Here is a 115,343-nt window from a genome sequence, read left to right as displayed (position 1 = left end):
AAAATGTTTAGCCGCACAGAGCGGCAACTGCTGGGTAAAACTATTCGCGAAGCTTTCCCTGAAATACAAGATCAAAAAATCTTCGAACGCCTTGAAGAAGTTTATCATTCCGGAAAAGCGTTTGTTGCGCATGAATTCCCGGCAACATTTAACTATGCAGGAATTGCCAAAACCGGGTATTATGATTTTGCTGCCAAGCCCATAAGCAATGAGGATGGAGAAGTAGTTTCTGTTATGATTCATGCGGTAGAGGTAACGGAGCAGGTGGAAGCAAGAAAGAAAATTGAAGAGAGTGAAAAAAAATACCGCGAACTTTTAACCCTGCTTCCCGTGGCCGTGTACACCTGCGATGCTTCCGGGAAAATCTTATTTTTTAATGAAATAGCCGTAAAACTTTGGGGCTACAGGCCAAACATCCGGGATGAATCTTTAAAATTTTGTGCCTGTTATAAAGTGTGGACGATAGATGGCAAGTTTGTTCCTCCTGAGCAAACACCGATGGCGCTGGCTTTAAAAACAGGACAGCCATTTAGGAATGTAGAATCCATCGTACAGCGGCCAAATGGTGAGAATTTTTATGCGTCGGTAAATGTTGACCCTTTGTTTGATGAAGATGGAAAAGTAAAAGGCGCTATAAATATTTTCCAGGATATAACCAATATCAAGCAGGCAGAAATGGCGGTGCTTGAAAGTAAGGAGCGTTATAGGAATATCATTGCCAGCCTGCCCGTGGCCTTTTATACAACAGATGAGCATGGCGTAATTACTTTATATAATGAGGCGGCTGCTGAACTTTGGGCGTGTCATCCGCAAATAGGGAAAGATAAATGGTGCGGTTCGTGGAAAATGTTTGAAGCCGATGGCATTACGGAGGTACCGTTTGATAAATGCCCTATGGCCATTTGTTTAAAAGAAAAAAGAAAGGTGGTTGCTTACACTTATTTTATTGCAGAACGGCCGGATGGCAGCAGAAGATCTTTTATTCCGTTTGCAGAACCTATTTACGATGCAAACGGCAAAATAACAGGGGCTGCTAATACGCTTATTGACGTTACAGAATCTAAAAAAGCGGAAATCGCCAATGCGAAGCTTGCGGCTATTGTGCAATTTTCGGAAGACGCCATTATTAGCAAAACCACAAAAGGCATTGTTACCAGTTGGAACCCCAGTGCGCAGAAATTATTTGGTTATACGGCTGAAGAAATGATAGGACAGCCCATTACGAAAATAATTCCTGCCGACCGGATTAGCGAAGAGACAATGATACTCAATAAAATCAGCCGCGGTGAAGTGGTGGATCATTTTGAAACAAAAAGGCTTACCAAAAATGGCAACCAGGTAGATATCTCTCTTACTATTTCGCCCATTAAAAACAGTGAAGGAAAAATTATAGGCGCATCAAAAATTGCCCGCGACATTACAGAATATACAAAGGTCCGGAAACAAATTGAAGAAAGTGAAAAGCGGTTACGCCTGGTTATTGAGGCAGGCGCTATGGGTACTTTTGACTGGAATATTGAAGAAGATGAATTTATTTATTCCGAAAGGTTTGCGCACATTTTTGGATACAATAACACAGAAAACCTTACCCGGCAAAGTTTTGTTGATGCTATTCACCCTGACGATTTGCCTGTAAGAACGAAAGCACATGAAGAAGCTTTTATAACGGGTAATTTATTTTATGAAGCAAGGGTTATATGGCAGGACAAATCTTTACACTGGGTTAAAACGGAAGGTAAGATTGTATTTGAAAATAACGCGCCAGTGAGAATGTACGGAACTGCCCTGGACATTACGGAGCAAAAAACGTATGCCGATAAACTGGAAAAAGAAGTAAAAGAAAGAACTGCTGAACTCACCGCTCTCAATACTTCGTTTGAAAAAGCGGAAGTAATTGGCAAGATGGGAAATTATACCTGGAACCTCGTAACCAACAAAGTTGCCTGGAGTAAAAATATGTATGCGGTTTATGGAGTTGATTCAAAAACATTTAAACCGGTTGTGGAAAATATTTTAAAACTGATTCATCCGGACGATTTGAAACATGTGCGCAGGAATATAGAAGAGGGAATAAAAACCGGCGTATTGTATCCCGTGAATTACCGCATTATTGCCAATGGAAAAATAAAAGATATTGCCGGTTCGGGCAGCCTGGGAACAAACGACCGGGGTGAAAAGATTATGATCGGCCTTGTGCAGGATATTACAGAAAAAAAGAAGAACGAAATTTTAATAATCGAAGCCAATAAAGAACTGGCTGAAAAAAATAAAGCGCTTGAAAAAACCAACAGGGAACTGGAACAATTTGCCCGCATAGCCAGCCATGATTTACAGGAACCGTTGCGGAAAATTCAAACGTTCAGCAATATGCTTAAAGGAAAAGTGGGCAATAAAGAGGCAATAGAAAGCTATCTTGAAAGAATAAGTGTTTCTGCCGAGCGCATGCAAACATTAGTCAGGGATGTGCTGAATTATTCCCGAACATCGCATTTAGAAGAAAAATTCGAAGCGGTTGATTTAAATAGCATCATTGAAGATGCTAAACACGATTTTGAATTATTAATCGAAGAGAAGCATGCAGTAATTAAATATAAAAATTTGCCAACCGTTAAAGGAATTCCGCTGTTATTCTCTCAACTTTTTTCAAACCTTATCAGCAATGCATTAAAATTTTCCAGTAAAAATCCTGTTATACAAATTAGTTCTTCCAAAGCCGCTGATGCAGAAATAAGGCAGCATTTACAGCTTGATCCGCAAAAAAAATATCATCACATTGTTTTTAAAGATAACGGTATTGGCTTTGAAGAAGAATATGCTGAACAAATTTTTGCTATTTTTCAACGGCTGCATGGCAGGCAGGATTATTCAGGCACAGGCATTGGCTTGGCACTTGTAAAAAAAATAGTGGAAAACCATGAGGGTGTTATTACCGCCACAGGCAAACCAAATAAAGGCGCAAGGTTTGATATTTATTTGCCTGCATAAATTTTAATGTCGTAAATATTCCGGAGTCATTTTTCATGCATTTATTACTTATCACCATTAAGCCAAACTACTTTTTGCTCCGGCTTATGATCTTTGCCAATGATATCTTTATACAGTTCAGGCCTTCTTGCTTTTATATACCTGTAGCCGCCGGCCCGGGTGATTTTTTCCGCAGAAATAGTTGCCGTTACAAAGCTGTCTTCAAATGAACGGCATTCTGCAATCACGTCGCCAAAAGGATCAATAATCATGGAGCAGCCATTCTTTAGCTGGTCATCATCCATTCCAACCGGGTTTGAAAATACGGCATATACTGCATTATCGTAAGCCCGTGCGGGCAGCCACTTCATAAGCCAGGCCCTGCCTTTCATTCCATCAAATTCCAATCGTAATGATGTAGGATCATTGTCCCGGTTTTTCCAAAGCTCAGGATCAACAAAACCTGCGCCCGGCCTTGTTGATGGCGTGCACATGGTTACGTGCGGCATGAAAATAATGTCTGCTCCCAAAAGTTTTGTAGCACGAACGTTTTCAATAATGTTATTATCATAGCAAATCAATATGCCGCATCTCCACCCGTTAATTTCAAATATGCAGTAGCTGTCGCCCGCTATTAAATATGGATTTATAAACGGGTGGAGTTTCCTGTATTTGGCCACCAAACCATTCTTATCTACACAAACATAGGTGTTGAATAAATTTTCATGTGCATCTTTCTCAAACAATCCTGCCAGGATAGTAATGTTGTTATGTTTCGCTATTTCCGTAAGCTTTAAAATGCTTTCGCCGGCCGGAATAAACTCTGCCACATGAAGCATTTGCTCTTTTGAAAAATGGCTTGCAAACGTATAGCCGGTAATACAACATTCATGAAAGCATATAACCTGTGAACCTTGTATGGCCGCTTTTTTTGAAAGGGATTCAATGATTGAAAGATTATAGTCCTTATCATTACTCCTGTTCTCAAATTGCGCTGTTGATATTTTAATATTATTCATGTTGAAAAGCTGCGTTGCACGAATGTAGGCATTGTTCAACTTTTCCAGCTTCTGCTTATTGCCTGCACTGCATTATTCCGTTCGCAGGGATTTAACAGGATTAGCAACGGCTGCTTTTATTGCCTGGAAACTTATTGTTGCCAGGGCAATGATTATTGCAGCCATTCCGCTTGCAAAAAATATTACCCAGCTCACATCAATGCGATAAGCATAATCCTGCAACCATTGGTGCATATAATACCAGGCAATTGGTGTGGCAATGGCAAATGCAATCGCAATAAGTATGATGAATTCTTTTGAGAAGAGATAAACAATGTTTGCTGAAGTTGCACCCAGCACTTTGCGGATGCCAACTTCTTTAATTCTTTGCGCCGCCATAAAGGAAGCTAAGCCATACAATCCAAGACAGCTAAGGAATATAGCGATGGCAGCAAAAATTTTATACAACTGCGACAACTGGTTTTCCTGTTTGTAGAAACCTGCAATCTTATCGTCCAGGAACTTGTATTCATAAACATAATCAGGAAAAGTTTGCTGCCATATTTTTTTAATGGATTGCATGGTTGAAGAAATGTTTGCAGCGGTCAATTTTATTGAAGCCTGTCGGTACATTGTACTGTTTGTGGTAATAAGCAATGGAGCAACACTCTGGCGTAAAGACCTGTCATTAAAATCTTTCACAACACCAACAACCGGGCATTTTATCACATCACCCCATATACTTACTTCTTTGTTTAATATATCTTCCGGGTTTTTAATTCCCAGGCTTTTAACGAATGATTCATTCACCAAAAATTCTCTTGTCATATCGGAAGGTTGCAAATTTCTTCCGGCTGCCAGCTGCAGTTTATAAACGGGTACATATTCGTTATCGGCAAATTTGGTAATAGCCTGGAAATCTTCATCTTTTATTGCATGGTCAAATTTGAGTGTGGTAAACCTGTTATTATCATCTTCAACAGGTGTGTTGGAACTAAAGCTTACTGCCTGCACGCCGTTTTCCTGTAATAGCTGTTGCCTCAAATAATCCGTGAGCTTGCTGCCGGTACTATCAGGACGGAAAGGAACATTTACAATCGCATCTTTATCGAAACCCAACGGCTGGTTCATAAAATAATCCATCTGCTTTACAATAATGAGTGTGCCGATAATAAGCGCCTGTGCAATGATGAATTGAAACACTACTAATCCTCTTCTTAATGAAATGCCTTTAACAGTATTTGCTGTGAGTTTACTCTTTAAAGCATTAACCGGATTGAAACGTGATAACACAATAGAAGGATAAAAACCGGCAAGTGCGGTTACAGCAATTGTTACAATTAAAAGAAATAAAATAATTGCAGGGTTGCTGAATATGTTGAATGAAAGCGAAAGTTCTAACAATTGATTCAGATATGGCAATGCAAGTACTGTAATAACCGCTGCCAGTATTACAGCACTTGTAACTATCAGGAATGTTTCAATAATGAATTGAATTTGCAGTTGCGATTTATTACTGCCCAGCACTTTTCTTACACCAACTTCTTTTGCACGGTTAATGGCCTGTGCAGTGGAGAGATTGATGAAATTTACGCAGGCTATCAAAAGAATAAATGCTGCAATCAGCCACAATACATTCAACAGTTCATGACTGATTGTTTGGTTGCTGTAATTGCCTGCTTGTGCATCATAGTGTATCGCACTTAATGGTTGTATAATATTGCTATTCTTATTATCCGGCGGCAGTGTCTTTCTTGAATATGCCCGTAATTGCTGATTAAAATTGTCAACAGAAATATGGGGCGGTAACAAAACATAACAACCAAAATCAGCGGATGTTCCATTCCAGTCAGGTTGTGCAAATCCATATTGTTTATCACCTGTAAAATCGGTTCCCCAGGCAATAACCAGCTTAAGCTGAAAGTCTGTATTGGCTGGTATGGTTGCAAGAATGCCCGAAACTTTCAGGGCTACCGGCGGAGACTGAAATAATCCTGCACCAATGCTGTATGTTCCGGTTAATTTAATGGTTTTGCCAATTGCTGTTTTCCAATCGCCAAAATATGTTTCTGCAACTTCTTTTGTAAGCAATACATTGTTTGGGTCTTTTAATGATTCATACGAACCTGCGAGCAACGGGAAATCAAACATTTTAAAGAATGACGGCGCTGTATAAAATACACCACTCTGCTCCTTGAAGTTTTTTACAGGCGTTCCATTGTCATCAAGCGGCTGCAGTTCATCGTTGTGGCTTGCATAAACCGGGGCAATTTGCTCTATTTGGGGAAACGTTGTTTTCAATCCTTCAGGCATTGGAAACGGAACGTTTTTCGTGTAGGAAACAGTTGCCGCATCCGCATGATGTGCTTCCGTTAATACACGATAGATGCGATCTTTCTTTGAGTGAAACTCATCGAAACTTGTTTGATATTGAATGATCATAAAGATCATCATACAAACAGCAATGCCAACAGCCAGGCCGGCAATGTTGATAATAGTATAATTCCTGTTGCGGGTTAAACTTCTGAATGCAGTTTTAAAATAATTACGAAGCATTGTTTGAACCTGGATTTATATGATTAATGGATTACATGGATTAATTTATGCATGCCTGCACAGGTAAAAAATCACAATGTCAATGCCAATGCCTAAATAATTGTTTTTGAAATGTTTAAGAGAGAGACGCTACATGTAATGTACGATAGCGGACATTTTTTGTGCGCACATGAACGCAGGCGATCTCTTAGTTGCATGGATGACCCAGGTAAACAAGATGATTTTAAAATCCTCTTTCGAAATAACGAATGTCTATGTTCATTTCTTTGCCATAGCATGCCTACGATTATTTAAAGTATTTATTGCCGTTTATAAATACAACAGTTCAAAATATGGGATTCTTAAAATTCAATGCATAAACATTGTTCATGTTTGCAGAAAACATCATACAAAAAAAGGAGGTTCTCTTTAACAGGAACCTCCTTAACATCTTTACATTTTTTCTTTCAACTTGCTACCAATACTTGTATCCTGTAACCCTTGCATATTCCACTTTTGCCAAAGCCAGTTGGTATTCATAACGCAGCCCGGTTAATAAAGCGCGTTGCAAATTCACGGCAGCATCTGTAATGTCTGTGTTCAAACCAATACCATTCAAATAACGGCTGGATGCAATCTGCACAGCGGCTTCAGCATTTTCAATCTGGCTTTTCATATTCTTTAATTTTTCTGCATTGGTTTGAATATCCGTTAACGCCTGCTGAATGTTTTGCTGGTATTCATTGTTCAGGCTTTCCTGTGCCAACTGGTTTTGTTTTACCTGTGCTTCTGCAACAGCAATTTGCTTTTTTGTTTTGGCATCAAACAGCGGCACTTTTAAACTCACACCGCCGGCATAATTAAAACGGCCTTCATTTACATTAGGTACATAACCATTCTTTACGCCTGCTGAACCATTTAATGTAATACTGGGTTTATCTGTTTGCCTCACTACTTTTAAATCAGCTTTGGCTTGTTCAATTTTATCCTGTGCCAGTAAAAAATCAGGCGCGGATGCAGATGCCGTTGCAAAAGCATCCTGCGGTGTTTGAACGGGCAAATCGAAATTGAAACCATTGCTGGCAATATTGGTGTTACCTGTTGTGTATTGCAGCAATGTAATTTGCTTTTGCAGGTTGTTTAAAAGGTCTTCTCTTAAATTGATTTCATTATCCACCTGCGACTGAAGGTTCAATACATCAAGCTTAATAGCATCGCCGTTTTTTAATTTGTTTTCTGCAATGCTTTTATTGGCATTAAGATAATTTAAAACGCTGTCTTCAACCGCAATAGCTTTCCTGAAATAAATAATGTTGTAATAAATATTGGCTACCTGGCTTGCTAGTTGTGTTTGTACATTGCTTACATTATCTGCAGCATATTTAAGATCGGCTTTCGATTTATCAACGTTGGCTTTTAATCTTCCAAAATCAAGCAGCATATATTGAGCGCCCACATTTGCATTGAAATTGTGTACAGGCGCAAACTGGAAATTTTGTTTTTGCCCGTTAACTTCAAGCGGTAAAGTAATTTTAGGCTGCAGATATTCATAACTGCCGTTCAAATCAACTGTTGGCAGGTTTGTTTTAGCTGCATCAATGCGTTTTTGTGCAATGTCAATTTGATTTTGGGCTTCCTGCACTTTTGGATAATAAGTGAATGACTGGTTGATAATATTTTTCAATTCACTATTTACAGGTGTTTGTGCATTGGCTATTACAGAAGCATACAACAATGTGAATGTTATTAAATGCTTTTTCATTCGTACTAGTTTTATTTTTTAATGGTTTCATGGAACCTCGCTATGTGCATTCCCCTTATATGAGAAAAATTATCATGCTCGGTTTCATTCGTATATTTTTTCAGTTTAAATTTTATAAAGGCCGGCACTTTGTGCATGCCGGGCCTTTTTTATTGCTGCTTATTTTTTTCATGTTTTAATTATATGTCAAACACTTCAAAGTGTCAGGCACATAAACAAAATTCTCTAATGCGCTTCAAGCATTGCCTTTGACGCGGCGCCATCATTGCTTGTTTTTTTCTTTGTTCTTAAAAACACTACCAGCGGTAATGCCAGGGCAAAAAATATTGCAATGAGATTGAATGTATCGAGATAGGCTAAATAATAAGCCTGCCTGTCAACCTGGTTATTTAAAATGGCCAGGGCGCCATGCGCTGCAGATGAACTGTCAATATTTATATGTGCAGATAATCCCTGCGTGATAGCCGTAATGCGTTGCGTGTATTCAGGCGAACCCGGTGTAAGATTGCCCACCAAACTTGTACGGTGCAATGCATAATGATGCGCCACATAATTGTTGGCGATGGCAATACCAAATGCACCGCCCAATTGCCGCACCATATTATTCAATGCTATACCTGCGGAATAATCTTTTGGTTGCAACCCAACCACTGCCTGGTTTATGAGCGGCAGCATCACCATGGAAAGGCCTGCTGACCGTATAAGGAACGGGAAAAAGAAATCCCACCGGCCTGCATCAGGGCTTATCCTGGAAGTGATGAATGTAAAGGCGGAGAACAATATAAACCCTGTTACCACAAACGGAATGGATGATACGCCTTTACTCATTAATTTACCTATAACAGGCATTAATATTACAGAGATTAAAGAAGGCGCTAACAGTGCAAGGCCTGTTTCATAAGCTGTAAAACCCATTACACGCTGCGCAAGCACGGGATAAACAAATACAGAAGTGTATAACCCAAAACCAACAATAAAAGTAAAGATGGTAGTAAAAATAAGATTGCGGTTGTTTAATACTCTCAGGTTTACTGCGGGCTTTTCAATTCTTAATTCGCGAATGATAAAGCTGGTTAAACCAGCAAATGCTAAAGCGGCGCAAATGCGGATAGAATTGCTGCTAAACCAGTCTTCTGTTTCCCCTCTCTCCAGCACATATTGCAAACAACCTATTCCTGCTGCGAGAAAAAGAATGCCTTTATAATCTATGTACATTCCTTTTTTGTGCTCGCCTTCCTTGTCTTTTTTATCAATAAATGTGTAGGCAAGAAGTGTGGCAATAATGCCGATGGGAACATTAATCATAAATATTAAAGGCCAGCTAAAATGTTCTATAATCAGTCCCCCGATTGTGGGTCCAAACGTTGGCCCGAGCACCATGCCCATACCAAATAAACCGGATGCAATAGGCCTTTCCTCTTCTGAGAATGCATCAAATAAAATTGCCTGCGATGTGGAAAGCAGTGCACCGCCACCAACGCCTTGTATAAAACGCCAGATGATTATTTCAACCAATCCCGTTGACTGGCCGCACATATAGGAAGCCAGTGTAAAAATCATCATTGATGCGAGATAATAATTCTTTCTGCCAAAATATTCTGCCAAAAAACTGGTAAGCGGAATAATGATAACGTTGGCAATGGCATAAGAAGTAATTACCCAGCTCATGTCTTCAATGCTTACACCGAGGCTTCCCGCCATATCGGTGATAGCAACGTTCACAATAGATGTGTCTACCAGTTCCATTACTGCGGCAGACACTGTTGTGATTACAATTATATATTTAGCGAGCTTTTTCATGAGGTTTATTTTGCCGTGAGACGGTAACGTGAATTGTAAACGTCAATTGTCAAACGTGAATCATGAAGACTTTGGGATTTGATAATTATTGCTTGACGCGTTTACTGTTCTTCTTTTAAGATGTCTTCATCCAATCTTACATTTAAAATTTTCGCGCATTTACATTCACGCTTCACTATTTACGCTTCACGATATTAATTTACTTTAATGCTAACATCGGCGCTTAGGCCTGCCCGCAAAATATTGCTGTAATCGCTCACGTGATCTATGTTTACCTTAACGGGGATGCGCTGGGTAACTTTAACAAAATTGCCGCTTGCATTATCGGGAGGCAATACGGAAAACCTTGCACCTGTTGCTTCGCTTAAGCTGGCAACATTACCATGCAGCGTGGAATCAGGATAGGCATCGAGTGCAATTTCAACCGGCATGCCCGGATAAAATTTTCTTATCTGCGTTTCTTTAAAGTTAGCCACCACCCAATAAGTGGTATCGTTTACAATTTGAAATAAAGGAGAGCCTGCCTGTACAAACTGTCCCGCCACAATATTTAGTTTCCCAAGCTTACCCGATTGCGGCGCATACACTTTTGTATAGGAAATTTTTAACTGTTGTTGCTGAATGGCGGCTGCTTTTATAGCCAGGCCGGCTTTTGCTTTTTCAAGGCCGGCCTGCAAAATAGCAATGCGGCTTTGTGCAGTGGAGAGCTCGCTTTTATTATTTGCTGTTTGCTGCTTTGCCTGTTCAAGGTTAAAGCGGCTGTCATCCAATTGCTTTTTTGTAATAGCCTGGTCGGCATACAATTTTTGATTGCGCTCGTAATCTTCTTCTGCCTGCTGTATTTTAATAGATGAAAGCTTTATATCTCCATGATTGGTGCTTAAACTAATCTGTGCATTCTTTAAGGCAGCCTGCGCATTTAAAATATCCGCCTGCGCTGCTTCATAATCTGCCTTCATCTGCAACAGTTGTGTTTGAAGATCGGCATCATCTATTTCAATTAATAACTGTCCTGCTTTTACTGAATCGTAATCTTTTACTTCGATCATTTTTACATAACCGCTAACTCTTGGCAGCACAGGAGAAATTTGTGTTTCCACCTGGGCGTCATCGGTGCTTTCATGCGTAATGGCGTAAGAGATTTTTGTCCATCCAAATATGCCTGCTGCTATTGCAATGATTGCTATTATTACGTAGCGGACTGGTGATTTCTTTTTCGGTTGCTGTTGTTCCTGCTCCATAAATTCCTGATTTTTTTATTTGTTTGAAAGATGGGCATGCATCAGTTGCTTTAAATGCACCGACACACGTTTTTTAAATTTCGCATCTTCATAAGGCACGTAATCGTCGGGCTTACCCATGAGCCTGTTACACATTTTTTTTGAGAGTAAAATCTGGTTGATTGTTCCTATTAATGTTGCGATGGTTGACTCCACATCAACTTTTTTAAATTCACCTTTTTTAATACCTGTTTCTATAACCTGTTTTATGATGGAAGCATTAGGCAAAAGATTATCAACAATAGAACATTGCAATGCTTCGCGCTGGTTTAAAATAAGCTCCTGGTGAATAAGGCGGTGAAATACCCTGTGCGTAAACAGCCTTTCAATAAACGAATCAATAACCATTTCCACTTTTTCAATGGAGGTGAGCGATTTATTACTGGCTATTTCATCAAGCTGCAGCCGCGTGGTGGACGATTTGAGCTTTACGATATTCTCAAACAGTTTTTCCTTGCTTCCAAAATAGTAATTCACCATGGCAACATTCACATTCGCCTTTTCTGCAATATCTCTTATAGAAGTGCCTTCATATCCTTTTTCTGCAAAAAGAAAAAGAGTTGCTTCCATAATCAGTTGCCGCTTGTCTTTCATTCGTACAAATTTTTTCAATTATCTCATGAAACCTCGTTATGTGCGTTCTGCTGTTTAAAAAATTTCATGCACAGTTTCATGATGTATAAAATTTAAAGTGCGAAATTAAACGCTTGTTTAAATTAAACAAACGTTTAATTAACTTTTTTTATTTCTTTTCTCAGAATTTTTATGGGTGGTTATTTTACAGGAGGGAATTGTAATTTGCGAGGTGCAAAGGTAATACGCAATAAGATTTTTTTTAAAGCCTTAAAAACATCAATGAAAACATTATCATATATAGAAGCTATTGTTTTGCCGTTTACATTATTTGCCTGCAATTCGCCGGTAAACAACACGCAGGAGAATGAATCTTCAACACTATCTTTTATCAACAAAAGCTTTAAGTCCGAATTAACGCCGGATTGCGATTCGTGCACAAAAGCCACAATCAATATTCCCATTGCCCGGGGTGATACAATTGCTGCCAAAAACATTAATGATTATGTTTTTATTGTTGCACAAAAAGCACTTGGTGAAGAAGGCAAATCATATACAGGTTATGATTCATTGGTTGCAGGCTTTGTTGATGCGTATAAGAAGATGAAGACGAAGTTCCCGGACGGCCCGGCAATTAGCTGGGATGGAAAATTAAATGGCAGCGTGGTAAAGCAAACCGATAGACTTGTGAATATAAAACTGGAGGCTTTTACATTTACCGGCGGGGCGCATCCAAATTCTAACACTTATTCTTTGCTGTTTAATGCTGAGACAGGGAAGAAACTTGCGCAGGGAGATGTGATTAAAGATATACCGGCTTTAACCGCTTTGGCTGAAAAGAAATTCAGGGAGCAGCTTAAAATACCTGCAGGCACGCCTGTGAATTCAACCATTTATACATTTGATGATAACAAATTTGTATTGCCAAAAAATATCTTTTTTACAGACAGTGGTTTGCAATTGTATTATAACGCTTATGAAATTGCGCCGTACTATGTTGGTGCAACTATAATAACGCTTCCATACCCGGATGCAGAGCAATACCTGGCAATGAAACCTTAGTGGTGAAGGCTTTGAGCGTTAATGCAACAGCTCAGCGATATGTATAGTTAATCGTGCCCAGCAATTGTTTATGCTTGTCAAACAAAACATCTTTTGTTTTAAGCCCGCGCTCATCATAAATATATTGCCATATAACATAATCTGATGAGCCTTGCGGAATTTGTGTTAGCTGCGAAATGGTTCCATTGTCATTATATTCAAACATATAATCCGGCAGCATTTGCTGCGCTTTTGTATTAAAACGAACAATATCGCTAAGCAAATTTTTATCGTTGTAATAATAAAAGTAATGTTCCAATAACCGTCCCCTCTTAAGCCATAATTCTTCAACTATATTTTGGTTTTCATCTTTTTTAAAATGAACAACGGTTGTATCTCCGCTATTTTTTATGCGCAGCATTGAATCCGGAACAGAACCGGTATAAAACCATTGGTGCAGCTCTGTGCTGTGCGTGTCCATGGTTGTGTCGTCGGTTTGAGTTTTTACGGTTAATATCTTTCCCGCATTATCATAAGTATATTCAACTATTGTGGAAACACTGTCTGCTACATCCTGCGATTTTGAAATAAGCCCGTTTGTATAAGTATCGTAATCATCGGAAATGCTACCGGTTTCAAGTGCTGTATGCGTTATGGCAACAGCGCCATTATTCTTCAGTATTTTGGAATAGGCAAATCCTGCTGCCGGTGTATTATCGCTTTCCATGCTGGCAGCGGTAATTTCCTGCACATTATTCTTTACAAGGTTAGCGTACATTTCATTCGATGCTTTTAAATCAACCACATCATTATAATAAAACTGGGCATTCGCAAAACGGAAAACCAAAATAAAAGTTAACAGCAGCACGCTTTTCTTCATAATTATACTTTGATTCATCATTAACGAAAAAATGTGCGGCAAGGTATATATTGCTGCTTAAAATGCCTTGTGTAATTTTAGTGAAAATTAAAAGCCTCCTGCCTGATAATACAATACGTGGGCTCGGATAACTTTTATATTGGATTAATATTGATAACGATTTCTAATAAATATTTAAATGGAATATAAAGAGAATTTTGAAAGACTGGTGAACATAATGGATGACTTGCGTGAAAAATGCCCCTGGGATAAAAAGCAGACTATTCAAACGCTGCGGCAAATGACGATTGAAGAAACGTATGAACTGGCCGATGCGATTACAGAAGAAGATTGGAACGGCATTAAAGAAGAACTTGGCGATATATTATTGCATGTATTGTTTTATACGCGCATTGCAAAAGAGCAAAACCAGTTTACATTGAACGATGTGCTGGAAACAATTTGCAATAAGCTGATTGTGCGGCACCCGCATATTTATGGCGATGTGAAAGTGAATGATGATGATGATGTGAAAAGGAACTGGGAAAAGATTAAATTGAAAGAGGGAAAAACATCTGTGTTAAGCGGTGTGCCGGTTTCGCTGCCGGCAGTTGTAAAAGCAACACGCATACAGGAAAAGGCAAAGCAGGTGGGCTTTGAATGGAAACAAAAAGAAGACGTTTGGCTAAAAGTAGAAGAAGAAATGCAGGAACTGCAGCAGGCTGTAAATAACAACAGTCCGCAAGAGATGGAAGAGGAACTGGGCGATGTATTTTTTAGCCTGGTTAATTATGCACGGTTTTTGAATACAGATGCTGAAAATGCATTGGAGAAAACCAATAAAAAGTTTATTAGCCGTTTTACCAAAATGGAGGCTGCTGCAAAAGCGGAAGGCAAAAATTTATACGACATGAGCCTTGAGGAGATGGACGCTATCTGGAATATTGTGAAAAAAGAAAATCCTGTTGCTTGATAAAAATCATTAAACATGCAGTTAATAAGAATGCCTGGCTATTTTTTGTAGCTGCCTGGATTTATACACTCTCATTCATCTTTACCAACTATTTTTCTTACAGCTCGTCTTCAGAAAAAGTTGCCGGTATTTTAACGGAATATATACAAGGCCGCGAAAATTCATTTATAAACATTCTGCATGATAGCGTTATTGTTGATGCAATAATAAGCGACAAGCCTTCTTCAGTAAAAGAACAGCTTATAAGCGATGTACAGGGCATATTTGCCTACCAGCTTAACGACCTGGGAAACCCGGTTCAGGTTTTTTGGAATACAAACAAAATGTCGCCCGCAGAAAACGATCTGCAACGGCCCGATGGCAGCTACCTGGTTAATTATCCAAACGGGGTTTTTGAGCTGGCGAAAACATCATTCACAAAAAATAAAACGAACTATTTTTTTATAATGATGATACCGGTGCGCTGGGAATATTTTATGGAGAATGATTACCTGCGCTCACACTTTGCTATAAATGAAAATATTGATAAATCTTATGAAATAGCGCCTGTTGGCAAAGGTGCCCCTGTTGTAAACAGCACCGGTAAAACGCTTTTTAGTATAAGAGAAATTAACCAGGCTTATAATGATTCGCCCACAGGTTTATCTATCCTGCTGCGTATTGCAGCCATGCTTTTGCTGTTTGTGTTTGTAAACAATATTGCGAATGAAATTGCAATAAAAAAGAATTTCAGAAGTGCGCTGGTGTTTTTAGTAGCGTGTTTCCTGCTGCTTCGCATTCTTATATTTTTTCTGCCGGTGCCGTTCAATTACAGGGGTATGCCCTTGTTTAGTAAGGAAATTTATCATGGTGGATTTATCAACAAATCGCTGGGCGATTTACTGGTCAATACATTGCTGGCATTATGGGTTATCATTTTTTTCAGGAAGCGGATAAAAACAAATGCCAGAGTGGCTTTGCGAAAATTTCCTTTCGCGTATACAGTGCTCATCTATTCGTCTTTCCTGCTGATACCTTTAATCAGTTTTTATGTTGCCGAAATAATCTCCGGTCTTGTTGAACACTCCAACATAAGCTTTAATGCCGCAGATTTTTTTTCGCTTAGCTTTTTTTCATTTATCGGCTTCGTTATTATTTGCATACTCTTATATATATGGCTCTATTTCACGGGCGTGCTGGTGCAGCTGGCATCTCAAACCAATTTGCCTCTATTCTGGCAGTTTATTATCATGCTTTCCGTAAGCTTCCTGCTTATATCGCTGCCTGTTTTTACAATTGATGCAAAGATGCTGCTAACTGTTAGCGGGTTTGTGATAGCGCTTGTAGTTTTTATTCGCTATAATGATAATCCTTCTTTTTCTTCATTGGCCAGCTCTCCTTATTTTATTATATGGGCGCTTATATTAACGGCATTGGCTTCGTCCATTATTGTTTATCAAAATAAGGCCACAGAAAAAGAAAAACGCTTGCTTGTGGCCAGGAACCTGCAGGAGCAAACCGACTCTTCGGGCACTTTTCTTGTGCGCATAACGCTGAATAGTTTTTCTGATGAATTCCTGAAGAATAATTTTTACAGGTTTCAAAATGAAAGTGATAACCATTACATAAAAGACAGCCTCATTAATAAAAATCTTTCCGCCTATCTCGCTAAATACAACACAAAAATTTATACGTTCGATTCCGGTAATCGTCCTTTATTTAACAACGATTCTGCAAGCTATACGGTAATAAATTCAGTGCTCGAAAACCGGGCAAGACCCACATCGTATAAAGGCTTGTATGTTTACAGGAATAACAAGAATAACTATAACTATATTTTTCAAAAAAAGGTAAGCCGTGATTCTGTTTTTTTGGGGTCTTTCTTTGTGTTAATACAACCAAAATTATTTGAAAGTACAAGCCTTGTTCCGGAACTGTTCAGGCGAACGAATAACCTTTTATCCGGAAGCAGCGATTATGTGCTTGGTGTATATGATAACCATAAGCTGGTAAGCCCTTTCACCGGCTTTAATTTTTCAGACTCTGTTTCTGCCAGCCAAATTCCTAAAACAGGATATGCTTTCAAAGATTCCCTGGGTTATAACCAGCTTTGGTATAATACCGGCAATAACAAGGTATTGGTAATTGCCCGCAAGAACGATGCGTTTTTTAATTTTATAACCCTTTTTTCTTACCTGTTTATCATCTTTATACTGCTTTCTTTTTTGGTGCATAACAGCCGGTATTTAATACAAAACCGCGGTGCTAAATTCAGCTTCAGGAATTTATTCCGTTTTAATATACGAACGCAGATTCAAACCACTATTATCGGTGTAAGTTTTATATCGTTTCTTATTATTGGCACGGGCACTATATCGTTTTTTATTTTAAGGTTTAAAAGAAATACCACCACTGAATTGTATAATACTTCACAGATTATATCGAGCGAAATTCAGCAGGCGCTAAAGTTTACAATTGTTAATGCAGATTCTGATGTAGAAGATTTTAATGATAATGGAGAATTTGAAAAAAAGATAGCCGACATAGCTTCCATTCATAATACCGATATTAACCTTTACCGTAAAGACGGAACAATGAGCGTTTCATCCCAGCCTTATATTTATACACAGCAAATATTAAGCAAGCGCATAGACCCCGAAGCTTATTATGAGCTTCACTATAATCAAAGCACAAGGTTTGTGCATACAGAACAGATTGGCAACTTTTCTTTTCAAAGCATATATACACCCATAAAAGGCGAGCACGATGAAACGATAGCCTATTTAAACATTCCTTCATTAAGCTCGCAGGATGAGCTGAAAGATGAGATTTCAGGATTTCTTATCACACTTATCATTTTAAATGCACTCATTTTTATTTTCTCCGGCGCTATTTCCGTAACGCTCACAGGCCGCATTACTTCGTCGCTTGAGCTGATAGGCAGCAAGATGAAAGAAATAAAAATAGGAACAGCTAACGAAGCCATACGCTGGACAAGAAATGATGAAATAGGCATGCTGGTAAAAGAATATAATAAGATGGTAAAGCAGCTTGGTAAAAGTGCCGAAGCGCTTGCCAAAAGTGAACGCGAAGGCGCATGGCGTGAAATGGCAAGGCAGGTGGCGCATGAAATAAAAAATCCTTTAACGCCTATGAAGCTGAGCATTCAATACCTGCAGCGTGCCATGGAGGAAAATACGCCCAACGCGGTAGACCTGTCAAAAAAACTGGCTTCTACCTTAATTGAGCAGATTGACCAGCTTTCAAAAATTGCAGGCGATTTTTCACAGTTTGCCAATATTGAAAATACAAAGCCTGAATATTTCGACATTAATACACTCATTCAAAAGCTGGTAAATTTATATAGCGCCGATTCAAACATGGTTATCAGCTTTACCGCTGAAGAAGGTAACACTGAAATATTTTCTGATAAGGCGCAGATAAACCGGCTCTTCACCAATCTTATTAAAAATGCGATAGAAGCCTATGGTGAAAATGAAGCTGCGCATATACAAATAAAACAATACATGCAGCAAAGCGATGTGGTTGTATCAGTAACAGATTTTGGCAATGGTATTAATGAGGAACTCCGGTCTAAAATATTCAATCCCAATTTTACAACAAAGTCATCTGGTACCGGGCTGGGGCTTGCTATTTGCAAAGCCATTGTAGAAAAGGCCGGCGGGCATATTTGGTTTACTACGGCTACGGGCGAAGGCACCTCTTTTTATGTAAAGTTGCCGCTCGTTAATAAACTGCCTGTTGCTGCGCAACCTATCTGATGCGGCAAATGTTGCCAGGAATGTAAAGAAAGTTTTGTCATTTATTATTTAGAGAGCCCCTTTACAGTGAGGGCTCTCTAAATATTACAGGTTAATTTTTTTCTATCCTCGTTGATTTTACTCCGCCTATGCAAGTACTAATTTTATCAGCAACAACATTTTCTCAGAAGAGATAAAAAAGATAATGTTGTTTGTTGTTTCCCATCACTGGTTATTATCTTGCCACAGCTACTTTTTGCGTTTCACCTGTTGTGTTGTTCTTTAAATAATATACACCGGCAGGCAGCTTGCTTACATCAATAACGCCAATCTTATCAACAGGTTTTGTAAATATTGTTCTTCCCTGCTGATCCATTAATGAAATAATTGCTGTGCTATTTGTGTGCACATTAATTACATCTTTAGCAGGATTAGGATAAACAGTAAACGAGTTTAAAGCCGTTGTATTTTTTAGAATACTTTCAGCATTAGATACAGCCGGTATAAATTTATCTTCCACATCACCAACATATAGTTCATAACCGGTAGAAGGTTCAAAAGCTGTGAACGCAAGTTTACTATTGAAAGCCGTTAGATTACTTAAGCTTGTTACGTTTAAAAGATTTGCATCATCTATGATATGGGTGCCGGCATTAGTGCCATCGCTCTGCCATAAGCCGCCATTTAGTGTAAAGAAAAGTTTATTATGCACTGTTGTAAAGTCAGCAATGTAAGCATTGCTTAAGTCGGGTATTGTTAATAATATTTTTGTACTTTGTTTTGTGCCATCAGATTTCCAAAGCTGGGGCCCATGTATTCCATCATCAGCCGTAAAATATATTAAACTGTCGCCGCCCGCAAGATTATATATGCCGGATGAAGCCGGGCCGCGATATATATCTTTTACCAGGTATGCTATGTTATTGATTTTATCAATGGCATATAATTCTGTGCCCCTGCCAACTGTTCTTGAACCTGTGAAAAATAATTTGTTATTAGCTTCAACAAACGGGCTGGTGGCAATAATAAGAGCTTTAACCGGGTTGGTTCCTGCCAGGGTACCGTTGGATGAACACGCAAACGGGCCATAACCTATATCGGCGGTAAAATAAAGTTGTCCATTAAATGAACTGAAGTTAGAAGGATTAGAACCATTGGCGCCCGGGGCAATATCCCTTACTATTCCTGTGCCGGCAATTGTACCATTGCTTACAAACAATTCATATCCATAAGTAAAATCATAATCTGTAAAAAATAATTTATCACCAACGGTTTTTAAATTAACAGCATAGTAAGCGTACATATTTTGTTTAAGTGGAAAAGTTCCTGCTTTTGTTCCATCGCTGCGCCAAAGCTCAGCTTCGTTAGTTGCATGATTTATGATATATAAATACAAAAGGTCTGACGAAGCACCCATCCAATAAACTTCTGTAAGAGCGTTTTCATTTATTATTGATTCGAGAGAAGGAAGTGATAATATCTTTGTTGTTGCGGGCGTACCTTTTGTTTTGCAAAGTTTGGTAATAACTGATACATCAGAAGTAGTGTGATTAGCAGTGTCAATAATATTTGCTAAAAAATAGGTTTCATTATTCATGTTAACAATATGATACGGCGAAGAACCAAATGAGCCTTTAAGTAAATCTTTTACAAGATGCGTTCCTTCTTGCGAGCCGTCTGTTATACAAAGCTCCTGGCCATATTTAAGATCATTAGCAACAAACAATAATTTACTGCTGTCTGCATTTTGTGTAAGCGCTGATGGGAAAGAAGAACTGCTTACTGATTTGTTGATGTTTTTTACCATAAATGTGCCATCTGGCGTGCCGTCTGTTCGCCATAGTTCCAAACCATTTTTGCCATCTGTTGCTTCAAAAAGGCTCACGCTATTTCCAATATAAGTGATGTTATCTGCACGTGAACCTGAAGGGCCGGCGCTAATGTCTTTTATCATTATTGTTCCCGCTTCTGTTCCATTGCTTTTCCAGATTTCATAACCATGCGCATCATCATAAAATGAAAAAAGAAGTGTGCCGTTGGCATCCGCAAAATCTTTATATAAATAAATATTTCTTCCGCCGGGGTTAATATTTCTTACCTGCATAGTGCCTGCCTCTGTTCCGTCTGATTTCCACAGTACCTGGTCCTTACCATTAAACACAGTAAAAAATAAGGTTCCGCCTACATTGGTAATGTTGTAAAGATTATTGCTGAAGAAACCGGGATTTATATTTTTTATTATATTAATCGTATTTGCAGCGTCAGCAGTATTATAGGCGCAAAAATGGCTTCCGTCATTATCATTTATATTTCCCGAAAAATAAACTGTTTCATCTTTTACAGTAAAAGTGATGCCATACCAGTTGTCAACAATAATATTGTTTGGATTGTTTGCTTTATATGTTCCTGCATCTGTGCCGTCTGATACCCATAATTGGCGTTGCCCTGAGCCATCATCTGCCGCAAAACAAAGCAGCCCGTTTACCGGCGTTAATTGCGTTGGTTCGCTTCCTGCATAAGGGTTAATATCTTTTACCATGTGTGTGCTGCCGGGAACGCCGTCAGTTGTGTAAATTTCGTTACCGTCAAAAAAGCTTTGCGCCACAAAAAATAAACGGCCGTTTGCATTGGTTAACAGGGTTGGGCTGTAACCTCCAATTTCTGAATAAAGATCACATACCATTGTAGTTCCTGAAACAGTGCCATCGCTTTTCCATATTTGATTAGTGCTTCCGGCATAAAAATATAAAGCGCCATTTACATCAGTTAAATAAGAAGGAACAGACGGGAAATCGGGAAATATTTTTAGTATAGATGTGCCTTGCCCTGTTCCGTCGCTAACATATAATTCGGACCCGCTCCCATTATCTACAGTAAAATATATTTTGTTTCCGGATGCGGTTATCCTGTTTATACTTGATAATGATGAGCCCGTGTTTATTTCTTCTACCATAAATGTGCCTTCTCTTGTGCCATCACTTCGCCATAATTTAATGCCATGAATACCGTCGCTGGCAGCGAAATAGGCAATATTGTTTAAAACCGCGTATTGATATTTTCCAAACAGAAAGTCTGGCGTTATATAATCATAGATGCTATAATTTGATGGGTGTGCATCTTTTGAATTATTAATATCCAGCACATGAAAGTTTTGTGCCTGTATAGCATTGCCTGCATAAGCAATTGTAAACACTGATAGTATTATTATGTAAATCTTTTTCATAAAATCCTTTTTGAATATTTATTAAGGTTGTTTTTGCCCGGCTATTATTTTTTTTAATTCTTCCCGCGTTAAAGCTGCTGGCCGGTTTTCGCTTAACTTTTTAATGGAGTATAAAGCGGCTTTTTCCGCCTGTTCTTTTTTTGGGAGTGCGGTAACAAATTCGCTGGGCCGGGCTGGCGAAGCACCCTGGTGAAATATAAATTTTCCATTACTTAATATATCATAACCATACATTTTATTAGGCGCCTGGAAAACCTTGTAGGTATAGTTGCCGGTGGTTATGTTTTGTGTTTGATTAAAGCTTGTTGCAGCGGAATTATTTATCTGTTGTGTATGCGCCGCATTAGCGATTAGCAGAGCTGCTGCAATGAAAAATGCACAGGCATGATTTTTTTTTGTTTTCATAACATTTTATTTTATTGCTTATGAGATTTGAGCTTTGTATTAAAAGGTATTGCAATGCCAAGTGAAAAGCTGGTATTCGATATAGGCTCGTTATCATTAGTTAACACGGTTTCTGTTAGCTGCATTATAACCTGAACATGTTCAAAGCCACTTCGTAACATCAATCCCGGTTCCCAGAAAAAATATGATTTGCCTTTACGTAATGATTCTACATAGTCGTAGTCATATAAATTATTTTCTTTTGAAAGTGTTGAATGCTTTAAGCCAAGATTTACAAAGCTGAATTTTGAAGAGAACGCCGCGTTAAAATACCTGGAGGTAAAGCCGATTGAGGGTTGCACAAAGAATTTTGTAATGGATGTTTTTGCGTCTTCTGTTATGTAATTGCCATAACTGCTTTTATAAATGTTGTTTACGTTTCCAAAGCCAAGTCCCGAGTAAGTTTCAAACACCATATGGTTTTTTGCAAAAGGTTTAAAATACCCGCCGGCTGCTTCAATATAATTTCCTGAACCTGAGCCATACTCTTCTTCATTTCCTGAAGCATGAAAAAAATTCAATTGCAATGCACTGTGGTTACCCAATGCATAGGCGGTTTGAATTTCAAGCCCATCTGCAGTTTCGGTACTGCCCTGCCCTGCTGTTGAAGTGAATTGTGCCTGTAAACGTCCTTCGCCTTTTTCTTTAAACAAGGGTACATTATTGGTATTAGGTGCATAATAATAATGCACACAGGATGTGCTTAATAATGTAAAAAGAATTGTGCTAATAGTGAGATTTGTTTTCATTATCATAGGTTTTAATTTTTAAAGTTTGGGGCTGATATGAAAGGTGGTGCTTAACTATATGGGCAGTTACTAATAGTTATTTGTGTTATTCTTTTTGCCTTGCAAAACTGCTTAACGCAAGCATCTTAAAAATCTTTTCGAAAATTATAGAGTAATAAAAGTGCAGTCAATAATCTTTTAACAATAATAGCAGTTGATTTAACCAGGGGACGTTTTCTTAAAATAAGCCGGCAGCTAAACCGTAAAGTCTAAATATCAATTAAGAAAGAGTGATAGTTAATTTAAAAATAGATTTTATATATTTTAAATGGATAATGTGTAAATTTATAAGCAGCATCTGTAGCCTTAATAGAAAAATTTCGATTGATTTAGAAATATTGATGTATCCTTTTAGAAGGGCTAACCATGAAAGACGATCTAAGTTTGAAGCCTGGAAAATAATATCGCAGCTACACTTTAATAACAACTTAAGCTAACGTTTTGAAATTTTTCAAAACCATACTAATTCTTTCCTGCTTCCACCTGCATGGTATTTCTTTATTTCCACAATACGATTCGCTCATATTTAAAATTGCAAGCAACCCGCTGTTGAAAGATTATAACCTGCGAAAAATATGTGCTGATAAAACCGGCAAACTTTGGTTTGCCACAGATAAAGGTGTTATAAGTTATGACGGAAATGATATAACACTGTTTAAACACGAAGAAGGAGACAGCACAACTTTAAATGTAAGTAGTTCTGGGCGCTTATATTTAGATGACAGCAACAACTTGTATGTTTTTACAATACCCGGGCAGGAATATTTAAATACAGTTACAGGAAAGGTTACGCATTTATATATACAATTAAGAGAGGAAGACAAATCAAAAATATCTTTTCCGTATGCTTTCTCGCAACCGTTTATAGACGACGATGCTTCCATTTGGATGGGCATGTATAATGTTGGGTTTATACATTACAGCCGTAAAACCAAGCAAACAACATATTATACATCCGCCAACAACTTATCGTTTCGTGCAAGCAGTGTTTATGCCATAGAAAGGGATATGCGCAATAAAAATGTTTTATGGCTTGCAACAAATGATGGCATTTACTCCTTCAATAAAATTGATAAAACGATTAACCGCTCTTTCCGGTGCTCCAATCCAAAAGATTCAACCGGGTTTGATAAAGAAATAACAGGTATTGATGAAGGCATTGATACCATCTGGTTTGTTACACCTAATTCAGGTATGGGGTGCTATGATAAAAGAACAGGTATTTATACAATGTTTCCATATAGGGATAAAAAAGGTGGTTTGCATAAGCTTCTTAATATTATTTTTTTTCAGCGTAAAAATGCTGACGAATATTACGTTTCAGAAGATGATAAATTACCAGGTACATTTAATACAAAAACGCACAAATATTATTTTACCGCTGAAGTCAATGATAAATTGCCAGCCATACAATTAAGGCATTTTATTACAGATAGCAGCGAGAATGTATGGAGCCTTATTTTTTACCAGCTTTACCTGGCAAAGCATACCGCAAACCAGTTAAAAACGTTTAAGCTGCCTCCTTCAAAAACCGTAAATAACCTGGAGAATGTTTTTAAAACGGCCGTATGGGACAGCAGGAATAAATGTTATTATGTAGCCTTTGATACAAGAAACGAAGTATTTGTTTTAGATACGAATATGCGGCTTATGCACACGCTGCCAATAGAACAGAAGTATAGTGTGATAAGCAACGAGTTGGCAAGAAGTGTACAAGTAGGCACCGGAACTTTACAGAAAATTATTAGCAATGCAGAAAAGGAAATAAATGCTTTTGACATGGCATTGGATGAAGATGGCCGGTTATGGTTATGCGGCTCTTCATTGTGGGTTTATGATATTGGTTCTAAAAAGATTGTAGTTCCAAAAATCAATCCTGCAATAAACTTTAAGCAATTGCGTTTCCAAAACTTTATTTTCAGAAAGGCTAATATTTATCTGCAACCTTCAAATCCATCAAGTAAAGCAATATATGTTATCAATAGTAAGCAGTTGAGTTGCGACTCAATTTTATTGCCTGCGGAAGTTTTAAAAGATACATCGGGCAGAAACCAGGCAGATAAAATTATTGATATTATTCAAGTAGATAAAAAGGAGGAATTTGCCTACTTCTGTTATAACAGAACCGTTTTTCAGTTTAATCTGCTTACAAAAACTGCAAGAAAAATAATTACGGAAACCGAACAGGAAAAACCCTTTCAGCACTTTTTTAATATGTGTTGGTACCTTCTTGATGACATGAATAATCTTTGGGTTGCTTCATTATCAGGTATAAAAATTTATGAAACTAAAAACCTGAACCTTATAAAACAAATTCCGTTTGAAAAGGATGTTTACCCCATTCAGCTATGCAATATTAATGACCAGGGAGTTGTTTGTGTGTTGAATTCTGCAGGTGTGTTATTAATTGATTATATACATAACCGGCAATATAAATTTGGATTAAGCGACGGGTTAATCAGCGTTTTTAATTCTGGAATTACCTGTGTAAACAACCAGCTTTTTATAGGCGCCGTTGATTATTTGCACACTATAGCTTTAAGCACTATAATAAACAACAGGCCTGCAAGAAAGTGTTATTTATCGCGTATACAAATTTTTAATCAGCCTGTAAAAACAGATAGTTTGCCTGCTTTTTTGCATAGCCTTACTTTAAAGCACAATCAAAATTTTATTACGCTAACTTTTTCCTCCACAGAATATGACCAGCCGGAAAGATTGGAATACCGTTATAAAATGGAAGGAATAAATAAAACGTGGGTTTATGCAAATTATTTAGACCGCGCCATACATTATAACAACCTTAAACCCGGCAATTATTTTTTTTATGCCGATGTAAAAAATGCAGATGGCCAATGGAGCGCAGATGGTGTGAGGCTTTCCATCATTATACAACCGGCATGGTGGCAAACAGATGTGTTTATATTTTTATTAGCGTTTACAATTATAGCGGCAGTTACTTTATTTGTGCAATGGCGCATTACTTCTGTTCGAAAACAAGAGCAACTGAAAGCTAAATATCAAAAGGAATTGTTAGAGCTGGAGGCAAAAGCACTTCGTGCACAAATGAACCCGCATTTTATTTTTAACTGCATGAACTCGATTAAGTCGCTTATACAAAAAAATGAAAACGAAAAGGCTATACTTTATCTTACCACCTTCTCAAAACTTATACGCATTGTATTTCAAAATTCAGATAAGAGGGATATAAGCTTGCATGATGAATTAGAAACTTGCCGGTTGTATGTTCAGCTTGAAAGCATGCGTTTTGGAGATAAATTTTCTTATGCTTTCAATATTAATGAGAGCATAGATTTAAAATCTGTAAAGGTGCCCGCACTCATTATTCAGCCATTTATAGAGAATGCAATATGGCATGGTATTATGCTTAAAAGTGACAGCGGAATGCTAACTGTAACTATTGACGCAACCGATCACACAATCTACTGCATAATTGATGATGATGGCATAGGAAGGGAAGTAGCACGGCAAAATAGTTTTAAATCGGAATCTTCAATGCATGAATCAAAAGGTGTGCGCTTAACCCAGGCGCGGCTAAACCTGGATAACCTTCTTAACGAGAAAAAAGCAAACTTGGAAATAATTGATAAACTGGATGAAAATAACATGCCGGGCGGCACCACTGTGATACTTAATTTCAATGAGTATTAATGTAAACAGACGCAATTATCAATTCAGGCTGATGAACAGTTAATTCAGCATGCATGTTTGTTATGTAAGCTGGTTAAGATTAATCTCAATTCATTATTTTGAGAATATGGAAACTGGCATTATGGGCTTTATATGAAACTTGTAATGGTTATTAAATGATAAAATCAATTATTATAGACGATGAGCAGTATTGTATTGATGCACTTAAAACTGATATAGATAAATATTGTGGTAATGTTGAAGTGTCGGCAACATGCACCTCAGCCAAGGAAGGAATCTTCGCCATTAAAAAATATAAACCACGCCTTATTTTCCTTGATGTGGAAATGCCCTGGATGAATGGGTTTGAGATGCTGGAATTGCTTGATCACATTGACTTTTGCATCATTTTTACTACAGCACATGATAAGTTTGCAGCGCGGGCATTTCGCATAAGCGCTGTAGATTATTTATTAAAGCCTGTTGATATAAACGATTTAAAAACTGCAATAAAAAAAGCCGAAGAGAAAATTCTTGCTTCAGAAGGTGCAATAAATATCGAAAATTTATTGCATAATATAAAGCAGCCTTCGCAACGTCAAAAAATTGCTTTTCCTCAAAGGGATGGCTATGAATTTATTCCTGCAGAGAATATTTTATACTGTCATGCGGAGGGCGCTTATACAACCGTTCATCTTACCGGTAATAAAAAATTACTTGTTTCAAGGGCGCTTGGGGATATTGAGGAAATGTTGCCGGAAGATGTTTTTCAACGCATTCATCATTCAATAATTGTAAACGTGCATCATATTACTAATCTTATCCGTTCTGATGGCGGTTATGTGATGATTGATAACGGTGAAAAGCTGATAATATCAAAATCAAAAAAGGATATATTGCTCCAGCGGCTGGGATTAAAAAGGGATTAATTCATCTTTAAAAGAGGATAGTTATTTCCTCTTAAGGCACTCAAATAAAAAACCCCCGTGTGAAACAGGGGTTCTGCTAAACATTTAATAACTAAAAAACATTATACCCGATGCTTGCATAAAACAAAGCTCCGATATAAGGGTTACCAAATGCATTGCGATAATAATGATTTGTTATGTTAGTGCCGCCAACTTTAACAAGAACTTTTTGTTTTGTGAAGTTATAACTCACCTGTGCATCCAGCGTTCCAAAGGCTGGAATTGTTCCGGAACCAAAAGTCCCTTCCCAGTTAACTTTATCCTGCCATTTGTAAATTACATTAAAGCCAACGCCTTTGTATGCATTTGAACTGGAGAAGCCGAGATTGAAGCGTGTTTTGGGTGTATTGAAAAATGTAACAAGGCCTTCCTGCACATCACTTAACTGGTCGCCATATACATTGCCGGTAACAGCATAGGTTTTGCCAATGCGGTATTGCAGGCTTATGCCCCAGCCATTGGCTTTAACGGGTGTGCTTGTGTTAACCACAAATGCATAATTGTCGCTGGTAAAAGGGCTCGCTAAATATGCCAGGTTATTTGAAGGGTTTCCTGCTGAGTCGCCCCTTGCTACAGCTTGCCGTGCTATAAAATCTTTATACCTGCTGAAATAATAATAGGCATCAATTAAAAAAACATTATTTATTACACCACGATAACCAATTTCATAAGACTCCATTGTCTCAGGCTTGGCTTTGGCAAAAGTTGCTTTTTCAAGCAATGCGGGGTTATGGTTTGGATCATTCCGAAAAGCATCAACACTTGTAGCCGTATAAACGGGATATTGATCGAACTTGTATAAAGTATTAAATACAGGCAGGCAGCCAATTAAATAACTTCCGGGTGTTTTCAGGTTTATCCACTGATCCTGGTTATTGGGAAACCGGTAAGCCTGCTGATAGGAAAGGCGGATAACATGCTCTTTTGCAGGTGTTATTGTTGCCGTAAACCTTGGTGTAAAGCGCCCTTTGAAATTTTCGTTTTTATCATAACGCCCCGAAGCGGTTAATTTCAACACATCTTTCACTATTTCTTTTTGCAGTTGAAGATAAGCGCCGTATTCGCTGATGTTAATGGGGCCATCAGGCTCGTAAAAAATGGTATTGTTTGAATTAAGATGATATAAGCGATAGCTGGCGCCGGCCAGCACATCAATTACTTTTACAAACCGTGAAAAATTATATTGACCGGAAAGCTGGTAAAGGCTTGATTTATCAGCAAACTGCGAACCGCCTTCATTTATGGAAGTGGTAGTTGAATTTTTGAAAGTAGTGTTGAAATCTGATGAACCTGGCATATATCTTCCCGCATCGGCAGCAGCGCGGGCAGCGGTATGTGCAGTATTTGCATCAGCACCCTGTTCTATTGCCCCGGAATAAGTTCCTATATATTGCGCAAACCATGTAGCATTATCTTTCCATGTATTATTAATGCCTAAAGCAGCAAGCGTTGTAGCATAAGAATCACCAGAATTCTCCTGGGTTGTATACGCGCGTACAAACCAGTTTGGATTATTTATTTCAAGCTTGTATTGGCCAATATTGAAGTTTTTTAATGAGTATCTGTCGGCGCCTGTATATACCGTAGTTCCCAAACCCCAGTTCCCGGTTAAGGAAGCCTCGGTGCTGCTGTTAATCTTATAATATAATCCTCCCGAGATTTTAAAATTATGGGCATTGTAATTAGCAAGGTCTTTCTCATAATACCCGGTACGGCTTGCCTTCTGCGTACCATAAATATCGTTACGCAGCCCTAAATTAAAAGGAATTAAATTGGATCCGGCTGCTGCCAAACCACCAGTTGGATCAAGTGCATTAAGTGTATTTATGTAATTAGTTATATCCTGTTCAGATGGCTGTGGCGGCAGTGTACTGTTAGTAAATTGCACAATATCAAAAGTGCCGCCCGTTGCGCTTAAAACGCCTTGTCTTGTTTGTTCCTGGAAGATTTGGGCAAAACCTTCCATTCCAGCGCTTGCTTCATCGCCATATACATTCACGCCATCATAATTAGGATCAGTTGCCCTTGTACCCGATTTTATTTTGCTCAGCACATTATTACGTTCGAGATTGGTGGAATCATCTGCACGCCAGTCATCAGCCTTCATATATTCAGCGCTGATCTTGAATGCAAATTTATCAGACACTTTCTTGCCCCATCTTATAGCAATATCATGAAAAGGCGAAGCTTTATGCCGGTAATCATTTATATGCATGATGCCTTCTTTTACTTCGGCGCTGAAACCCTGGTATTTAAAGGGGTCTTTACTTGAAATAAGTAATGTGCCGTTCATACCGCCGGAACCATATAATGCAGATGATGCGCCGGAAAGCAATTCCATATTATCAACATCCAAATCAGTAAGGCCAATTACATTACCAACCGAAAAATTTAAGGCCGGTGCTGAATTATCCATTCCATCTACTAATTGATTAAGCCGGAGGTTACCGCTGCCATTAAACCCACGTGTTGATATGGTTTTAAATGTATAGCTTGATGTAGTTACATCAACACCCTTTAAATTGTTTAATGCATCATAATAATTGGGGCCGGGCGTATTCCGGATAGCGGTGGCGCTCACCCGTTCAATCGTTACCGGCGATTCAAGTATGCGTTCGGGCAATCTTGATGCAGCCACCACAATTTCCTGTCCAAGCGCAAAACTTGGTTCAAGCTCCGTATTTATAACCTGGCTATTGCTTTCAACATTTATATCTTTTTCGGTATAGCCAATAGAAGATATCGTTATTACAAAAGGCGGCTTTTGTGCGGTTACAAGCCTGAAATTTCCTTTTTCATCGGTATAAGTACCGTCGCCGGTGCCTTTAACAATAATTGATATGGCAGCCAGGTTTTCTTTAGTGGTACTGTTCTTAATATTTCCTGTTATTATGGTTGGCTGTTGAGCAAAAACCTGGTTAGCATTTATAATACAGAAAATAATAAAGAGCAAGAGAGGCATTTTCTTTTGCATAGAAAAGTTTTAGCAGTACAATAATAGTACTTGTTGCAAACAATCGAAATAATAATATACCAAATTATGCGCATTATTTAGTTAGATGAAGTTAGATTATTTTTTCTGAATCATTTTGTGCGGTTCCACATCTCTTGTAGGTTTGTGTTTATATGAAAAAACAACAATTTGAGTTTGAAGGCCAAACCAGTTTTTATAGCGGCAAGGTGAGGGATGTTTACACTATAAAAAATGATATCCTTGTAATGATTGCCAGCAACCGCATTTCTGCCTTTGATGTTATTCTTCCCCGGCCAATTCCCTATAAAGGGCAGGTTTTAAACCAGATTGCGGCTTATATGCTCGATGCCACAAAAGATATTTGCCCCAACTGGCTTTTAAAGGTGCCCGCACCCAATGTTTCCATTGGTAAAAAATGTAAGCCATTCAAGGTTGAAATGGTAGTACGGGGCAATTTGGTAGGCCATGCCTGGCGTACTTATAAAAGCAATAAACGCATTTTATGCGGCGCTTTAATGCCTGAAGGTTTAAAAGAAAATGATTTCTTTCCTGAACCCATTATTACGCCAAGCACCAAGGCCGATGCCGGACATGATGAAGATATTGATTCGGACGGTATAGTTGCTGCGGGAATTACTACAAAAGAGGAATGGAAAATATTGAGCGATTATGCATTAAAACTGTTTGCACGCGGCAAAGAAATTGCAGCCAGGCAGGGTTTGATACTCGCCGATACCAAGTATGAATTTGGCAAGATTGGCAATGAAATCTATTTAATGGATGAAGTGCACACGCCGGATAGTTCGAGGTATTTTTATGCTGATGGTTTTGAAGAGCGCCAGCGCAAAGGCGAACGCCAGAAGCAGCTTAGTAAAGAGTTTGTGCGCGAATGGCTGATTGAAAATAATTTTATGGGCAAAGAAGGCCAAACCGTGCCTGAAATGAGTGAGGATTGGGTGAACACCATTTCGCAACGTTATATTGAATTATACGAAACCGTTATTGGTGAAAAGTTTATTCCGCAGGAGTTAAGCGATGAGGAAACATATAGGCGGATTGTTGAAGAGCTGAAAGAAGTTGAGTAATTGATTGAGTTGATTTGAGGAAATCGCTTAATATACTAACATATCAACTTTTCAACCATTCAACTTTGGTCTTAAACGAACTTTACTTTTATTAAAAACATTGCGCCCTTTATCAATGCCTTTGCGTATTTGTTTTTGTCTTTCCAAAGGAAGATGGATGGTTTCTTTACATTCAGTGCTGCAGCAGCCATCATATTTTTGGCGGCATTCTTCGCATTGAATAAATAAAAGATGGCAGCCATTATTGGCGCAGTTGGTATGTGTGTCGCAGGGTTTCCCGCATTGATGGCATTTGGCAATTACATCTTCTGTAATGCGTTCTCCCAGGCGGTTATCAAATACAAAGTTTTTGCCAATGAATCTTGATGGCTGGTTGTTTCCCTTTACCTGTTTTGCATAATTAATAATACCGCCTTCAAGGTGAAAAACATTTTTAAAACCATTATGCAGCATATAAGCGCTTGCTTTTTCGCAGCGTATGCCGCCGGTGCAATACATAATGATGTTTTTTTCTTCATTGCCTTTCATCATGTCAACAGCCATAGGCAACTGTTCGCGAAAAGTATCTGATGGAATTTCAATGGCCTTCTCAAAATGGCCCACTTCATATTCATAATGATTGCGCATATCAATGACAATCGTGTCATCTTTTTGCAGCAGTTCATTCATTTGTTCTGCATTTACATAGCGGCCCTTATTTTCCATACTGAAACCGGGATCGGTAATGCCATCAGCAACAATTTTTTCCCGCACTTTTACAGACAAAACCCAGAAACTTTTTCCATCATCATCTACCGCTATATTTAAACGAAGGTTGTTTAATTCGCTGATGGAATACAAAAATGTTTTGAAAGTTTCAAAATTGGATTGCGGCACACTTACCTGCGCATTAATGCCTTCTTTGGCAATGTAGATTCTGCCGAATACTTTTAAATTATATAAGTGCTTATATAAATGATCGCGAAACTCCTGCGGGTTTTGAACAGGAAAATATTGATAGAAACTGATAGTTGTTCTCGGTTCAGTTTCTTCATAAAGGCGGCGCTTTAATTCTTCACCGGAAACACGGTTATGTAATACAGCCATTGTGTAAAAATTTCAGACCTTGCTTAAAGCAAGATTCCATTAAACAATATGGATTCCGTTGCAGGCGGAACAAAATTGGCTGCAAATATAATGTGCCTTTTTTATTATGATTTTTTACAGTGAAAGATTAAGAAATGTTTGAAGAATTTGAATATAGTTTTGGCGCTTTAATGAGCAATAGATTATGCAGTTAAAAGAAGCCATATCTCTTATACAACATAAGTTTCCGGAACATACAACTGTTTGGGCGGATTTAGGTTGCGGTGATGGCTTGTTTACTGATGCACTTGCCCAACTATTGGCAGACGATAGTTTGATTTATGCGGTTGATAAAAGCAGTAATGCATTAACACATGTTGCCGTTAGAAAGGAAATTAAACTCGAAAAACTTGCTTTGGATTTTGTGACGGATGCACTCCCATTTAAAAATTTATCGGGCATTTTAATGGCAAATGCTTTTCATTTTGTGAAAGACAAGCATGCGTTTATTAATAAAGTTTTTAATTGCCTTAATGAAAATGGTTACCTGCTAATAATTGAATATAACACGGATGCTGCCAATATGTGGGTGCCTTATCCCATTAGTTTTAAAAAACTTAAAAACTTTTTTGAAATGTATAAATGGAGAACAACCAGGATCGGCGAATTAGCATCACGCTTTGGTGGCAGCATGTATTCGGCTATTATTTCCAAATAAATATTTTTATTGGGGTGAAAGCACAACCCTCTTGCCTGTTTTTGCAGATTCCCTTGCGGCTTCTAATATCTTCACAACAATTAAATTTGTTTCCAGCGATGAAGGATCATTTGTGTCGTGTATTTCTCCCTTTAATGCTGCCGCCAGGTAAGACAAATTATCTTTATAAATAAGCGGTTTTGTTTCAACTGTATGATAATTTACTGTATCTCTTCTTTTAAGTTCATCATTATTTAAAGCATGTAAATAGGCTTTCTCGCCAAACACTTCAAAATCTTTTATACCAAATGGCCAGTTCCACGATGCTTCAATAATGCCTGTTGCTTTTGGATATTCAAGCAAGATTGTTGCATCATCATCAACCTTTGGATAAATGTTTGGTTTAATATGCCTGGTAATAGCAGTTACCGCAACCGGCGCCTGACCTTTCATTAGCCAGGTCATAAGGTCGGCGCCATAACAGCCAAAATCAATAATAGCGCCGCCGCCATTTTTTACCGGATCGGTAAGCCATTCCAGGAAGTATTTACTGCAGCCAATTTCAACAGGGCCCTGGTGTCCGTCGTGCACAATCATTTTTCTTACTTCACCAATTGTTTGCTCCTTATTTACAATATCATACACCTGTTGATTACTCGGGTACCAGGTGGTTTCATAATTGGTCAATAATTGTATGTGATATTTTCTTGCAAGCATGGCCATGCGCTCAGCCTGCGCAACAGTTGTTGCCAAAGGTTTTTCAACCATAACAGAAACACCTTTTGGCGCACAGGCTTCCACAACGGCAAGATGATCTGCGATAGCATTATAAGCCAATACAGCATCTGGTTTAATGTGTTTCAGCATTTCGGTAACAGATGTATAAAAAATGGAGTCAGGGAGTTTATATCTTTCTTTATAGCGTTGCACCAATTCATTATTTGGTTCGGCAATGCCAATTATTTCTACTTCACCATTTTTATATTGGTTCATTAAGCCGTAAGCATGATCGTGGTTAAGGCCTGCAACCCCAACTTTAAGCGGCTGGGCATGAGAAGCAAAGCAAAATAAAAGGCAGGCAAATAATAAACAGGCGGTTATACTATTTTTACTGTTTTTCATAAACAGGAATTAAAAATGAATAATGAATTATGGCAACGAATATAATTGCAGAATAATAAAAAGCGCTTTGCAATTATACAACGCTGTTAAAGTAAAGTGTATCTTAAAATAGCCCGGTATTTTATTAATGAATGCTAATTTTGCGCCATGAATTTTGAATACAACCATTTATTGCCTGCAGATTTTGATGCTAATTCAAGGGTTTGGATTTACCAGGCAAGCCGTTTATTTACCATAAGCGAAGCTTTGCAAATTGAAGATATTTTAAATGATTTGGTTCAGCACTGGAACGCGCATGGAGCGCCGGTAAAAGGCTATGCTAATTTATTTTTTGGCCAGTTTATAATTTTAATGGCCGATGAAACCGCAACCGGCGTTAGCGGGTGCAGTATTGATAGTTCGGTACGCATTATTCAACAGATAGAAAAACAATTTGGTGTTGAAATGTTCAACTGGCAAAATCTTGCTTTTGTGGTAAAGGATAAAGTGCAGATAATTCCCCGCCAGCAGTTTAATTATGCGCTGGAAAATAATTTTATTTCGCCCGATACATTATTTTTTAATAATGTTGTGGCCACGAAAAAAGAACTGGAAGAAAACTGGATAATCCCGGTAAAAAATAGCTGGCTTAAAACAAAAATTAAAGCCACAGTTCAATAACAAATCAAGCGGAAGTAGCTCATCCGGTAGAGTATTAGTTTCCCAAACTAAAGGTGGCGGGTTCGAGTCCCGTCTTCCGCTCCATCTCTCTCCTTATTGTTTTAACTATCACCATCGCTGCCATTCTGTCTTAAATCATTAGCTTTGCAAGCTAATTTTTTATACATGCAGGATCTGGTTGCGAATAAAGTACATGATGAAACACGGCAAGGTGAGGCTTTTGCGCCTTTTGCCAACGATGAAAATCAATACAACAAAAAATTTTATATAGAAAGTTATGGTTGCCAGATGAATTTCAGCGACAGCGAAATTGTGGCTTCCATTTTACAAAATGAAGGTTTTGGCGCAACGAGAAATTACGAAGAAGCCGATTTGGTGCTGCTGAATACCTGTTCCATTCGCGAAAAAGCAGAACAAACCGTTCGTAAGCGGTTAACGGAATTCAGGAAGATTAAAGATTCCCGTCCCGGTTTACTGGTTGGCGTGCTGGGTTGTATGGCAGAAAGGCTGAAATCTAAATTTTTGGAAGAAGAAAAGCTGGTTGATCTTGTAGTGGGGCCTGATGCATACAGAACATTACCTGTTTTGATTGAAGAGGCGGAAACCGGGCAAAAATCTGTGAACGTTTTATTGAGCCGCGAAGAAACCTATGCAGACATTTCTCCGGTAAGATTAGACACTAATGGTGTTACTGCATTTATTTCCATTATGCGCGGTTGTAATAATATGTGCAGCTTTTGCGTGGTGCCGTTTACCCGCGGCCGTGAACGCAGCCGCGACGTGCATTCCATCATCGCAGAAGCGCAAAATTTATTTGACAGGGGTTATAAAGAAGTAACGCTGCTGGGCCAGAATGTGGACAGCTATTATTGGATTGATGAAGTCAATGATGAAATTGTGACCTTTGGAAAATTACTGGAAAAGGTGGCATTGGTGAGCCCGGAATTGCGTGTACGCTTCAGCACATCGCATCCAAAAGATATTACAGATGAAGTGTTGCTTACCATGTCAAAATATGATAACATCTGCAACTATATTCACCTGCCTTTGCAAAGCGGCAGCACCCGTGTATTGCAATTGATGAACCGCACTTATACAAGAGAATGGTATATGGCCAAAGTAAAACGCATCCGCGAAATAATTCCGGATTGCGGCATAAGCTCCGATATTATTACAGGTTTTTGCACTGAAACAGAAGAAGACCATACCGATACTCTAAGCATGATGGAAACCAGCGCTTACGATATGAGTTATATGTTTTTTTATTCTGAAAGGCCGGGCACGCTGGCTGCAAGAAGATATAAAGACGATGTGCCGGAAGAAGTGAAAAAAAGAAGGTTAAAGGAGGTGGTTGAATTGCAAAACAGGCTTTCTTACGAAAGCAATAAAAAAGATGTGGGTAAAACATTTAAAGTTTTAATTGAGGGCAACAGCAAAAAAAGCGATGCCGACTGGATGGGAAGGAATTCACAGAATAAAGTAATTGTTTTTCCAAAAGAAAATTACAATTATAAAAAAGGCGATTATGTTTTTGTGAAGGTGAACGATTTTACACAGGCAACATTAATTGGTGAAGTGGTAAAAGAATTATGAATTCAATAATCAAAAATAAATTATCAGACATTGTAAAAACCTGTGAGCAAATGCAGGTGAAAAGTTTGTATTTGTTTGGCTCTGGTGTTCGTGATGATTTTAATAATAAGAGTGACCTTGATTTTTTGTTTTCTTTTAAAAATGATAAGGATGGAAATCTTTTGCCGCCTTACTATGATTATTTTGACCTGATGTTTGGGCTAGAAAAAATTACAGGAAGAAAAGTTGATTTGGTGGCTGAAGAAAGAATTACAAATAAATATTTTTTGAATAGAATCAGCAACGAGAAAATAAAAATTTATGAATGCTGAAACTATAAAATTTTTATACGATATTCTTGATGGCATTTCGAAAATTCAATTTCATATTCAAAATATAAACTCATCTGTTGAATTTATAAATAATGTTACTGTTACAGATGCCGTAGAAAGAAGGCTCCCATTATTGGAGAGGCTTTATGGAAAGCATCAAAAATTGATAAATCAATTAATGTTTCTGATCAGAAAAACATCATATCTCTTCACCATATAATTTATTCACGAATATGATATGATAGATAAAGGCACATTATGGAGAATTATTCAAAATGATTTGCCGGTATTACAATCAGAAGTAGAACAAATTTTAAAAAGTTTAGAAGAATAATAATGGCAGAAATACAATCAATAAAGAACAGGTTTGGAATTACAGGTAATTCGTCGGCGCTCAATTATGCAATACAGGTTGCTATGCAGGTTGCATCAACAGACCTCAGCGTTTTAATTGTAGGCGAAAGCGGTGTAGGTAAAGAATCATTTTCTCAAATCATACATGCTTTATCGGCAAGAAAGCATAATGCTTTCATAGCCGTTAACTGCGGTGCCATTCCTGAAGGCACCATAGATTCAGAACTTTTTGGCCATGAAAAAGGCTCATTCACCGGCGCTGTTGACAGCCGTAAAGGTTATTTTGAAACTGTAAGCGGCGGCACAATTTTCTTAGATGAAATTGGTGAAATGCCACTCGGTACGCAGGCCCGTTTGCTGCGTGTGCTGGAAACCGGTGAGTTTATCCGTGTTGGGTCATCCAAAGTGCAGAAAACAGATGTGCGTGTAATTGCGGCCACCAATAAAGATTTATACACGGCGGCGCATAATGGCAAATTCAGGGAAGATTTATATTACCGTTTGAGCACAGTGCCCATTCGCGTTCCCGCTTTGAAGGACAGGAAAGAAGATATTGTTTTATTATTCAGAAAATTTGTGGTTGATTTTGCCGAACGTTATAAGACCACACCGGTACAGTTAGACGACGAGGCGAAAACCATGTTAATTAACTACAACTGGCCGGGCAATGTGCGGGAATTGAAGAATATTGCGGAGCAGTTATCGGTTTTAAGTACAAACCAATTGATAACCGCAACCGACCTGCAGCGTTTTTTGCCTGAGAAGAACATAAACCGCCTGCCGGTTTTGGCGCAATCGCAGCAGGCAAACGGCGAGTTTAATAATGAGCGCGAGATATTGTACAAGCTGTTTTTTGATATGAAGAAGGACGTTACGGAACTTAAGAAAATGTTTCTTGAAATCCTGAAAAATCCTTCATTGGCTGGAAGCGCAGCAAATTATACCGCAGAATCTTTGCAGAGAGATTTTTCTTTAAATGGTAATGAATATGCAGCCCCTGTATTGGCTGGCAATTCACAGGCAGCAGCTTTACCGGTAAATATGCAGCAGCCTAACCAGGCTGTTATTCTTCCGCATAAAAATGAAATTCATGAGCATGAGGAAGTGGAGGAATCGCTGAACATTATGGATAAAGAAAAAGAACTGATAATAAAAGCGCTAAAGAAACATCGCGGTAAAAGAAAAGATGCCGCATTAGATTTGGGCATTAGTGAAAGAACACTTTACAGAAAGCTGAAAGAATATGATATTAATGAATAAACGGTCAACGGTTAACGGTCAACAGTCAACCGTCAACAGACGGCGGTTTTCAGGCTATGGTCTATTGACTATTGTCTGTGGCCTTTTGCTTCTCCCTTCCTGCGGCATTTATACCTTCCGGGATGTTTCTATCGACTATTCAAAATTTAAAACCGTTAAAGTTGGGTTTTTAGAAAATAAGGCGCGTTATGTAAACCCGCAGTTAAGCCCGAAGCTAACCGATAACCTCAAGCAAAAAATAAATAATTATACAAAGCTCGCACTTGTAAATGGTGATGATGCCAGCTATATAATTACCGGTTATGTTAGCCGGTATGATGTTTCATTGTCGGCCATCAGTAACCAAACTTCTGCCGGCAACAGGTTAACTGTTGCAGCTAATATTACCGTATTGAATACAGTAGACAATAAGACGGATAATTTTACCGTAAGCCGCGATTTCGATTTCTCGGCCACACAATCTTTGCAACAGGCTGAAGGCCAGTTGCTGGATGATATAATTACGCAGTTGACAGACCAGATATTCAACCATATTTTTTCAAACTGGTAGAGAATAGTATTTTCACCGTACAAACAATAATGCTGAATGGCTTTACCGGCAGAAAATATTTTACAGGCTTTATTTAATAAACCCGCAGTTAATGTTACTGAAGATCAGTTAAGACAATTAACGGCTGATGAGCCTTACTACGGCACAGCATATTTTCTGCTTGCTGATAAGCTGTATCGTGCAAAGCAGCATGGTTATGAACATGCTTTGCAAAAAGCCGCGTTACATTTTTCCGATGAATTATTATTGCACTATAACCTGAATATCACTGAAGAGCAGGCTTCGAAAACCGCACAGCCTGTAACTGACGAAAAGGAGGGATTGCCTGTTGTAAAAGAAGAGGATTTAATTGTCGTGCAGCCTTTATCAGCCATGCAACCGGAAATTGTAAAAGAAGATATATCTGTTACAGGGGAGAATGATGCAGCGATTGAGGAAGCAGAAGAATTTACCCAACCGCCCGGTGAAGAGGATTTTCCGGAAGATGGGCCTGTGAGCGATCTGGCAGAAGATGAAATTATTAATGATAAACTAAGCAGTCTTTTACAGCAGCAGGCGGCGGCTTTTGAGAAGCCGGTTGAAGAACCTGTAATGGAGGTGCCGATAGAAACCATGCCGCTGCATCGGGTTGATTATTTTGAGTCGCAGGGCATAAAACTGGATGAAGAAAAGCCAAATGATAAACTTAGCAAGCAGCTAAGGCGCTTTACAGACTGGCTCAAACAAATGAAAAGCATTAATCCTTCCCCAACAGAGCTGCGAAGCGATGAGGCAGGGGAGCAGCATGTGCAGCATATTGCACAGCACTCCAATGATGCTGAGGAGGTGGTAACCGAAACTATGGCAGAAGTTCTGGTGAAGCAGGGCAAGCCCCAGCAGGCAATAAATATTTATGAAAAATTAAGTTTTATTAATCCCTCCAAATCCGCTTACTTTGCGGCAAAAATTAAGGAACTAAAAGGTTAATAATGGCGCTCATTCTGTTTATTCTTATTGTTTTGGTGTGTATAGTGCTGGGCCTGATCATATTGATCCAGAATCCCAAAGGCGGTGGTTTAAGTGGTTCTATAGCTGGGTTTAACAGCCAGTTTATGGGCGTAAAACAAACCAACGATATATTGGATAAAGGCACATGGATATTTGCTTCTGCACTTGCCGTATTGAGCATTGTATCTGTTTTATTGGTTTCTAATGTTTCCGGCAGCGGCAGTAACTCATTGCAGGATATAAATACTTCAACTGTTCCAACGCAGCAGGCGCCTGCCAATTCACAGCAGCAACAGGCTCCTTCAACCTTGCAATTACCTGCAGACAGTAATAAATAATTAATTAAAATAATTGCCCGATAGTATAAGGGTAGTACATCAGATTTTGGTTCTGAGTGTCTTGGTTCGAATCCAGGTCGGGCAACAAACGCCTCGCATATAATGCGGGGCCGTTTTATTTTATAGCGAGGCGAACTTTTGTTTGCATGAGCTAAAAATAAAACGGCCATAAGCCGCTGCAAGCGGCGGAGGCGTTTGGGTAATATAAAGCGGAGCCGGATCATGGCGTGAAGTGCAATAATCCAGGTTGGGCAACAAACGCCTCGCATAAAATGCGGGGGCCGTTTTATTTTATAGCACAACAAGCTTTGTAATTTGGTACATTAGCGGGAAAAGCTTTTTATGGAAAATAATTACATCGTTACAGTAACAGAAATTATCCCGAGAACACATAATGTAAAAACTTTCAGGGTTACAAAACCTGAAGGTTTTGAGTTTACTCCAGGCCAGGCTGTTGATTTGAGCCTGAATGAAGAAGGCTGGAAAGACAATAAACATCCCTTTACATTTACCTGCCTGCCGGATGATGATTTTTTAGAGTTTACAATAAAACTGTACGACAATCCTGAAGGTTTGACCAATAAACTTAAAACCATTTCGCCTGGGGCTGAATTTGAAATAAGCAGCGCCTGGGGCGCTATAGAATATAAAGGCGAAGGCGTTTTTATAGCTGGTGGTGCAGGCGTTACACCTTTTATTGCCATATTCAGGCATTTAAAACAGCAACATGAACTTGGGAATAATCTGCTGATATTTTCCAATAAAACAGAAGCGGATATTATTTTAAAAGATGAATTTAGTGGGATGCTTGATGGAAGGTTTATGAATGTTATCACCAGTCAGCCAGGCACCAAATATTATGATAAGCGGATTGACAAATCTTTTTTGCGGAATACAATCCAAAACTTTAATCAGCATTTTTATGTGTGCGGGCCCGATGAGTTTACCAAAAATATACTGGATGCATTGGCCGCACTTGGAGCTAATGCAGAAACATTGGTTTTTGAAAAATAGGTTTGCGTTAAGAAACTTCTGTGTTCAAATTTTAAACGGTTTCAGTAAGGCTGAAGCACTGTATTGCTGCCATAAAAATATGCAGTACAAGGGAGTGACACAACCGTGATGCCACAATGTATCAACTGCCGGTTTCAAAAAAATACTCCGATTGTTACGCAGCAACAATATCTTTTCCAAAAGGCATGAGGGTTAGTTCAACGAGTTTTAAATGCTGCCTGCCAAAAGGTATGCCTATAACGGTTATAAAAAGTAATATTGCAAAAACAAGGTGCATGCACGCTGTGTAAAGGCCGCCGGTAACGATCCAGAGGATATTGAATAAAAGTGAAAGGCAGCCGCCGGAAGAAGAGGTGGTAACTACTTTTTTTCCAAAAGGCATGAGCGTGAAGATGCCTATTTTGAAACATTGAATACCAAACGGAATGCCGATGATGGTGATACAGAAAACAAAGCCCATAACAAAATATCCAAGTGCGGAAATAAAGCCGCCGAAGATTAACCAGATTAAATTTCCTAAAAGGTTCATGGCTTAAAAATAAAAACAGATTAATTTATTTTCACCGATTATTACACGTATGGCATTTAACGTGCAAACATTTAAAACCAGGGCGCTTACCTCTCTTGTATTTGTAGCAGTAATGCTATGCGGGCTGCTAATAAACCACTGGACGTTTTTTATTCTTTTTTCAATCGTACATTTTGGCTGCTGGAAAGAGTTTAAGGCAATAGCCGATAAAATTGCGCCTGAATATAAATCCATTTCTTTCATGCATCATTATGGTGTGGTGCTGGCAGGCTGGGGCTTTATGCTGTGGATGACGAACTATGCTTATGCAATAGGGCCTTTGCAGCTTAGCGAAATTGGCTGGTATTTAATGTTGCTGACCGTAATAACCCTGCCCTTGATTGAAATTTTACTAAGCCACAATTTTAACCTGAAGCCTTTGTTTATTTCGATAGGGGGGCTGCTGTATATTTCTTTTAGTTGCGGCTGCATGATAGACCTGCGTTCCGAAGGCATGATATTCGGCAGCTTTTTTGGTCTTGATATGGGCCTTGTTTTGCCGCTGGTATTGATTATTACATTGTGGATAAACGATACCATGGCTTATCTCGTTGGTTCCGCAGTTGGCAAAACACCGCTTACTGCTATATCTCCCAAAAAAACATGGGAAGGCACTATAGGCGGCATCGTATTGGCCGTTGTAACCATTACAGCTTTCGGTCATCTTTTTTTTAATGCTGATATTTTACAACTGGCTATTATTTCAACATTGATTTGTGTAACCGGCATTTTTGGAGACTTATTTGAAAGCGGTTTAAAACGTAAGGCCGGTATAAAAGACAGCGGTAATATATTGCCCGGCCACGGTGGGTTTCTCGACAGGTTTGATTCGCTTTTATTTGCAACCGTTTTCGTGTGGCTGTATGTGAAACTTTTCCTCTGATTTGCTCATAGTTTCCGGTTGACGGTCAACAGTCCACGGTTAACAGTCAACGACACTGTTTATATTTGCAGTCAATTTTTGTTATGACCATTCACCGTGAAGGATACAGGATTATTGGAGTAAGCGCTTTATTACTTGTTTTAATTAACATACTTTTCTTTTATTTTTTTTCAGACAATTTTGAATGGATTGCATTCATCATCCTTTTTTTGAGTTTTGTATTTTTCTTTTTTATTGTTTTTTTCTTTCGCATTCCCAACCGGGCGTTTACATTTTCCGAAACAAAAATTGTTGCACCTGCCGATGGAAAGGTCGTAGTAATTGAACAGGTAAATAACACCGAATATTTCAATGACAGCCGCATACAGGTAAGCATTTTTATGAGCCCTGTAAATGTGCATGTAAACCGTGTACCGGTTGATGGCACGGTAGTTTATAATCATTATCATAAAGGGAAATACCTGGTGGCCTGGCATCCAAAGTCTTCTGTATTAAATGAACGGCACAGCATTGTGCTGGAGAATGCCAACGGAACTATTTTAGTAAAACAAATTGCCGGTGCTTTGGCCAAACGTATATGCAATTATGCAACGCCAGGTAAAGTGTTTAAACAAGGCGATGAATTTGGGTTTATAAAATTCGGCAGCCGTGTAGATCTGTTGCTTCCCCTGGATGCTGTTATTGAAGTGGAGCCCGGCCAGGTTGTAAAAAGCGGCGTTTCGGTTATTGCTTCGTTTAGTCAAAAGCAATAAGCTTAACTATCTGTTCAAGATAAATTGCATCTGTTTCATCAAAGTGGTTGAGTAATTCGCTGTCAACATCTAACACAGCAATCACCTTACTGTTCTTAAATGCAGGTATCACAATTTCCGATCTTGATAAACTGCTGCAGGCAATATGCCCCGGAAATTTTTCAACGTCTTCCACAATAATTGTTTTTGCCTGCTCCCAGCTTGTGCCGCAAACGCCTTTGCCTTTTTTGATTCTTGTGCAGGCAACCGGCCCCTGGAAAGGGCCAACAACCAGTTCATTATTTTTTACAATATAAAAGCCAACCCAAAACCATTTGAACTGTTCTTTTAATGCAGCCGCTACATTGGCAAGGTTTGCCGTTACATCTGTTTCACCTTCAATCAGGCCTTTTATTTGCGGAATTAAAGATTGGTATTGCTCTGCTTTTGTGCCTTGAATTACGTGTAAATCTTCTGCCATAATTATTTTCTTATCCTGAGTTTGCTATCATCTAATACACTGAAATTGTCAATTAATTCTTCGTAGTGTTCATTCATTACTTTTAATACTGTTCTGGCTTTTTCAAGTGACTTTGCATTAACCATTCTTACTAATAAAATACCTTTATGAAAAAATTGGAAGCGAAAAACCAGTTCTCCAAAATCTTTATCTTCTGTTATTAATAATGCGTTTTTATTAATCGCTATATTAAGAACTTTTTCATCTGATATGGATGGCGTTTCATCAATAACTGCATAAATCGTAAAATCGTTAGCTCTAAGTTCGCTCACAATGGCATAGTCAACACTTTCGTCAATAACTATATTAGGTTTGCTCACACTGCCAATACTTTTTCATGCTTAATGCTTTCTGCTGCAAATAACAGACATGCTTGTAAATCGTTCAGTGTTATTTTTGGATAAGCTTTCAATAATTCATCATTTGAATAGCCACCTGCCATTTTTTCTAATAAGAGTTCAACTGGAATGCGAGTATTTCTTATCACGGGTTTACCAAATAAAACTGCAGGATCTGTAGTAATATAATCTTTCCAGTTCATATCTTCTGTTTCTATAAAATTAAAAAATATTTTCCAACTCTTTCAAATGGTAAATTGTATATGTTGGCTGCACATCTGTTTCAGCGTTTATGTGGTTCACAAATATTGTATCCAAACCCGCAGCCATTGCACCTTTAATATCGGCTTCAATATTATCACCAATCATTATGCTCTCCTTAACATCTGCATTGGTTGCACGTAATGCAAACTCAAAAATTTCTTTCTGCGGTTTTAAACTGCCGCATTTTTCAGATGTAATTACTTCTTTAAAATAGCCTGTAAGATTGCTGTGTTTTAATTTACTGTGCTGCACACTGTCAAATCCATTTGTTATTAAATGCAGCACATATTTTTTTTGTGTTAGATACTCTAAAATTTCAGTTGTGTAGGGAAACAATTTTTTCCTGTTAGGCAATCCTTCAAGAAATTGAGCCGACATATCTTTTGCCAACACTTCATCTGCCAGTTTAAAATCAAGCAGCGTTAACCAAATACGTTTCCAGCGCAGTTCATCCTGCTTTATATAACCTTTTGTATAGCGGTCCCAAAGCCTTGTATTATGAAAAGAATAACGGTTGAAAAATTCATCAAAATCCTCAATACCTTTTTCGTGTAATGCATGCTGCGTGTGCAGTGCCTGAAAAGTTTCTTTCGCATTTGCTTCAAAGTCCCAAAGCGTATGGTCAAGATCAAAAAATAAATGTTTATATGTCATTATAATTGCTTCGCGATTTTAGATTTGTAGTATGTTGCCAACTGTAGCAATGCTATGAAGCATGGTTGTGTCACTCCCTTATACAGTTGTTGCAATGAGCGGCAAAGCTACATTCCTGTAAATAAATTCAATGTTATGAACGTGATAATTACCGGCGCATCAAAGGGATTGGGTGAAGCATTTGCAGAAAAATTTGCAGCAGCAGGCCATCATCTTTTTTTATGTGCAAGAAATGAGGCGCTTTTAACTGAAACCAAAAACCGGTTGCTCGAAAAATATGCTAACTGTTCAATAGATGTTTTAGCTGCAGACATTAGTAAGAAAGAAAATGCAATAGCATTTGGAAATTTTTGTTTGCAGTTTGGCACTCCACAAATTTTGATTAATAATGCCGGCAGTTTTTTGCCCGGCAATATTCATGAAGAAAAAGATGGAACTTTTGAGGCCATGATTGATACAAACCTCAGCAGCGCTTATCATTTAACCAGGGCTGTTTTGCCCGCCATGATGCAGGCAAAACGTGGCCACATTTTTAATATGTGTTCCATTGCGTCGCTGGCAGCATATAAAAATGGAGGCAGCTACAGCATCAGCAAATTTGCTTTGCTTGGCTTTAGTAAAAACCTGCGCGAAGAATTAAAACCCTATAACATAAAAGTAACTGCAGTTATGCCCGGCGCTGTTTATACTGATAGCTGGAGCAGCAGCGGCGTAAACCCTGAAAGGCTTATGCAGGTTGACGATGTTGCTAATATGGTGTATGCAGCATCGCTGCTTTCGCCACAGGCCTGTGTGGAAGAAATTATTATGCGGCCACAGTTGGGAGATTTATAGAAGTTTTAAAAACCAGGAAACTGCAGAACAACTTATATGTGTTTTAAAAAGTAAAGTGATTTTCATTAAAATAAAACAGGCGGGGTAAACACCCCGCCTCTATGAAAAAGTCCCTCAACTTATTCAAAATTTATTCAGCGTTTCTCTTGCAATAACAATCTTTTGTATCTCAGATGTGCCTTCGCCAATTGTGCAAAGTTTGGCATCGCGGTAAAACTTTTCAACCGGAAATTCTTTTGTATAACCATTGCCACCAAATATTTGCACCGCTTCATTAGCAACTTTTACGGCCACTTCGCTGGCATAATATTTTGCCATTGCGGCTTCTCTTGTAACTTTTTTGTGCTGGTCTTTTAAAGAACAGGCACGCATAATTAAAAGCTCGGCGGCATCAATCTCAGTTGTCATATCGGCAATCTTAAAACTTATGCCCTGGAAATTAGAAATGGGTTGATCGAACTGGCGCCGCTCTTTACTATATTTTGCTGCAGCTTCAAAAGCTCCTTTGGCAATGCCTAATGACAGGCAGGCAATGGAAATTCTTCCGCCATCCAATACCTGCATAGATTGTTTGAAGCCATCACCAACTTCGCCCAGCCGGTTTTCATCAGGAATAATACAATTATCAAATACCATTTCGGCAGTTTCGCTGGCGCGCATGCCAAGTTTATTTTCTTTCTTTCCCGCTGAAAAGCCGGGCGTTCCGCGCTCTACAACAAATGCAGTTGCATTATTTCTTGCCCGGGGTTCACCTGTTCTTGCAACTACAACGGCAACATTGCCGCTCTTGCCATGCGTTATCCACGATTTGGTTCCGTTCAGCGCCCAGTTATTGCCTTCTTTTTTTGCCGTGCATTGCATATTGCCCGCATCACTGCCGGTGTTTGCTTCTGTTAAACCCCAGGCGCCAATCCACTCTCCCGAAGCAAGTCGCGGTAAATACTTTTGCTTCTGGTCTTCATTACCAAATAAAAGGATGTGATTGGTGCAAAGTGAATTATGCGCTGCGAGGCTTAAACCTATGGAACCGCACACTTTTGATATTTCTTCTATTACTACTTTATATGCTGCATACCCAAAACCTGAACCCCCATATTCTTCCGGTACTAAAACGCCCATCAGTCCAAGCTCTCCCATTTTGTGAAATATGTGTGCCGGAAATTCCTGGGCCTCATCCCATTGCATTACATAGGGTTTAATATGCAGGTTAGCAAAATCCCTGGCAATTACACAAACTTGTTCTGTTATTTCTTCTTTTACAGCATACATAAAACTAACGATTGTTAGTGTAAAGCTATGGGATAGAATTTATTTGCTCAAAATATTTTTTATACAAATCGTTTTTTACTCTTTTATATAGAGGTAAGGTTTTATTACCTGGAAAACGCTATCGCTTAAACCATAAGTTTTCGCAACCTGGTCAACAGACTTGAAACCACCCATGCTTGTCCTGAATTTTACAATGCGGTTGGCCAGTACATCGCCTATTCCGGGAAAGGCTTTCCAGTCTTCAACGGAAGCCGAGTTGATCTCCGTTTTCTTTAGTTGGTTGAATGCGTAAGATGGTTTTGGTTTTTCACCTGGCTGCGAATTTCCGGAAGAAGTAATGGTTGGCTTGTTCTCCGGTGCAATGCGCACGTAAGGAATAATTCTGTCTGCATCTGCTTTTGCAAGGCTGTATATTTTGCGGAGGTCTTCCGGCTTCCTGAAATGGCCGCCTTTGCTGCGGTAATTGATAATAGTATGCGCTGTTTTAGGGGAGAGGCCAAGCCTTACAAATCCATCTTCGCTTAAAGTATTTGGATCAAAATAAAATAATTTTAACTGTATAGAATCGGCGCCTGCTGTATCTGCATAACTGGCTGCATAAAAAGGCTGGGTGTTTTCCTGCCTGTACTTGTCTAATTCAGCCTGCAATGCTGTATTCACATGAATATTCAGTTTTTTTGAAGGTAAAAAACAGGGCAGTATTATAATTATTACAAGGAGGCCCAATAGTATAAAAGCGGCATTCCTGTCTCGCCTGCTGAAGACAAACCATTCTTTTAAGGGATTTTTTTTCATTGGAGTTATTTGTTGGGTTATATAATAAGTGTTAGGTTGTCATAAGCGAGGTGAATGCCCGGCGGTAAAGTTTTTTCAACATCTTCGTGTTTGCCAAGCTGGTGACTAATGTGCGTAAAATATGCTTTTGGTATTGCTAATTCTTCTGTTAGTTTTATAGCCTCGCTTAGGGTAAAATGAGAAATATGCTGTTCCTTTCTAAGGGCGTTTACCACAAGTACATCCGAACCTTTTATGAGTGTTTTTACTTCGTTGTCAATTTTGTTTGCGTCTGTAATGTAGGTAAATTTTCCAAATTTATATCCAAAAACAGGCATTTTATGGTGCCACACTGTAAAAGGCTGTATTGGGATATCGCCTATTTCAAAGGCGCTTTCATCAATGGTATAAAGGTTTATTTGCGGAACGCCCGGGTATTTTTTATCAGCAAACGCATAAGCAAATTCCCGCATAAGGGCTTCTGCCGTTAGCGAATTGGCATAAACATCCATGGGTTTATGCTGAAAAAAATTATAAGCCCGCACGTCATCAAGCCCCGCGGTATGATCTTTATGCGGATGGGTAAAAAGAACAGCATCCAATTTGGTATTATGGATGCGTAACATCTGGTAACGGAAATCGGGCGTGGTGTCCACAGCAATGGTTGTTGTGGCAGATTCCACCAAAATACTGCTGCGCAGGCGTTTGTCTCTGGAATTAGTTGAAGTGCAAACGGGGCAGGTGCACCCAATCATGGGAATACCTGTGCTGGTGCCGGTGCCGAGAAATGTGATTTTTAATGAAAGGCTCACATGGCAAATCTAACACAACTGCGATAAGTGAAGTTTATATGGTAGATAATTTCATGTGCATATAGTGCAGTAAAGGTGTGTTTACGACAATATATTTTCTTTATTTTTTTACTTTTCCAAACTCGTTTCATTATTTAGATGCATACCTGTATATTTGCGCAAAATTTCGGGGCCGTATATGACCTTAAAATGCGTAAAATCTTTACTGGTAGCGGGTTTCAGCCTTTTTTTCCTGGCTTTTTCAATTTCCACTTTTGCTCAGGAAAAACCAACTGAAACGGGTGATAATGTTAAGAAAGAAGAAAAAAATGACTTCGATGCCAATGAAGTTATTTTTGGGCACATTTTAGATGCGCATGAATTTCACTTTTTCTCTTACGAAGGCAGCGATGGCGAGGAGCACGAAGCTGCAATTCCCCTGCCTGTTATTCTTTATTCAAAACAAAAAGGACTGGATGTATTCATGTTTTCGCAGTTTCATCATGGCGAAGCAGAATATGATGGCTATAAACTGATTACTGCAGAAATGCTGAAAGAAGAAAATTTGCCTGAGGGCAAATATCATGAAGGGCAGATAGTTGCAGTTGATGCAAACGGGCAAATTGATGAAAGCGTTAAACTGTACGATTTCTCCATTACACGTTATGTAGTGCAGATGATAATTTCCGTGTTGTTATTAACTTGGATAATGGTTTCAATTGCTAACCGCTATAAAAAAGGACATGGTGTTGTCTCAGCCCCCAAGGGCAAGCAAAGCCTTATGGAGCCGGTGATACTTTTTATTGTGGATGAAGTGGCAAAACCCTGTCTTGGCGAAAAGAATTATCGCAAATACCTTCCTTTCCTGCTTACGGTTTTCTTTTTTATCCTTATAAATAATTTATTGGGCTTAATTCCCGGAAGTGCAAACGTTACAGGTAATATAGCCTTTACGCTTGTGCTGGCTTTAATAGCTTTTGTGGCAATTCTTTTCAGCACCAATAAGCACTACTGGGGGCATATTTTCAACCCGCCGGTGCCTGCTTTTGTGAAACCTATTTTAATGCTCGTGGAATTTTTAGGCGTGTTTATCAAGCCAATGGCATTAATGATACGTTTGTTTGCAAACATGGTGGCAGGCCACATTCTTGTAATATGCCTTATTTCGCTTATTTTCATCTTTGCCGGGCTTGGTGCGGCAGCAGGATGGGGAGCCTCTCCACTATCAGTAGCATTTACAATTTTTATCTATTTCATTGAAATACTCGTTGCTTTCCTTCAGGCTTATATTTTTGTTTTCCTTTCTGCTGTATTTATCGGGCAGGCTTTTGAGGGCGGCCACAATGATGTAGATCATCATGAAGATGCAGTAATCGTTTAAATTTTTAATCAATATAAACTACAATTATGGATTTAATGAATGTTATTTTACTTGAGGCTACAGCAAATGCCGGCGGCGCCATCGGTGCAGGTTTAGCAGCTATTGGTGCAGGCATTGGTATTGGTCAGATTGGTAAAGGTGCCGTTGAATCAATTGCACGCCAGCCCGAAGCTTCAAACGACATCCGTGCAAACATGATCCTTACTGCTGCGTTGGTGGAAGGTGTTGCTCTGTTCGGCGTTATCGTTGGCTTCTTAGCTATGATCCTCTAATAATAATTACTGCATTGTTTGGTTTAAGTAATGCAGTTTTTTTAAACAATGAGCAATGCCCGGTTTTTAATTGGGCTGTATCAATATTAAATTGAGTTTATGCAATTACTCACCCCCAGTTTAGGATTAATATTTTGGACGCTCCTGGCTTTCCTGGTGGTATTCTTTATCTTGGCAAAATTTGCCTGGCCGGCTATCATTAATGGTTTGCGCGAACGTGAAAAAACCATTGCAGACTCCCTGGCTTCCGCTGAAAATATTAAGGCGGAAATGTCGAAGATGAAAAGTGAAAACGAAGCGCTTTTGGTGCAGGCCCGTGAAGAAAGGGCCGGCATGCTCAAGGATGCCAAGAACACTGCCGACAAAATGGTTGCTGATGCAAAGGAAAAGGCAAAAGCGGAATACGATAAAATCCTGGCTGATGCGCAGGCTGCTATCAACCAACAAAAAAATGCGGTATTAACCGATCTGAAAAACCAGGTTGGCTCGCTGGTAATTGAAGTAGCTGAAAAAGTGTTGCGCCAGGAACTGAATGACAAAACCAAGCAGGAAAATTATATTAAGCAATTAACAGACGAAGTAAAACTGAATTAAAGAATGGCTGCGGGCTTAAGCTGTGAGCACAAACTCGTAGCGAAAAGCTGAAAGCTGAAAGCTGAAAAAAATGCCTAATCCACGTTTAGCTACAAGATATGCAAAGAGTTTGGTTGATCTTTCCATTGAAAGAAATCAACTGGAAGCAGTGTATGCGGATATGCAGTTCTTGCAGCAGGTTACTAAAGCAAGCCGTGATTTTGTAAATCTCCTGCGCAGCCCTATCGTGCCGGCGGATAAAAAGCAATCCATCATTGATGCAATTGTAAAAAACAAAATATCTGCCTTAACAGAAGCTTTCATAAAATTGCTGATAAATAAAGGCCGCGAAGGCGATATGCCCGAAATTGTAACTGCATTTATTGATCAATACAATGCAATTAAAGGCATTCATAAGGTGAAATTAACTACGGCAACGCCTGTAAGCAATGAATTGAAGAATGCAATTATTGCTAAAGTTAAAAGAGAGGCTAACCTGGAAAATATAGAGCTGGAGGCAAAAGTGGATGAAGCACTCATTGGCGGTTTTGTGCTTGAGTTTAATAATAACCTGGTTGATGCTTCCGTGTTAAGGGACTTGAAAGACATAAGCAAGCAGTTTAAAGAAAGAAACGTATTTGTCCAGAATATAAGATAGCCTGTTTGGCTTTGGTTAAAGGATAAATGGTTGGAAGATTTAAATAATAATTTTAAAGTTTGATAGATTATCTTCAAACTGAAAACTACAAACTATAAACTTTTTGTATGGTTGAAATAAAACCTGATGAAATATCAGCGATACTAAGACAGCAGTTAAGCAATTTTAATGCTGGCGCTGATTTGGAAGAAGTTGGAACCGTATTGCAGGTGGGTGATGGTATTGCCCGCATTTATGGTTTAAACAATGTGCGCAGCGGTGAGCTGGTTGAGTTTGAAAATGGTGTAAAAGCTATTGCACTTAACCTGGAAGAAGACAATGTGGGCGTGGTATTAATGGGCGAATCCGGCGACATCAGGGAAGGTGGTAAAGTAAAACGCACCGGCAAAATTGCATCTATTAAAGTAGGTGAAGGTTTGGTTGGCCGCGTAATTAATACATTGGGGGAACCAATTGATGGTAAAGGACCGATAACAGGCGATTTGTATGAAATGCCTTTGGAACGTAAAGCACCGGGCGTTATTTACCGTGAACCTGTAAAAGAACCTTTGCAAACTGGTATCAAAGCGATAGATGCAATGATTCCTATCGGCCGCGGCCAGCGCGAACTGGTAATCGGTGACCGACAGACAGGTAAAACTGCTATCTGCATTGATACGATTATTAACCAGAAAGAATTTTACCAGGCAGGAAAACCGGTATATTGTATATATGTTGCCATCGGCCAGAAAGCATCAACCATAGCCGGTATTATGAAAACGCTGGAAGACAATGGCGCCATGGCCTATACAACCATTGTTGCTGCTTCTGCATCAGATCCTGCGCCGCAACAGTTCTATGCTCCGTTTGCCGGTGCTGCCATTGGTGAATTTTTCCGCGATACCGGAAGACCTGCATTGATTATTTACGATGATTTATCTAAACAGGCAGTAGCTTACCGCGAAGTATCTTTATTGTTACGCCGTCCTCCTGGCCGCGAAGCTTATCCCGGCGATGTATTCTATTTGCATAGCCGTTTGCTGGAACGCGCAGCAAAAGTTATCAGCAATGATAAAGTGGCAAGTGAAATGAATGATTTACCGGACAATATCAAACACCTTGTAAAAGGTGGTGGTTCTTTAACGGCTTTACCAATCATTGAAACACAGGCAGGCGATGTATCTGCTTATATTCCTACGAATGTAATTTCTATTACCGACGGACAGATATTCCTGGAAGGTAACCTGTTTAACTCCGGTATCCGCCCGGCTATTAACGTAGGTATTTCTGTAAGCCGTGTAGGTGGTAATGCACAGATCAAATCCATGAAAAAAGTGGCTGGTACATTAAAGCTTGACCAGGCACAATACCGCGAGCTGGAAGCTTTTTCTAAATTTGGCGGCGACCTGGATGCTGCAACCAAGCTGGTAATTGATAAAGGTGCCCGCAACGTGGAAATATTAAAGCAGCCCCAGTTTTCTCCTTTCCCGGTTGAAAAACAGGTAGCAATTATATATCTCGGAACACAGGGCTTATTGCAGGGTGTTGCTGTTAAGAATGTGAAAGCATTTGAAGATCATTTCTTAATGGAAATGGAAAATAAATTGCCGCATGTTTTGGCAGAATTTAAGAAAGGTAATTTACCCGAAGATGGTATAAAAGAAATGGTGGAGCTGGCGAAAGGTTTAGTTCCTCAGTATAAATAAATACCTCTTTATAATAATAGTAAACAGCCCTGGAGTTTCCGGGGCTGTTTTGCTTTGATGGCTTAAACTTTAAGCATTCAAACCTTAAACATATTTTATCTTGCACATCTTTTATGGCAAAAGCAAAAAACTCAAAAAAAGAAAAGCCGGTTATTCTTATTACGAACGATGATGGTATTACAGCTCCCGGTATAAAGGCTCTTACGGACGCTGTTAAAGATCTTGGAAAAGTAGTTGTTGTAGCTCCCGATAAACCGCAAAGCGGCATGGGGCATGCTATTACCATTGGCCAACCCCTCCGCCTGACTGCCGTGGAAACGTTTGGTGATATAGAAGCATATCAATGCAGCGGCACACCGGTAGATTGCGTAAAACTTGCTGTAGATAAAGTATTGCACCGTAAGCCGGATATATGCTTAAGCGGTATTAACCACGGCGCCAATCATTCCATTAATGTAATTTATTCGGGTACTATGAGTGCGGCGCTTGAAGCCTCTATTGAGAGTATTCCAAGCATAGGCTTTTCTTTATTGGATTATAGTATTGAAGCAGATTTTGCGGGCGCTGCCTATTACGCAAACCTACTGGTTAAACAAATTATAAGTAAAAAAATTGATAAGCATCTTTGTTTAAATGTAAACATACCTATTGCCCCAAAAGAATTGCTTAAAGGCTTGAAAGTCTGCCGCCAGGCATATGCGAAATACGAGGAGCGTTTTGATGAAAGGCACGATCCCAGTGGACGAAAATATTATTGGCTAACCGGCGAATTTCAAAATTTTGATAAGGGAAAAGATACCGATGTATGGGCATTGGAAAATAATTATGTAAGCGTTGTGCCCGTTCAGTTTGATCTTACCAATTATACATTGAAAACTAAATTGCAAAAAGTGTTAACCCAAAAGCATTGAAAAGAGATTCGCTTTTATTAGGAATTATTCTTGGTATTATTGCGCCCATTTTTGGGCTGTTTGCTTATTATTTATGGAAGCTTTATCCAACTTATACCATTGCTGATTTTATTCATGTTATCGGGCTGCAAAAAACCATTTTATCCGCAATAGCCACTTTTGCGCTTTTTGCCAACGTGGTATTACTTACTGTATATCTCAATATGCGCTGTGACCAAACGGCAAAAGGCATTTTTATTATTTCATGCATTTATTCAATAGCAGCTATTGTAACAAAATTGTTCTTATAGGCTGTATTCCGGTTCCGGTTTTAAGTGATGACATAATATATAATATGATGCTGCGCTTTACTCATCTTAGGTGAGTTCGGGATAAGGAAACGAGGTACACATCATTTCGACGACAGGAGAAATCTCCCGAATAGCCAACCATTAAAAAATCATGAAACCTCTTCTGTCGCAGAGGATGACTCACCTTCATAATAACCCGAACAACTTTATATTCAAAATAAGTCAGACTTCTTATCCCGAACTCATGTTAATCTTGCTATTCTCCCCACCGAAAACTTTTCGATTGCAGGCCTGCAAGGTCAATAAGCCGGTTAACTACGGTTAAAGCAACTTCCTCAATTGTTGTTGGGTTACTGTAAAACGACGGTGTTGCCGGGCAAATGATGCCGCCGGCAAGTGTTACCAGTTCCATATTTTTTATATGGATGAGATTATAGGGCGTATCGCGAACGGCAAGAATAAGTTTACGTTTTTCTTTTAGCATTACATCTGCAGCACGTGTTACCAGGTCATCGCTTACACCGGAAGCAATACGGCCTAGTGTTCCCATACTGCAGGGCACTACAATCATAATATTATATTGTGCAGATCCCGATGCAAAGGGTGCGGAAAAATCGTATTTATCATAGTATTGTACGGGGTAATTTTTATAATCTTCATTGTGTAATTCAGCCTGCCATATTTTTTTTGCATTATCACTTATTACAACAGCTATTTGTTCGCATTGCCCTTCTAACCTGACTAAATTATCCAACAGGAGCTTTGCATAAATAGCACCGCTGGCCCCTGTTATTGCTACTACGATTTTATTCATTGCCATTAACAAATTTACAGTTTAGTGGTTGTAATAATATATGAATTAGCTATTGGCATTTATGGCCGGAGAAATGCATCTCAGAAAAAAAATAAAAATAAAATTGGGAAAAGTTGGTGCTTTAAAGAATTTAACTAATTTACAACCCCATTTGAAAGCACATTATAGTGATTGCTTGAGCAATGTGTGATCAAAAATTTTTAAGTAAAAAACGAAAAACAAAAGTTTAAAAATTAAAATCAATTTTGTTATGGCTGAAACAAGACCGACTGCTACGGCAGCAGCAAAGAGCGCTACTTCAGTGCAACCCAAAAGATCTCGTAACTCTATTTCATGGCTTGCACCCCTTACCTGTCTTATTCTTGGGTATGTACTCTGGCGCTTTGTGATAGGGAGCGACTCAAATTTTACACAACCGGATAAAAGCGGTGGTTTCTGGCCAGATCATCAAGGTCCTACCACTCCATTATCCCGTATGTACCTGGGAGGTATTATTGTGCCGATTTTAATAGGATGCTTTTTAACAGTAGTAACTTTTGTGATAGAAAGATTGCTTACCGTTACAAAAGCAAAAGGTACCGGCAATATTTCTGAATTTATCCGCACTGTGCAATACAATCTTGCAAACAAAGATGTAGATAAAGCTATTGCAGCATGCGATAAGCAGAAAGGTTCAGTAGGTAATGTAATGAAAGCCGGCCTGCGTAAGTATAAAGAAATGATCACTAATACTGAATTAACCACAGAACAAAAAGTATTAAACATTCAAAAAGAAGTAGAAGAAGCAACAGCACTTGAATTGCCTATGCTGGAAAAAAATCTTGTGTTTCTTTCAACTCTTGCTTCTGTTGCAACGTTGGTGGGTTTGTTAGGAACGGTAATTGGTATGATCCGTTCATTCGCTTCGCTGGCTGAAACCGGTGGTGCAGATGCCTCATCTCACTTATCACAAGGTATTTCTGAAGCCTTGTATAATACAGCTTTAGGTATTGGTACCTCTGCAGTTGCCATCATTATGTATAACGTATTTACTACAAGGATTGATGCTATTACTTATGGTATTGACGAGTCTGGTTTTACTTTAACACAAAGTTTTGCATCAAATTATAAATAAGCGGTAAGAAGGTTTATGGAATTCTTTTTCAAAAGCATCTTACACTTATACTAAAATAAATTTTATAAAATGGCAAGACCGAAAATTGCAAGGAAGAGCACAATCGTGGACATGACGGCGATGTGTGATGTGGCATTTTTGCTTTTAGCTTTCTTTATTTTAACAACAAAGCCAAAGCCTTCTGAAGCTGTGCCCATTTCAACACCAACGTCTGTTGCCAATAAGTTTGTGCCTGATAAAAATGCTGTAATGATATCCCTGGATAAGGATGGAAAAGTTTATTTGTCGGTAAGCGATAATGCTGAAGACAGGACCAAGAAACAAACCATGATCCAGGATATTAACCAGCGAAACAATCTTGGCCTTACAAATGATGAAGTGGACAGGCTGGTTAGTCAGCCCTTTATAGGCGTTCCTTTTTCTCAGCTCAAGGCACAGGCAAAGTTGAGTAACGAGCAGATTACTGCCAAAAACCTGCCTTCCGGTATTCCGGCACAGGATAGTTCCAACAACCAGATGATTGAATGGATAAGGGCAGCCAAGGTAGCTTATCAGGGATCAAAAATGGATTTGATTTTGAAGGGAGATAATGTGGCTAAATACCCTGTATTTAAAAACATTCTTACCGCCTTTAAAAAGAATGATGAATTTAAATTCCAGATGGTTACAAACCCTTCTGGTGTTCCGGAAGGCACCGACCTCTATAGATTGAATATGAGCAAGAAGGATGCTGGTGGAACTGCAGAATAATAATCTTTAACGAAAATATTTGTGTTATGGCAGAAATGGATACTTCGGGCGGCGGTGGCCATAAAAAAGGCCCCGGCGTCAAAAAGGGTAAAAAACTTTCCACAAGGGTTGATTTAACACCTATGGTCGACCTTGGTTTTTTGTTGATCACATTCTTTGTATTTACAACAACTATCAGCCAGCCTACGGCCATGCGCCTTGCTTTGCCTGATGATAAAGTAAAAGAGGAAGATCAGAATAAAATCAAACAGTCCGGTGCGTTAACAATTCTTCTGGGAAAGGATAATAATATTTTTTATTATGAAGGTGAGTTGGCTCCGGATGCTTCCAATTTCAAATCTTCTAACTTCAAGGATATCCGCAAAGTAATAATAGATAAAAAGCAACAGGCGGATACAAATCTTGTGGTGGTAATAAAACCGAACGACGAGAGTACGTATAAAAATTTTATCGATATTCTGGATGAAATGAGCATCAATGTTGTTAAGCGTTATGCTGTTGTAGATATTTCCCCGGTGGAAGACAGGTATGTACGAATTACAGAAGGGGAAGCTCCGCCTGAGCAATAATTTATGGAAATTGAGCGCATTGAGCATCTAAAGAATTAAACTTTATTAGTAAATGGAAGCAAATAAAATATTAAACGCCGATATTCTGGACATCCTTTTCGATGGAAGGAATAAAGCTTATGGTGCTTACGAATTAAGAAAGAGCTATAACAAGCGTATGGTAAGTGCACTTATCACCATGCTTGCTGTATGCGTTATTGTCTTCATTGGTTCGGCAATAGCCAAAAAAATTGATGAAGGTAAGCCCAAGCAAATGGAGGTAAAAGATGTGGTGTTGGAAGACATTAAGACGCCGGAGAAAAAGGATGAACCACCTCCGCCACCGCCACCGCCAAAAGAACCGCCTAAAGTGCAGGTTACTAAATTTACTCCTCCTAAAATTGTAAAGGACGAAGAAGTAAAACCAGAGGAAAAGCCACCTGAACAGGAAAAGCTTGAGGATACTAAGATCGGGGCTTTTAACCAGGAAGGTATTAAGTCTGATGTGGTTGAAGCGCCTGTAGAAAAAGGAACAGGTAAAGTAGAAGCCCCCAAGGTTGCTACAGAAGATTATGATAAAGAGTTTACCAGTGTGCAGGTGGAAGCTAAGTTTCCCGGCGACTGGAGTAAATATCTTACACGTAATTTAAACAGCCAGGTTCCTGCAGATAATGGAGCGCCTCCGGGCAGGTATACTGTTACCGTTTCTTTCCTCGTGGCAAAGGATGGTAATATTTCTGAAGTAAAGGCACTTAATGATCCGGGTTATGGTTGTGGTGATGAAGCAGTACGTGTAATTAAGAAAGGGCCTAAATGGCAACCCGCCATTCAGAATGGACGCAATGTTATTTATCGCCAAAAACAAAACATTGTATTCGTGGTTCAGGATCAATAGTATTAATGCAATTTCTTATAATAAAGAAGGCCGCCTGGGAAGGCGGCCTTCTTTATGCAAATAACATCGCATGCATATCTTCGGTGTTTTTTAAATCCCTCAAAACTCCTCTTTTGTTTTTATTACATTCGCATTATGCAATTAATTGAAGTTAATACTGCAGGAACAGCCAATGATTTCATTAAGATAAATGTACTTCTGAACAGGAATAACCCTAATTATATACGCCCTTTAGATAATGAAGTGAGCGATGTTTTTGATTCTTCAAAAAATAGATCCTTTAAATATGGGGAAGCAAAGCGCTGGATTTTAAAAAATGGTAATAAACTTATTGGCCGCATTGCAGCTTTCACTAATAAAAAATATATAAATAAGGGGACTGAATTTGCAACCGGAGGTATCGGTTTTTTTGATTGCATCAATGATGGTAATGCTGCAAAAATTTTATTAGATGCAGCCAAAGAATGGCTTCAAAATAAAGGGATGGAAGCCATGGACGGACCAATAAATTTTGGTGACCGCGACAAATGGTGGGGACTAATGACAGAAGGGTTTGACAGACCGCCAATTTATGGTATGTCTTACAATCCGCCTTACTATGAAGAACTTTTTGAAAATTATGGTTTCAAAAATTATTATAATCAGTATTATTATGCTATGAGCGTTAAGGATAAACTTCCGGACCGCTTTCCTGAGCGTTATGCCAAATTCAAAAATAAGCCCGGTTATGCAGCACGCCACATCAGCATAAAAAACCTTGAAAAGCATGCGCACGAATTTGCAACAGTATATAATGCTGCCTGGGCGCAGCATGGCGAGGCTAAAGAAATTGCGGCCAAAGATGTTATGAAGCTTTTTAATAAGATGAAGGCAGTGATGGATGAACGCCTTATATGGTTTGCTTATTATAAGGATGAACCCATTGCCATGTGGATTAATATCCCTGACCTTAATGAATATTTTAAGCATTTTAACGGCAAGCTTGGCTTAATTGAAAAGCTGCGCTTATTATGGATGAAGCGAAATAACAAATGCCGCATATTTACAGGCGTGGCATTTGGAATTGTACCTAAATTCCAGGCATTGGGCATCGACTCCTTCATGATCTATGAAGCCAGTTTATTAATTCAGCCAAATGATTGGTACGACCGCTATGAAATGGGCTGGGCCGGAGATTGGAACCCTAAGATGATAAACATTTATAAAAGTCTTGGCGCTGTTCAAAGTCGCCGCATGGTCACTTACCGTTATATTTTTGATGAAAATAAACACCCGTTTGAAAGGCACCCGGTAATGGAATATAAAAGTTGATCAGGAAGCAGGTTCTTCCGCCGGTTGAATAACTGGTTCTTCTTTTCTTTCCTCATTCCACTCCAATATAAAATTATTGCGGCCTTCGCCGGTAAGTATATTCATATAATTCTGCTGTGCCAGTTCAAGCATGGAAAGAAAAAGGAAAATAGCGTGAATGCGGTTTTCACAAACTTCAAAGACCTTTTCAAACGAAACTGTTTTTTGTTTTTCAACCAGGCCGAGCATAAAGGCCCGGCTTTCTTCAATAGTATAATTATAGCGGATTACAGTATGAACAGGTTTGTTATTGCGTTCGTTCATGCGTTTTACCACACGTTCAAACGCTTTCATCAGCCTGAATAAGGTAATGGTTTGAATTTCGGTGCCGTCTGCAGCTTCTTCACCCACCAGCGAAAGTTCTCGTTGCAGGTTGCCGCGTTTCATCATCAGCATTCGGGTGGCTTCCATTTCAGCCATTTGTGCGGCAGCCTCTTTAAACTTTTTGTATTCAAGAATTTTGTCAATCAGCTCCTGGCGTGGATCAATTTCCTTGCCTTCAGCATCCAGCTCTTTTCGCGGCAGCAACATCTTTGCCTTAATGCGCATCAATGTTGATACAAACAAAATGAATTCACTGCTTAGCTCAATATTCAGTTTATCCTGATGATGTATATAATCAAGAAAATCTTTGGTTATTTTACTGATGGGGATATTATAAATATCAATTTCATCACGCTCAATAAAAAATAACAACAGGTCGAAAGGCCCTTCAAACTGCGGTAATTTTATTTGATAATTTTCCGTATTCACAATAATACTTTATAAATAAAAAACTGTGTAAACTGCCGCAATGTAATCAGAGAATGAAACAATGCGAAAGCAAGTTTTACACAGTTTATCAGGCAGAAAATCCTGTTATGCTTTTTTCTTCAACTCATCACGAATTTCCATCAACAACTGGTCGGTAGAGGAAGGTGCAGGTGGTGCTGCCGGTGCTACCTCTTCTTTTCTTTTACTAGCATTTATACCTTTAATAATAAGAAATAATGCAAATGCAATAATGATAAATGAGATTACCTGAGAAAGAAAATTACCATATTTGATTGCTGTGCCCGGAATAACAAGTTCACTGAGATTACTAAGATTAGCGGCCTTTAAGGCAGGTGTAAGAATGGCCGGCGTAATGATATCGTCCACAAGGGAACTAACGATCTTTCCAAACGCTCCGCCAATTACTACTGCAACAGCAAGGTCAACTACATTGCCCTTTACAGCAAAGTCTTTAAATTCTTTTAAAAATCCCATAAATTTATTTTTTGGGTTAACAATATATTGTGAATGTAAATTGTTTCTTTAATCCGGCCAACACATTGCCTTATTTTTTTATACCCGGGTATTGCATGTTTAATTCCTTTAATGCATCTCTCAGGGTTGTGGCAACAAGGTATTCTTTATACCAGTTTTGATCTGATGGAACAATTGTCCATTTAACCTTATTGCAGTGTTTAAAACAGTCTTCATACGCTTTTAAATATTCCTTTCTTAAAGCGGCTTCAATAAAATCATTTTCATTATACTTCCATTGTTTTGTTTTATCATGAATCCTTTCATCAAGCCGTTTGTGTTGCTCTTCCTGCGAAACATGCAAATAGAATTTAAGTATGATGGTATTGTTATGATGAACGAGCAATTCTTCAAAATCGTTGATTGCCTTCATTCTTTTTGATGCCGTATTATCGTCAATCATATTATGCACTCTTGTTACAATTATGTCTTCGTAATGAGAGCGGTTAAAAACCTGTATCATGCCTTTGGCTGGCGCATGCTTATGAATACGCCATAAAAAATCATGCGACAGTTCTTCTGCTGTAGGCACTTTATAAGATTGTACTATTATGCCCTGCGGGTTTACAGAACTGAATACATTTTTTATGAGCCCGTCTTTGCCTGAGGCATCCATTCCCTGCAAAACTATAAGCACAGCATATTTGCCTTGCGCATACAAAACATTTTGCAATTCATCAAGCTCCTCGTATATGGCAGGTAATGCCGCCTTTGTTTTTTCTTTATCAAATTTTTCAGGTGCCCTGGTGCTTGTTTTATCAAGCTTTATGTCTGCCATATATTTTTGTTAGCAAACTTTTGAAAAGTTTATGAACTTTCCAAAAGTTGTATATATAGCGGCAGAAAAAATATATTGGCTACACACTCAAATAAGCCGTTTGTCGTTATAGAATATATGGGTGGGAAAATGAAGAAACTAAAATTGGTTACTGCATTATTACTTGCTTGTTTTCTGTGCACTTCTTTTCATCCTGCACAGATATATGACTCTCCTTATTACATTGTTATACATAAAACGCGGTATGAGTTAAAAGTTTTTGACCGGAAGGGCTGGCTGGTAACTTATCCAGTTGTGTTCGGAAGCAATGACATGCGCGATAAGCTGTATGAAGGCGACCGCAAAACACCCGAAGGTAACTTTGCCATTGTATCAAAAAGAGTTCATTCCAAATGGGACAGGATGATGATGCTTGATTATCCTACGCCGTCCAGTTATGAAAAATTTAATGCGCGGAAAAATGCAGGCATTGTTCCTGCATCGGCTAAAATTGGCGGTGGCATTGGCATACATGGCACATGGCCGCACGAAGATTTTCAGATTGACCGCTTCAGGAACTGGACTGATGGTTGCATAAGTATGCGCAACAGGGATGTGGAAGAATTATACAGAATGGTTCCTGTGGGCACGAAGGTTTTTATACGGCTGAATTAGGAACGTGAGGCGTGAATCGTAAAACGTGAATGTAAAGCGTGATAGTTTTAAACTTATACCAATATTTAACATCACAAATCACTTGTTTGAAGATTTGACGCTTCACGTTAATCTATCACTTCGTCCCCAAAATATTTCCAAAGCACTTCCGGCAAATTAATACCATTTTCTGTTTGATTATTTTCGAGCAGTGCAGCCATAATCCTTGGCAACGCTAAAGAACTTCCATTCAATGTATGCACCAACTGGTTTTTGCCACTCTCATCTTTATAGCGGCATTTCAGCCTGTTTGACTGGTAGCTTTCAAAATTGCTTACGCTGCTCACTTCAAGCCAGCGCTCTTGCGCGGCGCTATACACTTCAAAATCGTAAGTAAGCGCACTCGTAAAACTCATATCGCCGCCACATAATCTTAATATGCGGTACGGTAATTTTAATGACTGCAATAAACGTTCAACATGGTTCAGCATTTCTTCTAATGCTGCATAACTTTTATCAGCTTCAACCACCTGTACAATCTCTACTTTTTCAAACTGGTGCAGCCTGTTTAAGCCACGTACATCCTTTCCATAGCTGCCGGCTTCACGCCTGAAGCAGGGTGAATAGGCCGTCATTTTTACAGGCAGCTCTTCAACCTTTAAAATAGTATCACGATAAATATTGGTTAAGGGCACCTCAGAAGTTGGGATAAGATAAAATTTATCTTCATTTACAAAATACATCTGGCCTTCCTTATCCGGTAGCTGGCCGGTGGCAAAAGCGCTGTCTTCATTCACTAAGAAAGGAGGGATGATTTCTTTATAACCGGCCGCTGTGTTATAATCTAGAAAATATTGAATAAGCGTGCGTTGCAGCTTTGCGCCTTTACCCGTATAAACCGGGAAGCCGCTGCCGGTAATTTTTGTGCCGAGATCAAAATCAATGAGCTTATATTTTTTAGTGAGTTCCCAATGCGGCAGCACATTGCCGTTTAACGTTGGTTTTTCTGTTGTGCGAACTACTTCATTATCTTCAGCAGAAACACCTTTGGGCACTTTTTCTGAAGGAAGATTGGGTAACAATACCAATGTATCTTCCAGCTTTTTTTCTGTTTCGGCAGCCCGTTTTTTTATTGGTTCAAGGGATGCTTTCCAGTTTGTTACATCGGCTTTAAGTTGCTCTGCCTCTTCTTTATTGCCGGTTGCCATCAGTTTCCCGATCTGCTTGCTTGATGCATTTATTTTGGCCTGTGTGGCATCAAATTCTGCCTGCAATCTTTTACGTTCATCATCCAATGCAATTATTTCATCAACCAATTCAGGCTGCTTAAAATTCTTTACAGCAAGGCGTTCTTTTACCCATTCTGTTTTCTGGCGCAGCACATTCACCTGTAACATAAAACTTAAAATTTCGGGCAAATATAAACTTTGCATCAACACCCCTGCTACCTTTGCGCGCTATGATTACAGGAGATGATTTACAGCAACGCTGGTGGAATTTAGAGGCAAAGCTTGTTGAACGCTTTGGTAAGAAGCCCGACATGGAAGCTGTGCTGTTTTTAATAGGCATGCAGGAAACAGGGTTTATAAAACAGAAAATTACAAAAGAGCAAAAGCAGGATTTAATGCATGTGGCTATCTGCACCATTTTAAGCCCGAGCGGTTATTACGAATTTGAAGGAAAAGATGCAGATGGCTGGCCGCATTTCAAACAATTAAAAGAACATAAAGCCATGCTTCTGCATGAACAGGAAAACTTTTTAAAAGACCATATTTTATTCTACTTTGAACAACAGGGGTTCTAAAAATTTCTTATGAAAAAATTGTTATCGATCGCTTTGAGTTTTGCATTTATTACTACAACGATAGCGCAGTCTAAGCCGGCTGTAAAAACATCAGCTAAAAAGCCGGTAACGGCAGCAAAAGCAACGCCTGTTTCAAAAGAGAAACTGGTGGAAATTCAAACAGATTACGGAACAATGGTTGTAAAGCTTTCTGATTCCACGCCCTTGCATCGCGATAATTTTGTAAAACTTATAAAAGAAGGATTTTATGACAGCCTTTTATTTCATCGCGTTATACAAGGTTTTATGATACAAGGCGGCGACCCGCAAAGCAAAAATGCTGATAGTGCTGCTATGCTGGGCATGGGTGAAGCACCGGGCGGCGGCCTTATTCCCGCAGAATTTAATAATGCCTTATATCATAAAAAAGGTGCTTTGGCAATGGCAAGAACCAATAATCCTGAAAAAGCGAGCAGCAACTGCCAATTTTATATTGTTGAAGGCAAGCCGTATGATAATAACTCCTTAAACCAGGTTGAATGCGGCATTCGCCAGGGCGGCAATGTGGGATTTTATTATAACGATGAACAGCGTAAAATATACAATACGATTGGCGGTACACCGTTCCTCGATCAGAATTATACCGTTTTTGGAGAGGTGATTAAGGGACTTGAAGTGATTGATAAAATTGCCGCAGTTGCTAAAGGCGCTAACGACAGGCCGCTAAAAGATGTGCGTATGAAAATGCGTATGCTTAATTAATCCAGCGGGCCGGATGTTGAAAATAAAAAGGTGTGCGTGAAGAATAAATTTTTTGTGTTGCCACACCTAAAAGCAGGAGCAATGCTTATGACAAATAGAATTATAGATGTTTATTGTATCAATCTTTAACAGCTATATCCTTAATAACAACCGGAAGATAATTAAACGGCTCTTTTTTTATGTTGAGTTTATATCGCAGCACCACTTCGCCGTTATAAATTACCTGCAGCCATTGCACATCATCATTGGTTACAATATAATTTGCTGTTATTTTATTACCGTTTATACTATAAGGCTTATTCATTTTAAGACAGGAATCTATCAACGCAATATGCGATGAATCAACAGAATTTATATCAGATAAAAAAAGCGTTTTCTTATCGTCAGTTGTTTCTAATGTAACCGTTACGGTATCGCCAACTGCCGCAAGAATAATGCCTTTAGCCGGCTGGTAAGAAACAATCCGGTAATTAAAAGCCGGTTGCTTAAAAGGCGAACGGTTAAATTCAGAAAGCGTTGGCGGGTTGTTTAATAAAGTCCATTTCACATCATCGGGATAATGATCCTGTATAAAATATTTTGGCGGCGTTAAAAAATAATAGCCATTATATTCCTTGCGAAAAGCGGTGCCTGAAAAATTAAGATAGCCGCTTGCCCAGGTTGCATCCAGCAAATACCAGTTACTGTCTATCATCACAGCATTCCATTTATGGTTGCAGGCAAACTGGCTGCTGTAACCTGCCCTTGCATAGCCTGTGATGACAACGCTTTTTATGCCGGCAAAATCGCAAAGGCTTTTAAACAAACGGGCATAACCATCGCACAAAGCATACTTTCTTTTCAATGTTATTCTTGCCACTCTTTCATCAAGTGATTTATAAACAGAATCGGCATCATAATCAGCTTCCGCATCATCCTTTGAGTTTTGAGGCAGGTAATGAAAACCATAGCGGATGGTGTTATAAGCAATGTTATCCGTTATCCAGTTAAAGATGGAACGCACTTTATCCATTTCTGTATTGTAAGGCGCTGTAAGCAGGCAGGCTAAAGTATCGGGGGCAGTTATATTGCGGCTGTCTAACTTTTTAAAAGCAATAAAATTAGCAGCACTGTTTTGCGAAAAACAGGTAAAGCCGGTTAAAATAAAACAAAGATTAAGCAACAGTTTCATACGCCTCAAGGTTCAATGTCCTAAGTTAGAAATTCTTTTAAAACAATAAATAAGATTTTTAAAATGAATTATTCCACAATAAAAATGAAAACATTTTAATTGCCTGCCGGCTTTTTATCCCATTCAAAAATATTAGTCATCTTTGTAATGACGATGCTTCCGGATTATCCACATAAATGTTTTGCTGACAAGCGCATTAATTATTGTTTATTAATGCAGGAACTTGCCATGATGGCTGTATAAACCAATCTTCCTGAATCCTTCCTTTTTCTATTTTTTCATTTAAACCTATTTTTTATGAATGCAACTATTGCTACAAAAGCAAATACTGCTGCCATTGATTTTCTGCCATTGCAGGGAACTGATTATGTTGAATTTTATGTTGGCAACGCCAAGCAGGCGGCACATTTTTATAAAACGGCTTTTGGTTTTCAAAGCCTCGCATATTCCGGCCCTGAAACGGGGGCAAAAGATAAAGCCAGCTATGTGTTAAGGCAAAATAAGCTCACGTTTGTATTAACCACGCCTTTACAAAAAGATTCACCAATTGCGGCGCATGTTCATAAACATGGCGATGGCATAAAAGTATTAGCGCTGCGTGTGGATGATGCAAGAGATGCATGGCATCAAACCACCAAACGTGGCGCTGTAAGTTATATGCAGCCTGAAATTTTGAACGATGAAAACGGGGAAGTTGTAATGAGCGGTATTCATACCTATGGTGATACGGTACATTTATTCATTGAAAGAAAAAATTATAATGGCGCTTTCATGCCAGGTTATATTAAATGGAAAACTAAATATAACCCTTCTTCAACAGGATTAAAATATGTTGATCACTGCGTTGGAAATGTGGGCTGGAACCAAATGAATAAATGGGTAAAGTTTTATGAAGATGTAATGGGCTTCAGGAATATTTTATCGTTTGATGATGAAGATATTTCAACAGAATATTCTGCATTAATGAGCAAGGTAATGAGCAACGGAAATGGTTTTGTAAAGTTCCCGATCAATGAACCGGCTGAAGGCAAAAAGAAATCGCAGGTAGAAGAATACCTTGAGTTTTATAATGGCGAAGGCGTTCAGCATGTGGCCCTGGCAACCGATAATATTGTTGAAACCGTGAGCGCATTGCAATGCAGGGGCGTGGAATTTTTAAAAGTGCCTTCTGTTTATTATGATGATTTGATTGACCGCGTTGGAGAAATTGATGAAGATATTCAGCCTTTAAAAGAATTGGGTATTTTGGTTGACCGTGATGAAGAAGGTTATCTTTTACAAATATTCACCAAACCTGTTGAAGACAGGCCAACATTGTTTTTTGAGATAATTCAACGCAAAGGAGCAAAGAGCTTTGGTAAGGGCAATTTTAAAGCTTTGTTTGAGGCCATAGAAAGAGAACAGGCAAGGCGGGGAAATTTATAAAACATATATGTGAACTGCGCTGTTTTTGAGAAAAAGCAATGATTGTTCCAGTACAATAAAATGCTGTTAAAGCGTATAAATGTATGATAAACCTATTCAATATTGTTTACCTGAACCAGGCTTGCTGCGTACGATACAGGCTTATATAATAAATTTTTACAGAATACCGAAAAAGTTTAAAATGCAGCCGGTTTTATGTGCAGCAACACTTATATTGCAACAGATAGCCTTTACTGCTTATCTTTTAAAATTAATATATTATGAAGACTGCTCACGAAATAATCTGGCAAAAAAAAGCACCTGATAATTTTATCGATGCAGGTGCTTTGGTAATTGATGCACTGAATGAATTAAACGAGGTAAACCTCAGTTATCTTATAGTAAAAGAGAATGATGATGTAACCGGCATCTTCAGCGAAAGAGATTATGCGAGAAAGGTGGCTTTGCAGGGAAGGTCGAGCCGGGAAACAAGGGTGAAAGATGTAATGTCAACAGATTTACCCGAAGTACAGGGAAACGATTCTGTTCAGCATTGCATGAATTTATTGGCTGAACATGGCAGGCGCTATATAATAGTGAGAGACAACGGTGAATTTGAAGGCGTTATTACTATACATGATCTTTTGAGGGAAATATTGCTTCATGGCGAAAGAGCGCTTGATGCGCGTGTAACCCGCACATTGATTGAAATTAATGAACGTCCTCCGAGAGTTTATTAAATTATATAATATACTTTGTTTTAATGCCGGCTTTGCCGGCTTTTTTTATTTGTAAAAAACTGACTGGTGTTCGTTTCTGTCAACATAAGGAACCGCTATTTCAATATGTGGTTTTAACATAATTATTGAAATAAATCTTAATGTTTTGTTATGTAAAACAGTATGGCCTGAGTGTCTTAGGTTCTTGGTTAAATTTGTAGGGTTCGTCCTGCTGTTTGTAAGCTTAAGTTCCGGGTAGTTAGTATAATATTTGTTTGCTTTTACGCGGTGATGCTTGTATTCATAATTTAAATGAGACAATTATTAATGAAACCATTTTTACTTTCACTTCAGTTTATTTTAATCAGCAGTTTTTTGCTAGCGCAGAATACAGGCATTACGCTTACCGGTATTGTTGTGGACAGTGTAACTCAAAAGGCATTGCCTGGCTCAACTGTTACTATCAGCTTTAAAGGCCAGTCTGGAACAGTTAGCAGGTCAGATATTTCAAATCTTGATGGAAAATTTATTGTAGAAAACATTCCCTCAAAAAATGAAGTTACTCTCCAGGTTACATCAATAGGTTACGCTGCTATTGCAAAAAAAATAAATTTAACAAGCTACGTTAAAAACGGCAACGCTATTAATATTGGCCCGCTTAACTTAAGTGTGCAAACAAATACATTACAAAGCGTGGTTGTTTCAACCCAGGCTGTGCCTGCCATGAAGTTTGGTATTGACAGCAAGATTTTTAATGTTGAAAAAAATATTGCTGCCCAGGGTGGAACCGGTGTTGATGTAATGAAAAATATTCCATCTGTTTCAGTTGATGCAGAAGGCAATGTGCAATTGCGCAACAGTACGCCGCAAATATTTATAGATGGCAGGCCCACTATTTTAACACTTGATCAGATTGCTGCAGATGATATTGCAAGAGTAGAGTTAATTACTAATCCTTCTGCAAAATATGATGCATCAAGTTCAGGTGGTATTATCAATATCATACTTAAGAAAAATAAAACCATTGGCCTTAATGGCATTGCCTCAGTTGGTGGAGGTACGCCGAATGTTTTAAACGGCAACCTTAATCTTAATTACAGGGCAAAAAAATTCAACTTTTTTGCGAGCGGCAATTATAACAGGAGCGAAGGTGCGTCCAAAGAAAAAACATACCGTGAGAATAAAGAGAAAGGCATTATAACGGATTATTTTAACCAATCAACTGATAACAACAGGCTCCGCCAGTTTCATTCTGTAAGGTTTGGCGCTGATTATTTCCTTGATGATAAAACCACACTATCTTTTATGCAGGGTTTTCATAACGGAAAGTTTGCCAGCGATCAAAAGCAAAACCAGGAATTTTTTGATGCAGACAAAGTTTTGGATCATACAGGCGTGCGTTTGTCAACCAGTGATGGAAACTTTAAAAGAAGCAGCAGCAGGCTTAGCTTTGAAAGAAAGTTTGATAGCCCCGATAATAAACTTTCTGCAGATATAACTTATAACACCGGTGGAAGAGATAACAGTGATTATATTGTAAATAATTTTTATAATCCTGATGGCAGTGCTTATGCGCCTGTAACCAGGGTGCGCAACAGCGGTTTAACGGATGAATATCAGGTGATCGGCCAGATTGATTACAGCCATAAGATAAATGATAACAAACGTATTGAGTTTGGCGTGAGGAGCTTTTATAATCATAACAAAAGCAATTTTGCTACATACTCGATAGACCAGGCAGAAAATGAAACAAAACTTCCTTTGAGCAATAATGTTAAGTACACCGAAAAAGTAAATGCCGGTTATTTTAACTACGCCAATGGATGGAAATCGTTCGTTTACCAGGTAGGCTTGCGTGTTGAGCTTTCTGAACTTGACGGTTCTATGATTGATAGCAATCTCAATTTCGGCTATAAATTCCCCGATGGGTTTAAGGACCTCAATTATGCATTGTTCCCAAGTTTTTTTCTTACAAAGCATATAAGCGAGTCGGAAGATATTCAGTTTAATTATTCAAAAAGAATAAGAAGGCCGCGTTTTTGGGAAGTAAACCCGTTTATAGATATTGATGATCCTTTAAATATTTCACAAGGTAATCCTGCATTAAAGCCTGAATACACTAATTCTTTTGAATTGAATTATTATAAAAGGTTTGCTGAAAACAGTGGCAGTTTTCTCGGTGTAATTTATTTCAAGAATAATGTGGGTGATGTCACAGAGTACAGCGATACCATTCCGCAATCTCTGTATGAAGAATTGAATAATGCGGCTGTTTCTCCCAATGCTATTCTCAGCACTTTTATAAATGCCGGTTATGAAGACCGCTGGGGCGCTGAGCTAACGCTCCAAAAAAACATTACCAAAGCGTTAGACCTTACACTTAATACAAACTTGCAATATACTGTAACAAAGGCCAGCGTTGGCGATTTAAACCTTGATAATCACGGGTTTAATTATAACGCCAAGCTTATAGGCAATTATAAAATAGTTACAGAATCGAGCAAATTGTTTAATAATCTCGGCTTTCAGTTAATTACCAATTATGAAGGACCAAGGGTTATACCGCAGGGGCGTAATAAAGCGGAATTTAGTACAGACCTGGCTGTGCGTAAAGAATTTTTTAAGAAGAAAGCAGGCGCTCTCTCATTAAGCGTAAACGACCTGTTTAACACACGTAAGTTTGGAACCATTTATGATACGGATGATTTTTACCAGGATGGTTACCGTCGCTGGAGTGTAAGAACTATAAGGCTCACATTTAGCTATAGGTTTGGCGACGCAGATATTTTCCGCAAGAAAGATAATAATAACAACAATAATTCTGATTTTGAGGGAGGCCCAGGTGAAGATTCATAGCCAGGTTTCAGTGAAACGCTCGTTATGCATTTTTATATACATCCTTTACTGAAAAGGAAATGCCGAGTGCAGGTAAGTTAATGATACTTTCATCTTTTGTAAAAGTTTCTGTCATCCATTCGCCGCTTTCTGTCTTAAAATAAAAAATGATAACCTGCTGTTCAGGTTCAACGCATAAATAATATTGCAGCGTTGGAATTTTTTGGTATTGAATGAATTTATCTGTTAAATCAAATTTGCGGGTAGATTCGGATAAAACCTCAACGAGTAAAACCGGTTCATTTGTGAAATAGCGTTTTAAATTATTGGTGCAAACAATTACATCAGGATAAAAGAAATTATTATCCGGTGTTCTAACTTTAAATCCCTCTGTCAAAACTTCAAGCTCATTTTGCTTTAACAATCTTTCAATAAGATTTGCAATCCGCCTTTCAAGCTTATTATGATATATTGATGAGCCGCTCATTTCATAAAGGTTTCCGTTGATTAATTCATGTTTTAATTCACTGCTTTCTTCATAAAGAAAGTATTCTTCATCGTTCGCAAATTTTTTATTTTCTTCAACCAGTTTCATAAAATCACTTTTATCAAATTTACATTCCTAATTCCTAATTCCCAATTCAACACTCTTCAACTAATCAACTATTCTTTCCACGTTCTTCCTTCCACATTTGGTTAAACGTTTTCTGGCTGAAATCCAGATCAGCTCGGTGCTTCGTCCATGCTTTAAACATAGTGTTCACCACTTTATTTTTAAGATTGCCATTTGCCATATTCATCATGCTCCGGTTTAAGCTCGCCACTTTCCACATTTTCCAGGCAACACGTTCTGATACAGGGCTATCGCCTTCCACTACAGATTCATGCCTGTTCTCGAGCAACAATTCATGAAGGTTTATGCGCACGGGGCAAACCTCGGTACAATTGCCGCACAGCGATGAAGCATAACTCAAATGTTTCCACTCTTTTAAATTTCTCAGCTGAGGTGTAATCACACTGCCTATGGGGCCGCTGTAAGTTGTGCCATAACTGTGGCCGCCGATGTTTTTATAAACCGGGCAGGCATTTAAACAGGCACCGCAACGAATGCAGTATAATGCTTCACGGGCTTTATCGTTGGCAAGTAAATTGGTCCTGCCATTATCAAGTAAGATCACATACATTTCTTCAGGGCCGTCAATCTCGTTCTTTTGTCTCGGCCCGGAAATGATGGTATTATAAACAGTTAATTTTTGACCTGTTCCAAAAGTGGCCAACAATGGCAAAAACAAGGCAAGATCATTAATAGATGGCAGTACCTTTTCAATGCCTGTGATTACAATATGTGTTTTGGGAAAACCGCTGCTTAATCGTCCGTTCCCTTCATTTTCAGTTACAGAAATTGAACCGGTATCGGCAATTATAAAATTGGCGCCGGTAATGCCAATCTCAGCTTCAGTATATTTCTTCCTGAGCTTTTCACGTGCAATTAATGTAAGCTGTTGCGGCGATAAGCCATCTGGCACATTCAATTTTTCCGCAAATAGTTTTGCAATGTCTTCTTTGCTTTTGTGCATTGCCGGCGTTACAATATGATAAGGCGGTTCATTATCGAGCTGCTGGATATATTCGCCTAAATCTGTTTCAATGCTTTCAATGCCCTGCTTTTCAAGAAACTTATTTAAATGAATTTCTTCTGTAACCATGCTCTTGCTCTTCACTATCGTTTTGCAGTTCTTCTCTTTACAAATCTTTCCAATTTCTTTCAGCGCATCTTCTGCTGTTTCTGCCCAAATAACTTTGGCGCCGCGTGCTGAAATATTTTTTTCAAATGTTTCCAGCATAACATCAAGATGCTCAACAGCATTCCATTTTGTATTTTTTGCATGCTCCCGCACTGCCATTAAATCATTAAATTGCGTTTTGCCCTGCGGCACAACAGCATTGTATTTGCCGATGTTGAAATTAATTTTTCTGCGATGGTCGAGGTTTGACGCTTTTATGGTGCTTTTAGCAATAAATGTTGATGCTGTTTTTCCGCTCATAATTTTACCTGTTGCCGTAAAATTAGTCATTAAATCTTAGCCTGAATTGAAGCAGGTAATGAGAAGAACATGCAGGTTAGTTTTTTCAAATTACAGCAGGTCGGTTATATTTTTGCAACAGGTGCATAAATACAAACCTGGAGCTATAATCTTTAATGATTTTTATAACAAGTCAAAACAATATTCAAATTGTTATAAAAAGCGGCGTTGAAATTTTTCTTGCATAAACTTATAACTGCGATATACTAACCTTTATTTTTGCGGCAACAATAAAAAAAATCTAATGGTTGATGTAATTCTTGGTTTGCAGTGGGGCGATGAAGGCAAAGGAAAGATTGTTGATTATTTTGCACCGAACTATGATATAATAGCACGTTTTCAGGGCGGCCCCAATGCAGGGCATACTTTATATGTAGGCGATAAAAAAATAGTACTCCATCAAATACCTTCCGGTATATTTCATCAAAATACAACGAACATAATCGGTAATGGCGTGGTGCTTGACCCGGTTACTTTAAAAAAAGAATGCGAAGCGGTTGCTGCATTTGGTATAGATGTAAAGAAAAATTTATTTATATCACAGCGTACCAATCTTATTGTTCCCACACACAGGGCCTTGGATAAAGCTTCTGAAATATCAAAGGGCGAAAGCAAGATTGGTTCTACGCTTAAAGGAATTGGCCCGTCATACATGGATAAAACCGGCCGAAATGCTTTACGTGTGGGCGATATAATGGATAAATCGTTTATTACGCAATACATCAAACTACGTTTAAAACACCAGCGGCTGCTGGATAACTTTCATTTTGCAGAAGATATTTCTGCCTGGGAGGAAGAATTTTTTGACGCGATTGAATTTCTGCGTACTTTAAATATCATAAACGGTGAATATTTTATTAATGATAAAATAAGCAGCGGCAAAAAAGTTTTGGCAGAAGGAGCGCAGGGCTCTATGCTGGATGTTGACTTTGGCACATTTCCTTTCGTAACTTCATCTAACACTATTTCTGCCGGCGTGTGCACAGGCCTTGGTGTGGCGCCGCAAAAAATAAATAAGGTGTTTGGTGTTACAAAAGCTTATTGCACCAGGGTGGGCAGTGGGCCTTTTCCGACTGAATTGCACGATGAAACAGGAGAGGAGTTGCGAAAAATTGGCAATGAATTTGGGGCAACTACAGGCAGGCCACGCCGTTGCGGCTGGATTGACCTTGTAGCTTTGAAATATACTTGCATGCTTAACGGTGTAACGAACGTGGTAATGACGAAAGCAGATGTATTGGATTCGTTTAAAGAACTTAATGTTTGCACGGAATATTTAATAAACGGTAGTAAAAGTACAGAAGTGCCGTTTCAGTTAACGCACGCAGATGTGAAACCGGAATATAAAGCCTTTGAAGGATGGAACTGCGATTCAACTTCGCTGAAAACAGGTGATAATTTACCGGAAGCGATGCAGCGTTATATTTCTTTTATCAATCAATATATTGGTTCGCCTGTAAGCCATGTGTCAAACGGGCCGCAACGCGAACAGATAATAAAAATTAATGATTAAATTTTTTTGCTGATTAAAAAAACTCGTTGAAATTTTACAACAGCTTAATCAAAACTGTGTATGGCATCTAAATCTGACAAAACAAAGAAGACTACTCCGAAACCGTCCGGAGATAAAGCTGATAAAACAAGTTCTTCCAAAGCAAAAAAACAAGTGGAAGAGGATGATGAACTGGATGGAGATTTTGAAGACGATGAAGAAGTAAAACCTTCAAAAGCCGCAAAGTCTGGGCCCAGGACTAAAAAGCAATCCGAAGAAGATGATGACGACGATGATGATGGGGAAGATGAAGTGGATGATTGGGATAAGCCTGAAGAGGAAGAAGAATGGGATCCTGATTTTGATGAATTTGATATTCCAAAATCAAAGGGTAAAAAATCATCTGGCGGCAGCAAGAAAGGTGGAGAAGAAGAAGAGGAGGATTTTAAGTTTGATGATGATTTAAAAGAGTTTGATCTTTTTAATGATTCAGGCAGCTTTGACGACGACGATGACGATGATTTCTAAAACTCCTATAGGTGAAGAGAATAACTGCGTCTTTTCCTATTGATAATATTCTGTTGTTTAAAAAGCAAATGCTAAGCTGGGCAAACCGGTTTGGCATTTGTTGTTTTATGGATAGCCATCATTACGTTGACGAGCATCACAAATATGATTGCCTGGTTGCGGTTGACGCCATCAAAATATTTTCTCCTTCAGAAAATATTTTATCCCAGCTTGATAATTTTTATAATGAAAATAAAGACTGGATTTTTGGGCACTTGGGGTATGATTTAAAAAACGAAATTGAAGGGCTTCTATCACTCCATATAAACAAAATTGGTTTCGAAGATGTTTTCTTTTTTGTACCATCTATAGTAATAAGCCTTAATAAGAATATTGCTACTATTCATTCAGCTAACAGGCAACCGCGTTTAATATTTGAAGAAATAAAAAAAGAAGTTTTAGGCAACAACCAATCTTCATCATCAAAACAAATAGAACTGCAATCTTCTTTAAAAAGAGAGGAATATCTTGATATTATTAAAACTGTTCAGCAACATATATTGCGTGGAGATTGCTATGAATTAAATTATTGCCAGGAGTTTTTTGCGGAAGATGTTTTTATAGAGCCTTTACTTACTTATTCAAAACTTATTGAAATTTCTCCGACACCATTTTCCTGTTTTTACAAGATTGAAAATAAATATTTACTATGCGCTAGTCCGGAACGTTTCTTATCCAAATATAAAAGCACTGTTTTTTCTCAGCCTATAAAGGGTACCGCGCCAAGAAATGCAAACAATGCTTTAGATGAAATTGAAAAGGAAAATTTGCAAGCGAATAAAAAGGAACGAAGTGAAAATGTAATGATTGTTGACCTGGTAAGAAATGATCTGAGCAAGATTTGCAAAGAAGGAACAGTTATGGCCGATGAGTTGTTCGGTATTTATTCTTTTCCGCAGGTACATCAAATGATCTCTACTATAAAAGGCGAATTAAGACAGGATGTAACATTTGCAGAAATTATCCGTGCAACTTTTCCAATGGGTTCAATGACAGGCGCCCCAAAACGGCGGGCTATGCAATTAATTGAGCAGTACGAAAAAACAAAAAGGCAATTATTTTCCGGTAGTGTGGGTTATATATCTCCTGAAAGAGATTTTGATTTTAATGTAGTGATAAGAAGCATTTTTTATAATGCTGATAATAGATTTTTAAATTACCTGGTTGGCGGCGCCATAACTTTTTATGCTGATGCGGAAAAAGAGTATGAGGAATGTTTATTAAAAGCCAAAGCAATAATTGATGCGCTTCGCTAATTATTTACCGGCAATAACCGGCGGGGTGGCAGGCCTGGAACTATTGAGTAAAAGTTCAACGCTTTGCTTAAGTATATCGCTCTTTTTAGATTGGAATAATTGGGCTTTATCAGCGGGCACACGCATAGGGTAAATATCACCTTTGGCGAGTACATTATCAATATCAGGATTAAGCTGGTTGAATAATGAAAGGTCCATCATTAAGTTATTGGCAATAACAACAGAATTATATTTTCCGTAAATATTTACGGTTGAGCAATTGGCAGCGATATCTAAATAAGCATCTTTATTTTGTAAAGCCGCAGTATTATTGCCTGTTGCAATACTTCCATTTCCCTCAAAAAAGTAATGTGTTGCAATAAATTTTTTTACGTGATTACGGGTTTCAAGCGGCAGGTAATACTGGATCTTCCAAAAATCTTTGCTATGTGCTTTTGCAATGGCACGGTTTACATTGCCTGCTCCCGCATTGTAAGCGGCAATTACCAAAAGCCAGTCACCATAGGTATTATACAAATCCTTTAAAATTTTGCAGGCGGCATTAGTGCTTTTAACGTAATCAGCTCTTTCATCATAATAGCCTGTTCTTAATCCATGTTCCCTTGCTGTAGCATCCATAATTTGCCACGGCCCCACAGCTCCGGCCCAGGAAACAGCCGTACAGTTTAGGCTACTTTCTATAACAGAAAGATATTTTAGCTGCACCGGGATGCCATAAGAAGACAAAATGTGATCATATAAATCAAAATATGGCTTACCCCAAACTTTCATATTATTGAAATAGGAAGTATGCTTTTTTATATAATCGTCTGCAAAATATTTTGCTTCAGCATTCATTGATAAATCCATGGGATTATTGCTAACCACGGAGTTTCCCAAAAGGCTGGTAAATATTTTGGAGCTGTCTGCAATAAATACAGCCTGGGTTGTTTTGGAAATAGAATCGGTACCGGTACTATCTTTTGCAAATAATGTATTATTTGCACGGGAAAATGAGACAGTTGAAATATTTAAAAGGCAGAATAAACAGGCAGCTTTTCCTATAGAAAAGGTTTTCAAAAGGTATGTATGCCTGAAAAACTGGTTCATATTATTTTAAACATTAGCCGGCTGGTTAACTGTTTTGTTTACCTCTGCCAGGTGTTCAGAAATAGCCAGCAAAGTTACTTCATTTAGGTGAGATGCCATTATCTGCAGGCCAAATGGCATACCGTTGGAATGTTTAAATAGTGGAATTGATATGGCAGGAATGCCGGTTAAATTAGCAAACACCGTATAAATATCTGCCAAAAACATAGCTATGGGATCATTATTTTTTTCGCCGGTTTTAAAAGCGGTGGTTGGAGAAACCGGCGACACTATGGCGTCAACTTCAGCAAATATTTCTTTTATTTTTTTAAGCAAAATATTTCTAACCTTTTGAGCCTGCGTTATATACGCTTCATAATAACCTTCGCTTAAAACAAATGTGCCAAGCATAATACGCCGTTGTACTTCTTTGCCAAAAAACTGACTGCGGGTTAAATTTATCTGCTCGTTTAAATCTTTGGCCGGCTGTTGTGCCCCATATTTTAAACCGTCGTACCTCGCTAAATTACTCGAAGCTTCAGCGGTTGTTAAAATATAATAAGCCGGTACTATATAATCCAGCAGGTCAAATTCAATTTGGGAAACTTCAAATCCTTCTTTCTGTAAATGGCTAATGAAATTCTTTTGGGTGACGGCTATTTCAGGGTCGATCCCGGGATGATTAAATGTTGCCGGAAAGTAGCCGATCTTAAAATTCTTTTTTTCGTGCTGCCCCGAAAATTTAAAAATATCCTTCGTTGCTGTACTGTCAAAATCGTCTTTTCCTGCAATTACTTCAAGTATTAGGCCTGCATCTTCTACTGAATTTGCGAAAATCCCAATCTGGTCAAATGAGGAGGCATAAGCAATAACCCCATAACGGGAAACGCGTCCATAAGAAGGTTTTAAACCTACGACGCCGCAAAAATCTGCGGGTTGGCGAACAGAGCCTCCCGTATCGCTGCCTAAACTTATCATACAAAGTTTAGCCTGAACGGCCACAGCCGAACCTCCTGAAGAACCACCTGGCACTCTCGAATTATCTGCAGCATTCAACACATTGCCATACGCTGAATTTTCGTTGCTGCTGCCCATGGCAAATTCATCGCAGTTTTGCCTGCCAATAATTATGGCATCTTCCTGCAATAATCTTTCAACTGCGGTTGCATTATAAACCGCCTGGAAATTTTCGAGTATGCGCGAGCCGGCTGAAAGCTTATGGCCTTTAAAACTTATAACATCTTTAAGGCCAATGACTATACCATGCAATTTGCCCAACGCATTTCCTGCCTTTCGTTTTGCGTCAAGCAGGGCAGCACGTTCCAATGCTTCTTCTTTATAAATTTCAAGAAAAGCATTAAGGTGCTTATTTTGTTCTATATTCTTTATATAATAAGAAACGGCATCAGCACATGTTGCTTTGCCGTTTAATAATAAAGATTGATAGTCTTTGATAGAATGGAAGCTAAACAAAGGCTACAAATTTTTTAATGATATGGAAAGAAAATTATGGCTGAGTTGTAGTAGTAGCTGTTTGCTGAACACCGTTTGCCGATGGTGTTGGCGGCTGATTATCTTTTTCATTCAAGCCTTCTTCAAGTTCTTTTCTAACACTGTTTTTTGCATCGTTAAATTCACGAACGCCACGGCCCAGGCCCTTCATAAATTCAGGTATTTTACGGCCACCGAAAAGCACCAGAACTACTACTGCTATCAGTAATATTTCCTGAAAACCAAGATTTCCCATTTGATAAAATTTAAAGTGAGAGAACAAATATAGTAACTAAAATACGAGACCGCCTAAAGAACTGATTGTAAAAAATAAAAAAGCGAAAAATTTTTAACATCTTTCGCTTTCTCTTAAAATTTATGATAAGATAATTACATTCTTTTTTCTTTGATCCTGGCACTTTTACCACTGCGGTTACGCAGGTAATACAATTTTGAACGGCGAACCTTACCAACCTTGTTCAAAATGATTGAGTCAACATTAGGTGAGAAAAAAGGAAACGCTCTTTCAACCCCAATTCCATCAGATATTTTTCGCACGGTAAAAGTTGCCGTGGCACCGGTACCCTGAATTTTTACAACATCACCGCGAAACCCTTGTACACGTTCTTTACCACCCTCTACAATTTTATAATTAACGGTAACATTATCACCGGCTTTGAATTTTGGGTGTTGCTTTTTTGCGGTAAGCTGTTCATGTATAAATTGAGTTGCTGCGTTCATAACCAATAATTTTAAAAAGGTTTGCAAAGGTAACGGCATTTGCAGGAAATGCCAAATAATAAAAACCAATTCTTCATAAACATTAAGTAATGTTTATAATTTATATAATTTACCTGGCAACGTTAATTGCCCTTTTCTCTCTTATCACGGTTATTTTTATTTGCCCGGGATAAGTCATTTCGTTCTGAATTTTCTGGGCTATTTCAAAACTCAGTTTATCGCTGTCTGAATCTGTAATTTTCTCAGATTCAACAATAACCCTTAATTCCCTGCCTGCTTGTATTGCATAGGCTTTTTCCACGCCGGTATAACCCATGGCCAGTGTTTCGAGGTCTTTAATGCGCTGCAGGTATTGCTGCATAATTTCTCTCCTTGCACCTGGCCTTGCGCCACTAATGGCATCGCAGCTTTGAACAATAGGTGAGATGATATACTGCATTTCCATTTCATCGTGGTGTGCTCCGATTGCATTTACAACGGCTGCATTTTCACCGTATTTTTCTGCAAGTTTGGCTCCAAGTAAAGCGTGGCTCAATTCTGTTTCTTCATCAGGCACTTTACCAATGTCATGCAATAGACCGGCACGTTTTGCAAGTTTGGGGCTTAACCCCAATTCTGCCGCCATGGTTGCGCATAAATTAGCTACTTCCCGGCTGTGCATTAATAAGTTTTGCCCGTAGGAAGAACGGAAACGCATTTTTCCCACAATGCGGACCAGCTCTTTATGAAGGCCGTGAATACCTAATTCAATTACTGTTCTTTCACCTATTTCCATTACCTGCTCTTCTAGTTGCTTGCGTGTTTTCTCAACAACTTCTTCAATGCGGGCCGGATGTATTCTTCCATCTGCCACCAGGCGTTGCAGGCTCAAACGTGCAATTTCGCGGCGCAACGGGTCGAACGAAGAAAGCACGATAGCCTCAGGCGTATCGTCAACAATAAGATCAACGCCTGTTGCAGCTTCTATAGTACGAATATTTCTGCCTTCGCGGCCTATAATCTGGCCCTTGATTTCATCGCTTTCCAGATTGAAAATGGTTACTGTATTTTCGATGGTTTGCTCGGCCGCTGTTCGCTGAATAGATTGTATGATTATTTTCCGCGCTTCTTTATTCGCTTTCTGCCTTGCTTCTTCAATTACTTCCTGCTGAAGTTGAAGCGCTTGGGTTTGAGCTTCCTGTTTAAGGCTTTCAATTAGCTGTGTCTTTGCTTCTTCTGCGGTTAGGCCGGCAATCTTTTCAAGTCTTTTAATATGTTCTTCCTGGTGTTTTTCAAGCTGAGTCCTTTTTTGTGCTACAACTTCGAGCTGCCGGTTAAGGTTTTCTTTAATTACTTCATTTTCTTTTATTTGTTTGTCAAGTAAACCTTCCTTTTGATTAATGCTTATTTCTTTTTGCTTTATCCGGTTTTCACCATCATTTATTTTACGGTTACGTTCCAGAACTTCTTTATCGTATTCAGCTTTAAGTTGTACGAATTTCTCTTTTGCTTCAAGTATTTTTTCTTTCTTAATGGTTTCGGCTCTTAACTGTGCTTCAGATAGCATCTGCTGCGATTGTAAATCAGCCTCTTCAATTTTTTTGCGGGTATTCTTGGCAAATAGGATTTTTCCCAACCCAATTCCGGCAAGCAAAGCAATTATTCCTGTGATTATGATTGATATATCCATGAAAATTTAAATTGATAAAAAGTTATTATTATAAACTGTTAAGCTGCGAAGTTAATTATCAGCAGGCAGAATATTTAAAGTGATTTTGAGTCTCAATTTAAGACTAATTTGTTTCAAATTGGGAATGATTTAAGTTGAGATATTTTGTAACTAATTGATAAATAACAATATAATTACTTGTACAAGCGTTGGCACTCAATTTGAAAAAAGACCAGTACCCGTTTTTAATTCGTTCTTAAAGAAAACCTTTAAAAGACTTACCGTTAAAACTAACAGTAAAGTTTTTAAAAGTTTAGGGGCCGTAACCCAAACTGAATGTGTTTAATGTAGTACCTTCTCTGAAAACTGAAGAGAAAATTAAAAAATGTTTGCCTGTAAGGCACAATGATTTTCGGGGCTTTTTCAGAATACGCTCTGTTCATTTTTGGACGGAGCTTTTTATTTATATAGCTTCCTGAATTAGCTGTTGAAGCGCTTTTAATTTTCCTGATAATTCCCTGGTGTTTTCATTGGCAATGGCGCTTGATGGTTGTTCGGTTGCAAGCCATATTAATACCATGGCAATATAATCCTGCATGTCTTTGCCGGCGAAATTGGTTTTAAATTCTACCAGCTTGTTATTTACAAGTTTTATTGTTTTGCGCAGGTTTTCTTCATCGGCGGGTTTAATTTTGACACGGTAATTCCTGTCTCCCACCAAAATATTTACAGGTATTAATTCTTCCATTTATCGGGCATTAAGTAGTGCAAGGCATTTTTCAATGTCTTTTAAATATGCATCAATCTTAAATTGCAACGCTTCTTTTTGTTCCTCATCGTACAAACCATTGATGTTAGCTGTAACAATTTTTTCTTCAGTTACATTAATTAAATGCTCCTTTTCTGAAACAGCTTTTCTCAATTCTACATTTTCCTTTTTTAGTTCCTCGTTCTCTTTTTTTAACCCGTTCAGTTTCTTTAAAAGCGTTTGTAAAGCAAGATGTAAATCTTTAACTGTGGCATGCAAATCTTCCATACAATAAAAATTAGGCCAAATTAGTGCCGGATTTCCGCATCAAATTCTTTTGCCAGCTTTTCAGTAATTGCCTTCATAGCCAGCTCCACTTCAGCATCGGTAAGCGTTTTTTCTGCGTTGATAAATCTAAAGTTAATGGCAAACGATTTCTTATCGGCGCCTAATTTTTCTCCTTCATAAATATCAAACAGCTTAAAACTTTCAAGATATTTCACCTTCATTCTTTCTAACAAAGAGGCAACGCTGCCGTAAACGACATTTTTACCTGTTACAAAAGCGAGGTCTCTTTCCACAACTGGGAATGGTGGAATTTCTTTGTACAAAACCTGTTGTTTTATAGCTTCTGCTGCCAGGCCTTCAACGTCAAGCTCTGCAAAAATAACCGGCTGTTTAATACCAAATTTTTGTAAAAGAGGATTAGCTGCCAGCAAAATGCTACCTAATTTAGTTTTGTTTTTTTGAATTGTTTGAATAGTACCTTCTGCAACAGCTTCCGGTTCTCCAAAAGATACATTTCTAATATTGATGTTTTCCAGCAGTGCTGCAGTAATGCCCTTGGCTGTAAAAAAATCAGCTTCTGCATTTTGATTTTTCCAGCCGGGTGTTTGTTTTCTGCCTGTTATCCAAAAACAAAGTTTTTCGGTTTCCAAGTAACCATTTTCATTGTGTTTATAAACTTTGCCAAGCTCAAAAAAACGCAGGTTGGTATTTTTTCTGTTGACATTATAGGAAAGCACTTCCAATCCTGTTTCAAGCATGGAAGGGCGCATAATATCAAGATCAGCGCTTAAATTATTAAGCAGTCTTACAGCAGTGTTTAATTTTTCTTCACTATAATTTTTACTGTTAGCAATAGAGTTGGTAATAATTTCGTTGAATCCCAAACCGGCAAACAATTGCGCCAGTTTTTCTTTCAAATTCTCCTTTAAACTATTTTCATTTATAGAAGGTGTTATTGTAATTGTTGATGGAATTTCAATATTGTTCAGACCATCAATCCTTATAATTTCTTCCACAATATCGGCGGGCAAACTAATATCAGCTTTGCTTAATGGTATAGCCAGTTTTATGAAGCTGTTATTTTCTTCAAGTATATCAAATTCCAGCGCCGTTAAAATATTTTTTACCGATTCCGGAGAATAAACTTTGCCGCTTAATTTTTTAAGGTAATCGTATTTTAAAACAACAATTTTCTTTTCGGCAACTACGGGATAAACATCAATTAGCTTTCCGCTCACTTCTCCACCTGCTACTTCTTTTATTAATTCAATGGCGCGTAAAAGTGCACGTACTGTTCCTGAAATATCTACTCCTTTCTCAAACCTGATGGCGGCTTCTGTTCTAAGGCCATGTTTTAAGGAAGTTGCCCGTATGGATGTAGGGCTGAACCACGCGCTTTCCAAAAATATGCTTTGTGTTTTTTCGGTAACACTGCTGCCTATACCGCCGAAAACACCTGCAATACAAACAGGTTCATTATCGTTGCAAATCATTAAATCCCCGCTGCCTAATTTCCTTTCCACTTCATCAAGTGTCTTAAATAAAGTACCCTCAGGCAGATTTTTTATTACTATTTTTTTACTGCTCAAGGCATGAGCATCAAAAGCGTGTAAAGGCTGGCCGGTTTCATGCAAAATGAAATTGGTAATATCAACTATATTATTGATTGGCCGTTGACCAATCGCTTTTAAATAATTCTGAAGCCATGCGGGCGATGGCGCAACTTTTACATTTTTTATTGCTACGCCGGAATACCTTTTGCAGGCATCTGTATTTTCAATCGTAACAGTAAATTCACTGTTCCCGCTGATGTTTTCTGTATTATTCGAAAAGGGAAGCTTTGCTGTTACAATTGTATGATTATGATAAGACAACCATGCGCAAACATCTTTGGCAACACCAATATGACTCATGGCATCCATGCGGTTTGGCGTTAAACCAATTTCATAAATCCAGTCAGCATAAACATCAAACAGCTTTTCAACAGGTGTGCCGTTCTCTGTTTCGGCAGGCAAAATAAGAATGCCTTCATGATTGTTGCTCAAGCCTATTTCATCTTCAGCGCAAATCATTCCAAAGCTTTCAACGCCTCTTATTTTAGCCACTTTCATCGTTACTGCCTCTCCATTTAAAGGAAAGATGGTTGTGCCAACAGGCGCTACAATAACTTTTTGACCGGCTGCTACATTCGGTGCGCCGCAAACTATTTGCAATGGCTCGCCTTTATTTATATCAACCTTTGTGATTTTAAGTTTATCTGCATTAGGATGTTGTTCGCAACTTAACACCTCGCCCGTAACAAGCCCTTTTAATCCTCCTTTAAAATTTTCGTAAGGTTCAAGCGCTTCCACTTCAAGACCAACAGACGTTAAAATTTCCGATAATTTTTGCGGTTCAATTGTTTCAGGTAAATATTTATTAAGCCAGTTATAAGATATCTTCATAAAAATCAATTAGTGCAAAAATAGACTTTGAAATAAGAGGAGAAAACGAAATTTTAAACTTCAGTAATACTACTTTTTTTAAAAAATAAGCATGTTTTTCAAGAAAAAGTTTTTGCACCCACGACTGTGGATATCAGTATAGAATTTTCTTAAAACTTTTTATTTCTGTTGAAGAACCATACTGTTATAGTGGATAACCTCGTTATTTTGTTGGAAACCTGTGCAAACAAGTTTAATAAGTTTAATTCAGATAAAATTTTTTCGTGCCATGAATTAGCCCTTAATTCGTTGCCCCGTTGCCGATAATATAGCGGTAACATCAGGGCAACAATTGCTTAACATAACGCAGCTACTTAACCGATTAAATTCTTTTCATATAAAATGGATATTGTTAATCAAAATAAAGATAGACGAACCAGGAGAAAACCAGCAATCGATCTTAGCACCACTGTTTATGGAAAATTGCCACCGCAGGCACGGGAGTTGGAAGAAGCGGTGCTTGGTGCGATCATGCTTGAGAAAAGCGCATTTGATACCGTTATCGAAATTTTAAAACCGGAATGTTTTTACACCGATGTGCACCAGCGCATATTTAAAGCTTTTCAAAGCCTTGCCCAACAAAGTATGCCGATTGATATGCTTACCGTTGTTGAACAATTAAAAACATCGGAAGAACTGGAAGCTGTAGGCGGCCCGTATTATATTACCAAACTTACCAACGCCGTTGTATCAACGGCTAATATTGAGGCACATTCAAGAATTATTCTGCAAAAATTTATACAGCGGGAACTGATACGCATCAGCGGCGAAATAATCAGCGACGCGTATGAAGATAGTACCGATGTTTTTGATTTACTGGATGACAGCGAAACAAAAATGTTCAGCATCACCAATAATTATCTTAAAAATAATTATGAAGATATTGGCAATGCCTTAGCCAAAACCATTAACCGTATTGATGAACTGCGCACGAAGACTGAAGATATATCTGGCGTGCCAAGTGGTTTTGCAAGCCTTGACCGCATAACTTATGGATGGCAACCTACTGACCTTATCATCCTGGCAGCGAGGCCTTCTGTGGGTAAAACAGCATTCGCACTGAACCTTGCCCGTAATGCGGCTTTAAGCCCGGTGAAACCTACAGCCGTTGGCGTGTTTTCGCTTGAAATGAGCTCTTCACAACTGGTGCAGCGTATTTTGTCGGCAGAAAGCGAGATAGCACTTGAAAAAATTGCACGTGGTAAACTGGAAGATTACGAATACCAGCAATTGCACACCAAGGGCATTAAGCGCCTGGAACAGGCTCCTATTTTTATTGATGATACGGCCGCTTTAAACATTTTTGAATTCAGGGCAAAAGCACGCCGCCTGGTAAATAAGCATAAGGTTGGTATTATCATTATAGATTACCTGCAGTTGATGAGTGGCAGTGGCGACCGGGGTTCAAACCGTGAACAGGAAATAAGCACCATTTCACGTAACCTGAAGGCACTCGCCAAAGAATTAAACATACCTATCATTGCATTGAGCCAGTTGAGCCGTGCCGTTGAAACGCGTAAGGAAAGCAAGATGCCGCAATTGAGCGATTTGCGTGAATCCGGTGCTATTGAACAGGATGCAGATATGGTTATGTTTATCTACCGGCCGGAATATTATGAGAATTTTTCCAATGAGCATGGTGAAAGCACACGCGGTGAAACACATATTAAAATAGCAAAACACAGGAATGGTTCGCTTGAAACGGTGAAACTGCGCGCCCTGCTGCACATACAAAAATTCGAAGAATGGGATGGCGACAGTGGCCCTGCTTTATCTTCCGGAGGCAATTGGAAACCGCTTGGCCCGCAGCCTTCACAAACCGGCGATGATAATAATGCGCGCCTCTTTATACAAAAAGGCAGCCGAATGAATGATGATGCCTTTGGTGAAGACGATGACCCGTTTTAAAAAAATAATTAATTAAAAATATCGCTGCTTAGGTGTTTAAAAGCTTCCATAGCGCCCATGTATTCGCAGGTGCGGGCGCCGGCTTTGTTGGCATTATAAACTATGTTTTTCCAGTTGTCAAAAGAAATTTCATCTAATGTAGTTTGCATTTTACTTAACTGGTATAATACAGCGCCAACAAATGCATCACCTGCGCCGGTTGTGTCAACAGCCTTTACAGGAATGCTTGGCACCGTAACGATTTCATCATTTACAATCAACATGGTGCCTTCTTTTCCAATGGTGATTGTAAAAACTGCATCTGTTTTTTTCTTCAGAATATTTATAGCATCTGTTAGGGTTGCGGCACCAGTTATCAGCAAAGCTTCTTCATCGCTTACTTTAAAAAAATTGCAGCTTTCTATAAAATTCCAGGACTGGTCAATAAAAGATTGCTCATTATTTTTAAAAAGCAGGTGGCGGTAATTCGGATCAAAACTCACATATAAATTTCGATGAAGCGCTTTCTGCATTAAGCCCTGGTAAGCAGTTTGCAAAGGTCCTGGCAAAAAGCCCGTAGCGGAACCAAAATGAATAATAGAAAAACCATCGAGATCAATAGCCTCCATTTCAGCCCTGCTCAACTGGCCGTCAGCGCCGCGGTTAAATACAAAATCACGCTCTCCGTTTTCCATTAAAGACACAAAAGCAAGCGTAGTGAAGGAATGGTTATCCAGCAGCATCCATTTTGTTGACACATTAAAGTCCTGCATTACTTCTACCAGGTGTTTGCCAAAGGGATCATTTCCCACTTTAGCGGCTAATTCCACATCACCGCCAAGCGCAGCAATAGCAGCTGCAACATTCGTTGGCGCTCCGCCGGGCTTCTTTAAAAAATGCTGGCCTTCGGTTAACGGTTTACCTTTATCTGTGCAAATCATATCAATGAGCGCTTCGCCCATACATAAAATTTTACCACCTTCCCACAACCGGGCATTTTGCGCATCATCATATTCCGTCAGGCTGTTTTCCATTATAATTTTTTAGATTGATAGATCAGAAGCTGTTACAAGTGTAGCACATCATAATCAATTTTGCAACACATAATCTTTTTATTTTGCAGTAATGATCTCTGCTTATAAACAGCGCAAGCTTACATTCATAACTTTTGTTTATTGGTTCCTGCTATTATTTATTACAGCAGCATGGATTTGGTGGTTTATTTCACTGCAACAGCAAAACGATCAGATGCGCTTTTATAAATTGCTGCAACTGAATAAAGACGACGCTGCATACGAACAAAAGCTTTTTTTAGTTAATGATGAGCATTCCCGCAAAACGGCACAATATATAAGTGAAGGAATAACTTTTGTGATTTTGACATTAATAGGTGCATTATTTGTTTACCGTTCTGTAAGGAAACAATTTATGTTGAACAGGCAACAACAAAATTTTATGATGGCTGTTACGCATGAATTAAAAACGCCTATTGCCGTTATAAATCTCAGCCTTGAAACTTTGCTTAAAAGAAAACTTGATGAAGAAAAACAGCAGCATTTTATTAAAACAAGCCTGCAGGAAACAGAGCGGCTTAATGAGCTTGTTTCAAATATCCTTATAACATCGCAACTGGAAAGCGGTAATTATTTAAGCACCAAAGAAAGCCTTGATTTTTCTGAGTTGGTTGATAAATGCGTTATATATTTTACTGCCCGTTTTCCATCAAGAAGCATCACAAAAAACATTGAAGAAAACATTCTTATTAATGGTGAAAGCTTATTGCTGCAATTGCTCATAAATAATTTAATAAGCAATGCCTTAAAATATTCACCAAAAGAAAAGCCTGTTCATATAAAATTGATAAGTAATAATAACACTGTTCTTCTGAGTGTGATTGATGAAGGTGTCGGCATAAATGAAGAAGAGAAGAAAAAGGTTTTTACAAAGTTTTATCGCAGCGGAGATGAAACCGTGCGCAACACAAAAGGTACAGGGCTAGGCTTATACCTTTGTAAGCGGATTGCGGAAAGCCATAATGGCAAAATAAGCATTGTCAATAATCAGCCAGCCGGAAGTATTTTTAATGTAGAATTTAAAGTATAATGAAAGAAGAAAAAGCAAATATATTGTTGGTGGAAGATGAAGAAAATCTCCACGAAACATTGAAGCTGAACCTTGAAATGGAAGGCTATTCCGTTACTTCCGCTTTTACCGGAACGCAGGCGATGAAGATAGTTGCTGAAGAATATTTCGATCTTATCATTATGGATATAATGTTGCCTGAAATGGATGGAATAACTGTTACTGAAAATATAAGGATTAGTAATAATGATGTCCCGGTTTTAATACTAAGCGCTAAAAACACTGGCAATGACAGGGTTTTGGGGCTGAAGAAAGGTGCTGATGATTATTTAACCAAGCCATTTAATCTTGAGGAATTATTATTAAGGATTGATAAGCTCATCATTAAAAATAAAAAGATTGCGGATAAGGATTTTGTATTTGATACTTATAGTTTTGATGGTAATACCATTGATTTTAAGGCACAGGAAGCAACATTGAGTAATGGCGATAAAGTTGAGTTAAGCAAGAAAGAAACCATGTTGCTGAAGCTGCTTATTGAAAACAAAAACCAGGTTGTAACAAGAGAAAAAATATTGCAATCTGTTTGGGGCTATAAGGTTTATCCTAACACAAGAACGATAGATAATTTCATCCTTAATTTCAGAAAATACTTTGAAACAGATAGCCGCAACCCAAAGCACTTTCATTCTGTAAGAGGTGTTGGCTATAAATATATTGATTAGCTTTCCTGCTGAAGTTCTTCAACCGTTTCTTTCACTTCCTTAAAATAAAAATTGAGATCGGCAGGCGTTTCAAAAGGCGCATATAAATTTAGGTTAATAGCTTCGTACAAAGCTGCGGCCTTATTACAAACCGGAGCATTGCATGTTTTTTTAATTAATTCATTCATTAAAACCTGTTCGGAATATTGTGAGGAATCAAGCTTTTCTGCAACCGCTTTCGTAAGAACATTTTTTGCTTTTATAAAGAAAGTTTTATTGTCGGTAATGGTTTGCAGTTCATCAAAATACCTCGAAAAATCAGTTTTATATTTTGCATTGAAAGCAGGCTTTGGTGCTTCAAACGCAGGCAGGGCGTTGCTTACAACAGTGTTGGCTTTTGGATTAGTTTTATTATTGCGCCTGTGGGAGATGAGCGCTGTTAATGCCACAAGCAATGCAATGGCCGGTACTATCCATAAATATTTCCGGTTGGTTATATCATAGTTTACGATTTCATTGGCTGTATCTTTTTTCGAAAGCGCCTGTATGAAAAATACAGGAATGCTGTCTGTTTGTACGGTCTCATACTTTTTTGAATCAGTGTTAAAATAGCTGAAACTTATTGGCGGTATAATAATGTTCTCTTCCTTGCTTCCAATAAATGGTATATTAAAAACACGATCGCCGGTTATGGGAAAATCATTCTGGCTTACATGCTGTGAATCCTTACTATCAAAATGCTGTACGTTCTGAGGCCAGTTAATTTCGGGCTGAACAATAGCGTCAAGATTGCCTGCGCCTTTTATTGTTACAATTAAGTTGCCGTTTTCGCCCACAGGAATTTTATTATTGTCAATCGCTGCGCTTATACCGAAAGTGCCGGTAATGCCATAGAAGTTTTCCGGCTTATTATTTTCAGGAAGATTAATTACTTCTACGGTTTCATTACCATTGCTTACGGTGATATTAAATTTCCTGGTTGTTAAAACATCATTCGGGTTAAAAACCTGCACATAATTATTTACGTATGCTTTTCCCAGTGAAAGGCTTCCTTCCTGCAATGCGGTTAACTGTACTTTTCTGATTGTATAAACTGAAAAAGCTTCATTATTGATGTTCTCAAATTCAGGCCCCTGGTCAAAGTTTAATTCTTTTACACTGCATCCTGAAAACTCAGGTTGTTTACCTACAGAGGGCCTGTCGTTTATGCCGCTGGCAACATAAAATTTATAAGTAGCCATGAGTGGCTCGCCCACAAAAACCTTATCCTTGTTGGTAAAAACCTTTACAAACATCTTTCGTTTTAATAAAGATTCTATATCATTATTGGTTTGATCATAACCTGTTTCATTATTAATTAAGGAAGGAATATCAGCAGGATGCGATTGCACAAAGGAGGTTTGTATGCTTGCGGCAAACATTAAAAATGTCAATACATATTTTGCATACAAAGGCATCTAACAAAAATAGATACAGATATTTTGTAAATAATCCAGAGACGGGTTAAACAATTCAAAATTAAAAAACCAGGGTGCTTTTGCCAAAGCTTCATTTTAATTATGTTTGTTATAATAAAAATACAATATGGCATTTTCTGCAATAGATACAATTATAGATTTTCTTGAACCTGTTAATTTAAGCCTGCTGAATAATGATGAAGATTACAATTCTAAACAATTAGGCAGCGCTGCAGATATTTATACAAGTAATTTTCCTGATGTAGATGCTGCAGATCTTATTATTGTTGGCTGCAGCGAAGCACGAGGCGCCGGTGTGCCCAAAAGAGATGATGATGGCATTAATGCAGTAAGGGCTCATTTTTATAATTTGTATCACTGGCACGCCGAAGTTAAGATTGCTGATATAGGCAATGTAAAATCAGGCGCTTCGCTGGAAGATACTTATGCCGCATTACAGCAAATATTAAGTGAGTTATCAGCCCTTAATAAAAAGGTGGTGATTATCGGCGGGTCGCACGATATTATGATGGCGCAGTATGATGTTTTTGATGCACAGCAAAAACTTGTGGAAGCTGTTTGCATAGATGCCATTCTTGATATGAATGTTGACAGCCGCATGCCGGCTGAAAATTTCCTTATGCAAATGTTTACCAAAGAGCCCAATTATTTGAAACATTATAATCATATTGGCTTTCAAAGCTATTTTGTGCATCCGTCTATGCTGGAAACAATTGATAAGCTGCGCTTTGATTGCTACCGTGTTGGCATTGTGAAAGAACATATAGAAACAATGGAACCGGTTGTGCGCAATGCCGATATAATTGGGTTTGATATAACGGCCATTCAGCACAGCCATGCACCTGCCAATCGTATAACGCCAAATGGATTTAACGGCGAAGAAGCCTGTTTGCTGATGCAATATGCAGGCATGAGCAGTATTGCCGGCAGCATTGGCATTTATGGTTATAATTATAGGCAGGATATAAGTGATCTCACGGCTAAACAAATTAGCCACATGCTCTGGTATTTGATGGATGGCATTCAAAAAGGAAAAAACGAAGCACCGCTTGAACAAAGGGAATATTTCAACGAATTCCGGCTAATGTTTGCAGATTTTGAAACGATGTTTTTGCAAAGCAAGAAAACGCAACGCTGGTGGATGCAGTTACCTGATAAAACTTTCGTTGCCTGCAGCGGGAAAGATTATGCTACCGCTTTAAACAACGATATTCCGGAACGCTGGTTGCGGGCGGCGGAAAGGCTTTAGATAATTAGCTGTTTGATCATGATAATTAATGAAGGGCATAAAAAAACCACAGAAATCATCTGTGGTTTTTTCTTTTAAAAAGAAGTATTTAACTGAGCTTTTCTACCTGCATGTAATTCAACTCAACAGGAGTAGAACGCCCGAATATTTTTACGATCACTTTCAGCTTTTTCTTTTCATCATTCACTTCTTCAATTACGCCGTTAAAATCGTTGAATGCGCCATCAATAATTTTGATTGTTTCACCAATAATAAATGGCTCGCTCATGGTAATACCACCGGCCTCACTCATTTCATCCACCTTACCCAGCATTTTATTTACTTCGCTTTTACGCAGCGAAATAATATTGCCTTTTGAGCCTTTGCCATCGGTTAAAAAATGCATTACGTTGCTTACATTACTTATGTGATGAATCATATCATCTGTAAGCTTTCCATCTAAAACCTCAAGCATAACATAACCCGGAAAATAGTTTTTTTCACGCATTACCTTTTTGCCATTCTGCACTTTATATACTTTTTCCATTGGCAGAAATACCTGTTTTATAACCTCAGCATAACCGCTGCGGATTATGTCTTTATCAAGATATTCCTTTACTTTTCTCTCTTTACCGCTCACAACACGCAATACATACCATTTGGTATCCTGCTGTTGAACAACATTTTCCTCAGTTACATTCTCCATACACTTACTTTATATATTAACTGAAAAATGAATAGATAAGTTTCAGCAGTTCATTACTGCCCAAATCCATTAAACCTATTATGGCCATTATTATTATTGTAGCACCTAATACAACTAAGGTTGATTGCTGCAACTGGGCCCAGGTTGGCCAGGTAACTTTTTCAGTCAATTCTTTATAAGAATCGCGGAAATAATTAGAAACTTTATTCATTTTTTTAAGTTGATTGAGTTGACTGGCTGATTAAGTTGATTAGTAAAAACCTTTCAACGTATCAACATTTCAACTTGTTTACTTTTACTAAGCACGGGCACTAGGATTCGAACCCAGATCGAAGGTTTTGGAGACCTCTATTCTACCATTGAACTATACCCGTAGAAAGCTAAAAGCTATTAGCTGCTGGCTAATAGCTTTCCGCAATATTAAGCAAATAAATATTATTTGCAATTAACTAATAGCTAAAAGCTAAAGGCTATCAGCTTATTTTATAATTTCAGTAACCTGGCCGGCACCTACTGTACGGCCGCCTTCGCGGATAGCGAACTTCAAACCTTTTTCCATTGCTATCGGCTGAATTAACTTAACGGTTAAACCGATGTTGTCACCAGGCATTACCATTTCAGTTCCTTCAGGTAAAGAAACTTCACCAGTTACGTCAGTAGTCCTGAAATAGAACTGTGGACGATATTTATTAAAGAACGGTGTATGACGGCCACCTTCTTCTTTGCTCAGTACGTAAACTTCGCATTTGAATTCAGTGTGAGGAGTAATGCTCTTAGGCTGAACGATAACCATACCGCGACGGATATCTTTCTTTTCAATACCGCGTAACAACAAGCCTGCGTTATCACCAGCTTCACCGCGATCCAGTAATTTTTTGAACATTTCCACACCTGTTACAGTTGAGCTTAAAGGAGCGTCCATTAAACCAACCAGTTCAACAGGATCGCCAACTTTGATCACGCCGCGCTCAATACGCCCTGTGGCAACAGTACCACGGCCGGTAATAGAGAATACGTCTTCAACAGACATAAGGAAAGGCTGATCCACGGGGCGGGGAGGCAGCGGAATGTAGCTGTCAACAGCCTCCATTAATTCTTCTACTTTCTTAACCCATTTTTCTTCACCAGCCAAAGCACCGGTTGCAGAACCCTGTATAATAGGAGTGTTATCGCCATCGAAACCGTAGAAGCTTAAAAGCTCACGAATTTCCATTTCAACAAGCTCTAATAATTCAGGATCATCAACCAGGTCAACTTTATTCATAAACACTACCATGCGGGGAACGCCTACCTGGCGTGCCAAAAGGATGTGTTCTTTAGTTTGAGGCATAGGGCCATCAGTTGCAGCAACAACAAGGATAGCGCCGTCCATCTGGGCAGCACCGGTAATCATGTTTTTCACATAATCCGCGTGACCCGGGCAGTCAACGTGAGCATAGTGACGGTTAGCCGTCTGATATTCAACGTGTGCTGTGTTGATAGTAATACCACGCTCTTTTTCTTCAGGGGCGGCATCAATTTCATCATATTTTCTAGCCTCAGCCATACCTTTTGAAGATAAGATGGTAGTAATAGCTGCGGTTAAAGTGGTTTTACCATGGTCAATGTGACCAATTGTACCAACGTTTACGTGAGGTTTATCCCTCTTAAAAGTCTCTTTAGACATCTTTATCGTTTTTGTGTTGTTGTTTAAAAATCCAGCTATCAGCTTTAAGGCTTCAGCAATTAAAATTTATATTGTTCCGCTTCAGCGGCACAAATTTCATCCAATCTTAGAATAGAGCCGTTGATGAGAATTGAACTCACGACCTCTTCCTTACCAAGGAAGTGCTCTACCACTGAGCTACAACGGCTTGTCAAAAAAAGTTGACAGTTGACCGTTGTAAGTTGACAGTGAATTTCCCGTCAACTGTCAACTATCCTCTGTCATCTCATTCAAAGAGCGGGAGACCAGGCTCGAACTGGCCACCTATAGCTTGGAAGGCTATCGCTCTACCAAATGAGCTACTCCCGCATTTTAATTTGAAAATTTGAAAATATAGTAATTTAAAGATGATTACTGTAGTTCAAACATTCAAATTTCAAAGAACTTCATACAATAAGGCAAATTAATAATTACCCTATTGTAAAATTAACCGTGGGCAGAGCAGGGTTCGAACCTGCGTACTCGTGAGAGAACAGATTTACAGTCTGTCGCCTTTAACCGCTCGGCCATCTGCCCAATTATAAATACCAGAGCCACTTGTCGGAATCCCCGCCTGACCGAAGTCATTCGGGCAGGGAACCAACGACCTATTGATTAAAAAATCAGATAAGTCATAACTCAAGAGCCACTTGTCGGAATCCCCGCCTGACCGAAGTCATTCGGGCAGGGAACCAACGACCTATTGATTAAAAATCAGATAAGTCATAACTCAAGAGCCACTTGTCGGAATCGAACCAACGACCTACTGATTACAAATCAGTTGCTCTACCAGCTGAGCTAAAGTGGCTTTTGTAATAATTTAATACGCCACCTGATAAATTAAAAAATATTCATTTTGATTCCTGAAGTGACGACAATAAAAGAGCTACCCATTTTTTCGGGATGGCAAAGGTAAGTGAAAACTTCATTTGGCAAAATTTTACTCAGAATTTTTGAGGTGGTTTTATAAGAATAAATTAAAAAACCCCCGCTGATGGCGGAGGTTTTAATTTTAAAGCGCTTTAAAAATTAAGCAGCTTGTTTTTCTTTTTGTTTTTTTAATTGGTTAACTACGGAATCTAATGCACTGTCGAAAGATTCCTGAAACGACTTTGAAGTTGCTTTTACAAAAAAGCTGTGCCTGGGCACGTATATTCTTATTTCGGCAATTTTATCTTTAATATTATGCGCCACATTGTCTAATTTAAGAAAAACATCGGTACGTATTATTCGGTCGTGGAATGTGGTTAGCTTACTAAGTTTTTTGTTTACATGGTCTATCAGTTTAGCGTCGGCGGTAAAGTGTACCGTTTCAATGTTTACATTCATAAAAAAACTGCTTTTAAAGTGAACAATAAAAAAAAGAACTCACTTGGAAATGCCCTTTCGGGTTATTGAATTTCCGTTGATGAAGATAGAGTTTTTAAATTTTAATACCTCATTTTTTTGTCACTTTTTAAAGGAATTTTAAGGCAATTTTTGAAATCATTTTAAGCCTTGGGATGCGCTTTTTTAAATACCTCTTTTAAGCGTTCAATGTTATTGTGCGTGTAAACCTGCGTAGCCGCAAGGCTGCTGTGACCGAGTAATTCTTTTACCGCATTCAAATCGGCTCCGTTACTGGTTAAATGGGTGGCAAAGCTATGGCGCAAAATATGAGGGCTTTTCTTATTTACAGTGGTAACCAGTGACAAGTTTTTCTTTACCATATTATATACCTGCCTTGCATACAATGGCTTGCCTTTTTCATTTACAAAAACTTGGCTGATGCTGTCGCCTCCCGGCTTATGTTTTATATAATCCTGAAGATTTGTTATTAATTCTTTATTTACCGGTATAATTCTTTCTTTATTGCCTTTGCCTAAAACCTTTATATGATTATAGGCATAATCTACCTGCGATGTTTTTAAATTGACCAGTTCACTTACACGCATACCTGTATTATAAAAAAGCTGCAATACCAGTTTTTCAGTCCTTCCTTTCCAGTCGTCTGAGAACTCTACATAATCAAATAATGTTTGAATATCTTTTTCTTCCACATAAACGGGCAGGCGTTTACTAATTTTTGGTGCATTGATAATGCTCATAGGCGTGGTTGCCACAATGCCCTCCCGCATTAAAAATTTATAGAATGATTTTAAAGTGGAAATTTTACGGTTGATGGATTTTGCTGTTAAATCTTCCTCCTGCTTAAGATGTGCCAGCCACGATCTGACTATAGCTGCATTAATTTCAGCTACGCCCGGCCCGTCAAACTCAGCAATAATGAAACTTAAAAACTGTTCAAGATCGTTTTGGTAAGAAATAATGGTGTGTTGCGAATAGCGTTTTTCAAAACGCAGGTAATTGAGGAAAGCTTCTTTTTGTGGATATTGAGCAAACATAAACAGCCATAAAATTATACATCTTATGGCTGTTTTCTATCTATAATAGAAAAATATTAAAGCTCAATCTTTCCGCTGGAGATTTTTTGCTTGTAAATAGCTTTTAAAATCTGGTTGCGGCGCTTAACAGAAGGCTTTGTAAAAGTCTGACGTTCCCTTAATTGTAATAAGGTCTTGCTCTTTTCGTATTTCTTTTTATACTTTTTAAGCGCTTTGTCAATGTTTTCGCAATCTTTTGAATCTACAATTAACATAAATTACTTTTCCTTTTTTAGGGCTGCAAAGATAAGTACATAAATCTATTTTCCAAATGTAATTTAAATGTTAAGGGCCAATTTTTTGATTTCTTTAATTGATCGAAATTATACTGCAGTTGGTCGAAATCATTTAATGCAGTGCATTCTATCCGGTAGTTTTAAGTTTTAAAAAATTACACATGGAATTTGACAACGACCGCCCGGTAAAACACACAGGCAAAATTGAAATATTTTGCTGGGTATTGCTTGCCCTAATGAACCCATTAATAAATTGTCTCACTTTTTTTTTGCATAATGCAAAAATCTGGTGGTTTGTATTCGGAGTTAATCTTTTGATGTTGCCTGCTTATATTTTTTATTCAGCTATAATAGTTCCCAGATTTCTACATGAAAAAAAATATGTACAATATTTCAGTTTAACTATTTTGTTCCTGGCTGCTATACAGCTAATACTTTTTGGTATTTATTCTATTATTTGGGATTTTGGTTCGCAAACTGAACAAGCTTATTTTACTTATAGTTTTAGTACTATTATCAGGGAATGTTTATGGAGTATTATTTATACTTTAATTGCGATAGCAATTTATTTTATTAACAAGGCTTTTGATGAAAGAAAACTGTTAATAGCGCTTCAAAAAGACAACGATAATTTTCGATTAAAATATTTACGTGCACAGCTCAACCCGCATTTTCTTTTTAATACTTTAAACAGCATTTATTCATTAAGCATGCAAAAATCTGACGAAACACCAGGTATTGTATTGAAACTCGCCGACCTGATGCGTTATCTTATTTATGAATGCAACGAAGAAAAAGTGCCTTTAACCAAAGAAATAGAATTCATCCGCAATTATATTGAACTTGAAAAAGTAAGATATAACGCCGATATACGGTTTGATATTGAAGGCGATTCCGAAGGCATAATGATAGAACCCTTGCTCTTTATTTCGTTTGTTGAAAACGGGTTTAAACATGCTTTCGACAGTGCTTATGCCAACGCATTCATTTATATAACGCTGAAAATAACGCCTGAACAAATTACACTTACAGTCATTAATAATACCAGCATTGATCTTGAAACACAAGCCAGGAGAATACAGGGCACAGGCATAAGAACAAGTAAAAATATGCTCGAGTTATTATATCCAACTTCTCATGCGTTGCATATTATTCAAACTGAAAAAGAAGAAAGCCGCTCAACCGAATTGCGCATGCAAAATGCCAGGCGAAGGCTTGAAAACCTTTATCCCGACTCCCATACGCTTGATGTAATTTTAAGCAACAACACATTTACTGTTTCACTCATTCTTAAAAGGGCCTGATTTGATAAAATGTATAATTGTTGAAGACGAAAGGCTGGCGCAGCAAGTAATTGAAGCTTATATTGAACGTACGCCTCAATTACAACTGATAGCAATTTGCAATAATGCTCTTGAAGCAAAAGACGTTTTGCTAAAGCAGCAGGTTGACCTGATGTTTTTAGACGTTCAGCTTCCGGGAATGACAGGCTTAAATTTCCTGCGCACTTTACAAACTATGCCTTACATAATTCTCACCACAGCTTACGCCGATTATGCCCTGGAAAGCTATGAGTTTAACGTGGTTGATTATTTGCTGAAATCTATATCATTCGAACGTTTTACAAAGGCTATACATAAATACCTTGAAATTAATTTACCCGCTGAAACTAAAACGAAAAGCGATCATATTTATGTAAAAAGCAGCGGCAGGTTTATTAAAATAAATTTTGCCGATATTATGTATGTGCAGGGCATGAAAGATTATCTTAAAATAGTTACTGTTAATTCAAATATTGTAACGCTGCAAACTATGGGAGAGATGGAAAAAATATTACAATCGAAACAATTTATACGCGTTCATAAATCTTATATCGTTTCATTAAATCACATAAAATCTATTTACGGCAACAATATTGAAATGGCAAAAGCTTCTATACCCATTGGCATTAATTATAAAGAAAAAATCACCGGGCTAATCAGCGGTTATTTCTCTTAACAGAAAGAAACTGCTATTGCATTATTGTAAAATGTTTTCAATAATATTTCCGAAACGCCATACATCTTCATACTTATTATATAATGGCACCGGCGCCACACGAATTACATTAGGTTCACGCCAATCGGCTATCACACCTTCATTAGTTAAAGCATCAAATATGGCTTTGCCATTTTTGTGCATAAACATAGAAACCTGGCAGCCTCTTTCATCTTCATTTGCAAGCGTTATTATCTCAATTACGCGGTAATTATATTTTTGATTGATGCCGTTCAAAATAAAATGCAGGTAAGCCGTTAATGTTTTTCTTTTTTGATGGAGATTTTCTATCCCGGCTTCTTCAAAAATATCAAGCGCTGCTTTATGCGCAGCCAATAATAAGGCAGGCGGCGTGCTTAATTGCCAGCCTTCGGCTGTTGGGATAGCATCAAAGTTTTGTTCCATTTTAAAGCGCGTTAATTTATTGTTGCCCCACCAGCCTGCCAGTCTCGGAAAGTTTTTATCCCTTGCAAATCTTTCATGAATAAAAGTGCCTGAAACAGCGCCGGGCCCGGAGTTTAAATATTTATACGTGCACCAGCAGGCAAAATCAACATTCCAATCATGCAGGTTTAATTCAACATTACCGGCTGCATGCGCCAGGTCAAAACCTGCATAAGCGCCCGCTTTATGCGCAGCTTCTGTTATAGTCTTTATATTGAAATATTGCCCGCTGTAATAATTTATGCCGCTAAATAATACAAGCGCCGTTTCTCCTGCGTGTTGTTCAATCACTGAAATAATATCTTCTGTATGCAATACATGTTTGCCTTCACGCGGTTTAACTTCAACAATAACATCTTCCGGTTTAAGATTATGCAATAAAGCCTGCGATGCAAATGCATACTGATCGGAAGGAAAAGCTTTTGCTTCGCAGATAATTTTATAACGTTGTTTTGTTGGCCTGTAAAAACCGGCCATCATTAAATGCAGGTTCACCGTAAGCGCATTCATTATTACTATTTCTTCTGCCAGGCAGCCCACAATTTTTGCAAGTGGTTTTGTGAGTTTATCATGAAAATGCATCCAGGGGTTTTCACCTTTAAAATGCCCTTCAACGCCAAGGACAGCCCAGCTATCAAGTACCTGTTTTATTTCGCCTGAAGTGTTTTTTGGCTGAAGGCCAAGCGAGTTTCCGGTGAAATAAATGCAATCTTTTCCGTTATGCTGTGGAAACAAAAAACTATTCCTGAGATGATTTAGTTTATCCTCCTTGTCAAGTTGCAAGGCGCAGGCAAGTGTGTTTTCAAACTTCATAGAAATTTAATTGGGCAAACAAAAGTCGCTATCTGTTTGCATTAATCTTCAATTTACCCAATTGAATTTCATTACCCGTAAATGCTTATGCCATTTTCCTGCATGCTTCAGCGCATTTCTTACAGGCCGCAGCACATTCTTTACAATGCTCATGATTATGTTTGCTGCATTCTGCATAACAATCATCGCATAGCTGTGCACAGATAAAGCAAACTTCTTTTGCCTGGCTGCTGCCCAAGCTCATCAATTGCGCTGCTGCATAACATATAGCCGCACATTCCATGCAAAGCTGAATGCACTTCGCCATCATGTTTACATCTTTTTCCTGTGTATCTCCGCTTGCGCAATGGTTGCACAATGCGGCACATTGCAAACAGGCATCAATGCATTCTTTGTAATCGTGGTAATTTTTCATATAGAAGATTTTAATGATTACATTGATATTAATTCGTGAGTTGCCGGTGGTGAATAGTGAATAATTTTAGTATTCAGCTCACTTACAAAAATAATCCACAATAACACTACATCTTCATCCTCATCATCGCAGGATAAATGCGCAGGTACACCTCAACCGCAGCGGGGTTTTTACCATATAAACTGTATAGCTTTTTATCTTCATTATAAAAAGTAAAATGTGTGCCCAGCGCAACCTTTGTTTTATTCAGTTTAAACAAATCATAATTCGCGCCAATTGTAAAAGCATTTACATTAAACAGTTCATGTCCATAAATAGCATCATCAAGATTAAGCTCGTGTGTTGATTTTTGTACAAATTCGTATTTACCATACAAAGCCAGTTTATTTAAACGATAAGAAGCTTCAGCCAATGCTGCATGTTCTCCATCTTCATCTTTTTGTTTGTTCATACCCCAAACAGCAGTAGCCGCAAATGAATTTCTTTTATTAAACTGCGCAGCATATTCTGCGGAAGCTGTTGTTCTGTGCACATTTTCATCTGGATGCAAAGCTTCAGGGCTTTTTACATAAGCCTGCGACACCTGGAATGCCCAGTTTTTTGAAGGATTGAAAGAAAGCCTTCCGCTCCACGAATCAAATCTTGGCTTATCCAGATCATAACGGTTTTCATCTGGTTCACGGCCCGTGAAAGAAGACCCTTCCAGTTTGAATTGCCCCAGCCTTACACCGATGGTCGCCACTCCAAAAGTTATATGCGTTGCATCAATCCAGTGATGGGAAATAGGCGCATCAGGATTATCCATAGCAGAAGCGCGGTGCATAAAAGCAACCGGGCCTAACGCAGGTTCGCCCGGATAACCAATATAGGCAAACACATCGGCCTTGTTGGAAAGTGCATAAGAATAGGCAACAGACAGCTCGGAAAAAAGATCATGCGGATGCTGGCGGTCAACAAGCGGCACGCCATGCGCAGATTCCCCGCTTTGAAATAATAAAGGATAACCCTTTTGGCCGGTTACCAACGCATCAAGCGAAAGCATGGTACCAAAACGAAACAAGCCTCTTTCACCCACCTGTCGCTGGCCCATAAACATAATCCAGTTGGGTACATCAAAACCATCATCGCCGCGTGAACCTTTATCATTTAAATCCTGCTTATTGTAACGGAGAAAAAGATTGTAATGCAGCATATACATCCAGTTTTTTGAATGATACATGTGGCCATACATTGGCGCTGCATCCGGGCTCCAGCCGGTGCCGGAACCATTGCGTGTCATAGGCAGGTTGAGAGAAAAAGAATAAGACATATTGCCCATTGGCGCGTAATCTTTCTTCTCCATATTTTTTTCAGCGGAAGGCATGGTATCGTTTTCGTTCATGTTATGCATATTATGATGTGCATGCATTGAACTATCATCCTGTGCAGATAAATAATTTATTGAAATAAGAAAAGTTATTATAGCTGTTAAAAGCGTTTTCATGAAATGATTTTAAAATTAAGGATAATGTAAGTGATCAATTGTGAGTGTTGGGTAACAACATTTCAAATGCTGCAAAGAAGCAGCCATGTAACTGAACAATACTATTATCAGATCCTGAAAACACAATTCAATAAAAATGGCGGGTTGGCGCGTGGAGGCGGAATTTCAATACGGTGAAAAACTATGCTGCTATTGAATAACGGATAATCAATAAAGACAAGCGGATAATTCTTTGTATATTCAGTATGATTGAGCGGCGTAAAATTGATAACTGAGCTAACTTGTTCTTTGCTGATATTGAAAGAAGCATGCGCATCGTTACAGCACCCTTGTTGCTCCTGTTTATGCATGCCGCAGTTATCACAATTTCCCGAATCACTTTTGTCGATATCCCATCCTATAAATTTTCCCATACAGTAATGAAAACTTATAGTAGCGCCGCTGGATGCAGTTGCATAAACAACAAAAAGCAATATGGATAGGATTCTCTTCACCTGGAATTTTTATATCAATATTTACGCCAGCAAAAATAAAAGCATAGCCGCACTCATTAATATCATTAACAAATCTTCAATAATTGTTATGGTGCTCATGGGCAAATTAAATACGGCGCCAAGACAGGCACATTTTATTTTTCTTTTATTAAAAACGCTTTGCAAAACACCAATAATGCTTATGGCCATTACAATTAATGTAACGGTATTGGTGAGCACCGCATTAAACCCGGCAATAAAGGCTATGCCTAATGCAAGCTCAATAAAAGCATATAGATAGCCATAGCCCATCCATTTTTTTGCAATAATATCATAAGAAAAATAACTTTCGGCGAAGCCTTTCAAATCAAGCATTTTAAAGAATGAAAAGACTATAAAAAAGGCGCCCATGAAATTATTCATCCAGTGCATGATATTAAAGCCATTGTTAGCCTCAATCAATAATGTTATGCCGGTGATGTACATGAAAATCAATAGCACTGGTTTATAAGTTGCAAACCAGGGTTTGGGTACATCTGCATCTTTTGTTGGCATGCCATCATGCACATTCAATTCCGCCAGTTGATATTTGGGATAATCTTTTAATGCATTTTGCAATGCACTTGTTTGTACATGATGATGCATGGTAATATCTGCTTCGTTTTTGTCAAGATGAATATCCACTTTTTCAACACCATCAACTGCTGCTAAAAGCTTTTGCACTTTTGATGCACAGCCATTGCAGGTCATTCCTGTTATAGTATATGTGTGTGTCATGCAGCAAAATTATTTTAGCCCTGAATCTTGCTGTTACACAATTATGGATTGTATTTATATAATTAGGGCTTATTAAACGTTGTCTAACGTTTTACGATGATAAATGCCGCTTTGTTTAAAAACAGTCGGCGTTTGACCGGTAACTTTTTTAAACTGTGCTGATAAATGCGCCACACTGCTATAGCCGGTTTCGTAGGCAATTTCACTTAGGTTTTTTTCATCATACACCAATAATTCTTTCACTTTTTCAATTCTTTGATTAATGATGAACTGCTCAATGGTTATGCCTTCTGTTTCAGAAAATAATTTACTGAGATACGAATAATCGTGGTGCAATTTTTCTGCAATAAAACTGCTGTAATTTTTCTGCGGCTGCTGATCGTTGTAATGAATGGTATTTATGATGAGCGTTTTAATTTGTTCTATTATCTTTTTACGTTTATCATCCAGCAATTCAAAACCTAATGCTTTTAAGTTTTTACTTAATATAGATTCCTGTCCTTTATTCAAAATATCTTCCTTAATAATCACTTCGCCAAGCTCTGTTTTTACAGGATGCAACCCCAGTTTGCTCAACTCATTTTCAACTGCAAGCTTGCAACGCTGGCAAACCATATTCTTTATATAAAGCTTCATCCATCAAAAGTAATGATGCCGGCTTAAGCATGCATAAATGATATATATTGAAGAATAATACAGCGGCAAACATTTTGCTGTTATAACGTTTATATTTACTTATAAATCTAATGTATGAAAGCAAAATATTTACCTGTCTTGTCAATTTGCCTTGGCATAATATACAGTGCCTGCAGCAACCCTAAAGATTCTGCAACATCATCATCTGATACTGCTTCTGCCATTGCAGAAACTGCGCCTTCAACACCAGCTTTAGCCATTACAGGTGTAAAATGGAAATTGATTGAATTAATGGGACAGCCGGTTGCCGACAGCGTAAATGGCAAAGAGCCTTTTATCACATTTAAAAAAGAAGACAGCAGTTATGCAGCCAACGGCGGTTGCAACGGCCTGGGCGGCAAATTTGAATTGAATGAGCAAACACTGCGCATTACTTTTCAGCAAGGCATGTCAACCATGATGGCCTGCCCCGATATGACAATTGAAAGCGGCTTAAAACAGGTACTTACAGATGCAGACAATTATACGATTAGTGACAGCATACTATCTCTCAATAAAGCCCGCATGGCGCCGCTGGCACGTTTTAGAAAAGTGGAATAAAACAAAACGCTCATGTAAATATATTCTGCATGCAGAGGAAATGTACATCAAAGGCGTTAACAGACAGAACGAAATACATTTAAAGAACCCCGTTGGTTTATCAGCAGGTTACAGTTTAATTCAACCCCGATTCTCCCAGGTATCTTTCAGCATCCAATGCAGCCATGCAACCGCTGCCCGCTGCGGTAACAGCCTGGCGGTAAGTTTTATCCTGCACATCGCCGGCAGCAAAAACACCTTTAATATTTGTTTTGGTTGAACCAGGAACTGTTTTAATATAACCGGCTTCATCCATGTCGATCCAGTCTTTAAAAATATCACTGTTAGGCTGATGGCCAATTGCAACAAAAAAAGCGCTTATGGGTATGGTTTGCTCTTCGCTGTTTTTGTTATTTTTTATTTTAACGCCTTCTACCCTGGTTTCGCCGAGCACTTCAATAGTTTCGGAGTTCCAGTAGATTTTTATGTTGGGCGTGTTTTTAACACGGTCCTGCATCACCTTGCTGGCGCGCATGCCATTCTCGTCTTTACGAACAATCATGTGCACATTGGTGGCAAGCTTTGAGAGATATGAGGCTTCTTCGCAAGCCGTGTCGCCGGCGCCCACAATGGCCACTTCTTTATTGCGGAAAAAGAAGCCATCACAAACGGCACAGGCGCTTACGCCATAACCGTTTAAACGCTGTTCGCTTTCTATATTAAGCCATTTAGCTGATGCACCGGTGGCGATGATTACCGAATCAGCTTCTATCAATTTTTCTTCATCAATCCAAACTTTATGAACGGGGCCGGAAAAATCAACTTTCGTAGCAAGCCCATAGCGAATATCAGCGCCCATGCGTTTTGCCTGTTTTTCAAAATCGATCATCATTTCCGGGCCCTGGATGCCATCAGCATACCCGGGGTAATTTTCAACTTCTGTTGTTATAGTTAATTGCCCGCCGGGCTGAATGCCCTGGTATAAAACGGGCTTTATATTGGCGCGTGCTGCGTAAATAGCTGCTGTATATCCTGCCGGGCCTGACCCTATGATCAGGCAATGAACCCTTTCTGTTTCGTTGTTTGCCATACTGAATTTTAATTTGAACAGTGAATAATGCTGCCATGAAAAATTTTAGTACAAGGGAGTGACACAACCGTGACGCCACGAAGTACAAAAGCCGGGATCATAACAACAAAAATTATTTGCCTGCAAATAATTTGAGCGTGCAAAATTAATGAAGCTTGTGTTAATAATTACTTAGGGATGATAATAGACTGGTATTGCGTGGCGTAACCGCAAAAAGCGCCAAGCGCACCACCGCTGATATTACCAATGACTTTAATGGGCGAGGAGAAGGGATTGCCGGTGCTTTGATACGCATATTCCCAGGTGCGCCAGAAATCGTAAGTGGCTTTATCAATGTCGCAGAATTTGAAAACAATGCTGTCGCCACGATGGAAGAAACCGAAATCTTCATCGTTGAATTTGATAGAATCGCTTCTGCTGTAACTTTTTGGTATCTGGAAAGTGTAGGTGGTGCCATCGGTAATCTGGTCATCAAAAGCAGAAGTATAGCCTGGATAAAATGGCTGGTTATTGGTGCTTACGAAATAACGTACATAGTCGCCAAAGCCGGGCGGATCGGTGAACAGGCCATATAAAACACAACGGGTTGTGTCGGGATTATCAGGCGCTTTTTTCCACCAAAGCGAATCGCAGGTTTTGCGCATGGGAGGAATAGTAGTGGTGGCTGTGTAAACTGAACTGTCTGCTAATACTATATTAAGATTATAGGTAGTGCTAAGTCTGCCAATAAGCACCTGTGCAGGATTGGTAACATCAACTGTATAATAATAGAAAGTATAACCGCTGGAATCTGTATAATTTACTTCTTTCAGGGTTACGGTTTTGCTGCCATCGGTTATGGTTACGTTGGCATTGTGCACAAAAGAAGCCTGCAGCTCTTCGGGTGAAATCGTATTGAAATAATTGAGTGAATTTGAAAGCACCACCAGCGGCGTGCCGTTGTCTTCAATACGGGCGTCAACAACGAGTTTGGAGGGTTGATCATTTACTTTTAGATCAATAGTGCGCTCGCAGGAAACGAATGTGATAAGAATGAACAAATAATATAATTGTCCGAACCGCTTCATTTATAAAGGGGCAAAGGTATTGGGAAACAATATCTTTTTAAAAGCCTCAGCGGCTTTGTGCACTTGCACTGTCCAGCTTTCTGCCGCAGCGCCATCGGCGCCGTCTGAAATATATTTCAGGCATAAAAAAGGTATTTTTTCTTTCATGGCGATTAAAGCAAGCGGGTAGGCTTCCATATCAATTACATTATAATTTGTGTTTGAATGATTGATTTCGAAATCATCGCCGGAACCGCAAATGCCATGAGGCAGTTCTTCTATTTCAATGCCATAATTTAATACAGGCGGAATGCCTGAAAGCGGCGTTTCATATTGAGCAAAACCGAGTGGACGAACATCCATATCCCGCTGAATAAATTGTGTGCAGCAAACTACTTCACCCGTAGGAAAAACATTACTGCCGGCAGAACCAAGATTTATGATAAGGGAAGGTTTATTGGTATGAATTAACTTAGTAAGTTCATAGGCTGCGTTTATTTTTCCGATGCCGCATATAAGTTTATTTACATGCTCAAATTCTGTTGCTGCTTCTGAAGCCAATGCAAAAACGAATAAGTTTTTTTTATCTGAAAGTTGTAAGTTTTTGCGGGAAAATGTCATAATGAAGAAACACAATTTATAGTTGGCAAATAATCATAACGCTCATATTAAATACCATGGAAATTTTCCGTCGGCGATTTTTTTAACTGTGTCCGAAATTTTTGCATTGATACATTTTGACATAACTGCTTCAGCTAAAAAACGGTTGTTAGTTCTTGAAAAATAAGAAGGGTCGATATTAATACTTTTCTTTCCTGCAAAAAATGTCCATTTTGGATGCGGATGTTGTCCGGTAAATCCGAGATGTAAATCAACATCGATGATTTCGTTCCAGTTAATCTCCCTTGTAAATAGTAAAGTTTTGTAAGCAATCGAATTTTGATAAATTCTTATTTCAAGATTGTTGAAAGCCAGCCAAAGCAAAAATATAAGTGCATGAGAAAAAATTATAAATCCAGCATAAAATCCATTTTTTGAATCATCCGCATTGCTTAAAAGCCTGACTAAAACAAAAGGCAAAGCAATAAACACATAAACAATTATTAATGGCCACTTCCTTGCTCTCAGATATGTAGTTGCAACAATCAAGCTCTATTTTATTTTTATACATCAAGCTTTATCTGTAATTCTTCCAACTGTTTATCATCAATGGTGGAAGGCGCATCAATCATTACATCACGGCCTGAATTATTTTTAGGGAAAGCAATAAAGTCCCTGATGCTTTCGCTGCCGCCAAGAATGGCGCAAAGCCTGTCAAAACCAAAAGCAATGCCGCCATGCGGAGGAGCGCCATATTCAAAGGCGCCCAATAAAAATCCAAATTTATGCTGTGCTTCTTCTTTACTCATGCCGAGCGCCGCAAACATTTTTTCCTGCAGTTCGCGTTGAAAAATTCTTATAGAGCCGCCGCCAATTTCATTGCCGTTTAATACAATATCATAAGCATTGGCTTTGATGTTTGCATAAGGATGGTCCAGGTATCTTGCAGCATCTTCAATTGCCGGGTTATTGTTGATCATCACTTCAATATCCTGCGGCTTGGGCGATGTGAACGGGTGATGCCTTGCTACCCAGCGGTTGCCCTCTTCATCATATTCAAACAAGGGAAAATCAAGCACCCAAAGCAGTTTGAACTCATTGTCTTTGCGCAACCCAAGCCTTTTGGCCATTTCCAAACGGAGCTCACTCATAGCTTTGCGGGTTCGTTCTTCATTACCTGCAAGAATTAAAACAAGATCGCCGGCTTTAGCGCCTGCGGCATCAGCAATGGCTTTTAATCTTTCACCATTATAAAACTTATCTATGCTACTTTTATAACTGCCATCGGTATTGCATTTTATAAAAGCCAAACCTTTCATGCCAATCTGCGGACGTTTTACCCATTCGGTTAGTTCGTCGGTTTGCTTGCGGGTATATTCACTGCAGCCCGGAGCAGCAATGGCAACAACAGTTTCAGCACTGTCAAATACAACAAAATTTGCATTGTCGATCAAAGCATTGCCGGCTGTTTTGTTTACATAAACAGATGAAGGCTTTTTAAGATTGGCAATCTTCATTTCAAACCTAATATCCGGTTTGTCATTACCATAATTCCACATGGCATCTTCCCAGGTCATGCGTTCAACCGCATCTGTATAATCAATCCCTTTTACGTCTTCAAAAATACGTTTCGCCAAACCTTCAAACATATTCAGTATATCTTCCTGTTCAACGAAGGCCATCTCACAATCGATTTGTGTAAATTCAGGCTGGCGGTCGGCTCGCAGATCTTCATCTCTGAAGCATTTTACAATTTGATAATAGCGGTCATAGCCACTTACCATTAATAGCTGTTTAAATGTTTGCGGGCTTTGCGGCAATGCATAAAATTCTCCCGGGTTCATGCGGCTTGGTACCACAAAATCCCTTGCACCTTCCGGTGTTGATTTTATAAGAAAAGGTGTTTCAATATCATAAAAACCGTTCTCATGCAAATAGTTTCTTGCGCTGCGGTTTACGGCATAACGCAATTCAAGGTTTTTCTTAACAGCATTGCGGCGCAGATCAAGATAGCGGTATTTCATTCTTAAATCATCACCGCCATCCGTATCATCCTGGATAGTAAAAGGCGGCACTGCTGATTTATTAAGTATCTTAAATTCATCTACCGCAATTTCAATATCGCCTGTAGGAATATTTTTATTTTTATTGCTGCGCTCAGAAACTTTTCCTTTTACCTGCAATACAAATTCGCGGCCGAGCGGGTTGGCTTCCAGTTGGTCATTTAAAATTTCGCCAAAAAGTAATTGTGTTATGCCATAACGGTCGCGCAAATCAACAAAAGTTATAGCGCCAAATTTGCGCACGGTTTGCACCCAGCCGGCCAACGTAACAGTTTCACCGGCATTTTCAATTCTCAATTCTCCGCATGTATGTGTACGATACATAAACGCCTGTCCGCTAAAGGAGGACTACTTTTTTTATGAATAATTTTTTTGGTTCCGGCTTTGGTAGTTGTGATATTTTAGGTTGATTGCTCATGCCAAAATCGGGCGGCAAATATACACGGATTGAGGGAATGCTTTTAGGCATTCTCGTAGTGTATCCTATTATGCCAGATTTTTGATAAAATACCTGAAAAAAATTTTCTTTTTCAAAAGAAATGTATAAATTTATATTTAAATTAGTAAAATTTTATACTATGGCAAAAAAGAAAACGATAAAGTATAAAGCCGGAAAACCAGGCAATACCGTAGAGGAAAGCGCTGCTATATATGTGGTTAAAAAAAATGTCAATGGATTAAAAAACTTTTCTTCAATTCTTTCTTTTAGCCATAAGCCCGAAAGCCAAATGACGAATTTCGAAAAAATGGCGGCTGTAGAAGATGGCATCAGTAAAGAAGAATTACAAAAATTAAAAGAGAAAACAAGTATGGATTATGATAAGCTTGCCAAAGCATTGTCTGTTACAAGAGCCACATTGATCAATAAAAAGAAACAGGAAAAATTCAACGCGGGTTTAAGTGAGCGAATTTTCAGTCTTGCCGATATATATTCTTATGGCTACGAGGTTTTTGAAGATGTGGCCCGTTTTAATACCTGGATGTTCAGGCCAAACCAGGCTTTGGGCGGTAAAACGCCCTTTGAATTAATAGGCAGTCCATTTGGAAGAGATGAAGTGAAAAATGTTATTGGCCGCATTGAATATGGCGTTTATTCTTAATTGCCTTTATGCTTGTATACAGAATATGCAAAACCAAATTTGCAAACGATTTATCAGGAGAAGGGGCGAGGTTGTTTGGTGGCCGGTGGAATAATAAATTAACCCCTTGTATTTATACATCGGAAAGCAGGGCTTTGGCTTTGCTTGAATATACCGTTAATATAAACATTGATGATGTGCCAAGGGCGTTAAGTATGACCACGCTTGAAATACCTGATGAAAATATTCTTGCTTTTGAAGAATATGAATTGCCCGGAGACTGGAAAGATATACCTGCACCATCTTCAACAAAAAAATTTGGAACGAAACTTTTAAATGCAGCCAAAAGCCCGGTTATAAAAATCCCTTCAACTGTTATTCACGATGAATTTAATTACATATTGAACCCGCGTCATGCTGACAATAAGCTTTTCAAAATATTGGATATAAAAGATTTTGTGTATGACATTCGTATTAAACTCAATTGAGTTAACTTCTTATCAACATACATTTCACGATTCTGGTAATACATTTCTAAATTTCTCTTTACCATTAAACACTAAGCGCTCAACTTATATCTTCGTTTGATGATGCGATTCTTTTGTTGTGCACTGATTTTGTTTTTTCTTGATCTTTCATCGGTTTATTGCCAGCCAAAATATGAGTTTCGAGCAGTATGGATTGCATCTGTTGCCAACATTGATTGGCCAAGCAGAAAAGGGTTAAACACTGAACAACAAAAGCAGGAATTCATTAATATCCTTAATGAGCAACAAAAGAATGGCATGAATGCCGTGATTGTACAAATACGGCCTGCTGCTGATGCGCTATACGCTTCTCAATATGAACCCTGGAGCGAATATTTAACAGGCAGGCAGGGTGTTGCGCCCTCACCTTATTACGATCCGCTTCAATTCATGATTGAAGAAACCCATAAGCGCGGCATGGAATTTCATGCATGGTTAAATCCATACAGGGCCGCTATGAGCCCATCAACATTTATTGCCCCCAATCATATAACGCGGCAACATCCTGAATGGTTTGTATGGTACGGCGGGAGACGATATTTTAATCCCGGTATTCCGGAAGCTATGAAGTATGTAACGAATGTTGTTATTGACATTCTCAAACGTTATGATATAGACGGCATACACATGGATGATTATTTTTATCCTTATAAAATTTCCGGCAAAGATTTTCCGGATACCCAGGCTTATCTCAAGTATGCAAGAGGAAAAGGTATAAGCAAGGCTGACTGGCGGCGCAGTAATTGCGACAGCATTGTGAAAATGATTCATGATGCTGTACTTATGTATAAACCATTTGTAAAATTTGGTATAAGCCCGTTTGGTGTTTGGCGCAACAGTTCAGTTGACCCACGGGGCAGCGATACGAAGGCAGGGCAAACATGTTATGACGATTTATATGCCGATGTTTTATTATGGCTGAAAAAGGGATGGATAGATTATGTAGCGCCGCAGTTGTATTGGGAAATAGGTCACAGGCTTTGTGATTATGAAACCTTGCTTAACTGGTGGAGTGAAAACAGTTATGGGAAACAATTATATATCGGCCACGGTGTTTACAGGGCCATTGAAAGGCCAACGGCGGCATGGCGTAATCCCAATGAATTACCTGATGAAATAAAAATGCTTCGCGATGATGCCAATGTAAATGGCAGCATTTTTTACAGCAGCAAGTTTTTAATGTATAACCCAAACGGCTGGGAAGACAGTCTCCGGTTTAATTATTACAGGATGCCGGCATTGATTCCGCCGATGGATTGGATTGATACTACTGCACCGCAGCATCCGCATCTGTTAAAAATAGATTTAGGGCAAAGTATAAGAAATCAGCGGTTAACTATTTCCGGCGATGGAATTAATAAAGGTGAAACGGAACCGATTAAAAATTTTGTGGTGTACCTGTCGAAAACAATTGCAGGTATAACTAATCACCCGGCAATAATAATACCGGCGGATGCTTCGCTTAAATTTGAATTTGTTATTCAAACCACTGCCATACCTAAAGAATGGGATAATTGTTATATGGCTGTAACCAGTGTTGATCGTGAGAATAATGAAAGCCCCCCATCAAATATTATCCTGCTTGAAAAAACATCTGATGGCTGGCAGGTTAAAAATTGATTTTATTTGCATAAAACCAGAATAATTTTTACGCATGAAAAAAATTGCTTTATTCTTATTTATTTCAACAATTACAATGCATTCCTTATATGCGCAACAAACCATTACTTTATATGATGGCGCTGTGCCTAACAGCAAGCCTTATAATACTAAGGAGTGGTGGGAGCCCAGAGAAACCGGCGATACGATAGTTCATTTTACATCACAGCCAACACTCACCATTTTTTTGCCTGATAAAAAAATTGCCACCGGCACTGCTGTAGTTATTTGCCCCGGCGGTGGTTACTGGATAACATCTATTGTGAAAGAAGGTTTTGCAATAGCGAGGGAATTTAATAAAATGGGGGTGGCGGCCTTTGTTTTAAAATACCGCATGCCCGAAGACAGCGTTATGATTAATAAAACTATTGGCCCTTTGCAGGATGCCCAGCGTGCAATTCAATTGGTACGCATGCATGCAAAAGAGTGGAATGTTGACGCCAATAAAATAGGTATCATGGGGTTTTCTGCCGGCGGGCACCTGGCCTCAACTGCAGCTACGCATTTCAATCACAGTTATATTGAAAATACAAATAATATAAACCTGCGCCCGGATTTTTCCATCTTTATTTATCCTGTCATCAGTTTCCAGGATAGTATTGCGCATATTGGTTCAAGGGACAGGCTGATTGGTAAAAACCCGCCTAAATCATTGCTTGATTCTTTTTCAAACGAATTGCAGGTAACTGCACTAACGCCGCCCACATTTTTGGTGCATGCAACAGACGATAATGTTGTGCCTGTGATGAACAGTATTACATTTTATGAAGCTTTAATTCATAATAAAGTTTCTGCCGAAATGCATATTTATAAAGCGGGGGGACATGGTTTTGGATTGCATAATCCCACAACCAATGATTTATGGATGGAAAGTTGCCGGAGCTGGCTGCAGAGCATGAAACTTTTGCCGGGAAAATAAATTTCAGGAAGCAAAAAAGGCACCGCAGGCGCCTCTTTTGCTTGTAGCGGGATCGGGAATTGAACCCGAGACCTCCGGGTTATGAATCCGACGCTCTAACCACCTGAGCTATCCCGCCTTATTTAGGGAGCGCAAAAGTAGTCTTTATCAATTAAAATAAAAAGCGGGGTACTAAAAAACTCTTTCAAGGCGTTCTAAGTATTACTTTTTTTTAAGTATATGTTCCGTTATATATTGATTTGCAGGATTTTTGCAATAAATCTGAAACTATTTAAAACCGATCTTATTAAAATTAACTACCAAAATCCCGTTTTTATTTTATTGTTAGGCATTTTTTTGGTGTCGGGTATTGAAGGAAAGACACAATTAACCGCGGCATTTTCAGCTTCTGTTACCAGTGGCTGTTCTGATCTTACGGTAAGTTTTACAGACCAGAGCACCGGTTCGGCAACGAGTTGGTTTTGGGACTTTGGCAACGGGCAAACTTCAGCAGAAAGAAATCCAACGATGACCTATACAACGGGGGGCAATTTCACGGTGAGGCTTATTGTAAGAAATGAC

At 38.6% G+C, this 115,343-nt stretch carries 110 protein-coding genes and 8 tRNA genes (2 of these 118 only partly in view); 56 read left to right on the top strand and 62 right to left on the bottom strand.

Annotated features, from left to right (window positions below; all coding sequences use genetic code 11):
• Nucleotides 1–2,985 carry the 3' portion of a PAS domain S-box protein gene (locus BM015_RS02760; protein ID WP_143075730.1) on the top strand. The gene continues 279 nt to the left of window position 1, outside the view, so the window shows 2,985 of its 3,264 coding nt (coding positions 280–3,264); its start codon lies off the left edge, out of view; its stop codon occupies nt 2,983–2,985.
• Nucleotides 2,986–3,029: 44 nt separating this feature from the next.
• Here the strand turns inward: BM015_RS02760 and BM015_RS02755 are convergent, their stop codons facing one another.
• The 6 genes from BM015_RS02755 to BM015_RS02730 all read right to left on the bottom strand — a co-directional run bounded on the left by BM015_RS02755 (nt 3,030) and on the right by BM015_RS02730 (nt 11,933).
• A complete protein-coding gene (locus BM015_RS02755) occupies nt 3,030–3,983 on the bottom strand; it encodes a nitrilase family protein (protein WP_090655184.1) in 954 nt (317 codons plus the stop codon).
• A 72-nt stretch (nt 3,984–4,055) separates the two neighbouring features.
• A complete protein-coding gene (locus BM015_RS02750) occupies nt 4,056–6,518 on the bottom strand; it encodes an ABC transporter permease (RefSeq protein ID WP_090654245.1) in 2,463 nt (820 codons plus the stop codon).
• Nucleotides 6,519–6,972: 454 nt separating this feature from the next.
• A complete protein-coding gene (locus BM015_RS02745; protein WP_090654243.1) occupies nt 6,973–8,259 on the bottom strand; it encodes a TolC family protein in 1,287 nt (428 codons plus the stop codon).
• A gap of 225 nt (nt 8,260–8,484) precedes the next feature.
• Nucleotides 8,485–10,059 (bottom strand): DHA2 family efflux MFS transporter permease subunit, encoded by a 1,575-nt coding sequence (locus tag BM015_RS02740; RefSeq protein WP_090654242.1) that lies wholly within the window; start codon nt 10,057–10,059, stop codon nt 8,485–8,487.
• Nucleotides 10,060–10,253: 194 nt separating this feature from the next.
• Nucleotides 10,254–11,300 carry an HlyD family secretion protein gene (locus BM015_RS02735; RefSeq protein WP_090654240.1) on the bottom strand — a complete coding sequence of 349 codons (1,047 nt, stop codon included), beginning with the start codon at nt 11,298–11,300 and terminating at the stop codon, nt 10,254–10,256.
• Between the two features lie 15 nt (nt 11,301–11,315).
• A complete protein-coding gene (locus tag BM015_RS02730; RefSeq protein WP_090654239.1) occupies nt 11,316–11,933 on the bottom strand; it encodes a TetR/AcrR family transcriptional regulator in 618 nt (205 codons plus the stop codon).
• A 261-nt stretch (nt 11,934–12,194) separates the two neighbouring features.
• On the opposite strand from BM015_RS02730, the gene BM015_RS02725 reads away from it, so the two are divergent.
• On the top strand, nt 12,195–12,974 hold the full coding sequence (locus BM015_RS02725; protein ID WP_177191788.1) for a DUF3298 and DUF4163 domain-containing protein: 780 nt from the start codon (nt 12,195–12,197) through the stop codon (nt 12,972–12,974).
• A gap of 31 nt (nt 12,975–13,005) precedes the next feature.
• On the opposite strand, the gene BM015_RS02720 is transcribed toward BM015_RS02725, so the two are convergent.
• A complete protein-coding gene (locus BM015_RS02720) occupies nt 13,006–13,833 on the bottom strand; it encodes a hypothetical protein (protein ID WP_143075729.1) in 828 nt (275 codons plus the stop codon).
• A gap of 178 nt (nt 13,834–14,011) precedes the next feature.
• Between BM015_RS02720 and mazG the strand changes: the two genes are divergently transcribed.
• Both mazG and BM015_RS02710 read left to right on the top strand, forming a co-directional pair.
• Nucleotides 14,012–14,785: a nucleoside triphosphate pyrophosphohydrolase gene (mazG, locus tag BM015_RS02715; protein WP_090654233.1), complete on the top strand. Its 774-nt coding sequence runs from the start codon at nt 14,012–14,014 to the stop codon at nt 14,783–14,785.
• Entirely contained in the window at nt 14,782–18,546 is a 3,765-nt protein-coding gene (locus BM015_RS02710; protein WP_090654230.1) for a sensor histidine kinase, read from the top strand. Before mazG ends, BM015_RS02710 begins: the two co-directional genes overlap by 4 nt.
• A gap of 214 nt (nt 18,547–18,760) precedes the next feature.
• Here the strand turns inward: BM015_RS02710 and BM015_RS02705 are convergent, their stop codons facing one another.
• From BM015_RS02705 to BM015_RS02695, 3 genes are read right to left on the bottom strand one after another with little or no spacing between them, the layout of a single operon-like run.
• Nucleotides 18,761–21,748 (bottom strand): T9SS type A sorting domain-containing protein, encoded by a 2,988-nt coding sequence (locus BM015_RS02705; RefSeq protein ID WP_090654228.1) that lies wholly within the window; start codon nt 21,746–21,748, stop codon nt 18,761–18,763.
• Between the two features lie 21 nt (nt 21,749–21,769).
• Nucleotides 21,770–22,153, bottom strand: coding sequence for a DUF4907 domain-containing protein (locus tag BM015_RS02700; RefSeq protein ID WP_090654226.1), 384 nt, complete (start codon nt 22,151–22,153; stop codon nt 21,770–21,772).
• An 11-nt stretch (nt 22,154–22,164) separates the two neighbouring features.
• Entirely contained in the window at nt 22,165–22,941 is a 777-nt protein-coding gene (locus tag BM015_RS02695; protein WP_090654224.1) for a hypothetical protein, read from the bottom strand.
• Nucleotides 22,942–23,421: 480 nt separating this feature from the next.
• On the opposite strand from BM015_RS02695, the gene BM015_RS02690 reads away from it, so the two are divergent.
• Both BM015_RS02690 and BM015_RS02685 read left to right on the top strand, forming a co-directional pair.
• Nucleotides 23,422–26,652: a histidine kinase gene (locus BM015_RS02690; protein WP_090654222.1), complete on the top strand. Its 3,231-nt coding sequence runs from the start codon at nt 23,422–23,424 to the stop codon at nt 26,650–26,652.
• 155 nt (nt 26,653–26,807) lie between these two features.
• Nucleotides 26,808–27,560, top strand: a complete 753-nt coding sequence (locus BM015_RS02685) for a LytR/AlgR family response regulator transcription factor (protein ID WP_090654220.1) — start codon at nt 26,808–26,810, stop codon at nt 27,558–27,560.
• 91 nt (nt 27,561–27,651) lie between these two features.
• Here BM015_RS02685 and BM015_RS02680 read toward each other — a convergent pair whose 3' ends face one another.
• Nucleotides 27,652–30,573, bottom strand: a complete 2,922-nt coding sequence (locus BM015_RS02680; RefSeq protein WP_245751179.1) for a TonB-dependent receptor — start codon at nt 30,571–30,573, stop codon at nt 27,652–27,654.
• Nucleotides 30,574–30,725: 152 nt separating this feature from the next.
• Here BM015_RS02680 and BM015_RS02675 point away from each other — a divergent pair, with 152 nt between their 5' ends.
• Nucleotides 30,726–31,658 carry a phosphoribosylaminoimidazolesuccinocarboxamide synthase gene (locus tag BM015_RS02675; protein WP_090654218.1) on the top strand — a complete coding sequence of 311 codons (933 nt, stop codon included), beginning with the start codon at nt 30,726–30,728 and terminating at the stop codon, nt 31,656–31,658.
• A gap of 51 nt (nt 31,659–31,709) precedes the next feature.
• On the opposite strand, the gene trhO is transcribed toward BM015_RS02675, so the two are convergent.
• Nucleotides 31,710–32,744, bottom strand: coding sequence for an oxygen-dependent tRNA uridine(34) hydroxylase TrhO (gene trhO, locus BM015_RS02670; protein ID WP_090654216.1), 1,035 nt, complete (start codon nt 32,742–32,744; stop codon nt 31,710–31,712).
• Between the two features lie 184 nt (nt 32,745–32,928).
• Between trhO and BM015_RS02665 the strand changes: the two genes are divergently transcribed.
• Nucleotides 32,929–33,441 carry a class I SAM-dependent methyltransferase gene (locus BM015_RS02665; RefSeq protein WP_090654215.1) on the top strand — a complete coding sequence of 171 codons (513 nt, stop codon included), beginning with the start codon at nt 32,929–32,931 and terminating at the stop codon, nt 33,439–33,441.
• Between the two features lie 6 nt (nt 33,442–33,447).
• On the opposite strand, the gene BM015_RS02660 is transcribed toward BM015_RS02665, so the two are convergent.
• Nucleotides 33,448–34,542, bottom strand: coding sequence for a Gfo/Idh/MocA family protein (locus tag BM015_RS02660; RefSeq protein ID WP_090654213.1), 1,095 nt, complete (start codon nt 34,540–34,542; stop codon nt 33,448–33,450).
• A 147-nt stretch (nt 34,543–34,689) separates the two neighbouring features.
• Between BM015_RS02660 and BM015_RS02655 the strand changes: the two genes are divergently transcribed.
• The 12 genes from BM015_RS02655 (at nt 34,690) to BM015_RS02600 (ending at nt 41,609) form a co-directional block, all read left to right on the top strand.
• The gene (locus BM015_RS02655) at nt 34,690–35,202 is read left to right on the top strand and encodes a hypothetical protein (RefSeq protein WP_090654211.1); all 513 of its coding nucleotides are present in this window, start codon (nt 34,690–34,692) and stop codon (nt 35,200–35,202) included.
• 8 nt (nt 35,203–35,210) lie between these two features.
• Nucleotides 35,211–35,286, top strand: a tRNA-Gly gene (locus tag BM015_RS02650).
• Nucleotides 35,287–35,367: 81 nt separating this feature from the next.
• Nucleotides 35,368–36,795: a tRNA (N6-isopentenyl adenosine(37)-C2)-methylthiotransferase MiaB gene (gene miaB / locus BM015_RS02645; RefSeq protein WP_090654210.1), complete on the top strand. Its 1,428-nt coding sequence runs from the start codon at nt 35,368–35,370 to the stop codon at nt 36,793–36,795.
• Nucleotides 36,792–37,106, top strand: coding sequence for a nucleotidyltransferase family protein (locus tag BM015_RS02640; RefSeq protein ID WP_090654207.1), 315 nt, complete (start codon nt 36,792–36,794; stop codon nt 37,104–37,106). Before miaB ends, BM015_RS02640 begins: the two co-directional genes overlap by 4 nt.
• The gene (locus BM015_RS02635; protein ID WP_090654205.1) at nt 37,096–37,326 is read left to right on the top strand and encodes a hypothetical protein; all 231 of its coding nucleotides are present in this window, start codon (nt 37,096–37,098) and stop codon (nt 37,324–37,326) included. Before BM015_RS02640 ends, BM015_RS02635 begins: the two co-directional genes overlap by 11 nt.
• 3 nt (nt 37,327–37,329) lie before the next feature.
• Nucleotides 37,330–37,440, top strand: coding sequence for a HepT-like ribonuclease domain-containing protein (locus BM015_RS22035; RefSeq protein ID WP_394333755.1), 111 nt, complete (start codon nt 37,330–37,332; stop codon nt 37,438–37,440).
• 2 nt (nt 37,441–37,442) lie between these two features.
• Nucleotides 37,443–38,720 carry a sigma-54 interaction domain-containing protein gene (locus BM015_RS02625; RefSeq protein ID WP_090654200.1) on the top strand — a complete coding sequence of 426 codons (1,278 nt, stop codon included), beginning with the start codon at nt 37,443–37,445 and terminating at the stop codon, nt 38,718–38,720.
• The gene (gene lptE, locus BM015_RS02620) at nt 38,713–39,270 is read left to right on the top strand and encodes an LPS assembly lipoprotein LptE (RefSeq protein WP_245751178.1); all 558 of its coding nucleotides are present in this window, start codon (nt 38,713–38,715) and stop codon (nt 39,268–39,270) included. Before BM015_RS02625 ends, lptE begins: the two co-directional genes overlap by 8 nt.
• A gap of 36 nt (nt 39,271–39,306) precedes the next feature.
• Complete coding sequence (locus BM015_RS02615) at nt 39,307–40,236, top strand: hypothetical protein (RefSeq protein WP_090654195.1); 930 nt, start codon at nt 39,307–39,309, stop codon at nt 40,234–40,236.
• 2 nt (nt 40,237–40,238) lie between these two features.
• Nucleotides 40,239–40,595 (top strand): preprotein translocase subunit SecG, encoded by a 357-nt coding sequence (secG, locus tag BM015_RS02610; protein ID WP_090654193.1) that lies wholly within the window; start codon nt 40,239–40,241, stop codon nt 40,593–40,595.
• Nucleotides 40,596–40,609: 14 nt separating this feature from the next.
• Nucleotides 40,610–40,680: transfer RNA gene (locus BM015_RS02605), tRNA-Gln, on the top strand.
• Between the two features lie 257 nt (nt 40,681–40,937).
• Nucleotides 40,938–41,609, top strand: a complete 672-nt coding sequence (locus tag BM015_RS02600) for a ferredoxin reductase domain-containing protein (protein WP_090654191.1) — start codon at nt 40,938–40,940, stop codon at nt 41,607–41,609.
• Between the two features lie 154 nt (nt 41,610–41,763).
• Here the strand turns inward: BM015_RS02600 and BM015_RS02595 are convergent, their stop codons facing one another.
• Nucleotides 41,764–42,138: a YccF domain-containing protein gene (locus BM015_RS02595; RefSeq protein WP_090654189.1), complete on the bottom strand. Its 375-nt coding sequence runs from the start codon at nt 42,136–42,138 to the stop codon at nt 41,764–41,766.
• 49 nt (nt 42,139–42,187) lie between these two features.
• On the opposite strand from BM015_RS02595, the gene BM015_RS02590 reads away from it, so the two are divergent.
• Nucleotides 42,188–43,060, top strand: coding sequence for a phosphatidate cytidylyltransferase (locus BM015_RS02590; RefSeq protein ID WP_090654187.1), 873 nt, complete (start codon nt 42,188–42,190; stop codon nt 43,058–43,060).
• 83 nt (nt 43,061–43,143) lie between these two features.
• Nucleotides 43,144–43,812, top strand: coding sequence for a phosphatidylserine decarboxylase family protein (locus tag BM015_RS02585; protein WP_090654185.1), 669 nt, complete (start codon nt 43,144–43,146; stop codon nt 43,810–43,812).
• Here BM015_RS02585 and BM015_RS02580 read toward each other — a convergent pair.
• The 4 genes from BM015_RS02580 to BM015_RS02565 are packed head-to-tail and all read right to left on the bottom strand — an operon-like array spanning nt 43,796 to nt 45,567.
• Nucleotides 43,796–44,272, bottom strand: coding sequence for a GAF domain-containing protein (locus BM015_RS02580; RefSeq protein ID WP_090654183.1), 477 nt, complete (start codon nt 44,270–44,272; stop codon nt 43,796–43,798). The two genes, BM015_RS02585 and BM015_RS02580, sit on opposite strands and share 17 nt — an antisense overlap.
• Before the next feature lie 2 nt (nt 44,273–44,274).
• Nucleotides 44,275–44,631 (bottom strand): DUF5615 family PIN-like protein, encoded by a 357-nt coding sequence (locus BM015_RS02575; protein WP_090654181.1) that lies wholly within the window; start codon nt 44,629–44,631, stop codon nt 44,275–44,277.
• On the bottom strand, nt 44,628–44,852 hold the full coding sequence (locus BM015_RS02570) for a DUF433 domain-containing protein (RefSeq protein ID WP_090654179.1): 225 nt from the start codon (nt 44,850–44,852) through the stop codon (nt 44,628–44,630). The genes BM015_RS02575 and BM015_RS02570 overlap by 4 nt, the downstream gene beginning before the upstream one ends.
• 19 nt (nt 44,853–44,871) lie before the next feature.
• The gene (locus BM015_RS02565; protein ID WP_090654177.1) at nt 44,872–45,567 is read right to left on the bottom strand and encodes a YjjG family noncanonical pyrimidine nucleotidase; all 696 of its coding nucleotides are present in this window, start codon (nt 45,565–45,567) and stop codon (nt 44,872–44,874) included.
• 135 nt (nt 45,568–45,702) lie between these two features.
• On the opposite strand from BM015_RS02565, the gene BM015_RS02560 reads away from it, so the two are divergent.
• Nucleotides 45,703–46,401 (top strand): SDR family oxidoreductase, encoded by a 699-nt coding sequence (locus tag BM015_RS02560; protein ID WP_090654175.1) that lies wholly within the window; start codon nt 45,703–45,705, stop codon nt 46,399–46,401.
• Nucleotides 46,402–46,524: 123 nt separating this feature from the next.
• Here the strand turns inward: BM015_RS02560 and BM015_RS02555 are convergent, their stop codons facing one another.
• From BM015_RS02555 to BM015_RS02545, 3 genes are all read right to left on the bottom strand, one after another.
• Nucleotides 46,525–47,670: an acyl-CoA dehydrogenase family protein gene (locus BM015_RS02555; RefSeq protein ID WP_090654173.1), complete on the bottom strand. Its 1,146-nt coding sequence runs from the start codon at nt 47,668–47,670 to the stop codon at nt 46,525–46,527.
• 75 nt (nt 47,671–47,745) lie between these two features.
• A complete protein-coding gene (locus BM015_RS02550; RefSeq protein WP_090654171.1) occupies nt 47,746–48,465 on the bottom strand; it encodes a ComEA family DNA-binding protein in 720 nt (239 codons plus the stop codon).
• 17 nt (nt 48,466–48,482) lie between these two features.
• Nucleotides 48,483–49,256 (bottom strand): MBL fold metallo-hydrolase, encoded by a 774-nt coding sequence (locus BM015_RS02545; protein WP_245751176.1) that lies wholly within the window; start codon nt 49,254–49,256, stop codon nt 48,483–48,485.
• A 178-nt stretch (nt 49,257–49,434) separates the two neighbouring features.
• On the opposite strand from BM015_RS02545, the gene atpB reads away from it, so the two are divergent.
• From atpB to BM015_RS02510, 7 genes are all read left to right on the top strand, one after another.
• A complete protein-coding gene (atpB, locus tag BM015_RS02540) occupies nt 49,435–50,616 on the top strand; it encodes a F0F1 ATP synthase subunit A (RefSeq protein WP_090654169.1) in 1,182 nt (393 codons plus the stop codon).
• A 26-nt stretch (nt 50,617–50,642) separates the two neighbouring features.
• Nucleotides 50,643–50,888, top strand: a complete 246-nt coding sequence (gene atpE / locus BM015_RS02535; protein ID WP_090654167.1) for an ATP synthase F0 subunit C — start codon at nt 50,643–50,645, stop codon at nt 50,886–50,888.
• Between the two features lie 99 nt (nt 50,889–50,987).
• A complete protein-coding gene (gene atpF, locus BM015_RS02530) occupies nt 50,988–51,482 on the top strand; it encodes a F0F1 ATP synthase subunit B (protein WP_090654165.1) in 495 nt (164 codons plus the stop codon).
• Between the two features lie 70 nt (nt 51,483–51,552).
• A complete protein-coding gene (atpH, locus tag BM015_RS02525) occupies nt 51,553–52,119 on the top strand; it encodes an ATP synthase F1 subunit delta (protein ID WP_090654163.1) in 567 nt (188 codons plus the stop codon).
• A gap of 107 nt (nt 52,120–52,226) precedes the next feature.
• Complete coding sequence (atpA, locus tag BM015_RS02520; protein ID WP_090654161.1) at nt 52,227–53,804, top strand: F0F1 ATP synthase subunit alpha; 1,578 nt, start codon at nt 52,227–52,229, stop codon at nt 53,802–53,804.
• 113 nt (nt 53,805–53,917) lie between these two features.
• Entirely contained in the window at nt 53,918–54,715 is a 798-nt protein-coding gene (gene surE / locus BM015_RS02515; RefSeq protein ID WP_090654159.1) for a 5'/3'-nucleotidase SurE, read from the top strand.
• Entirely contained in the window at nt 54,712–55,005 is a 294-nt protein-coding gene (locus BM015_RS02510) for a hypothetical protein (RefSeq protein ID WP_090654157.1), read from the top strand. The genes surE and BM015_RS02510 overlap by 4 nt, the downstream gene beginning before the upstream one ends.
• Before the next feature lie 256 nt (nt 55,006–55,261).
• Here BM015_RS02510 and BM015_RS02505 read toward each other — a convergent pair whose 3' ends face one another.
• Nucleotides 55,262–55,819, bottom strand: coding sequence for a UbiX family flavin prenyltransferase (locus BM015_RS02505; RefSeq protein ID WP_218148415.1), 558 nt, complete (start codon nt 55,817–55,819; stop codon nt 55,262–55,264).
• Nucleotides 55,820–56,069: 250 nt separating this feature from the next.
• Between BM015_RS02505 and BM015_RS02500 the strand changes: the two genes are divergently transcribed.
• From BM015_RS02500 to BM015_RS02480, 5 genes are all read left to right on the top strand, one after another.
• Nucleotides 56,070–56,933 carry a MotA/TolQ/ExbB proton channel family protein gene (locus tag BM015_RS02500; protein WP_090654152.1) on the top strand — a complete coding sequence of 288 codons (864 nt, stop codon included), beginning with the start codon at nt 56,070–56,072 and terminating at the stop codon, nt 56,931–56,933.
• A gap of 69 nt (nt 56,934–57,002) precedes the next feature.
• Nucleotides 57,003–57,683 (top strand): ExbD/TolR family protein, encoded by a 681-nt coding sequence (locus BM015_RS02495; protein ID WP_090654150.1) that lies wholly within the window; start codon nt 57,003–57,005, stop codon nt 57,681–57,683.
• A 26-nt stretch (nt 57,684–57,709) separates the two neighbouring features.
• Nucleotides 57,710–58,252 carry an ExbD/TolR family protein gene (locus BM015_RS02490; RefSeq protein WP_090654148.1) on the top strand — a complete coding sequence of 181 codons (543 nt, stop codon included), beginning with the start codon at nt 57,710–57,712 and terminating at the stop codon, nt 58,250–58,252.
• Nucleotides 58,253–58,304: 52 nt separating this feature from the next.
• A complete protein-coding gene (locus BM015_RS02485; RefSeq protein ID WP_090654146.1) occupies nt 58,305–59,126 on the top strand; it encodes an energy transducer TonB in 822 nt (273 codons plus the stop codon).
• 135 nt (nt 59,127–59,261) lie between these two features.
• Nucleotides 59,262–60,437, top strand: a complete 1,176-nt coding sequence (locus tag BM015_RS02480; protein ID WP_090654144.1) for a hypothetical protein — start codon at nt 59,262–59,264, stop codon at nt 60,435–60,437.
• On the opposite strand, the gene BM015_RS02475 is transcribed toward BM015_RS02480, so the two are convergent.
• From BM015_RS02475 to BM015_RS02465, 3 genes are all read right to left on the bottom strand, one after another.
• A complete protein-coding gene (locus BM015_RS02475; RefSeq protein WP_245751173.1) occupies nt 60,438–61,229 on the bottom strand; it encodes a segregation and condensation protein A in 792 nt (263 codons plus the stop codon).
• Nucleotides 61,230–61,334: 105 nt separating this feature from the next.
• Nucleotides 61,335–61,724 (bottom strand): large-conductance mechanosensitive channel protein MscL, encoded by a 390-nt coding sequence (mscL, locus tag BM015_RS02470; protein WP_090654140.1) that lies wholly within the window; start codon nt 61,722–61,724, stop codon nt 61,335–61,337.
• A 70-nt stretch (nt 61,725–61,794) separates the two neighbouring features.
• Nucleotides 61,795–62,541 carry a PPK2 family polyphosphate kinase gene (locus BM015_RS02465; protein ID WP_090654138.1) on the bottom strand — a complete coding sequence of 249 codons (747 nt, stop codon included), beginning with the start codon at nt 62,539–62,541 and terminating at the stop codon, nt 61,795–61,797.
• 129 nt (nt 62,542–62,670) lie between these two features.
• Between BM015_RS02465 and BM015_RS02460 the strand changes: the two genes are divergently transcribed.
• On the top strand, nt 62,671–63,195 hold the full coding sequence (locus BM015_RS02460) for a L,D-transpeptidase family protein (RefSeq protein WP_090655175.1): 525 nt from the start codon (nt 62,671–62,673) through the stop codon (nt 63,193–63,195).
• A gap of 107 nt (nt 63,196–63,302) precedes the next feature.
• Here BM015_RS02460 and serS read toward each other — a convergent pair whose 3' ends face one another.
• Nucleotides 63,303–64,571, bottom strand: coding sequence for a serine--tRNA ligase (serS, locus tag BM015_RS02455; protein WP_090655172.1), 1,269 nt, complete (start codon nt 64,569–64,571; stop codon nt 63,303–63,305).
• A gap of 62 nt (nt 64,572–64,633) precedes the next feature.
• Here serS and BM015_RS02450 point away from each other — a divergent pair, with 62 nt between their 5' ends.
• Together BM015_RS02450 and BM015_RS02445 are read left to right on the top strand one after the other, a co-directional pair.
• On the top strand, nt 64,634–64,978 hold the full coding sequence (locus BM015_RS02450; RefSeq protein ID WP_090654137.1) for a hypothetical protein: 345 nt from the start codon (nt 64,634–64,636) through the stop codon (nt 64,976–64,978).
• Between the two features lie 9 nt (nt 64,979–64,987).
• Nucleotides 64,988–65,719: a peptidylprolyl isomerase gene (locus BM015_RS02445; RefSeq protein WP_090654135.1), complete on the top strand. Its 732-nt coding sequence runs from the start codon at nt 64,988–64,990 to the stop codon at nt 65,717–65,719.
• 118 nt (nt 65,720–65,837) lie between these two features.
• Here the strand turns inward: BM015_RS02445 and BM015_RS02440 are convergent, their stop codons facing one another.
• Nucleotides 65,838–66,890: a transglutaminase domain-containing protein gene (locus BM015_RS02440; RefSeq protein WP_090654134.1), complete on the bottom strand. Its 1,053-nt coding sequence runs from the start codon at nt 66,888–66,890 to the stop codon at nt 65,838–65,840.
• A gap of 297 nt (nt 66,891–67,187) precedes the next feature.
• Between BM015_RS02440 and hppD the strand changes: the two genes are divergently transcribed.
• The 3 genes from hppD to BM015_RS02415 all read left to right on the top strand — a co-directional run bounded on the left by hppD (nt 67,188) and on the right by BM015_RS02415 (nt 71,869).
• Nucleotides 67,188–68,315 (top strand): 4-hydroxyphenylpyruvate dioxygenase, encoded by a 1,128-nt coding sequence (hppD, locus tag BM015_RS02435; protein ID WP_090654132.1) that lies wholly within the window; start codon nt 67,188–67,190, stop codon nt 68,313–68,315.
• 260 nt (nt 68,316–68,575) lie between these two features.
• The gene (locus BM015_RS02425) at nt 68,576–69,034 is read left to right on the top strand and encodes a CBS domain-containing protein (protein ID WP_090654128.1); all 459 of its coding nucleotides are present in this window, start codon (nt 68,576–68,578) and stop codon (nt 69,032–69,034) included.
• 306 nt (nt 69,035–69,340) lie between these two features.
• Entirely contained in the window at nt 69,341–71,869 is a 2,529-nt protein-coding gene (locus tag BM015_RS02415; RefSeq protein WP_177191787.1) for a TonB-dependent receptor, read from the top strand.
• 22 nt (nt 71,870–71,891) lie between these two features.
• Here BM015_RS02415 and BM015_RS02410 read toward each other — a convergent pair whose 3' ends face one another.
• Nucleotides 71,892–72,443 (bottom strand): Uma2 family endonuclease, encoded by a 552-nt coding sequence (locus BM015_RS02410; RefSeq protein WP_090654122.1) that lies wholly within the window; start codon nt 72,441–72,443, stop codon nt 71,892–71,894.
• A 64-nt stretch (nt 72,444–72,507) separates the two neighbouring features.
• Entirely contained in the window at nt 72,508–73,893 is a 1,386-nt protein-coding gene (locus BM015_RS02405) for a LutB/LldF family L-lactate oxidation iron-sulfur protein (protein ID WP_090655169.1), read from the bottom strand.
• Nucleotides 73,894–74,176: 283 nt separating this feature from the next.
• Here BM015_RS02405 and BM015_RS02400 point away from each other — a divergent pair, with 283 nt between their 5' ends.
• From BM015_RS02400 to BM015_RS02390, 3 genes are read left to right on the top strand one after another with little or no spacing between them, the layout of a single operon-like run.
• A complete protein-coding gene (locus BM015_RS02400) occupies nt 74,177–75,445 on the top strand; it encodes an adenylosuccinate synthase (RefSeq protein WP_090654120.1) in 1,269 nt (422 codons plus the stop codon).
• A gap of 60 nt (nt 75,446–75,505) precedes the next feature.
• Nucleotides 75,506–75,952 carry a hypothetical protein gene (locus BM015_RS21475; RefSeq protein WP_177191786.1) on the top strand — a complete coding sequence of 149 codons (447 nt, stop codon included), beginning with the start codon at nt 75,506–75,508 and terminating at the stop codon, nt 75,950–75,952.
• A gap of 11 nt (nt 75,953–75,963) precedes the next feature.
• Nucleotides 75,964–77,247, top strand: coding sequence for an anthranilate synthase component I family protein (locus tag BM015_RS02390; protein ID WP_090654118.1), 1,284 nt, complete (start codon nt 75,964–75,966; stop codon nt 77,245–77,247).
• Here the strand turns inward: BM015_RS02390 and BM015_RS02385 are convergent, their stop codons facing one another.
• The 8 genes from BM015_RS02385 to pheT all read right to left on the bottom strand — a co-directional run bounded on the left by BM015_RS02385 (nt 77,248) and on the right by pheT (nt 85,675).
• Entirely contained in the window at nt 77,248–78,306 is a 1,059-nt protein-coding gene (locus BM015_RS02385) for a lytic transglycosylase domain-containing protein (protein ID WP_177191785.1), read from the bottom strand.
• Between the two features lie 36 nt (nt 78,307–78,342).
• Nucleotides 78,343–79,788: an Asp-tRNA(Asn)/Glu-tRNA(Gln) amidotransferase subunit GatA gene (gene gatA / locus BM015_RS02380; protein WP_090654114.1), complete on the bottom strand. Its 1,446-nt coding sequence runs from the start codon at nt 79,786–79,788 to the stop codon at nt 78,343–78,345.
• Nucleotides 79,789–79,822: 34 nt separating this feature from the next.
• Nucleotides 79,823–80,062: a Sec-independent protein translocase subunit TatA/TatB gene (locus BM015_RS02375; RefSeq protein WP_090654112.1), complete on the bottom strand. Its 240-nt coding sequence runs from the start codon at nt 80,060–80,062 to the stop codon at nt 79,823–79,825.
• Between the two features lie 134 nt (nt 80,063–80,196).
• Nucleotides 80,197–80,547, bottom strand: coding sequence for a 50S ribosomal protein L19 (rplS, locus tag BM015_RS02370; RefSeq protein WP_143075728.1), 351 nt, complete (start codon nt 80,545–80,547; stop codon nt 80,197–80,199).
• Between the two features lie 109 nt (nt 80,548–80,656).
• Nucleotides 80,657–82,216: a ribonuclease Y gene (gene rny, locus BM015_RS02365; protein WP_090654110.1), complete on the bottom strand. Its 1,560-nt coding sequence runs from the start codon at nt 82,214–82,216 to the stop codon at nt 80,657–80,659.
• Between the two features lie 442 nt (nt 82,217–82,658).
• Nucleotides 82,659–82,943 (bottom strand): cell division protein ZapA, encoded by a 285-nt coding sequence (locus BM015_RS02360; protein WP_090654108.1) that lies wholly within the window; start codon nt 82,941–82,943, stop codon nt 82,659–82,661.
• Nucleotides 82,944–83,231, bottom strand: coding sequence for a hypothetical protein (locus BM015_RS02355; RefSeq protein WP_090654106.1), 288 nt, complete (start codon nt 83,229–83,231; stop codon nt 82,944–82,946).
• A gap of 20 nt (nt 83,232–83,251) precedes the next feature.
• A complete protein-coding gene (pheT, locus tag BM015_RS02350) occupies nt 83,252–85,675 on the bottom strand; it encodes a phenylalanine--tRNA ligase subunit beta (protein WP_090654104.1) in 2,424 nt (807 codons plus the stop codon).
• Nucleotides 85,676–86,056: 381 nt separating this feature from the next.
• Between pheT and dnaB the strand changes: the two genes are divergently transcribed.
• Nucleotides 86,057–87,622 (top strand): replicative DNA helicase, encoded by a 1,566-nt coding sequence (gene dnaB, locus BM015_RS02345; protein WP_090654102.1) that lies wholly within the window; start codon nt 86,057–86,059, stop codon nt 87,620–87,622.
• A gap of 8 nt (nt 87,623–87,630) precedes the next feature.
• Here the strand turns inward: dnaB and BM015_RS02340 are convergent, their stop codons facing one another.
• Nucleotides 87,631–88,635 carry a carbohydrate kinase family protein gene (locus tag BM015_RS02340; protein ID WP_090654099.1) on the bottom strand — a complete coding sequence of 335 codons (1,005 nt, stop codon included), beginning with the start codon at nt 88,633–88,635 and terminating at the stop codon, nt 87,631–87,633.
• Nucleotides 88,636–88,726: 91 nt separating this feature from the next.
• On the opposite strand from BM015_RS02340, the gene BM015_RS02335 reads away from it, so the two are divergent.
• Together BM015_RS02335 and BM015_RS02330 are read left to right on the top strand one after the other, a co-directional pair.
• Nucleotides 88,727–89,704: a sensor histidine kinase gene (locus BM015_RS02335; RefSeq protein WP_090654097.1), complete on the top strand. Its 978-nt coding sequence runs from the start codon at nt 88,727–88,729 to the stop codon at nt 89,702–89,704.
• Nucleotides 89,704–90,408 (top strand): response regulator transcription factor, encoded by a 705-nt coding sequence (locus tag BM015_RS02330; protein ID WP_177191784.1) that lies wholly within the window; start codon nt 89,704–89,706, stop codon nt 90,406–90,408. The genes BM015_RS02335 and BM015_RS02330 overlap by 1 nt, the downstream gene beginning before the upstream one ends.
• Here BM015_RS02330 and BM015_RS02325 read toward each other — a convergent pair.
• On the bottom strand, nt 90,405–91,844 hold the full coding sequence (locus BM015_RS02325; protein ID WP_090654093.1) for a BatD family protein: 1,440 nt from the start codon (nt 91,842–91,844) through the stop codon (nt 90,405–90,407). The genes BM015_RS02330 and BM015_RS02325 overlap by 4 nt on opposite strands.
• Before the next feature lie 127 nt (nt 91,845–91,971).
• Here BM015_RS02325 and BM015_RS02320 point away from each other — a divergent pair, with 127 nt between their 5' ends.
• Complete coding sequence (locus BM015_RS02320; protein WP_090654091.1) at nt 91,972–93,114, top strand: formimidoylglutamase; 1,143 nt, start codon at nt 91,972–91,974, stop codon at nt 93,112–93,114.
• An 88-nt stretch (nt 93,115–93,202) separates the two neighbouring features.
• On the opposite strand, the gene nusG is transcribed toward BM015_RS02320, so the two are convergent.
• From nusG to rpsU, 11 genes are all read right to left on the bottom strand, one after another.
• Nucleotides 93,203–93,799, bottom strand: coding sequence for a transcription termination/antitermination protein NusG (gene nusG / locus BM015_RS02315; RefSeq protein ID WP_090654089.1), 597 nt, complete (start codon nt 93,797–93,799; stop codon nt 93,203–93,205).
• Between the two features lie 16 nt (nt 93,800–93,815).
• Complete coding sequence (gene secE, locus BM015_RS02310; protein ID WP_090654087.1) at nt 93,816–94,010, bottom strand: preprotein translocase subunit SecE; 195 nt, start codon at nt 94,008–94,010, stop codon at nt 93,816–93,818.
• Between the two features lie 92 nt (nt 94,011–94,102).
• Nucleotides 94,103–94,173, bottom strand: a tRNA-Trp gene (locus BM015_RS02305).
• Between the two features lie 104 nt (nt 94,174–94,277).
• Entirely contained in the window at nt 94,278–95,465 is a 1,188-nt protein-coding gene (tuf, locus tag BM015_RS02300; protein WP_090654085.1) for an elongation factor Tu, read from the bottom strand.
• 115 nt (nt 95,466–95,580) lie between these two features.
• Nucleotides 95,581–95,652, bottom strand: a tRNA-Thr gene (locus BM015_RS02295).
• An 88-nt stretch (nt 95,653–95,740) separates the two neighbouring features.
• A tRNA-Gly gene (locus BM015_RS02290) sits at nt 95,741–95,813 on the bottom strand.
• Between the two features lie 124 nt (nt 95,814–95,937).
• Nucleotides 95,938–96,020: transfer RNA gene (locus BM015_RS02285), tRNA-Tyr, on the bottom strand.
• A 198-nt stretch (nt 96,021–96,218) separates the two neighbouring features.
• Nucleotides 96,219–96,291: transfer RNA gene (locus tag BM015_RS02280), tRNA-Thr, on the bottom strand.
• Between the two features lie 221 nt (nt 96,292–96,512).
• On the bottom strand, nt 96,513–96,812 hold the full coding sequence (hpf, locus tag BM015_RS02275; RefSeq protein WP_090654083.1) for a ribosome hibernation-promoting factor, HPF/YfiA family: 300 nt from the start codon (nt 96,810–96,812) through the stop codon (nt 96,513–96,515).
• A 161-nt stretch (nt 96,813–96,973) separates the two neighbouring features.
• Nucleotides 96,974–97,867, bottom strand: a complete 894-nt coding sequence (gene xerA / locus BM015_RS02270; RefSeq protein ID WP_090654080.1) for a site-specific tyrosine recombinase/integron integrase — start codon at nt 97,865–97,867, stop codon at nt 96,974–96,976.
• Between the two features lie 56 nt (nt 97,868–97,923).
• On the bottom strand, nt 97,924–98,121 hold the full coding sequence (gene rpsU, locus BM015_RS02265) for a 30S ribosomal protein S21 (RefSeq protein WP_090654078.1): 198 nt from the start codon (nt 98,119–98,121) through the stop codon (nt 97,924–97,926).
• A 182-nt stretch (nt 98,122–98,303) separates the two neighbouring features.
• Between rpsU and BM015_RS02260 the strand changes: the two genes are divergently transcribed.
• On the top strand, nt 98,304–99,446 hold the full coding sequence (locus tag BM015_RS02260) for a sensor histidine kinase (RefSeq protein ID WP_090654076.1): 1,143 nt from the start codon (nt 98,304–98,306) through the stop codon (nt 99,444–99,446).
• A gap of 1 nt (nt 99,447) precedes the next feature.
• Nucleotides 99,448–100,140: a LytR/AlgR family response regulator transcription factor gene (locus tag BM015_RS02255; protein WP_090654074.1), complete on the top strand. Its 693-nt coding sequence runs from the start codon at nt 99,448–99,450 to the stop codon at nt 100,138–100,140.
• Between the two features lie 21 nt (nt 100,141–100,161).
• Here the strand turns inward: BM015_RS02255 and kynU are convergent, their stop codons facing one another.
• The 6 genes from kynU to BM015_RS02225 form a co-directional block, all read right to left on the bottom strand.
• The gene (kynU, locus tag BM015_RS02250; protein ID WP_090654072.1) at nt 100,162–101,436 is read right to left on the bottom strand and encodes a kynureninase; all 1,275 of its coding nucleotides are present in this window, start codon (nt 101,434–101,436) and stop codon (nt 100,162–100,164) included.
• A gap of 85 nt (nt 101,437–101,521) precedes the next feature.
• Nucleotides 101,522–101,851, bottom strand: coding sequence for a four-helix bundle copper-binding protein (locus tag BM015_RS02245; RefSeq protein WP_090654070.1), 330 nt, complete (start codon nt 101,849–101,851; stop codon nt 101,522–101,524).
• 106 nt (nt 101,852–101,957) lie between these two features.
• The gene (locus BM015_RS02240; RefSeq protein WP_090654067.1) at nt 101,958–103,334 is read right to left on the bottom strand and encodes a porin; all 1,377 of its coding nucleotides are present in this window, start codon (nt 103,332–103,334) and stop codon (nt 101,958–101,960) included.
• Nucleotides 103,335–103,441: 107 nt separating this feature from the next.
• Nucleotides 103,442–103,828, bottom strand: a complete 387-nt coding sequence (locus tag BM015_RS02235) for an HYC_CC_PP family protein (RefSeq protein WP_143075727.1) — start codon at nt 103,826–103,828, stop codon at nt 103,442–103,444.
• Between the two features lie 21 nt (nt 103,829–103,849).
• Nucleotides 103,850–104,584 (bottom strand): heavy-metal-associated domain-containing protein, encoded by a 735-nt coding sequence (locus BM015_RS02230; protein ID WP_090654063.1) that lies wholly within the window; start codon nt 104,582–104,584, stop codon nt 103,850–103,852.
• Nucleotides 104,585–104,656: 72 nt separating this feature from the next.
• Complete coding sequence (locus BM015_RS02225; RefSeq protein ID WP_090654061.1) at nt 104,657–105,220, bottom strand: helix-turn-helix domain-containing protein; 564 nt, start codon at nt 105,218–105,220, stop codon at nt 104,657–104,659.
• 114 nt (nt 105,221–105,334) lie between these two features.
• On the opposite strand from BM015_RS02225, the gene BM015_RS02220 reads away from it, so the two are divergent.
• Nucleotides 105,335–105,820, top strand: coding sequence for an META domain-containing protein (locus BM015_RS02220; protein WP_090654059.1), 486 nt, complete (start codon nt 105,335–105,337; stop codon nt 105,818–105,820).
• A gap of 115 nt (nt 105,821–105,935) precedes the next feature.
• Here the strand turns inward: BM015_RS02220 and trxB are convergent, their stop codons facing one another.
• From trxB to aspS, 5 genes are all read right to left on the bottom strand, one after another.
• Nucleotides 105,936–106,889, bottom strand: a complete 954-nt coding sequence (gene trxB / locus BM015_RS02215; protein WP_090654057.1) for a thioredoxin-disulfide reductase — start codon at nt 106,887–106,889, stop codon at nt 105,936–105,938.
• A gap of 167 nt (nt 106,890–107,056) precedes the next feature.
• On the bottom strand, nt 107,057–107,929 hold the full coding sequence (locus BM015_RS02210; RefSeq protein ID WP_245751171.1) for a DUF4249 domain-containing protein: 873 nt from the start codon (nt 107,927–107,929) through the stop codon (nt 107,057–107,059).
• 27 nt (nt 107,930–107,956) lie between these two features.
• Nucleotides 107,957–108,496, bottom strand: coding sequence for a 5'-methylthioadenosine/S-adenosylhomocysteine nucleosidase family protein (locus BM015_RS02205; RefSeq protein WP_218148414.1), 540 nt, complete (start codon nt 108,494–108,496; stop codon nt 107,957–107,959).
• 102 nt (nt 108,497–108,598) lie between these two features.
• A complete protein-coding gene (locus BM015_RS02200; protein ID WP_090654051.1) occupies nt 108,599–109,084 on the bottom strand; it encodes a hypothetical protein in 486 nt (161 codons plus the stop codon).
• Between the two features lie 14 nt (nt 109,085–109,098).
• Nucleotides 109,099–110,922, bottom strand: a complete 1,824-nt coding sequence (aspS, locus tag BM015_RS02195) for an aspartate--tRNA ligase (RefSeq protein ID WP_090654047.1) — start codon at nt 110,920–110,922, stop codon at nt 109,099–109,101.
• Between the two features lie 254 nt (nt 110,923–111,176).
• On the opposite strand from aspS, the gene parS reads away from it, so the two are divergent.
• The 4 genes from parS to BM015_RS02175 all read left to right on the top strand — a co-directional run bounded on the left by parS (nt 111,177) and on the right by BM015_RS02175 (nt 114,782).
• Nucleotides 111,177–111,698 carry a type II RES/Xre toxin-antitoxin system antitoxin gene (gene parS, locus BM015_RS02190; protein WP_090655163.1) on the top strand — a complete coding sequence of 174 codons (522 nt, stop codon included), beginning with the start codon at nt 111,177–111,179 and terminating at the stop codon, nt 111,696–111,698.
• Nucleotides 111,699–111,706: 8 nt separating this feature from the next.
• Nucleotides 111,707–112,165 carry an RES family NAD+ phosphorylase gene (locus tag BM015_RS02185; protein WP_090654045.1) on the top strand — a complete coding sequence of 153 codons (459 nt, stop codon included), beginning with the start codon at nt 111,707–111,709 and terminating at the stop codon, nt 112,163–112,165.
• A gap of 99 nt (nt 112,166–112,264) precedes the next feature.
• Complete coding sequence (locus BM015_RS02180; RefSeq protein WP_090654042.1) at nt 112,265–113,824, top strand: glycoside hydrolase family 10-like protein; 1,560 nt, start codon at nt 112,265–112,267, stop codon at nt 113,822–113,824.
• Between the two features lie 34 nt (nt 113,825–113,858).
• Nucleotides 113,859–114,782: an alpha/beta hydrolase gene (locus tag BM015_RS02175; RefSeq protein WP_090654040.1), complete on the top strand. Its 924-nt coding sequence runs from the start codon at nt 113,859–113,861 to the stop codon at nt 114,780–114,782.
• Between the two features lie 44 nt (nt 114,783–114,826).
• Here the strand turns inward: BM015_RS02175 and BM015_RS02170 are convergent.
• A tRNA-Met gene (locus tag BM015_RS02170) sits at nt 114,827–114,900 on the bottom strand.
• A 203-nt stretch (nt 114,901–115,103) separates the two neighbouring features.
• On the opposite strand from BM015_RS02170, the gene BM015_RS02165 reads away from it, so the two are divergent.
• A protein-coding gene (locus tag BM015_RS02165) for a PKD domain-containing protein (RefSeq protein WP_177191783.1) crosses the window boundary here: on the top strand, nt 115,104–115,343 show its 5' end (the start). The gene runs 2,304 nt beyond the window's last position; 240 of the gene's 2,544 nt are visible here — the first part of the coding sequence; it begins with the start codon at nt 115,104–115,106; the stop codon falls past the right edge of the window.

The organism is Parafilimonas terrae (assembly GCF_900115755.1).
Classification (GTDB): Bacteria; Bacteroidota; Bacteroidia; order Chitinophagales; family Chitinophagaceae; genus Parafilimonas; species Parafilimonas terrae.
This window is presented reverse-complemented; position numbering and strand designations above follow the sequence as displayed.

Coding starts and splice junctions, on each gene's coding strand:
- BM015_RS02465 (WP_090654138.1), bottom strand. CDS start 62,541: ATGGCAGACATAAAGCTTGATAAAACAAGCACCAGGGCACCTGAAAAA.
- BM015_RS02500 (WP_090654152.1), top strand. CDS start 56,070: ATGGCTGAAACAAGACCGACTGCTACGGCAGCAGCAAAGAGCGCTACT.
- atpH (WP_090654163.1), top strand. CDS start 51,553: ATGCCTAATCCACGTTTAGCTACAAGATATGCAAAGAGTTTGGTTGAT.
- atpE (WP_090654167.1), top strand. CDS start 50,643: ATGGATTTAATGAATGTTATTTTACTTGAGGCTACAGCAAATGCCGGC.
- BM015_RS02685 (WP_090654220.1), top strand. CDS start 26,808: ATGATAAAATCAATTATTATAGACGATGAGCAGTATTGTATTGATGCA.
- BM015_RS02695 (WP_090654224.1), bottom strand. CDS start 22,941: ATGAAAACAAATCTCACTATTAGCACAATTCTTTTTACATTATTAAGC.
- atpB (WP_090654169.1), top strand. CDS start 49,435: ATGACCTTAAAATGCGTAAAATCTTTACTGGTAGCGGGTTTCAGCCTT.
- BM015_RS02325 (WP_090654093.1), bottom strand. CDS start 91,844: ATGCCTTTGTATGCAAAATATGTATTGACATTTTTAATGTTTGCCGCA.
- BM015_RS02185 (WP_090654045.1), top strand. CDS start 111,707: ATGCTTGTATACAGAATATGCAAAACCAAATTTGCAAACGATTTATCA.
- BM015_RS02665 (WP_090654215.1), top strand. CDS start 32,929: ATGCAGTTAAAAGAAGCCATATCTCTTATACAACATAAGTTTCCGGAA.
- BM015_RS02740 (WP_090654242.1), bottom strand. CDS start 10,059: ATGAAAAAGCTCGCTAAATATATAATTGTAATCACAACAGTGTCTGCC.
- BM015_RS02440 (WP_090654134.1), bottom strand. CDS start 66,890: ATGAAACTGTTGCTTAATCTTTGTTTTATTTTAACCGGCTTTACCTGT.
- rpsU (WP_090654078.1), bottom strand. CDS start 98,121: ATGTTAATTGTAGATTCAAAAGATTGCGAAAACATTGACAAAGCGCTT.
- BM015_RS02340 (WP_090654099.1), bottom strand. CDS start 88,635: ATGGAAAACAGCCTGACGGAATATGATGATGCGCAAAATGCCCGGTTG.
- BM015_RS02400 (WP_090654120.1), top strand. CDS start 74,177: ATGGTTGATGTAATTCTTGGTTTGCAGTGGGGCGATGAAGGCAAAGGA.
- BM015_RS02230 (WP_090654063.1), bottom strand. CDS start 104,584: ATGACACACACATATACTATAACAGGAATGACCTGCAATGGCTGTGCA.
- mscL (WP_090654140.1), bottom strand. CDS start 61,724: ATGGGATTTTTAAAAGAATTTAAAGACTTTGCTGTAAAGGGCAATGTA.
- BM015_RS02450 (WP_090654137.1), top strand. CDS start 64,634: ATGATTACAGGAGATGATTTACAGCAACGCTGGTGGAATTTAGAGGCA.
- BM015_RS02225 (WP_090654061.1), bottom strand. CDS start 105,220: ATGAAGCTTTATATAAAGAATATGGTTTGCCAGCGTTGCAAGCTTGCA.
- BM015_RS02565 (WP_090654177.1), bottom strand. CDS start 45,567: ATGACATATAAACATTTATTTTTTGATCTTGACCATACGCTTTGGGAC.
- atpA (WP_090654161.1), top strand. CDS start 52,227: ATGGTTGAAATAAAACCTGATGAAATATCAGCGATACTAAGACAGCAG.
- BM015_RS02640 (WP_090654207.1), top strand. CDS start 36,792: ATGAATTCAATAATCAAAAATAAATTATCAGACATTGTAAAAACCTGT.
- mazG (WP_090654233.1), top strand. CDS start 14,012: ATGGAATATAAAGAGAATTTTGAAAGACTGGTGAACATAATGGATGAC.
- BM015_RS02600 (WP_090654191.1), top strand. CDS start 40,938: ATGGAAAATAATTACATCGTTACAGTAACAGAAATTATCCCGAGAACA.
- rny (WP_090654110.1), bottom strand. CDS start 82,216: ATGGATATATCAATCATAATCACAGGAATAATTGCTTTGCTTGCCGGA.
- BM015_RS02625 (WP_090654200.1), top strand. CDS start 37,443: ATGGCAGAAATACAATCAATAAAGAACAGGTTTGGAATTACAGGTAAT.
- pheT (WP_090654104.1), bottom strand. CDS start 85,675: ATGAAGATATCTTATAACTGGCTTAATAAATATTTACCTGAAACAATT.
- BM015_RS02320 (WP_090654091.1), top strand. CDS start 91,972: ATGGCATTTTCTGCAATAGATACAATTATAGATTTTCTTGAACCTGTT.
- dnaB (WP_090654102.1), top strand. CDS start 86,057: ATGGATATTGTTAATCAAAATAAAGATAGACGAACCAGGAGAAAACCA.
- BM015_RS02555 (WP_090654173.1), bottom strand. CDS start 47,670: ATGTATGCTGTAAAAGAAGAAATAACAGAACAAGTTTGTGTAATTGCC.
- trhO (WP_090654216.1), bottom strand. CDS start 32,744: ATGGCTGTATTACATAACCGTGTTTCCGGTGAAGAATTAAAGCGCCGC.
- BM015_RS02445 (WP_090654135.1), top strand. CDS start 64,988: ATGAAAAAATTGTTATCGATCGCTTTGAGTTTTGCATTTATTACTACA.
- serS (WP_090655172.1), bottom strand. CDS start 64,571: ATGTTACAGGTGAATGTGCTGCGCCAGAAAACAGAATGGGTAAAAGAA.
- aspS (WP_090654047.1), bottom strand. CDS start 110,922: ATGTATCGTACACATACATGCGGAGAATTGAGAATTGAAAATGCCGGT.
- BM015_RS02675 (WP_090654218.1), top strand. CDS start 30,726: ATGAAAAAACAACAATTTGAGTTTGAAGGCCAAACCAGTTTTTATAGC.
- lptE (WP_245751178.1), top strand. CDS start 38,713: ATGAATAAACGGTCAACGGTTAACGGTCAACAGTCAACCGTCAACAGA.
- secG (WP_090654193.1), top strand. CDS start 40,239: ATGGCGCTCATTCTGTTTATTCTTATTGTTTTGGTGTGTATAGTGCTG.
- BM015_RS02355 (WP_090654106.1), bottom strand. CDS start 83,231: ATGGAAGATTTGCATGCCACAGTTAAAGATTTACATCTTGCTTTACAA.
- surE (WP_090654159.1), top strand. CDS start 53,918: ATGGCAAAAGCAAAAAACTCAAAAAAAGAAAAGCCGGTTATTCTTATT.
- BM015_RS02175 (WP_090654040.1), top strand. CDS start 113,859: ATGAAAAAAATTGCTTTATTCTTATTTATTTCAACAATTACAATGCAT.
- BM015_RS02680 (WP_245751179.1), bottom strand. CDS start 30,573: ATGCAAAAGAAAATGCCTCTCTTGCTCTTTATTATTTTCTGTATTATA.
- BM015_RS02405 (WP_090655169.1), bottom strand. CDS start 73,893: ATGAGCGGAAAAACAGCATCAACATTTATTGCTAAAAGCACCATAAAA.
- BM015_RS02260 (WP_090654076.1), top strand. CDS start 98,304: ATGGAATTTGACAACGACCGCCCGGTAAAACACACAGGCAAAATTGAA.
- nusG (WP_090654089.1), bottom strand. CDS start 93,799: ATGGAGAATGTAACTGAGGAAAATGTTGTTCAACAGCAGGATACCAAA.
- BM015_RS02750 (WP_090654245.1), bottom strand. CDS start 6,518: ATGCTTCGTAATTATTTTAAAACTGCATTCAGAAGTTTAACCCGCAAC.
- BM015_RS02660 (WP_090654213.1), bottom strand. CDS start 34,542: ATGAAAAACAGTAAAAATAGTATAACCGCCTGTTTATTATTTGCCTGC.
- BM015_RS02580 (WP_090654183.1), bottom strand. CDS start 44,272: ATGGCAGAAGATTTACACGTAATTCAAGGCACAAAAGCAGAGCAATAC.
- BM015_RS02550 (WP_090654171.1), bottom strand. CDS start 48,465: ATGAAAAAAAATCCCTTAAAAGAATGGTTTGTCTTCAGCAGGCGAGAC.
- BM015_RS02635 (WP_090654205.1), top strand. CDS start 37,096: ATGAATGCTGAAACTATAAAATTTTTATACGATATTCTTGATGGCATT.
- BM015_RS02180 (WP_090654042.1), top strand. CDS start 112,265: ATGATGCGATTCTTTTGTTGTGCACTGATTTTGTTTTTTCTTGATCTT.
- BM015_RS02335 (WP_090654097.1), top strand. CDS start 88,727: ATGATCTCTGCTTATAAACAGCGCAAGCTTACATTCATAACTTTTGTT.
- BM015_RS02595 (WP_090654189.1), bottom strand. CDS start 42,138: ATGAACCTTTTAGGAAATTTAATCTGGTTAATCTTCGGCGGCTTTATT.
- BM015_RS02375 (WP_090654112.1), bottom strand. CDS start 80,062: ATGGGAAATCTTGGTTTTCAGGAAATATTACTGATAGCAGTAGTAGTT.
- BM015_RS02495 (WP_090654150.1), top strand. CDS start 57,003: ATGGCAAGACCGAAAATTGCAAGGAAGAGCACAATCGTGGACATGACG.
- BM015_RS02490 (WP_090654148.1), top strand. CDS start 57,710: ATGGCAGAAATGGATACTTCGGGCGGCGGTGGCCATAAAAAAGGCCCC.
- hpf (WP_090654083.1), bottom strand. CDS start 96,812: ATGAATGTAAACATTGAAACGGTACACTTTACCGCCGACGCTAAACTG.
- BM015_RS02505 (WP_218148415.1), bottom strand. CDS start 55,819: ATGAATAAAATCGTAGTAGCAATAACAGGGGCCAGCGGTGCTATTTAT.
- BM015_RS02725 (WP_177191788.1), top strand. CDS start 12,195: ATGAAAACATTATCATATATAGAAGCTATTGTTTTGCCGTTTACATTA.
- secE (WP_090654087.1), bottom strand. CDS start 94,010: ATGAATAAAGTTTCTAATTATTTCCGCGATTCTTATAAAGAATTGACT.
- BM015_RS02425 (WP_090654128.1), top strand. CDS start 68,576: ATGAAGACTGCTCACGAAATAATCTGGCAAAAAAAAGCACCTGATAAT.
- BM015_RS02585 (WP_090654185.1), top strand. CDS start 43,144: ATGACCATTCACCGTGAAGGATACAGGATTATTGGAGTAAGCGCTTTA.
- BM015_RS02570 (WP_090654179.1), bottom strand. CDS start 44,852: ATGAACTGGAAAGATTATATTACTACAGATCCTGCAGTTTTATTTGGT.
- BM015_RS02485 (WP_090654146.1), top strand. CDS start 58,305: ATGGAAGCAAATAAAATATTAAACGCCGATATTCTGGACATCCTTTTC.
- BM015_RS02705 (WP_090654228.1), bottom strand. CDS start 21,748: ATGAAAAAGATTTACATAATAATACTATCAGTGTTTACAATTGCTTAT.
- tuf (WP_090654085.1), bottom strand. CDS start 95,465: ATGTCTAAAGAGACTTTTAAGAGGGATAAACCTCACGTAAACGTTGGT.
- BM015_RS02590 (WP_090654187.1), top strand. CDS start 42,188: ATGGCATTTAACGTGCAAACATTTAAAACCAGGGCGCTTACCTCTCTT.
- BM015_RS02460 (WP_090655175.1), top strand. CDS start 62,671: ATGAAGAAACTAAAATTGGTTACTGCATTATTACTTGCTTGTTTTCTG.
- BM015_RS02240 (WP_090654067.1), bottom strand. CDS start 103,334: ATGAAAACGCTTTTAACAGCTATAATAACTTTTCTTATTTCAATAAAT.
- BM015_RS21475 (WP_177191786.1), top strand. CDS start 75,506: ATGGCATCTAAATCTGACAAAACAAAGAAGACTACTCCGAAACCGTCC.
- BM015_RS02415 (WP_177191787.1), top strand. CDS start 69,341: ATGAAACCATTTTTACTTTCACTTCAGTTTATTTTAATCAGCAGTTTT.
- BM015_RS02615 (WP_090654195.1), top strand. CDS start 39,307: ATGGCTTTACCGGCAGAAAATATTTTACAGGCTTTATTTAATAAACCC.
- BM015_RS02745 (WP_090654243.1), bottom strand. CDS start 8,259: ATGAAAAAGCATTTAATAACATTCACATTGTTGTATGCTTCTGTAATA.
- miaB (WP_090654210.1), top strand. CDS start 35,368: ATGCAGGATCTGGTTGCGAATAAAGTACATGATGAAACACGGCAAGGT.
- BM015_RS02755 (WP_090655184.1), bottom strand. CDS start 3,983: ATGAATAATATTAAAATATCAACAGCGCAATTTGAGAACAGGAGTAAT.
- BM015_RS02720 (WP_143075729.1), bottom strand. CDS start 13,833: ATGAAGAAAAGCGTGCTGCTGTTAACTTTTATTTTGGTTTTCCGTTTT.
- BM015_RS02330 (WP_177191784.1), top strand. CDS start 89,704: ATGAAAGAAGAAAAAGCAAATATATTGTTGGTGGAAGATGAAGAAAAT.
- BM015_RS02560 (WP_090654175.1), top strand. CDS start 45,703: ATGAACGTGATAATTACCGGCGCATCAAAGGGATTGGGTGAAGCATTT.
- BM015_RS02245 (WP_090654070.1), bottom strand. CDS start 101,851: ATGAAAAATTACCACGATTACAAAGAATGCATTGATGCCTGTTTGCAA.
- BM015_RS02410 (WP_090654122.1), bottom strand. CDS start 72,443: ATGAAACTGGTTGAAGAAAATAAAAAATTTGCGAACGATGAAGAATAC.
- BM015_RS02735 (WP_090654240.1), bottom strand. CDS start 11,300: ATGGAGCAGGAACAACAGCAACCGAAAAAGAAATCACCAGTCCGCTAC.
- BM015_RS02360 (WP_090654108.1), bottom strand. CDS start 82,943: ATGGAAGAATTAATACCTGTAAATATTTTGGTGGGAGACAGGAATTAC.
- hppD (WP_090654132.1), top strand. CDS start 67,188: ATGAATGCAACTATTGCTACAAAAGCAAATACTGCTGCCATTGATTTT.
- BM015_RS02730 (WP_090654239.1), bottom strand. CDS start 11,933: ATGAAAGACAAGCGGCAACTGATTATGGAAGCAACTCTTTTTCTTTTT.
- BM015_RS02220 (WP_090654059.1), top strand. CDS start 105,335: ATGAAAGCAAAATATTTACCTGTCTTGTCAATTTGCCTTGGCATAATA.
- kynU (WP_090654072.1), bottom strand. CDS start 101,436: ATGAAGTTTGAAAACACACTTGCCTGCGCCTTGCAACTTGACAAGGAG.
- BM015_RS02480 (WP_090654144.1), top strand. CDS start 59,262: ATGCAATTAATTGAAGTTAATACTGCAGGAACAGCCAATGATTTCATT.
- trxB (WP_090654057.1), bottom strand. CDS start 106,889: ATGGCAAACAACGAAACAGAAAGGGTTCATTGCCTGATCATAGGGTCA.
- parS (WP_090655163.1), top strand. CDS start 111,177: ATGGCAAAAAAGAAAACGATAAAGTATAAAGCCGGAAAACCAGGCAAT.
- xerA (WP_090654080.1), bottom strand. CDS start 97,867: ATGTTTGCTCAATATCCACAAAAAGAAGCTTTCCTCAATTACCTGCGT.
- rplS (WP_143075728.1), bottom strand. CDS start 80,547: ATGAACGCAGCAACTCAATTTATACATGAACAGCTTACCGCAAAAAAG.
- BM015_RS02700 (WP_090654226.1), bottom strand. CDS start 22,153: ATGAAAACAAAAAAAAATCATGCCTGTGCATTTTTCATTGCAGCAGCT.
- atpF (WP_090654165.1), top strand. CDS start 50,988: ATGCAATTACTCACCCCCAGTTTAGGATTAATATTTTGGACGCTCCTG.
- BM015_RS02655 (WP_090654211.1), top strand. CDS start 34,690: ATGAATTTTGAATACAACCATTTATTGCCTGCAGATTTTGATGCTAAT.